This window comes from Actinosynnema sp. NPDC004786 (genome assembly GCF_053601135.1).
Genome location: NZ_JBSGBG010000011.1, coordinates 1 through 113,337 on the forward strand (window position 1 = coordinate 1; position 113,337 = coordinate 113,337).

Annotated in this window: 104 protein-coding genes and 2 tRNA genes (1 of these 106 only partly in view); 45 read left to right on the plus strand and 61 right to left on the minus strand. The window is 73.4% G+C overall.

All coding sequences use genetic code 11. The annotated features are described in order from the left end of the window. Positions 1-295: 295 nt before the first annotated feature. Complete coding sequence (locus tag ACWEFJ_RS11670) at positions 296-3,088, minus strand: BTAD domain-containing putative transcriptional regulator (RefSeq protein WP_449713740.1); 2,793 nt, start codon at positions 3,086-3,088, stop codon at positions 296-298. A 188-nt stretch (positions 3,089-3,276) separates the two neighbouring features. Between ACWEFJ_RS11670 and ACWEFJ_RS11675 the strand changes: the two genes are divergently transcribed. Beyond that, on the plus strand, positions 3,277-4,317 hold the full coding sequence (locus ACWEFJ_RS11675) for an ADP-ribosylglycohydrolase family protein (RefSeq protein ID WP_378088986.1): 1,041 nt from the start codon (positions 3,277-3,279) through the stop codon (positions 4,315-4,317). Between the two features lie 180 nt (positions 4,318-4,497). On the opposite strand, the gene ACWEFJ_RS11680 is transcribed toward ACWEFJ_RS11675, so the two are convergent. Then, positions 4,498-5,382, minus strand: coding sequence for a hypothetical protein (locus ACWEFJ_RS11680; protein ID WP_449713741.1), 885 nt, complete (start codon positions 5,380-5,382; stop codon positions 4,498-4,500). Positions 5,383-5,592: 210 nt separating this feature from the next. Continuing rightward, the gene (locus ACWEFJ_RS11685; RefSeq protein WP_378088991.1) at positions 5,593-6,255 is read right to left on the minus strand and encodes a Crp/Fnr family transcriptional regulator; all 663 of its coding nucleotides are present in this window, start codon (positions 6,253-6,255) and stop codon (positions 5,593-5,595) included. Positions 6,256-6,394: 139 nt separating this feature from the next. Here ACWEFJ_RS11685 and ACWEFJ_RS11690 point away from each other — a divergent pair, with 139 nt between their 5' ends. Genes ACWEFJ_RS11690 through ACWEFJ_RS11700 form a run of 3 tightly spaced genes read left to right on the plus strand, consistent with a single transcriptional unit; the run spans position 6,395 to position 9,712 of the window. Then, positions 6,395-7,093, plus strand: a complete 699-nt coding sequence (locus ACWEFJ_RS11690) for a response regulator transcription factor (RefSeq protein WP_449713742.1) — start codon at positions 6,395-6,397, stop codon at positions 7,091-7,093. Continuing rightward, positions 7,090-8,484, plus strand: coding sequence for a sensor histidine kinase (locus ACWEFJ_RS11695; RefSeq protein WP_449713743.1), 1,395 nt, complete (start codon positions 7,090-7,092; stop codon positions 8,482-8,484). The genes ACWEFJ_RS11690 and ACWEFJ_RS11695 overlap by 4 nt, the downstream gene beginning before the upstream one ends. 37 nt (positions 8,485-8,521) lie before the next feature. Beyond that, positions 8,522-9,712, plus strand: a complete 1,191-nt coding sequence (locus ACWEFJ_RS11700) for a hypothetical protein (protein ID WP_378088998.1) — start codon at positions 8,522-8,524, stop codon at positions 9,710-9,712. On the opposite strand, the gene mgrA is transcribed toward ACWEFJ_RS11700, so the two are convergent. Then, positions 9,695-10,723, minus strand: coding sequence for an L-glyceraldehyde 3-phosphate reductase (mgrA, locus tag ACWEFJ_RS11705; RefSeq protein WP_378089000.1), 1,029 nt, complete (start codon positions 10,721-10,723; stop codon positions 9,695-9,697). The two genes, ACWEFJ_RS11700 and mgrA, sit on opposite strands and share 18 nt — an antisense overlap. Positions 10,724-10,987: 264 nt before the next feature. Then, positions 10,988-11,060 (minus strand) — tRNA-Thr (locus tag ACWEFJ_RS11710). 280 nt (positions 11,061-11,340) lie between these two features. On the opposite strand from ACWEFJ_RS11710, the gene ACWEFJ_RS11715 reads away from it, so the two are divergent. The 3 genes from ACWEFJ_RS11715 to otsB all read left to right on the plus strand — a co-directional run bounded on the left by ACWEFJ_RS11715 (position 11,341) and on the right by otsB (position 16,858). Further along, positions 11,341-12,678: a threonine/serine exporter family protein gene (locus ACWEFJ_RS11715; RefSeq protein ID WP_378089002.1), complete on the plus strand. Its 1,338-nt coding sequence runs from the start codon at positions 11,341-11,343 to the stop codon at positions 12,676-12,678. Positions 12,679-12,833: 155 nt separating this feature from the next. Then, positions 12,834-14,270, plus strand: a complete 1,437-nt coding sequence (locus ACWEFJ_RS11720) for an alpha,alpha-trehalose-phosphate synthase (UDP-forming) (protein ID WP_378089004.1) — start codon at positions 12,834-12,836, stop codon at positions 14,268-14,270. Positions 14,271-14,323: 53 nt separating this feature from the next. After that, positions 14,324-16,858 (plus strand): trehalose-phosphatase, encoded by a 2,535-nt coding sequence (otsB, locus tag ACWEFJ_RS11725; RefSeq protein WP_378089006.1) that lies wholly within the window; start codon positions 14,324-14,326, stop codon positions 16,856-16,858. Positions 16,859-16,901: 43 nt separating this feature from the next. On the opposite strand, the gene radA is transcribed toward otsB, so the two are convergent. Continuing rightward, complete coding sequence (radA, locus tag ACWEFJ_RS11730) at positions 16,902-18,266, minus strand: DNA repair protein RadA (RefSeq protein WP_378089008.1); 1,365 nt, start codon at positions 18,264-18,266, stop codon at positions 16,902-16,904. 323 nt (positions 18,267-18,589) lie between these two features. Further along, a complete protein-coding gene (locus ACWEFJ_RS11735; protein WP_449713744.1) occupies positions 18,590-19,369 on the minus strand; it encodes a hypothetical protein in 780 nt (259 codons plus the stop codon). Between the two features lie 303 nt (positions 19,370-19,672). Here ACWEFJ_RS11735 and ACWEFJ_RS11740 point away from each other — a divergent pair, with 303 nt between their 5' ends. From ACWEFJ_RS11740 to ACWEFJ_RS11785, 10 genes are all read left to right on the plus strand, one after another. Next, on the plus strand, positions 19,673-20,161 hold the full coding sequence (locus ACWEFJ_RS11740) for a CarD family transcriptional regulator (protein WP_012782996.1): 489 nt from the start codon (positions 19,673-19,675) through the stop codon (positions 20,159-20,161). A gap of 33 nt (positions 20,162-20,194) precedes the next feature. After that, positions 20,195-20,905, plus strand: coding sequence for a 2-C-methyl-D-erythritol 4-phosphate cytidylyltransferase (ispD, locus tag ACWEFJ_RS11745; protein WP_378089012.1), 711 nt, complete (start codon positions 20,195-20,197; stop codon positions 20,903-20,905). After that, positions 20,902-21,381, plus strand: a complete 480-nt coding sequence (gene ispF / locus ACWEFJ_RS11750; protein ID WP_378089014.1) for a 2-C-methyl-D-erythritol 2,4-cyclodiphosphate synthase — start codon at positions 20,902-20,904, stop codon at positions 21,379-21,381. Before ispD ends, ispF begins: the two co-directional genes overlap by 4 nt. A gap of 4 nt (positions 21,382-21,385) precedes the next feature. After that, positions 21,386-21,781 carry a PPOX class F420-dependent oxidoreductase gene (locus ACWEFJ_RS11755; RefSeq protein WP_378089016.1) on the plus strand — a complete coding sequence of 132 codons (396 nt, stop codon included), beginning with the start codon at positions 21,386-21,388 and terminating at the stop codon, positions 21,779-21,781. Positions 21,782-21,904: 123 nt separating this feature from the next. Continuing rightward, positions 21,905-22,516 (plus strand): HAD family hydrolase, encoded by a 612-nt coding sequence (locus ACWEFJ_RS11760; RefSeq protein WP_378089018.1) that lies wholly within the window; start codon positions 21,905-21,907, stop codon positions 22,514-22,516. Positions 22,517-22,561: 45 nt separating this feature from the next. After that, positions 22,562-23,953: a cysteine--tRNA ligase gene (cysS, locus tag ACWEFJ_RS11765; protein ID WP_378089020.1), complete on the plus strand. Its 1,392-nt coding sequence runs from the start codon at positions 22,562-22,564 to the stop codon at positions 23,951-23,953. Between the two features lie 4 nt (positions 23,954-23,957). Continuing rightward, positions 23,958-24,926: a 23S rRNA (guanosine(2251)-2'-O)-methyltransferase RlmB gene (gene rlmB, locus ACWEFJ_RS11770; protein ID WP_378089022.1), complete on the plus strand. Its 969-nt coding sequence runs from the start codon at positions 23,958-23,960 to the stop codon at positions 24,924-24,926. A 550-nt stretch (positions 24,927-25,476) separates the two neighbouring features. Beyond that, positions 25,477-26,898, plus strand: a complete 1,422-nt coding sequence (locus ACWEFJ_RS11775) for an MBOAT family O-acyltransferase (RefSeq protein ID WP_378089024.1) — start codon at positions 25,477-25,479, stop codon at positions 26,896-26,898. Between the two features lie 361 nt (positions 26,899-27,259). Continuing rightward, positions 27,260-28,483 (plus strand): MFS transporter, encoded by a 1,224-nt coding sequence (locus tag ACWEFJ_RS11780; RefSeq protein ID WP_378089026.1) that lies wholly within the window; start codon positions 27,260-27,262, stop codon positions 28,481-28,483. Positions 28,484-28,785: 302 nt separating this feature from the next. Then, a complete protein-coding gene (locus ACWEFJ_RS11785; protein ID WP_378089028.1) occupies positions 28,786-30,189 on the plus strand; it encodes a GGDEF domain-containing protein in 1,404 nt (467 codons plus the stop codon). A 201-nt stretch (positions 30,190-30,390) separates the two neighbouring features. On the opposite strand, the gene ACWEFJ_RS11790 is transcribed toward ACWEFJ_RS11785, so the two are convergent. The 7 genes from ACWEFJ_RS11790 to ACWEFJ_RS11820 form a co-directional block, all read right to left on the minus strand. Beyond that, a complete protein-coding gene (locus ACWEFJ_RS11790; RefSeq protein ID WP_378089030.1) occupies positions 30,391-31,224 on the minus strand; it encodes a metal ABC transporter permease in 834 nt (277 codons plus the stop codon). Further along, entirely contained in the window at positions 31,224-32,057 is an 834-nt protein-coding gene (locus ACWEFJ_RS11795; RefSeq protein WP_378089032.1) for a metal ABC transporter ATP-binding protein, read from the minus strand. Before ACWEFJ_RS11795 ends, ACWEFJ_RS11790 begins: the two co-directional genes overlap by 1 nt. Further along, positions 32,054-32,995, minus strand: a complete 942-nt coding sequence (locus ACWEFJ_RS11800) for a metal ABC transporter solute-binding protein, Zn/Mn family (RefSeq protein ID WP_449713745.1) — start codon at positions 32,993-32,995, stop codon at positions 32,054-32,056. The genes ACWEFJ_RS11795 and ACWEFJ_RS11800 overlap by 4 nt, the downstream gene beginning before the upstream one ends. Positions 32,996-33,161: 166 nt before the next feature. Beyond that, positions 33,162-34,262, minus strand: coding sequence for an ABC transporter ATP-binding protein (locus tag ACWEFJ_RS11805; protein WP_378089036.1), 1,101 nt, complete (start codon positions 34,260-34,262; stop codon positions 33,162-33,164). Positions 34,263-34,616: 354 nt separating this feature from the next. Then, positions 34,617-35,510 carry a sugar ABC transporter permease gene (locus ACWEFJ_RS11810; RefSeq protein ID WP_378089038.1) on the minus strand — a complete coding sequence of 298 codons (894 nt, stop codon included), beginning with the start codon at positions 35,508-35,510 and terminating at the stop codon, positions 34,617-34,619. Next, the gene (locus ACWEFJ_RS11815) at positions 35,510-36,490 is read right to left on the minus strand and encodes a carbohydrate ABC transporter permease (RefSeq protein WP_449713746.1); all 981 of its coding nucleotides are present in this window, start codon (positions 36,488-36,490) and stop codon (positions 35,510-35,512) included. The genes ACWEFJ_RS11810 and ACWEFJ_RS11815 overlap by 1 nt, the downstream gene beginning before the upstream one ends. Continuing rightward, on the minus strand, positions 36,490-37,719 hold the full coding sequence (locus ACWEFJ_RS11820) for an extracellular solute-binding protein (protein ID WP_449713747.1): 1,230 nt from the start codon (positions 37,717-37,719) through the stop codon (positions 36,490-36,492). Before ACWEFJ_RS11820 ends, ACWEFJ_RS11815 begins: the two co-directional genes overlap by 1 nt. Before the next feature lie 253 nt (positions 37,720-37,972). Between ACWEFJ_RS11820 and ACWEFJ_RS11825 the strand changes: the two genes are divergently transcribed. From ACWEFJ_RS11825 to ACWEFJ_RS11840, 4 genes are all read left to right on the plus strand, one after another. Further along, a complete protein-coding gene (locus ACWEFJ_RS11825) occupies positions 37,973-39,022 on the plus strand; it encodes a LacI family DNA-binding transcriptional regulator (protein ID WP_378089044.1) in 1,050 nt (349 codons plus the stop codon). 107 nt (positions 39,023-39,129) lie between these two features. Further along, positions 39,130-40,233, plus strand: coding sequence for a LacI family DNA-binding transcriptional regulator (locus ACWEFJ_RS11830; protein ID WP_378089046.1), 1,104 nt, complete (start codon positions 39,130-39,132; stop codon positions 40,231-40,233). Between the two features lie 402 nt (positions 40,234-40,635). After that, on the plus strand, positions 40,636-40,764 hold the full coding sequence (locus tag ACWEFJ_RS11835) for a hypothetical protein (RefSeq protein ID WP_449713748.1): 129 nt from the start codon (positions 40,636-40,638) through the stop codon (positions 40,762-40,764). Positions 40,765-40,809: 45 nt separating this feature from the next. Next, on the plus strand, positions 40,810-41,811 hold the full coding sequence (locus ACWEFJ_RS11840; protein WP_378089047.1) for an LLM class flavin-dependent oxidoreductase: 1,002 nt from the start codon (positions 40,810-40,812) through the stop codon (positions 41,809-41,811). Between the two features lie 4 nt (positions 41,812-41,815). Here the strand turns inward: ACWEFJ_RS11840 and ACWEFJ_RS11845 are convergent, their stop codons facing one another. Continuing rightward, the gene (locus ACWEFJ_RS11845; RefSeq protein ID WP_449713749.1) at positions 41,816-42,469 is read right to left on the minus strand and encodes a hypothetical protein; all 654 of its coding nucleotides are present in this window, start codon (positions 42,467-42,469) and stop codon (positions 41,816-41,818) included. A 138-nt stretch (positions 42,470-42,607) separates the two neighbouring features. On the opposite strand from ACWEFJ_RS11845, the gene ACWEFJ_RS11850 reads away from it, so the two are divergent. From ACWEFJ_RS11850 to ACWEFJ_RS11860, 3 genes are read left to right on the plus strand one after another with little or no spacing between them, the layout of a single operon-like run. Then, the gene (locus ACWEFJ_RS11850; RefSeq protein ID WP_449713750.1) at positions 42,608-43,099 is read left to right on the plus strand and encodes a beta-class carbonic anhydrase; all 492 of its coding nucleotides are present in this window, start codon (positions 42,608-42,610) and stop codon (positions 43,097-43,099) included. A gap of 44 nt (positions 43,100-43,143) precedes the next feature. Further along, positions 43,144-44,013, plus strand: a complete 870-nt coding sequence (locus ACWEFJ_RS11855) for an A/G-specific adenine glycosylase (protein ID WP_449713751.1) — start codon at positions 43,144-43,146, stop codon at positions 44,011-44,013. A gap of 1 nt (position 44,014) precedes the next feature. After that, positions 44,015-44,512, plus strand: a complete 498-nt coding sequence (locus ACWEFJ_RS11860; RefSeq protein ID WP_378089056.1) for a 2'-5' RNA ligase family protein — start codon at positions 44,015-44,017, stop codon at positions 44,510-44,512. Here ACWEFJ_RS11860 and ACWEFJ_RS11865 read toward each other — a convergent pair. After that, positions 44,461-45,207 (minus strand): alpha/beta fold hydrolase, encoded by a 747-nt coding sequence (locus ACWEFJ_RS11865; RefSeq protein ID WP_449713752.1) that lies wholly within the window; start codon positions 45,205-45,207, stop codon positions 44,461-44,463. The genes ACWEFJ_RS11860 and ACWEFJ_RS11865 overlap by 52 nt on opposite strands. Positions 45,208-45,224: 17 nt before the next feature. Here ACWEFJ_RS11865 and ACWEFJ_RS11870 point away from each other — a divergent pair, with 17 nt between their 5' ends. Genes ACWEFJ_RS11870 through ACWEFJ_RS11885 form a run of 4 tightly spaced genes read left to right on the plus strand, consistent with a single transcriptional unit; the run spans position 45,225 to position 48,475 of the window. Then, positions 45,225-46,697 (plus strand): M1 family metallopeptidase, encoded by a 1,473-nt coding sequence (locus tag ACWEFJ_RS11870; RefSeq protein WP_449713753.1) that lies wholly within the window; start codon positions 45,225-45,227, stop codon positions 46,695-46,697. A gap of 40 nt (positions 46,698-46,737) precedes the next feature. Further along, on the plus strand, positions 46,738-47,349 hold the full coding sequence (locus tag ACWEFJ_RS11875; RefSeq protein ID WP_378089062.1) for a CGNR zinc finger domain-containing protein: 612 nt from the start codon (positions 46,738-46,740) through the stop codon (positions 47,347-47,349). A gap of 9 nt (positions 47,350-47,358) precedes the next feature. Beyond that, positions 47,359-47,667: an antibiotic biosynthesis monooxygenase family protein gene (locus ACWEFJ_RS11880; protein WP_378089064.1), complete on the plus strand. Its 309-nt coding sequence runs from the start codon at positions 47,359-47,361 to the stop codon at positions 47,665-47,667. Between the two features lie 10 nt (positions 47,668-47,677). Next, positions 47,678-48,475 carry an SIR2 family NAD-dependent protein deacylase gene (locus ACWEFJ_RS11885; RefSeq protein WP_449713754.1) on the plus strand — a complete coding sequence of 266 codons (798 nt, stop codon included), beginning with the start codon at positions 47,678-47,680 and terminating at the stop codon, positions 48,473-48,475. On the opposite strand, the gene ACWEFJ_RS11890 is transcribed toward ACWEFJ_RS11885, so the two are convergent. Further along, entirely contained in the window at positions 48,447-49,421 is a 975-nt protein-coding gene (locus ACWEFJ_RS11890) for an endonuclease/exonuclease/phosphatase family protein (RefSeq protein ID WP_378089068.1), read from the minus strand. The two genes, ACWEFJ_RS11885 and ACWEFJ_RS11890, sit on opposite strands and share 29 nt — an antisense overlap. Before the next feature lie 18 nt (positions 49,422-49,439). Here ACWEFJ_RS11890 and pcp point away from each other — a divergent pair, with 18 nt between their 5' ends. Continuing rightward, positions 49,440-50,072: a pyroglutamyl-peptidase I gene (pcp, locus tag ACWEFJ_RS11895; protein ID WP_378089070.1), complete on the plus strand. Its 633-nt coding sequence runs from the start codon at positions 49,440-49,442 to the stop codon at positions 50,070-50,072. Between the two features lie 79 nt (positions 50,073-50,151). Here pcp and ACWEFJ_RS11900 read toward each other — a convergent pair whose 3' ends face one another. Next, positions 50,152-52,710 (minus strand): ATP-dependent Clp protease ATP-binding subunit, encoded by a 2,559-nt coding sequence (locus tag ACWEFJ_RS11900; RefSeq protein ID WP_378089072.1) that lies wholly within the window; start codon positions 52,708-52,710, stop codon positions 50,152-50,154. Positions 52,711-53,060: 350 nt separating this feature from the next. On the opposite strand from ACWEFJ_RS11900, the gene ACWEFJ_RS11905 reads away from it, so the two are divergent. Beyond that, positions 53,061-53,861, plus strand: a complete 801-nt coding sequence (locus ACWEFJ_RS11905) for a (2Fe-2S)-binding protein (RefSeq protein WP_378089074.1) — start codon at positions 53,061-53,063, stop codon at positions 53,859-53,861. 49 nt (positions 53,862-53,910) lie between these two features. Here ACWEFJ_RS11905 and ACWEFJ_RS11910 read toward each other — a convergent pair whose 3' ends face one another. The 5 genes from ACWEFJ_RS11910 to lysS all read right to left on the minus strand — a co-directional run bounded on the left by ACWEFJ_RS11910 (position 53,911) and on the right by lysS (position 58,979). Further along, the gene (locus ACWEFJ_RS11910; RefSeq protein ID WP_449713755.1) at positions 53,911-54,705 is read right to left on the minus strand and encodes an ABC transporter ATP-binding protein; all 795 of its coding nucleotides are present in this window, start codon (positions 54,703-54,705) and stop codon (positions 53,911-53,913) included. Then, entirely contained in the window at positions 54,702-55,751 is a 1,050-nt protein-coding gene (locus ACWEFJ_RS11915; protein ID WP_378095896.1) for a FecCD family ABC transporter permease, read from the minus strand. The genes ACWEFJ_RS11910 and ACWEFJ_RS11915 overlap by 4 nt, the downstream gene beginning before the upstream one ends. Continuing rightward, a complete protein-coding gene (locus ACWEFJ_RS11920; RefSeq protein ID WP_449713756.1) occupies positions 55,748-56,737 on the minus strand; it encodes a FecCD family ABC transporter permease in 990 nt (329 codons plus the stop codon). Before ACWEFJ_RS11920 ends, ACWEFJ_RS11915 begins: the two co-directional genes overlap by 4 nt. A 268-nt stretch (positions 56,738-57,005) precedes the next feature. Further along, a complete protein-coding gene (locus ACWEFJ_RS11925) occupies positions 57,006-57,353 on the minus strand; it encodes a histone-like nucleoid-structuring protein Lsr2 (RefSeq protein ID WP_053715841.1) in 348 nt (115 codons plus the stop codon). A gap of 114 nt (positions 57,354-57,467) precedes the next feature. Beyond that, positions 57,468-58,979 carry a lysine--tRNA ligase gene (gene lysS / locus ACWEFJ_RS11930; protein WP_449713757.1) on the minus strand — a complete coding sequence of 504 codons (1,512 nt, stop codon included), beginning with the start codon at positions 58,977-58,979 and terminating at the stop codon, positions 57,468-57,470. Between the two features lie 62 nt (positions 58,980-59,041). Here lysS and ACWEFJ_RS11935 point away from each other — a divergent pair, with 62 nt between their 5' ends. Continuing rightward, on the plus strand, positions 59,042-59,797 hold the full coding sequence (locus ACWEFJ_RS11935) for a class I SAM-dependent methyltransferase (RefSeq protein ID WP_449713758.1): 756 nt from the start codon (positions 59,042-59,044) through the stop codon (positions 59,795-59,797). Positions 59,798-59,800: 3 nt separating this feature from the next. Here the strand turns inward: ACWEFJ_RS11935 and ACWEFJ_RS11940 are convergent, their stop codons facing one another. From ACWEFJ_RS11940 to ACWEFJ_RS11960, 5 genes are all read right to left on the minus strand, one after another. Continuing rightward, entirely contained in the window at positions 59,801-60,586 is a 786-nt protein-coding gene (locus tag ACWEFJ_RS11940; RefSeq protein ID WP_378095908.1) for a type III pantothenate kinase, read from the minus strand. 12 nt (positions 60,587-60,598) lie between these two features. After that, positions 60,599-61,081, minus strand: coding sequence for an aspartate 1-decarboxylase (panD, locus tag ACWEFJ_RS11945; RefSeq protein ID WP_449713759.1), 483 nt, complete (start codon positions 61,079-61,081; stop codon positions 60,599-60,601). Between the two features lie 10 nt (positions 61,082-61,091). Then, positions 61,092-61,982, minus strand: a complete 891-nt coding sequence (panC, locus tag ACWEFJ_RS11950) for a pantoate--beta-alanine ligase (protein WP_378095914.1) — start codon at positions 61,980-61,982, stop codon at positions 61,092-61,094. Next, on the minus strand, positions 61,979-62,887 hold the full coding sequence (locus ACWEFJ_RS11955; RefSeq protein WP_378095917.1) for a Rossmann-like and DUF2520 domain-containing protein: 909 nt from the start codon (positions 62,885-62,887) through the stop codon (positions 61,979-61,981). Before ACWEFJ_RS11955 ends, panC begins: the two co-directional genes overlap by 4 nt. 90 nt (positions 62,888-62,977) lie before the next feature. Next, positions 62,978-64,105 carry a PrsW family intramembrane metalloprotease gene (locus ACWEFJ_RS11960; RefSeq protein ID WP_378095934.1) on the minus strand — a complete coding sequence of 376 codons (1,128 nt, stop codon included), beginning with the start codon at positions 64,103-64,105 and terminating at the stop codon, positions 62,978-62,980. Between the two features lie 75 nt (positions 64,106-64,180). Between ACWEFJ_RS11960 and ACWEFJ_RS11965 the strand changes: the two genes are divergently transcribed. Further along, entirely contained in the window at positions 64,181-65,095 is a 915-nt protein-coding gene (locus ACWEFJ_RS11965) for an SAM-dependent methyltransferase (protein WP_449713760.1), read from the plus strand. 3 nt (positions 65,096-65,098) lie between these two features. Here ACWEFJ_RS11965 and ACWEFJ_RS11970 read toward each other — a convergent pair whose 3' ends face one another. Then, positions 65,099-65,422: a cupin domain-containing protein gene (locus ACWEFJ_RS11970; protein WP_449713761.1), complete on the minus strand. Its 324-nt coding sequence runs from the start codon at positions 65,420-65,422 to the stop codon at positions 65,099-65,101. 49 nt (positions 65,423-65,471) lie between these two features. On the opposite strand from ACWEFJ_RS11970, the gene ACWEFJ_RS11975 reads away from it, so the two are divergent. The 3 genes from ACWEFJ_RS11975 to ACWEFJ_RS11985 are packed head-to-tail and all read left to right on the plus strand — an operon-like array spanning position 65,472 to position 67,514. Continuing rightward, positions 65,472-65,912, plus strand: a complete 441-nt coding sequence (locus tag ACWEFJ_RS11975; RefSeq protein ID WP_449713762.1) for a MarR family winged helix-turn-helix transcriptional regulator — start codon at positions 65,472-65,474, stop codon at positions 65,910-65,912. A 56-nt stretch (positions 65,913-65,968) separates the two neighbouring features. Beyond that, entirely contained in the window at positions 65,969-66,415 is a 447-nt protein-coding gene (locus tag ACWEFJ_RS11980) for a DUF1203 domain-containing protein (RefSeq protein ID WP_449713763.1), read from the plus strand. A gap of 34 nt (positions 66,416-66,449) precedes the next feature. Continuing rightward, entirely contained in the window at positions 66,450-67,514 is a 1,065-nt protein-coding gene (locus tag ACWEFJ_RS11985) for an NADH-quinone oxidoreductase subunit D (RefSeq protein WP_449713764.1), read from the plus strand. Between the two features lie 2 nt (positions 67,515-67,516). On the opposite strand, the gene ACWEFJ_RS11990 is transcribed toward ACWEFJ_RS11985, so the two are convergent. The 8 genes from ACWEFJ_RS11990 to ftsH form a co-directional block, all read right to left on the minus strand. Next, positions 67,517-69,328 (minus strand): DUF6779 domain-containing protein, encoded by a 1,812-nt coding sequence (locus tag ACWEFJ_RS11990; protein WP_449713765.1) that lies wholly within the window; start codon positions 69,326-69,328, stop codon positions 67,517-67,519. A 50-nt stretch (positions 69,329-69,378) separates the two neighbouring features. Beyond that, positions 69,379-69,831 (minus strand): DUF3180 domain-containing protein, encoded by a 453-nt coding sequence (locus ACWEFJ_RS11995; RefSeq protein WP_449713766.1) that lies wholly within the window; start codon positions 69,829-69,831, stop codon positions 69,379-69,381. Positions 69,832-69,848: 17 nt separating this feature from the next. Then, complete coding sequence (locus ACWEFJ_RS12000) at positions 69,849-70,505, minus strand: maleylpyruvate isomerase family mycothiol-dependent enzyme (RefSeq protein WP_378082740.1); 657 nt, start codon at positions 70,503-70,505, stop codon at positions 69,849-69,851. A gap of 53 nt (positions 70,506-70,558) precedes the next feature. Next, positions 70,559-71,041 carry a 2-amino-4-hydroxy-6-hydroxymethyldihydropteridine diphosphokinase gene (folK, locus tag ACWEFJ_RS12005; protein ID WP_378082742.1) on the minus strand — a complete coding sequence of 161 codons (483 nt, stop codon included), beginning with the start codon at positions 71,039-71,041 and terminating at the stop codon, positions 70,559-70,561. Continuing rightward, positions 71,034-71,396 carry a dihydroneopterin aldolase gene (folB, locus tag ACWEFJ_RS12010; protein ID WP_378082744.1) on the minus strand — a complete coding sequence of 121 codons (363 nt, stop codon included), beginning with the start codon at positions 71,394-71,396 and terminating at the stop codon, positions 71,034-71,036. The genes folK and folB overlap by 8 nt, the downstream gene beginning before the upstream one ends. After that, positions 71,389-72,174 carry a dihydropteroate synthase gene (folP, locus tag ACWEFJ_RS12015; RefSeq protein ID WP_378082961.1) on the minus strand — a complete coding sequence of 262 codons (786 nt, stop codon included), beginning with the start codon at positions 72,172-72,174 and terminating at the stop codon, positions 71,389-71,391. Before folP ends, folB begins: the two co-directional genes overlap by 8 nt. A gap of 29 nt (positions 72,175-72,203) precedes the next feature. Next, positions 72,204-72,746: a GTP cyclohydrolase I FolE gene (gene folE, locus ACWEFJ_RS12020; protein WP_449713834.1), complete on the minus strand. Its 543-nt coding sequence runs from the start codon at positions 72,744-72,746 to the stop codon at positions 72,204-72,206. A 98-nt stretch (positions 72,747-72,844) separates the two neighbouring features. Further along, positions 72,845-75,106, minus strand: coding sequence for an ATP-dependent zinc metalloprotease FtsH (gene ftsH, locus ACWEFJ_RS12025; protein ID WP_378082747.1), 2,262 nt, complete (start codon positions 75,104-75,106; stop codon positions 72,845-72,847). A 420-nt stretch (positions 75,107-75,526) separates the two neighbouring features. Between ftsH and ACWEFJ_RS12030 the strand changes: the two genes are divergently transcribed. Then, positions 75,527-77,224: a substrate-binding and VWA domain-containing protein gene (locus tag ACWEFJ_RS12030; protein WP_449713767.1), complete on the plus strand. Its 1,698-nt coding sequence runs from the start codon at positions 75,527-75,529 to the stop codon at positions 77,222-77,224. A gap of 142 nt (positions 77,225-77,366) precedes the next feature. Here the strand turns inward: ACWEFJ_RS12030 and hpt are convergent, their stop codons facing one another. The 4 genes from hpt to dacB form a co-directional block, all read right to left on the minus strand. Then, a complete protein-coding gene (gene hpt, locus ACWEFJ_RS12035) occupies positions 77,367-77,918 on the minus strand; it encodes a hypoxanthine phosphoribosyltransferase (RefSeq protein ID WP_449713835.1) in 552 nt (183 codons plus the stop codon). A 17-nt stretch (positions 77,919-77,935) separates the two neighbouring features. Further along, the gene (tilS, locus tag ACWEFJ_RS12040) at positions 77,936-78,847 is read right to left on the minus strand and encodes a tRNA lysidine(34) synthetase TilS (protein ID WP_378082750.1); all 912 of its coding nucleotides are present in this window, start codon (positions 78,845-78,847) and stop codon (positions 77,936-77,938) included. Continuing rightward, positions 78,844-79,857: a zinc-dependent metalloprotease gene (locus ACWEFJ_RS12045; RefSeq protein ID WP_449713768.1), complete on the minus strand. Its 1,014-nt coding sequence runs from the start codon at positions 79,855-79,857 to the stop codon at positions 78,844-78,846. Before ACWEFJ_RS12045 ends, tilS begins: the two co-directional genes overlap by 4 nt. Before the next feature lie 151 nt (positions 79,858-80,008). Continuing rightward, positions 80,009-81,367 carry a D-alanyl-D-alanine carboxypeptidase/D-alanyl-D-alanine endopeptidase gene (gene dacB, locus ACWEFJ_RS12050; protein ID WP_449713769.1) on the minus strand — a complete coding sequence of 453 codons (1,359 nt, stop codon included), beginning with the start codon at positions 81,365-81,367 and terminating at the stop codon, positions 80,009-80,011. A 381-nt stretch (positions 81,368-81,748) separates the two neighbouring features. Between dacB and ACWEFJ_RS12055 the strand changes: the two genes are divergently transcribed. After that, a complete protein-coding gene (locus ACWEFJ_RS12055) occupies positions 81,749-82,252 on the plus strand; it encodes an inorganic diphosphatase (RefSeq protein WP_378082753.1) in 504 nt (167 codons plus the stop codon). Between the two features lie 70 nt (positions 82,253-82,322). Here ACWEFJ_RS12055 and ACWEFJ_RS12060 read toward each other — a convergent pair whose 3' ends face one another. Both ACWEFJ_RS12060 and ACWEFJ_RS12065 read right to left on the minus strand, forming a co-directional pair. Next, positions 82,323-83,996, minus strand: a complete 1,674-nt coding sequence (locus ACWEFJ_RS12060; protein WP_378082754.1) for an MDR family MFS transporter — start codon at positions 83,994-83,996, stop codon at positions 82,323-82,325. Continuing rightward, positions 83,996-84,499 (minus strand): MarR family winged helix-turn-helix transcriptional regulator, encoded by a 504-nt coding sequence (locus ACWEFJ_RS12065; protein ID WP_378082755.1) that lies wholly within the window; start codon positions 84,497-84,499, stop codon positions 83,996-83,998. The genes ACWEFJ_RS12060 and ACWEFJ_RS12065 overlap by 1 nt, the downstream gene beginning before the upstream one ends. Before the next feature lie 140 nt (positions 84,500-84,639). Between ACWEFJ_RS12065 and ACWEFJ_RS12070 the strand changes: the two genes are divergently transcribed. The 3 genes from ACWEFJ_RS12070 to ACWEFJ_RS12080 all read left to right on the plus strand — a co-directional run bounded on the left by ACWEFJ_RS12070 (position 84,640) and on the right by ACWEFJ_RS12080 (position 86,369). Then, on the plus strand, positions 84,640-85,092 hold the full coding sequence (locus tag ACWEFJ_RS12070) for a DUF4442 domain-containing protein (protein WP_449713770.1): 453 nt from the start codon (positions 84,640-84,642) through the stop codon (positions 85,090-85,092). Between the two features lie 145 nt (positions 85,093-85,237). Continuing rightward, positions 85,238-85,408: an excalibur calcium-binding domain-containing protein gene (locus ACWEFJ_RS12075; RefSeq protein ID WP_449713771.1), complete on the plus strand. Its 171-nt coding sequence runs from the start codon at positions 85,238-85,240 to the stop codon at positions 85,406-85,408. 10 nt (positions 85,409-85,418) lie between these two features. Continuing rightward, on the plus strand, positions 85,419-86,369 hold the full coding sequence (locus tag ACWEFJ_RS12080) for a TIGR03617 family F420-dependent LLM class oxidoreductase (RefSeq protein WP_378082760.1): 951 nt from the start codon (positions 85,419-85,421) through the stop codon (positions 86,367-86,369). On the opposite strand, the gene ACWEFJ_RS12085 is transcribed toward ACWEFJ_RS12080, so the two are convergent. Beyond that, positions 86,356-86,526: a hypothetical protein gene (locus ACWEFJ_RS12085; protein WP_378082761.1), complete on the minus strand. Its 171-nt coding sequence runs from the start codon at positions 86,524-86,526 to the stop codon at positions 86,356-86,358. The genes ACWEFJ_RS12080 and ACWEFJ_RS12085 overlap by 14 nt on opposite strands. A gap of 166 nt (positions 86,527-86,692) precedes the next feature. After that, a tRNA-Thr gene (locus ACWEFJ_RS12090) sits at positions 86,693-86,766 on the minus strand. Positions 86,767-86,891: 125 nt separating this feature from the next. Here ACWEFJ_RS12090 and ACWEFJ_RS12095 point away from each other — a divergent pair. Beyond that, positions 86,892-88,472, plus strand: a complete 1,581-nt coding sequence (locus tag ACWEFJ_RS12095; RefSeq protein ID WP_449713772.1) for a hypothetical protein — start codon at positions 86,892-86,894, stop codon at positions 88,470-88,472. Positions 88,473-88,478: 6 nt separating this feature from the next. Here the strand turns inward: ACWEFJ_RS12095 and ACWEFJ_RS12100 are convergent, their stop codons facing one another. The 8 genes from ACWEFJ_RS12100 to ACWEFJ_RS12135 all read right to left on the minus strand — a co-directional run bounded on the left by ACWEFJ_RS12100 (position 88,479) and on the right by ACWEFJ_RS12135 (position 99,924). Then, positions 88,479-89,678, minus strand: a complete 1,200-nt coding sequence (locus ACWEFJ_RS12100) for a DNA polymerase III subunit delta' (RefSeq protein ID WP_449713773.1) — start codon at positions 89,676-89,678, stop codon at positions 88,479-88,481. Positions 89,679-89,698: 20 nt separating this feature from the next. Next, entirely contained in the window at positions 89,699-91,726 is a 2,028-nt protein-coding gene (locus ACWEFJ_RS12105; RefSeq protein WP_378082766.1) for a bifunctional MFS transporter/dTMP kinase, read from the minus strand. A gap of 84 nt (positions 91,727-91,810) precedes the next feature. Beyond that, positions 91,811-92,338: a hypothetical protein gene (locus tag ACWEFJ_RS12110; RefSeq protein WP_449713774.1), complete on the minus strand. Its 528-nt coding sequence runs from the start codon at positions 92,336-92,338 to the stop codon at positions 91,811-91,813. 13 nt (positions 92,339-92,351) lie between these two features. After that, complete coding sequence (gene topA / locus ACWEFJ_RS12115) at positions 92,352-95,111, minus strand: type I DNA topoisomerase (protein ID WP_449713775.1); 2,760 nt, start codon at positions 95,109-95,111, stop codon at positions 92,352-92,354. Between the two features lie 126 nt (positions 95,112-95,237). Continuing rightward, positions 95,238-96,155: a hypothetical protein gene (locus ACWEFJ_RS12120; protein WP_449713776.1), complete on the minus strand. Its 918-nt coding sequence runs from the start codon at positions 96,153-96,155 to the stop codon at positions 95,238-95,240. 90 nt (positions 96,156-96,245) lie between these two features. Next, a complete protein-coding gene (locus ACWEFJ_RS12125; RefSeq protein ID WP_449713777.1) occupies positions 96,246-96,860 on the minus strand; it encodes a hypothetical protein in 615 nt (204 codons plus the stop codon). Between the two features lie 41 nt (positions 96,861-96,901). Then, on the minus strand, positions 96,902-97,486 hold the full coding sequence (locus tag ACWEFJ_RS12130) for a hypothetical protein (RefSeq protein WP_378082776.1): 585 nt from the start codon (positions 97,484-97,486) through the stop codon (positions 96,902-96,904). A 134-nt stretch (positions 97,487-97,620) separates the two neighbouring features. Next, positions 97,621-99,924 carry a sodium-translocating pyrophosphatase gene (locus tag ACWEFJ_RS12135; protein WP_378082777.1) on the minus strand — a complete coding sequence of 768 codons (2,304 nt, stop codon included), beginning with the start codon at positions 99,922-99,924 and terminating at the stop codon, positions 97,621-97,623. Positions 99,925-100,151: 227 nt separating this feature from the next. Between ACWEFJ_RS12135 and ACWEFJ_RS12140 the strand changes: the two genes are divergently transcribed. Beyond that, entirely contained in the window at positions 100,152-102,560 is a 2,409-nt protein-coding gene (locus ACWEFJ_RS12140) for a DEAD/DEAH box helicase (RefSeq protein ID WP_449713778.1), read from the plus strand. On the opposite strand, the gene ACWEFJ_RS12145 is transcribed toward ACWEFJ_RS12140, so the two are convergent. The 8 genes from ACWEFJ_RS12145 to ssd all read right to left on the minus strand — a co-directional run bounded on the left by ACWEFJ_RS12145 (position 102,530) and on the right by ssd (position 108,999). Further along, complete coding sequence (locus ACWEFJ_RS12145) at positions 102,530-103,144, minus strand: bifunctional DNA primase/polymerase (protein WP_378082781.1); 615 nt, start codon at positions 103,142-103,144, stop codon at positions 102,530-102,532. The genes ACWEFJ_RS12140 and ACWEFJ_RS12145 overlap by 31 nt on opposite strands. Positions 103,145-103,223: 79 nt before the next feature. Continuing rightward, complete coding sequence (locus ACWEFJ_RS12150; RefSeq protein WP_449713779.1) at positions 103,224-103,934, minus strand: Rv3654c family TadE-like protein; 711 nt, start codon at positions 103,932-103,934, stop codon at positions 103,224-103,226. Between the two features lie 357 nt (positions 103,935-104,291). Beyond that, positions 104,292-104,621 carry a TadE family type IV pilus minor pilin gene (locus ACWEFJ_RS12155; protein ID WP_378082784.1) on the minus strand — a complete coding sequence of 110 codons (330 nt, stop codon included), beginning with the start codon at positions 104,619-104,621 and terminating at the stop codon, positions 104,292-104,294. Then, a complete protein-coding gene (locus ACWEFJ_RS12160; RefSeq protein ID WP_449713780.1) occupies positions 104,621-104,758 on the minus strand; it encodes a DUF4244 domain-containing protein in 138 nt (45 codons plus the stop codon). Before ACWEFJ_RS12160 ends, ACWEFJ_RS12155 begins: the two co-directional genes overlap by 1 nt. Positions 104,759-104,821: 63 nt before the next feature. Continuing rightward, complete coding sequence (locus ACWEFJ_RS12165) at positions 104,822-105,376, minus strand: type II secretion system F family protein (protein WP_449713781.1); 555 nt, start codon at positions 105,374-105,376, stop codon at positions 104,822-104,824. Beyond that, on the minus strand, positions 105,373-106,131 hold the full coding sequence (locus tag ACWEFJ_RS12170) for a type II secretion system F family protein (RefSeq protein WP_449713782.1): 759 nt from the start codon (positions 106,129-106,131) through the stop codon (positions 105,373-105,375). Before ACWEFJ_RS12170 ends, ACWEFJ_RS12165 begins: the two co-directional genes overlap by 4 nt. Then, a complete protein-coding gene (locus ACWEFJ_RS12175) occupies positions 106,128-107,258 on the minus strand; it encodes a TadA family conjugal transfer-associated ATPase (protein ID WP_378082791.1) in 1,131 nt (376 codons plus the stop codon). The genes ACWEFJ_RS12170 and ACWEFJ_RS12175 overlap by 4 nt, the downstream gene beginning before the upstream one ends. 682 nt (positions 107,259-107,940) lie before the next feature. After that, positions 107,941-108,999: a septum site-determining protein Ssd gene (gene ssd, locus ACWEFJ_RS12180; protein ID WP_449713783.1), complete on the minus strand. Its 1,059-nt coding sequence runs from the start codon at positions 108,997-108,999 to the stop codon at positions 107,941-107,943. 472 nt (positions 109,000-109,471) lie between these two features. Here ssd and ACWEFJ_RS12185 point away from each other — a divergent pair, with 472 nt between their 5' ends. The 3 genes from ACWEFJ_RS12185 to ACWEFJ_RS12195 form a co-directional block, all read left to right on the plus strand. Continuing rightward, entirely contained in the window at positions 109,472-110,284 is an 813-nt protein-coding gene (locus ACWEFJ_RS12185) for an HAD-IB family hydrolase (protein ID WP_378082795.1), read from the plus strand. A 587-nt stretch (positions 110,285-110,871) separates the two neighbouring features. Then, positions 110,872-112,584 carry a glycoside hydrolase family 3 N-terminal domain-containing protein gene (locus ACWEFJ_RS12190; protein ID WP_449713784.1) on the plus strand — a complete coding sequence of 571 codons (1,713 nt, stop codon included), beginning with the start codon at positions 110,872-110,874 and terminating at the stop codon, positions 112,582-112,584. Between the two features lie 4 nt (positions 112,585-112,588). Next, positions 112,589-113,337, plus strand: partial view of an exo-beta-N-acetylmuramidase NamZ family protein gene (locus ACWEFJ_RS12195; RefSeq protein WP_449713785.1) — the 5' portion only. 499 nt of this gene lie beyond the right edge of the window; only the first 749 of its 1,248 coding nucleotides appear in the window; the start codon lies at positions 112,589-112,591; the stop codon falls past the right edge of the window.

A 113,337-nucleotide genomic window follows, 5' to 3' on the forward strand; every position in this document is an offset into this window, starting at 1 on the left:
GGGGAAGAGCGTCCCGCCAGGCCTGCCGGCTTCGTCCAGCCTAAGGCACCCGAACCCATGTCAAATCGAGCCTCGGTGGTGGTGTGGCGGGTCCGTTGTGGGCGGGTTGTGCGATGTGGCTGCTTGCCGGGAATGCCGCGCTGGGCCGGCGCTCTCCCCCGAACGCCGGCCCAGCGGGTTGGGTGGCTTTCCCCCCTGGTTCCCCCCACCAAGAGCCACCCGGCGCCGATCCCGACTCGTGTGATCAGCGCGCTTCCAAGTTCCCACGACTTCGTGCGGTTGAGCTAAACAGCGGCTAAACCCGGGAGGTCAAGGCTTCAAGAGCCGTTCGGACCAACATCGCCCGGGGTGAGCCGAGGCGTTCGAACAGCCGAAGCGATTCCGCCAGCTCGGCTTGCGCGGCAACGCGTTCGCCCCGTTTGACCAGGACCGATCCGAGCACTTGGCGGCCGAACGCCTCCTCGAACTGCATCGAGCCGCCGTGGGCCAGTTCGACGCCCTGGCGGGCGTGTTCCTCGGCTTCCGGTAACAGGCCCAGTTCGGCGTACAGCTCGGCCAGGTTGTTCAGCGCGACCGCGTAGGCGCGTTCGTCGCCGTTGCGGTGGTAGATCTCCATCGCGAGGAACTGGTGCCGGGCCGCGCGTTCCCGCTGCCCGAGACGTTGCTCGACCTGGGCGAGGTTGTTGAGGACCGTGGCCTCGCCGAGCGCGTCACCGTCCCGGCGGGCCAGTTCGACGGCTTCCCGGTGGTGGCCCAGGGCTTCCTCCACCCGTCCCTCGGCGACGAGCGCCAGGGCGAGTTGGTCGAGGGTCATGACCAGGTAGCGGGGTTCGCCCAGCTCGACCGCGATGCGGTGGGCCAGCTCGGCCTGGTCGAGGGTGCCGCGCAGGGCGCCGGCCCGGTTGTTGATGTCGTGCATGGCGTTCAGCACGAGCATCTCGCCGCGACGGTCGCCGATGACGCGGGCCGACGCCAGGCCGAACTCGGCCATCGGCCGCCACTCGCGGCTCACGAGCCTGGTCACGCAGTAGGTGTGCACGAGGCGGACCAGTTGCCAGACCTGCTCGTGCAGCCCGGCCTCGGAGCCCGCGTGCACGAGGGCGATGAGGTTGGACCACTCCTTGTCGAACCAGGACAGGGCCTGGGCGGACGTGGCGGGGCGCGCGCCGGCGACCTCCCCGGTGAAGTCGAGGCCGTCGGACGCCGGCCGGATCAGCCGCCGGGCGTGGTCGCAGGCGCACAGGTAGTGGTCCATCAGGCGGCGCAGGCCGCGCTCGCGGTCGGTCACGACCCCGCGCGCGTAGAGGCGGACGAGGTCGTGCAGGACGAACCCGCCCCGCCACTGCTCCACCAGCAGGTGGGCGTCGGCGAGGTCGGCGAGCCGGGCGGCGGCCGTGCCGAGGTCGATGTCGCAGACGGCGGCGATGCTGTGCGGGCTCACCCAGCGGCCCGGCACCAGGCCGGCGGCGCGGAAGGTCTCGGCCAGTTCGGGCGGGAGGTTGCGGTAGGACACGGCGAGCGCCCGCTCGACGCCGACGCCGGTGTCGGCCAGGTCCAGGGTGCGCAACCGGGAGTCGTCGTCGGACAGTTGCGCGACCAGGGCCTCGACCGTCCACTCGGGACTGAACACGAGCTTGGCGGCGGCGATGCGCAGGGCCAGCGGGAGGTTGCCGCACAGTTCCACGAGCATCCGGACGGCGGCCGGCTCCTGGTCCGACAGCGGTTTGCCGACGACCTCGTCGACCAGGCGGATCGCTTCCTCGTCGGACAGCGTGTCGAGGGTGAGCATCCGCGCGCCGTTGCTGACCACCAGGGACTCCAGGCGGCGGCGGCTGGTCACCAGGACCACGGAGCCCGCGCCGGGCGGGAGCAGCAGGCGGACGTGCTCGGGGTCCCAGGCGTCGTCCAGCACGACCAGGACGCGGCGCTTGGCGAGCACCGACCGGTAGAGGCCGACCCGGTCGTCCAGGTCGCGCGGGACGCCGTCGGCGGGCACGCCCAGCGCCAGCAGGAACCGGGACAGCACCTCGGCCGGCTCGACCGGGTCGCGGTCGGGCGCGAAGCCGTTCAGGGACGCGAACAGCAGGCCGTCGGGGAACTGCTCGGCCCGCCGGTGCCCCCACGTGACGGCGAGCTCGCTCTTGCCGATGCCCGCCGCGCCGTTGACCACCGCGATGGTGGTGGCGGACAGGTCGCGGCCGTCGCACAGGCGGTCCAACCAGCCCAGCTCCTCGTCGCGGCCGATGAACCCGCTGGCCGCGGCGGGCAGCTGGGCCGGCACGACCACGCCGGGGCGCGGCGGCACGAGCGCCGGCTCGGCCGGGTCCGGCGAGCTGAGCGCCGGGTCGTCGCGCAGCACCTGCTCGTGCAGGACGCGCAGGCCGGGGCCGGGGTCGATGCCCAGCTCGTCCACGACCCGGCGGTGGAAGCGCTGGTAGGCCTCCAGCGCGTCGGCGCGCCGGCCCGACCGGTACAGGGCGCGCATCATGTGGCCCACGAGCCGTTCCCGGAACGGGTACTCGTTCACCAGCTGGCGCAGCTCCCCCACCAGCTCCAGGTGGCGGCCCAGCTCCAGCTCGGCCTCGATGCGCTCCTCGAGCGCGGCGAGCCGCAGCTCCTCCAGGTCGGTGGTGACCGGGTCGCCCGGCACGTCCGCGAGCACCTGGCCGCGCCACAGGCCGAGGGACTCGCGCAGCAGCTGGGCCCGGATCGGCGCGGGCTTGCCGCGGGCGCTCGACACCAGCTGCCTGGCCCGGTGGAAGTCCAGCCGCCACGGGTCGACCGAGAGCTGGTAGCCGGGCGGGGTGGTCAGTATCCGGGCGGAGCCGGCCGGGTCGGCCTCCTCCAGCATCCGCCGCAGCCGCGACACGTAGCCGTGCACGATCGTCCTGGCCGTGGCCGGCGGGTCGTCGCCCCACAGGCTGTCCACGATCTCGTCGATCGGCACGACCCGGTTGGCCTCCAGCACGAGCATCGCGAGCAGGCCGCGCATCCCCTTGCGGCCGATGACGAGCTGTCGGCCGTCCGCGAGCACCTGCAACGGTCCGAGGACGCCGAACTCCAGCCCGCTCTTGCTCCGGTCAGCCATGCCCCTCCCCCGCCTGGTGTGCTTCTGGCTCGGTCACTGGATCAGGTGCGTCGGAGGCCCCGTTGGATACCTGTGAGTAAATGTTGCTTGCTCAACTAGTCGTGCTGCCATGACCGGACGGGCGTCCGGCGGCTAGGGTTTTGGCCCCGGACGTCCCGGCCGAGTTCTGGGCGAGTGCAGGAGGGCGAGTGCCGCGCGAGCCGATGAACGTGGTCGACCGTGGGGCCGCCTGCCTGTTGGGCGGCGCGCTGGGCGACGCCCTCGGCGCGCCCGTCCAGTACCTCGGGTGGGCCGACATCCAGCGGGACCACGGCCCGGAGGGCGTGCTGGAGCCGCCGCGCCCCGCGCTGGTCACCGACGACACCCAGCTCACCCTGTTCACCGCCGACGGCTACCTGCGCGCCTGGGTGCGCGGTCGGAACACCGGCGAGTGGGACCCGATCGAGGTCGTCTGGCAGAGCTACCGGCGCTGGCTGACCACCCAGCAGGTCGCCGCGCCGGAGCCGGGCGCGGTCGGGCTCGTGGGCGACGAGCGGCTGTACTCCAGCCGGTCGCCGGGCCTGACGTGCCTGCGCGCGCTGGCCGCCGACACGCCGCCGACGCCCGAGCAGCCGCACAACGAGTCGTCGGGCTGCAACGGCGTCACGCGCACCGCGCCGGCCGGGTTCGCGCCGAGCGCGGAGATCGCCTACGACCTGGGCTGCCGGTTCGCCGCGCTGACCCACGGCGGCACCGGCGGGTGGGTGTCCGGTGGCGCGTTCGCGCTGCTCATCCATTTGCTGGCGGTGCGCGGCCGACCCGTGCGCGAGGCGGTGGACCAGGTCATCGGGCGCGTGCTGCGCGACGACCCGTACACCGCGAACACGCTGAACCGGGCGGTCGTGTTCGCCGACGAGCACCGGGCGCTCGGCTTCGAGTCGGTGCGGGTCGACCGGCTGGGCAGCGGCTGGACGGGGCCGGAGGCGCTGGCGATCGCCGTGCACACGGTGCTCGTGTACCCGAAGCGGTCGCAGTTCGTGGACGCGGTGCGCGCGGCGGCCAACCACTCCGGCGGCAGCGACGCGACGGCCGCGCTGACCGGGAACATCCTGGGCGCGCTGCACGGCACGGAGGCGTTGCCGAGGGACTGGCTGGCGAACCTCGAACTGGTGGACCTGCTCACCCGCCTGGGCGCGGACCTGGGCCGCTCCGTGGTCGGCCACGAGTTCGACTACAGCCAGTACGCATGAAGCCGGCCTCGGCACGCACGTTCCCGAAAGCGTGCGACCGAGGCCGGCTCTCCACGCGGTCTGCGCAGGAACACGCCCCGAGCGCGGAACCCGGCTGACCTGGCCGTGGAGCGGGAAAACCCGTGGCGGAACCGTAGCAGAGCGCGTGTGAGTGGTCACAGCCGGCCCACCCCTTGTCCGTCAGGACGGCCGGTCGTCGTCGTCCGCCGGCTCCGGCGGGTCGTCGTCCCGGTCGTCCACGCCGTACCGCTCACGCGTGCGTTCGGCGCGGTCCGGGGCGTCGTACCGCTCCAGCAGGTCCGCGACGTCGCGGCCGGACAACGGGTGGTCCTCGGGTTCGAAGGGGGCGTCGGCGGCGGCCCCGCCGACGGTGAACGGCGACAGCGGCGCGCCGGAGGCCAGCCGACGCCGCAGTCCCTCGTCCACCTCCCGGTCGCCCGCCGCCGTGAGCCGGGCGGGCGTGCCGATCAGGTCGCGCGCCTGCCCGGCGTTGTGGGCGAACCACCACACCACCACGCCGCCCGGGGTCGGCACGTCCCGCCCGAGGTGGGCGCGGACCGCGCGTTCGGCGGCGGCCTCCTCGTCCCACGCGCGCCGCCGCTCGCGGAGGTCCGCCGGTGCGGGTTCCAGCCGCACGTCCGTCGCCCAGGCCACCACGTGCCGTCCCGGGTCGTCCTCCCGTCGGGCCAGGAGGTCGGCCAACGCCTGCGTCGCGTCGGCGTCCCCCGGGTGGCGACGGACGGTGAACCGCAGCGCGCGCTGCACCACGGCGTCCACGGCCACGGCGCCGGGCGCGGCGTGGCCGGCGGCGTCGGGGTGCGGCCGCCAGTGCACCGTGCAGGCGAACGTGAACCGGCGGTCGGGCAGCGCGCTCGGCAGGCTGACCGGCGGCAGCGCCCGCCACTCCGGCGCGGGCGGCACGGGCTCGCGCTCCTCCTGCCGCCGGGTCCCGGCCCGCGACCACGCCCGCCGGCGCCGGGCGACGGCCGCCGCGGCGACGAGCGCGAGCATCACGAGCGCGATCACCCACACCGCGATCGCGGCTCCGGTCGTGCCCTCGGTCATCGGCGGTCCTCCCCCGGTCGGTCGGCGGGCGCGGGCCGGCGACCGCGCAGGGGGACGCCGGCGACGGTCCCGGCTCCGGTGACCGTGGCGACGCCGTGCCCCGCGACCGGTCGTTCCCCCCTGGTCGTCGCTCGACCCCCGCGACCGGCAGGCTCCCGCTTCGGCGGCCGCCGGGGTGTCCGCCGCCGGACACTTCGGCTGTGGCGCGTGTCACACCCCGGCGTGCCGCTTCAGCGCGTCCGGGTCGGCGATCACCAGCCGCGGGCCGGGCCGCAGCGCGCCCCCCTCCTTCAGCCGCTGGAGGTGCAGCGCGACCGTGCTGCGGGCCAGGCCCAGCGCGTCGGCCACCTCCCGCTGCGAGAACGGCACGCGCGGGCTGCCGTCGTCGGCGAGCGACACGATCTCCAGCAGCAGGCGGGCGATCCGGCGTTCCGGCGGGAAGTGCACCAGCTGGACCTGGTAGGGCACGGCCTGGGACAGCTTCGACACGACGTAGTCGGTGAGCGCGCCGTGCGCGCGGTGCTCGTCCAGGAACGCGTCGAAGGCCGCCGCCGGGAGCACCCGCGTGGCGCAGCGGTCGACCGCGCGCACGGACGCGGTGCGCGGACCCGCCGACCGGACCGCGATCTCGCCGAGCAGGTCGCCCGGACCGCGCAGGGTGATCAGCAGCTGCCCGCCGTCCGGCTCCGCGCCGAGCACCTTCACGCGGCCGGACACGAGCGCCAGCACGGTCGTGCCCGGGTCGCCCTGGCGCAGCAGCCACGAGCCGGGCGGGTGCACGCGCGCCACGCCCCGGTCGAGCAGCGCCCGCCACCTCGTCTCCCCCAGCAACGCCCGGAAACCCCGCGGTGGTGTGGCAGGTGAGCCGGTCACCCACCACTGTCTACCGCAGCCGGGCGCGGCGCACCGCGCCGGTCCGCTCCCGGTCGCGAACCTGTCGGCGAGCTGTTGATCGTCACGCCGCCCGGCCGAGCGCTTCGCCCGCCGCGCGGGGGTGTCGCACCATGGGCGGGTGGACAAGGGCACCCCGGTTCGACTGCTCGTGGTGGACGACGAGCCGCACATCGCGGACCTCGTCGCGACGGTGGCACGGTACGAGGGCTGGCAGGCGGTGACCGCGGGCAGCGGCGAGGCCGCGTTGCGGACCGCCGCCGACCTCCGCCCCGACATCGTGGTGCTCGACCTGATGCTGCCCGACCTGGACGGCTTCACCGTGCTGGACCGGCTCCGGTCGTCCGGGGCGATGGTGCCGGTGGTGTTCCTGACCGCCCGCGACGGCACCGCCGACCGGGTCGCGGGCCTGACCCGCGGCGGCGACGACTACCTGGTCAAGCCGTTCTCGGTGGAGGAGCTGATGGCCCGGCTGCGGGCCGTGCTGCGGCGCTCCACCGGGCCCGCGTGGAAGCGGTCCGTGCTCGAGGTGGCCGACCTCGCCCTGGACGAGGACACCCGCGAGGTCCGGCGCGGCGGCCGGCTCGTGCCCCTCACGCCGACCGAGTACGAGCTGCTGCGCTACCTGATGCGCCGCTCGCCCGCCGTGCTGACCAAGGCCCAGATCCTCGACCACGTGTGGGAGTACGACTTCGGCGGCCGGTCCAACGTGGTCGAGCTGGTCGTCTCGCACCTGCGGCGCAAGCTGCACGACGGCGGCGCGCCGCTGATCCACACCGTGCGCGGCGTGGGCTACGCGCTGCGCCGGGCCGCGGAGTGACCCGCCGGCTGCGCCTCGGCACGCGCCTCGCGCTGGGCCTGGGCGCGCTGGCGCTCGCGGTGTTCGCGGTCGTCGGCACGGTGATGGCGCGCAGCATGCAGGACTACCTGGCGCACCGGCTGGACGACCAGATGGCGACCACGCAGTCCTCGCTGAAGAAGGACCTCGCCCGGAACGGCACGATCAAGGGCAAGGCGTACGGCTGGTTCTCGGTCGTCTACGACGTGCGCGGCGGCGAGGCGGTCCCGCGCAACGGCGAGGACCTGCCCGACGACGACCACGAGCTGACCGCGGTGGCGCTGGACGTCCGGGGCCAGGACCCGGTCTACCGCACCGAGCACCTGCGCGGCGACGGCACGTACCGGCTGCGCGGCTGCCCGGTGTCCGACGGGGTGGTGCTGGTCAGCGCCGCGCCGATGAACGACATCACCACCACGGTGCGGCGGCTCGTGCTGGTGGAGGTGGCCGCGTTCCTGCTGGCCCTGGTGGCGTTCGTGGTGATCGGGCGGGCCGTGCTGCGGCGCGGGCTGAAGCCGTTGAGCGACATGGCCCGCACCGCGCACGACATCGCGTCGCACGACCTGACCGACTCGGCCCGGCTGCCGGTGCGCGCGGAGGGCGGCGACGGCGGCGCGGAGGTCGAGGAGCTGCGCACGGCGTTCAACACGATGCTCGACCACATCGACACGTCGCTGGCCGCCCGCGCGGCCGCCGAGCAGCGGTTGCGGCGGTTCATCGCGGACGCGTCGCACGAGCTGCGCACGCCGTTGACGTCGATCCGGGGCTACGCGGACCTGTTCCGGTACGCGGCGGCGAACGCGCCCGGGGAACGCGAGGCGCACCTGGAGAAGCTGCGGTCGGAGGCGGCGCGGATGAGCGTGCTGCTGGACGACCTGCTGCTGCTCGCCCGGCTGGACTCGGCGGAGGTCGAGACGCCGTTGCGGTTGGCCGAGGGCGACCTGGCGGCGGTGGCGCGGGAGGCGGCGGACGCCTTCCGCGCCGCCCACCCGACCCACCCGCTGGCGCTGTCCGTGCCGGACGGGCCGGTGCGGCTGGTGTTCGACCCGCTGCGGCTGCGGCAGGTGGTGGACAACCTGCTCGCCAACGCGGCCCGGCACACGCCGGCGGGCACGGCGGTGTCGCTGTCGGTGTCCGCGGAGGACGGGTCGGCCGTGCTGCGGGTCGAGGACGCGGGGCCGGGCATCCCACCGGCCGACCGGCCCCGCGTCTTCGACCGCTTCTACCGGGTGGACGACTCCCGCACCCGCGACCGCGGCGGCAGCGGCCTGGGGCTCGCGGTGGTGGACTCGCTGGTCGCCGCGCACGGCGGCGCGGTGGAGCTGACCGGCGGGCCCGGGTCCACCGCCTTCACGGTCCGCCTGCCGCGCTGACCCGCCGGGGCGATCGACCTCTATAGCCTGTCCGACCGTGGGCGGGCTGCTGCGGCGGGTGCGGGCGAGGCTGGACTACGCGGCGTTCATCGGCGCGCGGGAGTGGCCGGTGCTGGTCGCGGGCGTGGGCGTGCTCCTGGGCGCGGTGACCGTGCTGCCCAGCTCGTTCGGGGTGGTGCTGTCGGTCGTCGCGCTGGTCCTCGGCGTCACGACCTTCGCCCGGGACGTGCGGCTGACGCGTGCCCGCTGGTCGGCCCACGAGTTCTCGGTGATCGCCGCCCCGTTCCCGCACGCCGAGGTGCCGCCGCCCGCCCGCTACCCGGATGCCCGGTACCTCGCGGTGCCCGGCCGCGGCACGGCGCTGGTCAGCGACGAGCTGGACGAGGCCGTGCGCGGCGCGGACCGCCCGGTCGAGGTGCTGGAGGAGCCGTACCGGCTGCCGCCGTTCCTGCGGGCCACCGCCCCGCACGTGCTGCCGCTCCGGGCTCGCGGGCGGACGCTGTTCAACGGCCGGGTCGTCGGGCTGCTCGACGAGCCCGCGGGCACGGGGCCGGTGCGGCTGCGCCACGCCCGGTTCTTCGACGGCGAGTGCTCGAACGAGCTGTGCTCGCTGCGGATCGTGGACCGCGCGTCCGGCGAGGAGTTCGACCCGCGCCGAAGGCTGCTCACCGACCCGGAGGGCCGGGTGCGGCCGCTCGCGGGCAGCGAACTGGCCGACCTGGTCGGCATCTCCACGATCGCGACGACCACCGACGACCACCTCGTGCTCGTCGTCCAGTCGCAGCGGAACACCGCCAGCCCGCTGCTGCTCGCGCCGTCCGGCAGCGGGACGCTGGAGCCCCGCGACCTCGCCGGCACGCTGCACGCGTCCGTGCGCGCCGGCATGGAGCGCGAGTTGCGCGAGGAGACCGGCCTGCGCGCCGAGGAGATCGGCTCGACCCGCGTGGTCGGTTTCGCCCGCTGGATGGAACGGGGCGCGAAGCCGGAGTTCTTCGGCGTCACCGCGCTCACGGTGAGCAGCGCGGACGTACGGGGACGCCGTGCGAAGGGCGCGGAACGCCTCTACAGCTCGCCCGTGCTGGTCGTGCCGTTCGACCTGGCGGCGGCGGGACGGCGGCTCGCCGCCGGCGCGGACCTCCTGGCGTGCGTGCCGGAGAGGGTCCGCGACGACGGTTCGCTGCCGCTGCTGCTCGCGATCAGGGCCGCCGCTTCAGCGGGCGCTCGATGACTCCGCCCACAGGTCGATGCCGGAGTCGACCGCGTGCACGTCGATCCGCTCCAGCTCGTCGTCGGTGAGCGGCGGGCCGTCCAGCGCGGCCACGTTGGCCTCCAGCTGCGCCACGCTGCTCGCGCCGATGAGCACCGAGGTGACCCGCTCGTCGCGCAACGCCCAGGTCAGCGCGAGCTGCGCCAACGACTGCCCGCGGCCGGCCGCGATCTCGTTCAGGGCGCGCACGTGCGCGAGGTTGGCCTCGCTGAGCAGGTCACCGGACAGCGACTTGCCCTGCGTGGCGCGGGAGCCCTCGGGCACGCCGTCCAGGTACTTGTCGGTCAGCATGCCCTGCGCCAGCGGCGAGAACGCGATGCAGCCGACGCCCAGCTCGCCCAGCGCGTCCAGCAGGTCCTCCTCGATCCACCGGTTGAGCATCGAGTAGGAGGGCTGGTGGATGAGCAGCGGCACGCCCGCCGAGCGCAGCAGCTCGGCCGCCTCGCGGGTCTTGCCGGCCGAGTAGGACGAGATGCCCACGTAGAGGGCCTTGCCCTGCTGCACGGCGCTGACCAGCGCGCCGACCGTCTCCTCCAGCGGCGTCTCGGGGTCGAACCGGTGCGAGTAGAAGATGTCGACGTAGTCCAGGCCGAGCCGGGACAGCGACTGGTCCAGTGAGGACAGCAGGTACTTGCGGGAGCCCCACTCGCCGTAGGGGCCGGGCCACATGTCGTAGCCCGCCTTGGTGGAGATCACCAGCTCGTCGCGGTGGGGGCGCAGGTCGTCGGCCACCATCCGGCCGAAGTTGACCTCCGCCGAGCCGTAGGGCGGGCCGTAGTTGTTGGCCAGGTCGAAGTGCGTGATGCCGAGGTCGAACGCCCGGCGCACGATCGCCCGGCCCGTCTCGTAGGGCCGGTCGTCGCCGAAGTTGTGCCACAGCCCGAGTGACACGGCGGGCAGCTTGAGTCCGCTGCGCCCGCACCGTCGGTAGGTCATCCGGTCGTACCGCGAGGCGTCGGGTAGGTAGGCCATGCGCTCACCCTGACACGCCGCACGGCGGCACGCGGCACGGCGCGACGGCCCGGTTCGGCGGTCGCGGTTCGGCCCGGCGGCCCCGGGCGGGGGTGGCCTGCGGGACGGCTCGCGGCCCGGCGGCGGGCGTGGGCGGGGTCCGTGACGCCGGAGTGGTCGCGGGGGTCGGGCCGCCGGTCGGCGCGGCATCGGGCGCGCCGGCGGTATATGATCTTGAACCTGCGGCCTGACCAGGGTCTTCCCGGTCGGGACCGTCCCACTCGGAGCCGGTGGCGGGACTTGAACCCGCAACCTTTCGCTTACAAGGCGAGTGCTCTGCCAATTGAGCTACACCGGCGTGGCCCGGAGGCCGGGAACATCGTAAGCGCCCGCACGGGGTGCTACCTGCGGCGAACGGTCTGCTCACGGTGGGCCGGCGTTGGTCCGTCCGGAGGTCGCGGGTACCGTCCGGGTGGCGTCGGGAACCCGTATAACCGCTGGCCAGCGCCATCAACAGTGATGAACGCACAGTGATCGAATCACCTGGTCAAGGTACCCCTTACGAGGGTGGCGCATACCACAGCTACGGGTGTGGCACGGTCGGGCGTGGCGGGCACGAGCGAAGGAGGTGACGCCGGGTGCGGCTGTGGCGCCGGCGGTCGCGGGACACCGGGCCGGCCCGACCGGTCGAGGGACCGTCCCTTCCGGACGACTCCACCGTCCACCTGGTACTCGACCTGGCGCTGCGCGTCGGCGAGGCGCAGATGGCGGGCGGCGCGGGCGCGGCCGACGTGACGGCCACCATCCTGTCGGTCGCGGCCGCGTACGGCCTGCCGCACACCGAGGTGGACGTCATCTACACGTCGGTCACCGTGACCTGCCACCGCGGCACGGAGGCCGCCCCGGTCACGTCCATGCGCGTGGTGCGCAACCGGGGCGTGGACTACACCCGGCTCGCGGCGGTGGAGGACCTGATCCGGCGGATCGTGGACAAGCGGATCACCGCCGCGGATGCGTCCGCCGAGATCGACCGGATCAGCCGCGCCGGCCACCCGTACCCCCGGTGGGTCGCCACGCTCGCGTGGGCGGGCATGGCGGGCGCGGTGGCGTTCCTGGTCGGCGGCGGCCCGCTGCTGGCCGGCACGGCCGCGGCGGTGACCGCGCTGATCGACCGCGTCGGCCGGCTGCTCAACCGGCGCGAGCTGCCGTTCTTCTTCCAGCAGGTGGTGGGCGGCGCGCTGGCGACCACGGTGGCGATGGTGATGTACGCGACCGGCGCGGCCCCGTCCCTGCGGCCGTCCCTGCTCGTGGCGACCGGCATCGTGGTGCTGCTGTCCGGGCTGTCCCTGGTCGGCACCGTCCAGGACGCCATCACCGGCTACAACGTCACCGCCGCCGGCCGCACGGTGGAGGTCGCGCTGCTCACCGCGGGGCTCATCGCGGGGGTCGCGCTCACCCTGCGGGCGGGCGTGCAGTTCGGCGTGCGGACGACCATCACCGAGCCGCTGCCGCCGCTGATCTCCGACGTGCCGGTGCAGCTCCTGGCCGGCGCGGCCACGTCCGCGTTCTTCGCCCTGGCCAACTACGCGCCGCCGCGCACGCTGCCCATGGCGGCCGCCGCGGGCGCGCTCGGCGCGAGCACGTTCGGCCTGCTCACGCTGGTCGGCGTCAACACCGTCACGGCCGCCGCCGCGGCCGCCACCCTGGTCGGCTTCGGCGGCACGGTCGTCTCCCGCCGGCTGAAGACGCCGCCGCTGCTCGTGGCGGTGGCGGGCATGGTGCCGCTGCTGCCGGGCTGGACCATCTACCGCGGCCTCTACCAGCTCACCGCCGAGGCGGACGCGACGGGCATCTCGACCCTCGCGCTGGCCGCCGGCACGGCCCTCGCGCTGGCGAGCGGCGTCGTCCTGGGTGAACATCTGGGGCGACCGGTCCGCACCGGTCTCCGCCGGTTGGCGGCCCGTTCCCGCCGCTGAGGTGCTGAACACCGCGTTTCCAGGTGAGATCGCCCACCTGACGGTCTTTCGTCAAGTCAACACAGTGTGACGGGCCTGACGACAGGGCATCCAACCTGCGGTTTCCCACTAACCTCGACGGTGGGCGAGACGAATCCCTTAGGAGGCGCTACCCGGTGAGCAGCATTGGCGAGAACGGCGCGGACTTCCTGGTCGTGGCCAACCGCCTACCGGTTGACCTGGAGCGCCTGCCGGACGGCACGCAGCGCTGGAAGCACAGCCCCGGCGGCCTGGTGAGCGCCCTGGAACCGTTCCTGCGCACGCACAGCGGCGCGTGGATCGGCTGGCCCGGCATCCCGGACGCCGAGGTGGACGCGTTCGAGGAGGACGGCCTGCAACTGCACCCGGTGACGTTGAGCGCCACCGAGGTCGCCGACTACTACGAGGGCTTCTCCAACGGCACGCTGTGGCCGCTCTACCACGACGTGGTCGCGCCGCCCGCGTTCCACCGGCGGTGGTGGAACGCCTACGTGCGGGTCAACCAGCGGTTCGCCGACGTGACGGCGAAGGTCGCCGCCCAGGGCGCGACCGTGTGGGTGCAGGACTACCAGCTCCAGCTCGTGCCGGCGATGCTGCGCGAGCTGCGCCCGGACCTGCGCATCGGCTTCTTCCTGCACATCCCGTTCCCGCCGGTGGAGCTGTTCATGCAGCTGCCGTGGCGCACGGAGATCATCCGCGGGCTGCTCGGCGCGGACCTGGTCGGCTTCCACCGGCCCGGCGGCGCGCAGAACTTCCTGTGGCTGGCCCGCCGCCTGGTGGGCCTGGAGCCGAGCCGCGGCGCGGTCGGCGTGCGGACCCGGCCCGGTGTCGTGCAGGTCGGTGACCGCACTGTGCGGGTAGGGGCATTCCCGATTTCCATCGATTCCGCGGGACTGGACGCGCTGGCGCGCGACAAAGAGGTCCAGAAACACGCCCGGCAAATTCGCGAAGACCTCGGGAACCCGAAGAAGATCCTGCTCGGCGTGGACCGCCTGGACTACACCAAGGGCATCGACGTGCGGCTGCGCGCGCTGCACGAACTGCTCGCCGACGGCCGGGTCGACCCCGCCGACGTGACCATGGTCCAGCTCGCCACGCCCAGCCGCGAGCGCGTCGAGCACTACAAGCAGATGCGCGGCGAGATCGAGCAGGCGGTCGGCCGGATCAACGGCGAGTTCTCCACCGTGGGCCACCCCGTGGTCCACTACCTGCACCAATCGGTCAACCGGCGGGAGTTGACCGCGTTCATGTCGGCGGCGGACGTCATGGTGGTGACTCCGGTGCGTGACGGCATGAACCTCGTCTGCAAGGAGTACGTCGCCACGCGCTACGACCTCGGCGGCGCGCTGGTGCTCTCCGAGTTCGCCGGCGCGGCGGCCGAGCTCACGAGCGCGTTCCTCGTCAACCCCCACGATCTGGACGGCGTGAAGAACGCGTTGGAAGCCGCCCTCACGGTGGATCCGGCGGAAGGCCGCCGTAGGATGCGCGCGCTGCGCCGCCAAGTCCTCACGCACGACGTCGACCGCTGGGCTCGATCGTTCCTTGATGCCTTGGGCGCGCAGTCCACGATCTGAATCAGTTCAGACGAGAATACCCACCCTGTCCCACCGAGCATTGAGGAGGGGCGTTGACCGCCGAGGCCCTCCCCGCCGAACTTCGTCGTGCGATCGTGCAGTTGGCACGCACACCGCGCCTGCTGGTCGCCTGCGACTACGACGGGACATTGGCTCCGATCGTGGCCAACCCAGAGGACGCCCGCCCGCTGCCCGAGTCGGTGGGCGCCCTGCGCTCCCTGGCCGGTCTGCACGAGACGACGACGGCGGTGATCTCCGGGCGCGCGCTGCGCGACCTGGCGACGCTGTCGCGCCTGCCGTCCGAGGTGCACCTGGTGGGTTCCCACGGATCGGAGTTCGACGTCGGCTTCGTCCACGCGCTGGACGCCGACGCCAAGCAGCTCCACCGCCGCCTGGAAACCGAGTTGGAGGGCATCGTCGCCGGTCACGACGGCGTTGGCCTCGAGGTGAAGCCCGCGAGCATCGCGGTGCACGTGCGCCGCGCGGACCCCGCCGTGGGGGAGCGGGTGCTGGACGCCGTGCGCACCGGACCGGCCACCTGGGACGGCGTGCAGGTCACCGAGGGCAAGGCCGTGATCGAGCTGGCCGTGGTGCAGACCGACAAGGGCCACGCCCTCGACGTCCTGCGGCACCGCGCGTCGGCGACCGCGGCCGTCTTCGTCGGTGACGACGTGACCGACGAGAAAGCGTTTGCCCGGCTGAGCGGGCCGGACGTCGGCATCAAGGTCGGCGACGGCGAGTCGCTGGCCCAGTACTCCGTCTCCGACACGCTCGACGTGGCCACCGTGCTCGCGTTCCTGCTGGAGGAGCGGCGCGCGTGGCTGCACGGCGACCAGGCCGTGCCGATCGAGCGGCTGACCATGCTCGCCAACGAGCGGTCCGTGGCGCTGCTGACCCCGGACGCCCGGGTCAACTGGCTGTGCCACCCGGAACCGGACTCGGCGGCGGTGTTCGCCGACCTGCTCGGCGGGCCGTCCGCGGGCCACTTCTCGATCAAGCCCGAGCACGGCTCGCTGCCCCTGGGCCAGCGGTACGTGCCCGGCACGATGATCGTGGAGACCCGCTGGTCGCGCCTGCTGGTCACGGACTACCTGGACCACGACCTGGCCTCGCACCGCACCGACCTGGTGCGGCGCATCTCCGGCTCCACCAACGCGGTGATCACGTTCGCGCCGCGGCCGGAGTTCGGCCAGGTGCCGGTGCGGCTGCTGCGCGAGCGCGACGGCCTGCGGGTCGTCGGCACCTCGGACCCGATGGTGCTGCGCTCGCCCGGCGTCGACTGGCAGATCACGTCCGACGGCATCCAGGAGACCGCGACGGCGGTCGTGCGCCCGCGCGAGGGCGCGCCGATCCTGCTGGAGCTGCGCTGCGGCACGGACGACCTGTCCGAGGCCACCCTGGGCGAGCCGGAGCGGCGCGCGCGGGCCGGCGCGTTCTGGTCGGACTGGGCGGCGACGCTGAAGCTGCCGCCGGTCGAGTCCGACCTGGTGCTGCGGTCGGCGTTGACGCTGAAGGGCCTGGTGCACCACGACACCGGCGCGATCATGGCCGCGGCCACCACCTCGCTGCCCGAGGAGCTGGGCGGCATCCGGAACTGGGACTACCGGTACTGCTGGCTGCGCGACGCGGCCCTGACCGCCCAGGCCCTGGTGTCGGTCGGCTCGCTGGGCGAGGCGGAGGCGTTCCTCGGCTGGGTGCACGGGGTGCTGTCGACCCTGCCCGGCCCGGAGCGGCTGCACCCGCTCTACACGCTCCAGGGCACCATGCTGGGCGCCGAGGCGGTCATCGACACGCTGCCCGGGTACGCCGGCTCGCGGCCGGTGCGCGTCGGCAACCTCGCCAACCAGCAGGTGCAGCTCGACGTGTTCGGCCCCGTGGTGGACCTCGTCGTGCAGCTCGCCGCCGCGCGCGGCTCGCTGACCGACAAGGACTGGCTGATGGTGCAGGCGATGGCCGAGGCGGTCGCCCGCCGCTGGCACGAGCCCGACCACGGCATCTGGGAGGAGCGGCACGCCCCTCGTCACCACGTGTACTCGAAGGTCATGTGCTGGGTGACGCTCGACCGGGCGGTGAAGCTGGCCGAGGCGTACGGGCGCGACATCGACCCGTCGTGGCCGGTGCTGCGCGACACCATCGCCAATGACGTGCTCAAGCACGGGTGGAGCGAGGAGGCGCAGTCGTTCACCACCGCGTACGACGGCGACGACCTCGACGCGGCGTCGCTGCACGTCGGCCTGTCGGGCCTGATCGACCCGACGGACGACCGGTTCCAGGCCACGGTGACCGCGATCGAGGCCGAGCTGCGGTCCGGGTCCACCGTGTACCGGTACCGGCGCGACGACGGCCTGCCCGGCGACGAGGGCGGCTTCCACCTGTGCGCGGCCTGGATGATCGAGGCGTACCTGCTCACCGGGCGGCGCACCGAGGCCGAGGAGCTGTTCGCGCAGATGGTGGACGCGGCCGGGCCGACCGGCCTGCTGCCCGAGGAGTACGACCCGATCGCGGAGCGCTCCCTGGGCAACCACCCGCAGGCGTACAGCCACCTGGGCCTGATCCGCTGCGCCCAGCTCCTGGCGGCCGGCCGGTAGGCGTGGCACGACGGCGCCCGGCCACGCGGTCGGGCGCCGTCGGCTACTTCTTCAGCTTCAGCAGGTTCAGGGCCTCGTACAGGTCGTGCGCGACGAGCGCCCGCGTGCCCTGCGGCAGCGGCCCGGCGTCCGGCGGCACCAGGGCCTTGGTGAAGCCGAGCCGGGCGGCCTCGGTGAGCCGGCGGCCGACGCCGTTGACCCGGCGCAGCTCGCCGGACAGGCCCACCTCGCCGACCACCACCAGGTCGTGCGGCAGGGGCAGGTCGCCCGCCGCCGAGGCGACCGCCAGCGCCACCGCCAGGTCCACCGCGGGCTCGACGAGCCGCATGCCGCCGACCGTGGCGGTGAAGACGTCCTTGTTGCCGAGCGCCACCCGGCCGCGCTTCTCCAGCACGGCGAGGACCATGGCCAGCCGGGCCGAGTCCAGACCGCTCACCGCGCGCCGCGGCGCGGGCAGCGCGGTCGGCGCGACCAGCGCCTGCACCTCGCCCAGCATGGGCCGCTTGCCCTCCACGACGACCGTGACGGCGGTGCCGGACACCGCCTGGTCGCGGCGGTGCAGGAACAGGCCGGACGGGTCCGGCACGCCCGCGATGCCGTCGTCGCGCAGCTCGAAGCAGCCGACCTCGTCGGCCGGGCCGAACCGGTTCTTCACCCCGCGCAGCAGCCGCAGCGTCGAGTGGCGGTCGCCCTCGAACTGCAGCACCACGTCCACCAGGTGCTCCAGCACCCGCGGCCCGGCGACCGAGCCCTCCTTGGTCACGTGGCCGACCAGCACGACGGGCAGCCCGCGCTCCTTGGCGACCGCGATGAGGCCGGCCGTGACCGCGCGCACCTGGCTGACCCCGCCGGGCGCGCCGTCGACCGCGGGCGACGACATGGTCTGCACGGAGTCCACGATCAGCATGCTCGGCTTGACCGCGTCCACCTGGCCGAGGACGGCGGAGATGTCGCTCTCCGCGGCCAGGTAGATCTCGTCGTGCAGGTTGCCGGTGCGGTCGGCCCGCAGCCGCACCTGGCCCGCCGACTCCTCGCCGGTCACGTAGAGGCAGCGGCCGACCGACAGCGCCCACTGGTGCGCGACCTCCAGCAGCAGGGTCGACTTGCCGACCCCCGGCTCGCCCGCGAGCAGCACCACGGCCCCCGGCACCAGCCCGCCGCCGAGCACCCGGTCCAGCTCCAACACCCCGGTCGAGACGGCGCGCGCGGACTCGATGTCCACCTGCGCGATGGGGCGCGCCTCGCTGCTCGGCGTGCCAGCGAGGAACCGCGGCGCGGCGGAGGCGCCCCGCTCCTCCACCGTGCCCCACGCCTGGCACTCCGGGCACCGCCCGACCCACTTGGCCACCTCGTGCCCGCACTCGGCGCAGCGGTACGTCGGCCTGGCCACCCGTGCTGTCTTCGCCACGCCCCGGAGGCTATCCGTCGGCACCGACACCGACCGCGACCCGGCGACGCACGGCCCGGCGGCGCTGTGGCGCACGGCCCGGCGGCCCGGCGGCGCGCACGGCCCCGGCGTCCTCGCGGTGCACCACCCGGAATCCCGGCCGGGGCACAGCCCGGAATCCCGGCGGCGCACGGCCCGGCGTCTCTCGCGGGAGCGACGACTCCCCGGCCGTGACCGGTTTCACGCCTCCGGGTCGCCGCGCGGGGACCGGCCGTGACTCCCCCGGCCGCGAACGACCGCAGGGGCCCCCGGAACGGGGACCCCTGCGGGAACGATCAGGTGGTTCAGTGCTCCGAGGAGCCGTCCGGGCGCGGCTCGGGGCTCGCGCCGATCGGCAGCTGGAGGGTGACCTCGCCCGCCTTCTCGAACAGGAACGTGACCCGGATCGTCTCACCGGGCCGCAGCGGCTTGGTCAGGCCCTTCAGCACGATCTTCACCACGCCGGGCTCGGTCGGGTCCACGGACGACGGCAGCTTCGTCCGCGTCGTGGGCGGGTTCGAGATGGACGTGTTGTCGCCGGAGGTCGGCGTCGTCGAACCGGACGCCGACGACCCCGTCGTGGTCGTGGTCGTGGTCGTCGCGGCCGAGCCGGACGGCGTGGTGGTCGTGGTCGCCGTCGCGTGCGAGTCCGAAGGCGACGAAGACGACGTCGGCCGGCTCGTCGTGGTCTGGTGGCTGCCCGCGTCGTCCTGGTCCGCGCCGCTCACCACGGACGAGCCGGGCTCCAGCCGGGTGTCGCCGGTGATCTCGGCGGGCGCGGACGCCTCGCTGGTCACGCCCACCAGCGTGTCCACGTCGGCGCCGTTGTTCGCGATCACCACCACGATCGGCGCGGAGTCGCCCTGCTCGTAGGACCCGTGCGCGACCGGGAACAGGAACTGCGCGTCACGGACGGCGATGTCGCCCACCTGCCCGCTGGCCCCGTTGACGGCGGCCACCTGGGTGTCCGTCTGCGTGACCTGACCGGCGCTGCAACCTGCGGCGGCCAGGCCGAGGCCCGTCGCCAGGGCGGCCACGACGGCCAGGCGGCGCGGCGCTGTGGACTTCTGGAGTGCGCGATCCACGGCTGCTCGGATCCTTCCCGGTGTGCTGACGAGGCGGGGTCGTACCCGGTGGTAACGGGTCCCACCACCGGTGGAGGAGCCTAACGGGGCGCGCCCGGACCTGCGGCACGTGGTGCCCCGGAGGGGTCCGCGACCGTCCCGCGCACGTCCACTGTGGAGCAAGATCGACCCCGGGCGTTGCATGCGACCGGGTGATTTGTCAACCCCCTGCGCGGCCCTGACCAGCGCGAACCGATCTCCGGACGCCGAAGAGGGGATTGCTCGACGTGTTAGGATGGGGTTAGCGAAAGGGGCAGAGGACACATGGTTTTCAAGGTCGGAGAGACCGTCGTCTACCCGCACCACGGTGCCGCTCTCATCGAAGCAATCGAGACCCGTGTGATCAAGGGCGAGGAGAAGAAGTACCTCGTCCTCAAGGTTGCCCAGGGCGACCTCACGGTTCGCGTCCCCGCCGACAACGCCGAGATCGTGGGCGTGCGCGACGTCGTCGGCCAGGAGGGTCTCGACAAGGTCTTCGAGGTCTTGCGTGCTCCCCACACCGAGGAGCCGACCAACTGGTCCCGGCGGTACAAGGCCAACCTCGAGAAGCTCGCGTCCGGCGACGTGAACAAGGTGGCCGAAGTGGTGCGCGACCTCTGGCGGCGCGAGAAGGATCGCGGTCTGTCCGCTGGTGAGAAGCGGATGCTGGCGAAGGCTCGACAGATACTGGTTAGCGAACTGGCGCTGGCCGAGGGCACGGACGAGGACAAGGCCGAGGTCCTCCTCGACGAGGTCCTCGCCACCGCGTCCTGATCGTTCCACCCGACAAATCCGGAAACCGCGAACATGGGTGTGGTCGCGCTCGTGCCCGCGGCGGGCCGGGGTGAGCGGTTGGGCTACGGCATGCCCAAGGCGCTCGTGCCGGTCGACGGCGTTCCGCTGCTCGTGCGTGCGGTGCGCGGCCTGTTCGACTCCGGTCGCGTGCGGCACGTGGTGATCGCCGCACCCGCGTCCGATGTGGACGTGGTGAGAACCGTCACCGCCCCGTTGGCCCCGGCCGACGGGGCGGTTCACGTCGTGCCGGGCGGCGCCGAGAGGTCGGACTCGGTGCGCCTGGCCCTAACGTACGCGCTGCGCGAGGTTCCGGACACTTCGATCGTGCTCGTTCACGACGCGGCCCGCGCGTTCACCCCGCCGGCCGTGGTGCGGGCCGTGGCGGACGCCGTCGCCGCAGGTCACGAGGCCGTCATCCCGGTGCTGCCGGTCGCGGACACGGTGAAGCAGGTCGACGCGGGCGGTGTGGTGGTCGCCACACCGGACCGCGCGGCCCTGCGGATCGTGCAGACGCCCCAGGGTTTCGACGCCGCCGTGCTGCTGCGCGCGCACGAGGCCGCGCACCGGGCCGGCCTGGGCGCGACGGACGACGCGGGGCTGGTGGAGCGGCTCGGCGTGCCGGTCGCCACCGTCCCCGGCCACCCGGACGCGATGAAGATCACCACGAGGTTCGACCTGGCGGTGGCCGAGGCCCTGCTGGTCGGCGGCGGAGGAGAGCAGTGATCCCCAGGGTGGGCATCGGCACGGACGTCCACCAGGTGGAACGCGGCCGGGAGTGCTGGCTGGCCGGCCTGCGGTGGGACGGCGTCGACGGCTGCGCCGGCCACTCGGACGGCGACGTGGCCGCGCACGCGCTGTGCGACGCGCTGCTGTCCGCCGCCGGCCTGGGCGACCTGGGCTCGGTGTTCGGCACGAGCGACCCGCGCTGGTCCGGGCGGCACGGCGTCGAGTTCCTGGCCGAGGCGCGACGCCTGGTCGAGGAGGCCGGCTACCGGGTCGGCAACGCGGCCGTGCAGGTCATCGGCAACGCGCCCCGGATCGGCAAGCGCCGGGACGAGGCGCAGCGGGTGCTGTCCGAGGCGGTCGGCGGCCCGGTGTCGGTCAGCGGCACGACGACCGACGGCCTGGGGCTGACCGGGCGCGGCGAGGGCATCGCCGCGGTCGCCACGGCGCTGCTCGTGCCGGCGGCACTAGCCTGACCACATGTCGATCACCCTCAGCGCGGCGACCCGCGCTCTCCTCGACGGTCGGAACTACGCGGCGCTCGCCACGCTGAACCCGGACGGCAGCCCGCAGACATCGGTGGTGTGGGTGACCCGCGACGGCGACGACCTGCTGATCTCGACGCTGCGCGACCGCGCCAAGGCGCGCAACCTCGCCCGCGACCCGCGGGCCAGCGTGAGCGTGTGGAGCAGCGACGACGAGGAGCGGTACGCGGAGATCCGCGGCACCGTGACGATCACCGAGGACGTCGGCCGCGCGGTGACCAACGCCCTGGCCCACAAGTACCACGGCCGGGACTTCCCGCCGGACGCCCCCGGCCACGTCCGCGTGGTGCTGCGGCTGACGCCGGAGAAGGTCACCGGCAACGCCGCCTAGCCGCAGCGGTCCCATCATCCCGACATCCCGCCCCGGCTCCCGGGCGCGGGGGTCGCGGTGAGCCTGGTCTCGGTTCGTCGGCTTCCCGAGACCTCGGAGGTCCGGACCACGTAGCGTGGTTCCGTGACGATCCGCGCCGTGCTGTTCGACTTCTCCGGCACCCTGTTCCGCTTGGAGCACGAGTCGCTCGCCGCGCACGCCGCGCTGATGCGCGCGCTCACCGCGCCGGTCGGCGTGGCGGACGGGCTCGACGTCGACCCCGAGCAGTGGGAGCGCCGCGACCTCGACCCCGTCGCCCACCGCGACCTGCACCTCGCGGTGCTCGCGAAGGCGGGGGCCAAGGACCCGGCCCGCTTCTACGCCGACCTGTGCAGCCCGCCGTTCTGGCAGCCGTACCCGGACACGGCGCAGGCGCTGGGCACCGAGCTGCCGACCGCGGTCGTGAGCAACATCGCCTGGGACATCAGCGCCGTCTTCGCACGTCACGGCGTGGACACGCGGGTGGACGAGTACGTCCTCTCCTACCGGGAGGGCTTCGTCAAGCCGGACCCGAAGATCTTCCGGATCGCCTGCGACCGGCTGGGCGTGCACCCCAGCGAGGCGCTGATGATCGGCGACAGCGCGGAGGCCGACGGCGGCGCGGCGGCGATCGGCTGCGCGGTCGAGATCGTCGAGCCCCTGCCGACGGGCAGCCGGCCGGACGCGCTCCTGCAGGTGCTCCGCAAGCACATTTGACCGGGCGATTCAACCCCGTGTGGTCAACGCCCGTACCATTCTCACGTGAGCCTCCACCTCTTCGACACCGCGACCCGGTCCATGCGGGAGTTCGTCCCGCAGGTCAGCGGAACGGCGTCGATCTACGTCTGTGGGGCCACGGTGCAGGGCGTTCCGCACATCGGCCACGTGCGCAGCGGCCTCAACTTCGACGTGCTGCGCCGCTGGCTGGGCCGTGACGGCTCGACCGTGACGCTGGTGCGCAACGTCACCGACATCGACGACAAGATCCTGGCCAAGGCCGCCGAGCACGGCGCCGAGTGGTGGGACTGGGCGTACCGGCACGAGCGCGCGTTCGACCAGGCCTACGACGCGCTGGGCTGCCTGCCCGCGTCGTACTCGCCGCGCGCGACGGGCCACGTCACGCAGATGGTCGAGCTGATGGAGCGGCTGGTCGAGAAGGGCCACGCGTACGCCGCCGACGGCGACGTGTACTTCTCGGTGACGTCGTTCCCGGAGTACGGCGCGTTGTCCGGGCAGAAGCCCGACGAGGTGCACCAGGGCGAGTCCGCCGCGACCGGCAAGCGCGACCCGCGCGACTTCACGCTGTGGAAGGCGGCGAAGCCGGGCGAGCCGTCGTGGCCGACGCCGTGGGGTCCGGGCCGGCCGGGCTGGCACCTGGAGTGCTCGGCGATGGCGACCGCGTACCTGGGCGGCACGTTCGACATCCACGGCGGCGGCATCGACCTGATCTTCCCGCACCACGAGAACGAGCAGGCGCAGTCGCGGGCCGCGGGCGACGGGTTCGCCCGGTACTGGATGCACAACGCGTGGGTGACCCTCAGCGGCGAGAAGATGTCGAAGTCGCTGGGCAACACGGTGTCGATCCCGGCGATGCTGGAGCGGGTGCGCGCGCCCGAGCTGCGGTACTACCTGGTGGGGCCGCACTACCGGTCGGCGATCGAGTACTCCCCCGAGGCGTTGGGCGAGTCCGTGTCCGCCTACCGGCGGATCGAGTCGTTCCTGCGGCGCGTGGTGGAGCGGACCGGGGCGATCGGCGCGGAGGGCGAGCTGTCGCCCGCGTTCGTGGCGTCGATGGACGACGACATGGGCACGCCCGGCGCGTTGGCCGCGATCCACAAGCGGGTCCGCGAGGGCAACACGGCGCTGGAGTCCGCGGACGACCTGGGCGCGCGGGCCGCCGCCGAGTCGGTGCGGGCGATGACCGGCCTGCTCGGGTTGGACCCGCTGTCGCCGCTGTGGCACGACGCTGCCGCGGGCGGCGCGGGTGGGCGCGCGTTGGGCGTGCTGGTGGAGCGGCTGCTGGAGGAGCGGTCGCGGGCCCGCAAGGAGCGGGATTTCGCGCGCGCGGACGCGCTGCGCGATCACCTCCTGCTGGCCGGTATCGCCGTCGAGGACACCCCCGACGGTCCGTTGTGGACGTTGAAGGACGACTGAGCTCGTGGCTGGTAACTCCAAGCGCCGGGGCGCGATGCGCAACCCGGGCTCCAAGAAGGGCGCGGTCGTCGGTTCCGGCGGGCAGAAGTCCAAGGGCCTGCAGGGCAAGGGCCCGACGCCGAAGGCGGTCGACCGCCCGAACCACCCCGCGCACCGGCGGGCGGCCGCGGCGGCGAAGGCCGAGCAGGTCCGCGCGCAGCGGCGCAAGGCGGCCGAGAACGGCCCGGAGACCGTGGCCGGGCGCAACCCGGTGGTCGAGTGCCTGCGGGCCGGGATCCCGGCGACGGCGCTGTACGTGGCGCTGGGCATCGACGCGGACGACCGGGTCGCCGAGGCGGTGCAGCTGGCGGCCACGCGGGGCATCTCCGTGCTGGAGGTGCAGCGCGGCGAGCTGGACCGCATCACCGGCGGCGCGGTGCACCAGGGCCTCGGCCTGCAGGTGCCGCCGTACGAGTACGCCGAGCCGCGCGAGCTGCTGCGGATCGCGAACCAGTCCGGCCGGCCGCCGTTGCTGGTGGCGTTGGACGGCGTGACCGACCCGCGCAACCTGGGCGCGGTGGTGCGGTCGGCGGCGGCGTTCGGCGCGCACGGGATCGTGCTGCCGCAGCGGCGTTCGGCGGGGATCACCGCCGTGGCGTGGCGGACCAGCGCGGGCACGGCGGCGCGGATGCCGATCGCGGTGGCGACGAACCTGACCCGGCAGCTCAAGGAGTGGGCCGAGGCGGGGCTGATGGTGGTCGGCCTGGACGCGGACGGCGACGTCGACGTGGACGGCCTGGACCTCGCCACCGGCCCGCTGGTGGTCGTGGTGGGCTCGGAGGGGCGCGGGCTGTCGCGGCTGGTCAAGGAGACCTGCGACCAGACCGTGTCCATCCCGATGGCGGCCGGCGTGGAGTCGCTGAACGCCTCCGTGGCCGCCGGCGTGGTGCTGGCCGAGATCGCCCGCAGGCGTCGCCTGGACGTCCGCGCCTGACCCCGGCTCCCCCGCCCACGCCCGACGCGTGCCGCCGCTCACGCTCGCCTGCTGCCGCCGTTCGCGCCTACCCGCCCACGCTCACCGGAGGCCGCCGCTCAGGCTCCGCAGGGGTACCCGCCCAGGGGACCCCTGCTTTGATCCTGCCGGCCACGACCGACAAAACCGAGCGGTGGGCGGCGGCCTGTGGACAACTCGGCGGGACGGTGTTCGGCGGGCGTCCGTGCCCTGGGGCGGCTCGTCGTGCGGGCGGACGAGGTGCGGGCGGACGGGGTGCGGGCGGACGGGGTGCGGGGAGGTTCGAGCGCGTCGAGCCGTGCGCGGACGGCCGGTGTACGGACGGCCGGTGTGCCGACGGCCGGTGCGCGGACAGGCCGGTGCGCGGTGTGGTCGCCGTCGTGTCCCATCCCTCCGCGGACGGCTCGGGCGGCGGTCCCCGGCACCGGTGCCCGGGCCGAAAGCGCCGGTCACCGGGCGTCCGCTGTGAAGTGCGCCGGTTTGTCCGCCGAACCGCTCCCAGCCCCGTGGGCGGCGGATAAGGTCTGCGGCGATGTCCTTCGCCAGCCCGTTGTTCCTGTGGTTCTTCCTGCCGGTCGTGCTCGCGGCCGTCCTCGTCGCGCCCCGGAACCGGCGCAACGCCGTGGTCGCGGTGGCGAGCCTGCTGTTCTACGTCTCCGGCGCGGGCGGGACGACGGTGTTGCTGCTCGTCTGCATGGTGGTCAACTACCTGGCCGGGCGGCGGCTCGAACCCGGGGCCCCGGGCGACCGCAGGCTGGTCCTGGTCGGCTCCATCGCGCTCAACCTCGGCGTCCTGCTGGTCTGGAAGTACGCGGGCTTCGCCACGCAGCAGCTGCACGACATCGCGACCGTCGTCGGCGCGGACCTGCCCGTGGTCCACCTCGCGCTGCCGATCGGCATCTCGTTCTACACGTTCCACCACATCTCGTACGTGGTCGACGTGTACCGCGGCGAGCGGCCGGCGCTGCGCGAGCCGGTCGCGTTCGTCACCTACATCGCGATGTTCCCCCAGCTCGTCGCGGGCCCGATCGTGCGGTTCCGGGAGATCGCCGACCAGCTCCCCCAGCCCCGCCTGCACCGCTGGGACGACATCGCGGCGGGCTTCCCCCGGTTCGCCCTCGGGCTGTGCAAGAAGGTGATCATCGCCGACTCGCTCGCGCCGATGGTCGACGCCTGCTTCGCCACCCCGGCCGACCAGATGACCACGGCCGTCGCGTGGCTCGGCGCGATCGGCTACACGCTCCAGCTCTACTTCGACTTCTCCGGCTACTCCGACATGGCGATCGGGCTGGGCCGGATGCTCGGCTTCCGGCTGCCGGAGAACTTCGCCCGCCCGTACTCGTCGGTCACGGTCACCGAGTTCTGGCGGCGCTGGCACATGTCCCTGTCGCGCTGGTTCCGCGACTACGTCTACATCCCGCTCGGCGGCAACCGGGGCGGGGTGCGGCAGACCTACCGCAACCTGTCGATCGTTTTCGTCCTCACCGGTTTCTGGCACGGGGCCAACTGGACGTTCCTCGTTTGGGGCGTCTTCCACGGCGCGCTGCTCGTGCTGGAACGGCGTTTCGGTTGGGATTCGTCCCCGATCGCTACGCGTACCCGAATTGCCCGTCGGGCCGGGACCACGCTCCTGGTCGTAATCGGGTGGGTGTTCTTCCGGTCCGCCGACCTCGGCACCGCGTTCACAATCATCGGCCACATGTTCTGGCCCGATTTCACCGGGTTGACCGAAGCCGTGGCCGCGGCGGCGACCAATCAGCGGATTGTTTTGCTCATAATCGCTCTGACGGTCGTCGCAATGCCCGCCCACCCGGTGAGCGGTCCTTACCTGGAGTCCTCGCGCGACAAGATCGCCACCGCGGCCCGGGTCTCGCTGATGACGGTCGGCGTCGCCTACGCCGCGATCCTTGTGGCGAGCGGTACCTTCAGTCCGTTCCTCTACTACCAGTTCTGAAGATCGACTCACCGCGGACGTTCCACAATTGACGCGGCACCCGGCCCCCGGCGGGCCGGCGACCGCACGAACCCACTGGCCCGGTCGGCCCAGCCGCGCCGAACCCAATGGAGGCCCAGGTCGACGTAGGGTAGGCGAGGATTGCTCACGCCGTGTCACCTACCGTCAACTGTCAAGAATAAGTGGCCGGTTTTTCGCCGTTGTAACTACTTTAGGTAACCGACCTGCTCCGTTCGGGTACACAGTGTGGTAGGACAGAGATTGCACATCCGGCAGCTTCTACCGTGCTAACCGAGGGAATTGTTACTTCGGGTGGGGGTAACGTGACTCACTCATCGGGGCCGACCAACCTGGGGGAGTTGTGACTTCCGGGGGGACCGTCCGCGCGCTCGTGGGCAACCGCGAGTTCCGCGGCATGTGGATCGGCTCGACGGTGTCGACCGTCGGCGACCAGCTCGCCGCGGTGGCGCTGTCCCTGCTGGTGTTCGAGCGCACGCAATCACCGGCCTGGACCGCCCTCACGTGGTCGTTGACGCTGTTCCCGCCGCTGGTCTCCGGGCCGCTGCTGGGCTGGCTCGCGGACCGCTTCCCGCGGCGCACGGTGATGGTGTGGTGCGCGTGGCTCCAGGCCGCCCTGGTGGGTCTCATGGCCATTCCGGGCACGCCGCTGTGGCTGATGATCGTGCTGCTGGTCGTCGTCCTGATGATTTCGTCGCCGTTCCTGGCGGCGCAGGAGGCGAGCCTGCCGCACGTGCTCTCGGACGACCGCTACGACGACGGCGTGGCCCTGTTCGGCACGTCGGTGGACGTGGCCCAGATGGCCGGCCTGGCCGCCGCGGGCTTCCTCGTCACCGGCGCGGGCCCCAACGTCGCGCTCGCGATCGACGCGGCCACGTTCGTGTGGGTGGCGATCCTGGTCCAGCTGTCGGTGAAGCACCGCCCGGCCGCGGACCCCCGCGGCGCCAAGCGGGACCCCGAAGGCCCCAAGGGCGCGTTCACCCTGCTGGTCACCGAACCCCGGCTGCGCAGCCTGATGGGCATGCGCCTGCTGGCCGGCCTCGCCATGGTCCCCGAGGGACTCGCCGTGCCCCTGGCGGCGAGTCTGGACGCGGTGTGGGCCGTCGGCCTGATCCTGGCCATCGAGCCCGCCGCCAACGTCCTCGGCGTGGCCGTGCTGTTCCGGGTGGTGCGCGATCCCGCGAAACGCGAGCGGCTGATCGGTCCGCTCGCCATACTGTCCCTGGCCCCGCTGGTCATGTTCGCGTTGAACCCGAACCTGACCTGGACCATCGCACTGCTGGTGATCGCCGGCATGGCCGGCGCGTACCACACGCCCGCTCGTTCGGCGTGGATGCGCATCCTGCCGGACGCCTACCGCGGCCGGGCGTACGGCATCGGCCGGGCCGCGCTGCGCTCGTCGCAGGGCGGCGGGATGGCGCTGGCCGGTGTCGTGGCGCACTCGGTCGGCTCGGTGACCGCGACGATCGCGGGTGCAGGCGGTATCGGGCTACTGCTCGCCACCCAGGCGACCGTAGCCTGGCGACGGGCCCGCACCCGGAACGATCCGAAGGCGGTGGCGATCTGAAACGGACCCATCACATATCGCGATTGTCAAACATGAAGGACCCCTCGGCTGCGGCCCGCTAGCCCGCGGGCACGTACGGTGAACATTCGGTCCGGGATGGAGGGAGTGGCTCACATGTCGCGGTTGCGCATGGCGAACACCTCCTCGGAGCGCGTCTCGGGCACGGGCGTGCCGCTGCGAACGGCGTTCGCCGCGCGACGCCGGGCAGAGGGTAGGGGGTCGTGGTGAAGAACAGTTTGACTGACCAGAAGGCGTCTGGGGCAGTCGGCCGGCCCTCGATTCGCAACTGGGATCTGTGGACGTTGCGACCGGCCGCGCTGGCGTACTTCTTCTTCATCGAATCGGCGGTAGCGGGTGCCGCCATTTGGCTGCTGTTCGGGCTGGGTTCGGTCTCGAACACCGACTGGTTGCGGTTCGGCGCGGTGATGTTCGCCATCACCGTCCACCTGATGATCGTTCGGCGGGCCGAAGAATCGCGCCGCAACGAGTCGGCCGGCCCGCACATCGACCTGACCTCGGTCTGGACGTTCGCCGCCGCCATCGCGCTGCCCGGCGCGTTGGCCGTGCTCGCCACGGTGTGGATGCGGATCCTGATCCAGCCGATCGCGCGCCGCCAGCCGTACCGGTTCGTGTTCAGCTCGGCGAGCATCCTCGGCGGCACGATGCTGGCCTGGGCCGTGGTGCACCTGTCGGGCATGTCGCTGCTGGCCACCGGCCGCATCCCGACCGACCTGGGCCTCGTGCTCGTGCTCATCGTGGCCGGCGTGGTCAACTGGGGCGCGCAGGGCATGAACATCGCGATCGCGTTGAAGATCGTCACCCCGCACACGCGGATCCAGGAGTTCCTGGGCTCGCGGGCGGACAACATGCTGGAGCTGAGCACGCTCGGCGCGGGCGCGATGCTCGGCATGCTGATGACCACGCACTGGGTGGGTCCGCTGCTGCTGGTGTTCCCGGTGATCCTGGTCAACGCGCTGCTGTACCACGCGGCGCAGCGGCGGGCGCACCTCGAGCGGCTGCTGACCGAGCAGGAGCAGCTCCAGGCGCGGCTGGCCGAGGACGCGCACACCGACTACCGGACGGGCCTGCTCAACACCAACGGCTTGGCCGAGTACGCGGGCCGGCTGACCGAGCGCTGCCGCCACGACGGGCAGCCGGTGACCGTGCTGGCCATCGACCTGGACCACTTCAAGCGGATCAACGACACCTGGGGCCACCCGGCGGGCAACGCCGTGCTGGCCGAGGTGGGGCGGATCCTGCGGGAGAAGCTGCGGCCGGGCGACGTGGCGGGCCGCGACGGCGGCGAGGAGTTCGTCGTGGTGCTCGCCGACACGGGCCTGGCGCAGGGCACGGCCATCGCCGAGCGGGTGCGCGAGGCGATCGGCGAGATGTCCGTGGTGACCACCGACAAGCACCGCAACACGGTGACCCTGCGCGGCCGGAACCTGCCGCTGACGGCGGACGGGCCGGAGGTGCGGGCCATCTCGGCGTCCATCGGCGTGGCCGTGCTGCCGGACAACGGCGAGTGCCTCCAGGACGCGCAGCACTGCGCGGACGCGGCGCTCTACGCGGCCAAGGAGAACGGGCGCAACCAGGTGCGGGTCGCCGGCGGCGAGATCCGGCTGCTGCCCGCGCCGCGCGGCGACGAGGTCGACGGGGCCGAGCCGCAGCAGCCGGCCGGGGCCGAGGTCACCCGCACCGCCTGAGCGGTCGCGCCGGGTCGTCGGCGGGGCGTCCGGGAGCCGGCAGAGGCACGCGGAACGGGCGCGACGGCCACGGCCGCCGCACGGGTTCCGGTTCGTCGTCGCGCGTGGCACGGCACCTGCCCTGGTGGACCCCGGTGCCCCCCTCGACGTCCGGCCTACCCGTTCCCGGCGGGGTTCAAACGTGCCGTGCGCGACTTCGCGCTAGTGCGCCACGCGTTCACGCTTGCGGCCCAGCAGCCGGCACGCCAGGTAGATGGCGAACGACACCGCGGTCACGAACGCGCTGACCGGGATCCCCGGCGCGAGGGACAGCAGCATCCCGCCCAGCACGGACACCTCGGCGAAGACCACGGCCAGCACGGTGGCCCGCACCGGGCTCGCGGTGACCCGGGTGGCCGCCGCCGCGGGCGTGATCATCACCGACAGCACGAGCAGCGCGCCCACGAGCTGCACGCTCAACGCCGTGGCCACGCCCACCAGCACCGCGAACACCACCGACAGCGTCCGCACCGGCACGCCCCGCGCCACCGCCACGGCCGCGTCCACGCTGGCGAAGTGCAGCGGCCGGTGGATGAACGCCAGCACCACGAGCACCACCAGCGACGAGCCGATGAGCAGCCACAGGTCGGTGGACCCGACGCTCACCACCTGCCCGGTGAGCAGGCCGAACTTGTTCGCCGTCCGTCCGTTGTAGAGGGCGAGGAAGAGCATGCCGAGGCCCAGCCCGAACGCGAGGATCGCGCCGATGACCGAGTCTCGGTCGGAGTCGCGGGTGCTCAGCAGCCCCAGCAGCAGGGCGGCGACCACGGACCCGGCCAGCGCGCCGTACCCGACGCCGACGCCGATCAGCAGGGCCGCCGCGCCGCCGGTGAACGCCAGCTCGCTGGTGCCGTGCACGGCGAACGCCATCCGGCGGGTCACCACGAGCGGGCCGAGCAGGCCGCCCAGCAGCCCGAGCACCGCGCCCGCCACCAGCATCGGCTGCACGTAGCGCAGCAACTCCAGGGTGAGCCCGAAGTCGAAGAAGTTCTCCATCAGCCCTCATCCGCCACGTGGTGCGGCTCGTCCTCGCACACGTGCTGCGCGCCGACCACGTGGATCTGGTCGCGCACGCGGACCACCTCGACGTTCGTGCGGTACAGCTCGGACAACGCCCGCGAGGTCATCACCTCGGCGGGCCTGCCGATCCGGAACCGGCCGTCGACCAGGTACAGCACCCGGTCGACCAGCGGCAGGATCGGGTTGATCTCGTGGGTCACGAACAGCACGGCGGTGTTCGCGGCACGCCGGCGGGCGTCGATGAGGTCGCTGACCACGCGCTGGTGGGCGAGGTCGAGCGAGAGCAGCGGCTCGTCGCACAGCAGCACCCCGGGGTCGCCGACCAGGGCCTGCGCCACCCGCAGCCGCTGCTGCTCGCCGCCGGAGAGCAGGCCGATCGGCTCGTCGGCGTACCGGGTCGCGCCGACGCTCTCCAGCGCCGCGTCCACCCTGGCCCGGCGTTCGCGCCGGTCGCGCCACCCGATGCCCCAGCGGTGGCCGTCCAGGCCGAAGCCGACCAGGTCACGGCCGCGCAGGGCGAGGGTCGAGTCGATCGCCCGCTGCTGCGGGATGTAGCCGACGCGCCGGTTGCCGCCCGCCACGCGGACCGTGCCGGCGGTCAGCGGTTGCAGGCCGAGCAGCACCCGGATGAGGCTCGTCTTGCCCGACCCGTTGGGCCCGAGCACGGCCACGAACTCGCCCGGCGCGACGTCCAGGTCCAGCCCGTCCCACAGCACCCGGTCGCCGTAGGACAGCCGCGCGCCGCGCAACGCGACCGCGGCGGCCGTCGCCGTGTCCGCCACCTGAGCCGTCGTGCCCCGAGCCGTCATGCGCCGAGCGCTCCCACCAGCGAGTCGACCTGCTTCGTCATCCAGTCAAGGTAACCCGTGACGCCTTCGGGCAGCGTCTCGGTCACCTCGGCGACCGGCAGGCCCGCCGCCTGGGCCCGTTCGACGACCTGGTTGGTGGCGGGGTTCTCGGTCTGCGCGTTGTTGACCAGCGCGACCACCTGCTTCTGCTCGATCAGCCGGGTGACCTCGGCCAGCGCGGCGACGGGGATGTCGGCCTCGGCCTCCACGGCGTCGGCGAACGACTCGGGGGTGACGTCCTCGACGCCCGCGGTGTCGAGCAGGTAGTGCGCGACGGGCTCGGTCGCCACGACCTTCCGGCCCGCGCCCCTGCCCTCGACCCGCCGCTCCAGCTCGGTCAGCTTCGCGGTGAAGTCCTTGGCGTTGGCGTCGAAGGCGGCCTTCCGGTCGGGCGCGATCTCGCCGAGGTCGGCGGCGGCCTGCTCGGCGACCTTGCGGACGGTCTCGAAGTCGTACCAGACGTGCTCGTTGACGGCGTGGTCGTGGCCGTGGTCGCCGCCCTCGGCCTCGGGCTCCGGCTCGTCGTGGTCGGAGGCCTTGCCCGACACGGGGAACGCCTCGATCTTCTTCGCGCCCTCGGTCCCGGGGCCGAGCAGGGTGGCGAAGAAGTCGTCGTAGCCGCCGCCGTTGAAGATGACGAGCTTCGCGTCGCGCACGGCCGCCAGGTCGGACGGCTTGCTCTCGTAGGAGTGCGGGTCGCCGGACGGGTCGTCGATGATCGAGCTGACCCGCACCGCGTCGCCGCCGACGGCCTGGACCACGCTGCCCCACACGTTCGTGGAGGCGACGACCTTGATCGCGCCGTCGTCGGCGGCGGGGGTGTCCTGGGCGCCGCAGGCGGTGAGGACGACGGCGGTCGCGGCGGCCACCGCGCCGAGCAACGCGTTGCGGACAGTCATCAGAGCACTCCTCGACAGGCGGACGGAAAGGCAATGGAAACCGTTGTCGAGTTCAGTTTAGAACGCTCCGCCACCGAGGTGTCCAACCGACCGGGTGTTCTTTCACACGACAGGGGCCACCTCCCGTGGGACGGGAGGTGGCCCCGAGGTCGACTCGACCGGTCGGTCAGTCGGTCAGGCGGTAGCCCGACTCCGGGTGGAACAGGTGGACCTCGCCGGCGTCGCGCACGCCGACCTTCACCGTCTGGCCCAGGGTGGGCGGCGTGCGGCCGTCGACGCGGACCACGAACCGCTCGGGCACGTTGCCGATGCGGACCGAGCCGTGCATGAGCGCGTCCGCGCCCAGCTCCTCGACCAGCTCGACGGTCATCTCCATGCCCGGCTCCGAGGAGCCGACCAGCGCGAGCGACTCGGGCCGGATGCCGAACGTCACCTCGGACAGGCCCTCGCCCGCCGCCTTGTCCAGCGCGCGGCGCTCCAGCGGCACCACGAGGCCGTCGAGCTTCGCGCCCTCCGACGTCAGCGGGACGGTCTTGAGGTTCATCGCGGGCGAGCCCATGAAGCCCGCCACGAACGCGTTGGCCGGCTTGTCGTACAGCGCGCGCGGGGTGTCGCACTGCTGGAGCAGGCCGTCCTTGAGCACGGCGACCCGGTGGCCCATGGTCATGGCCTCGACCTGGTCGTGCGTGACGTAGATCGTGGTGGTGCCGAGCCGCGCCTGAAGGGCGGCGATGTTCGCGCGGGTCTCCACGCGGAGCTTCGCGTCGAGGTTGGACAGCGGCTCGTCCATGAGGAAGACGGAGGGCTCGCGGACGATCGCGCGGCCCATCGCGACGCGCTGGCGCTGACCGCCGGACAGGGCCTTCGGCTTGCGGTCCAGGTACTTCGTCAGGTCGAGCATCTTGGCCGCCTCGGCGACCTTCTCCTTGATCTCGGCCTTGTTCACGCCGCGCAGCTTGAGCGCGAAGCCCATGTTCTCCGCGACCGTCATGTGCGGGTAGAGGGCGTAGGACTGGAACACCATCGCGATGTCGCGGCCCTTGGGCGGCACGTTGGTGACGTCCTTGCCGCCGATGTGGATGGCGCCCTCGTCCACGTCCTCCAGGCCCGCGAGCATGCGCAGCGCGGTCGACTTGCCGGAGCCGGACGGGCCGACCAGGACCAGGAACTCGCCGTCGCTGACGTCGAGCGACAGCTCGTCGACCGCGCGGACCGGCGGGTTGCCGGAGAAGACCCGCGAAGCCTTGACGTAGGACACCTCTGCCATGCCACGCACCTTTCACTGCCCGAGCTTTGCCGCAACGCTAGGGATTGCAAGCGCTTACGGGAACAGGCGAATTGGTCTAGTTCCGGATCGGTTCAGCGCCGGCCGCGCCGGCACCGGGGCCGGCGAGGCGCGATCACCCGGTCGGGATGCCGCGACCATGCCTTTGACCAGCGGTATCGCTCGTGGACAGCGCCGTGGCGGCTCCCCGGCCCCTGCGCCGTGAAGGTCATCAGCCACCAGGAATCCACGACACCCCTGGAGCGCAGCGGCGGGTGACGACCACGTCGGCGTACTGGAGCCGCTGGTCGCGGTGCGAGCGGGCCCCCGCTGCGACACGGAGGCCCCCCGCACCGTTCAGCCCTTGACCGCGCCCGACGACAGGCCCGTCACCAGGAACCGCTGCACCAGGTAGAACACGACGATCGCGGGGATCGCGACCAGGATCGACGCGGCGGCCAGGTGGCCCCACTCGGTCCGGTTCTGCTGCACGAACACCTGCAGGCCCACGGCCAGCGTCTTCGACTCGTCCGCCGCCGACAGGAACGCCGACGCGAACGCCACCTCGCCCCACGCCGTGAGGAACGCGTAGAACGCGGTCACGGCCAGGCCCGGCCGGGCCAGCGGCAGCACCAGCCGCCAGAACACGCCGAACGGCGACAGGCCGTCCACCCGGCCGGCCTCGTCGATGTCGGTCGGGATGGTGTCGAAGTAGCCCTTCAGCATGTACGTGCAGAACGGCACCGCGGTCGTGCAGTACACCAGCACCAGGCCCAGCGACGTGCCCTGCAACCCGAGCGCCAGCAGGATGTTGTACAGCGGCACGATCAGCACCGCGAACGGGAACATCTGCACGACCAGGAACGACAGCATCAGCGACCGCTTGCCCGGGAACCGGAACCGGGACGCCGCGTACCCCGTCGTCGCCGACAGGAACACCGCCAGCACCGTGGTCATCAGCGCGATCAGCACCGAGTTGCCGAACCACGCCAGGAAGTCGCCCTTCTCGCCCGCCAGGATCCGCCCGTAGTTGTCCAGGCTGGAGTCGTTGACCAGCTTCGGCGTGGTCTCGACCGCCTTGGCGTCCGGCTTGAACGACGTCACGAGCACCCAGAACACCGGGAACACCGCGATCAGCGACGCCACGACCAGCGCCGCGTGCAGGCCCACGCTGGCCAGCGGCGACCGTTGCGCCCGCTTGGGCGCCCGTCCCCGCGGGACCGCCTTCAACGACGCGGCTTCGACCGTCATCACCACACCTCGCCTTGCTTGCGCAGCGCGCGCCGGTACACACCCGCGAAGACGAGCAGCACCGACAGGATCAGCACGCCGTAGGTGGACGCCACCGCGAAGTCGCGGGACGCGCCGGAGAAGAACCGCTCGAACGCGTAGGTCACCAGGATCCGGGTGTTCGGGTTCGGCCCGGTGATCAGGTAGATGATCGCGAACATGTTGAACGTCCAGATGATGCCCAGCAGCACCACCGTGCTGGACACCGACCGCAGGCCGGGCAGCGTCACGTTGCGGAACCGCTGCCACGCGGTCGCGCCGTCCACCTCCGCGGCCTCGTAGAGGTCGCCGGGGATCGACTGGAGGCCGCCCAGCAGCGCCACCATCATGAACGGCACGCCCAGCCAGATGTTGACGATCATCACCGCGACCAGCGCCCAGTCCGACTGGCCGAGCCACACCGGGTCGGGCAGGCCGAAGAAGCGCAGGACCTGGTTGATGATCCCGTACTGGGCGTTGAACATGTACTTCCACGCGAACGCGCTGATGAACGCGGGCACGGCCCACGGCAGGATCAGCAGCACCCGGTACACCGCCCGGCCCCGCACCTCGCGGTTGAGCAGCAGCGCGAGGCCGAGGCCGATCGCGTAGTGGAAGAACACGCAGCCGAACGTCCAGATCAGCGTGCGCGCCAACGTGCCCCAGAACGCGCCGTAGCTCGCGTCGCCCGACAGGATGTTCAGGTAGTTGTCGAGGCCAACGGAGACGTAGGTCGCCGGCCGGTCGAGGATCGGGTTGGCGATGTTGCCCTCGTTGATGTCGGTGAAGGTGAAGAACACGCCCTGGGCGAGCGGGAACAGCACCAACACCGCGATGACCACCACGACCGGCAGCACCATCGCGTACGCGTACCAGTGCCGGTCCAGGAACCTGCGCACCGAAGTCTCCCTTCGCCGCCCCGCGGCGCCCGGCCGGGGTGGCCGGGCGCCACGGAGGATCATCAGCCGACGGTGTACTCGGGCACGACGGTGTCCTTGTACGCCTTGGCGACCTCGTCCAGCGCCGTCTTGGCGTCCTTCTTGCCCGCCAGCACGTCGGCGTAGGCGATCTTCAGCGGGTCGAAGAGCTGGCCGCCCTCGGGGATCCACGCGCGCGGGTGCGCGGAGGTGGCCACCGGCTCGAACGCGGACACGACCGCGTTGGCCTTCACGTCGGCGTTCTCGTAGGCCGACTTGCGGGTGGGCAGCAGGCCCAGCTCCTTGGCGATGCGCGCCTGCGACTCGGTGCTGCTCATGCAGGCGATGAACTTGACCGACGAGTCCTTGGCCTTGGTGCCCTGCCGGATCACGTAGTCGTGGCCGCCGACCGGCGCGGAGCCCTTGCCCGCGGTGTCGCCGGGGACGGGCGCGATGCCCAGGTTGGCCGGGTCGGTGAACGCGCTGCCCTTGAGGTAGTCGGCGACCGACCACGGGCCGTTGATCACCATGGCGACCTCGCCGGAGGTGAACGCGGCCTGCATGTTGTTGTAGGAGTTCGCCGGGTCGAGCGCGGTGGACGCGGCCTTGGCGTCCAGCAGGCCCTTGGCGGTCTCCAGCGCCTTCACGTTGTCCGCGGAGTTGACCACGATCTTCTTCGCGTCGGCGTCGACCAGGTCGCCGCCCGCGCCGTAGATGAACGGCAGCGCGTAGTACGCGTCGTTGTTGATGAAGATCGTCTTCTCGCCGCCGAGCTTCGCCGCGGCGGCCTTGACCTCGTCCCACGTCTTCGGCGGCTCGACACCGGCGTCGGCCAGCAGCTTCTTGTTGTAGAACAGCGCCAGCGAGTCGGTGACCTGGGGAACGCCGTAGGTCTTGCCGTCGTACTTGGTGGAGCCGAGCGGGGTCTCCAGGAAGTCGGACGTGTCGTTCGCCAGCTCGGTGCCGGTCAGGTCGACGACGTAGCCGAGCTTGGCGAGCTGCGACACCCACGCGACCTCGGCGCGGAAGACGTCCGGCCCCTGGCCGCCCTGCGCGGCGGTCCGGTAGTTGTTCAGCGCCTGGTCGAAGGCGACCGTCTCGGTCTTGACCTTGTACCCGCCCTTGGTCGCGCACTCCTGCGCGATGGCGGAGAACACCGGGCTCTCGTTCGGGCCGCTGGTGTCCCAGAAGGTGATCTCGCCGGAGTCGCCGGACGCCGAGCCGCCGTCGCCACCACCGCACGCGGTGAGGACGAGGGCGCCGACTGCCGCCACTGCGGTCACGAGGGTGGTACGTCGCATCGTTGCTGTCGTCCCTCCTGCGGCCTCCACCGTGATGAAGGCTCTTGCAAGAACTTGCGAAATTGTTGACGCGGATTTCATCCCGCCGACCAGGGCCGGGTCAAGGGGCTGGACGTAACCAAGCCGTAACGGCGGCGGCCTCACGGCGGAAACCACGGTGGGCGTTGCAAAAATTTGCCGCTGACGGCAGGCTGCACGTCACCACTGGGAGCAGCGAGGAGGCAGGGTGTCCGGTCTGTCCGAGATCGCCAGGGCAGCCGGGGTGAGCATCTCCACGGTCAGCCGGGTGCTCAACCGCCGGGCGGGCGTCAACGACGAGACGCGCCAGCGCGTGCTCGCGGTGCTTGCGGAAATGCCTTACACGCCGCGAGGGCTGGGCGCGCTGCAACGCACCGGCGTGATCGGGCTGCTCGTGCCGGAGCTGTCGAACCCGGTGTTCCCGGCGTTCGCCGAGGCGCTGGAGGTGCGCGCGGCGCGACTGGGGTACTCGTCGCTGCTGTGCAACACGCGGGCCACCGGGGCGGGCGCGATGGGCGAGGAGGAGTACGTGCGGATGCTCCTCGCGCGCGGCGTCGAGGGCATGGTGTTCGTGTCGCCGGAGATCACCAACGTCGAGGTGCCGCTCGGCCAGGCCCCGCGGCCGTCGTACTACGCGAAGCTGCTGGCCGACGGCGTGCACATGGTGTTCCTGAACGGCGCGACGCCGTCGCTGGACGTGCCGGACGTGACCGTGGACGAGCAGCACGCCGGGTACGCGGCGACCAGGCACCTGGTGGAGCTGGGCCACCGGCGGATCGGGTTCGTGTCGGGTCCGGCGCGGTCGCTGCCGTCGCGGCTCAAGCGGGCCGGGTGGGCGGCGGCGCTGGAGGAGGACGGGCTGCCCGCGACGTCGGACTACGTGGCGCACGCGCCGTTCGGGCCGGAGGGCGGGGCCGAGGCGGTGTCGACGCTGCTGGACACCGTGCGGCCGACGGCGGTGATCTGCTCGTCCGACCACATGGCGATCGGCGTGCTGCGGGAGGCGCACCGGCGCGGGTTGGCCGTGCCGCGCGACCTGTCCGTGGTGGGCTTCGACGACATCCCGCTGGCGTCGTACTGCTCCCCGTCGTTGACGACGCTGGCGCAGCCGATCGAGGAGATGGCCGCGGCGGCCGTGGACGAGTTGGTGCACCGGCTCGACCCGGACCGGCGGCGGCGTCCGGCCGGCAATTACACGCGCGTTTTCCGGCCCCGCCTAGTGGTGCGCGAGTCGTCCGCGCCACCCGCATTGGTTTAGACCACTGTACCCTGAGGTAACCACCTCTCACCTGGACTGATGAGAAGGTGGAGGGACGCCGGTCACCCCCACTTCTGTAATTGGTTCTGAACCGTTACGGTCACTTCATGGCGCGGTCGATGCATGTGCGACGCCCCGCGACGCTCGCCTCACTGGCGGCGGAGCTGGGTGTTTCCCGGACAACGGTGTCCAACGCGTACAACCGTCCCGACCAGCTCTCGCCGGAGCTGCGACGCCGGGTGTTGGAGACAGCTAGACGACTCGGGTACCCGGGGCCCGACCCGGTGGCCCGTTCCCTGCGGACCAGGAAGGCCGGGGCGGTGGGCCTGCTGCTCACCGAGAACCTGTCCTACGCGTTCCGGGACCCGGCGGCGATCGGGTTCCTGGAGGGGTTGGCGCTCGCGTGCGAGGACGCCGGCACCGGGCTGCTGCTCGTGCCGGCGAACCCGGAGCGCGAGGACGTGGCGGCCGTGCACCGCGCGGGGGTGGACGGTTTCGTCGTGTACTCGGTGCCCGACGACGACCCGCACCTGGCCGCGGTGCTGGAGCGGCCGGTGCCGACGGTCGTGTGCGACCAGCCCGACATCGGCAACGTCGACCGCGTCGGCATCGACGACCAGGCGGCCATGCACGCGCTGGGGCAGCACCTGATCTCGTTGGGACACCGGCGGATCGGCGTGGTGTGCATGCGGCTGGCCCGGGACCGCAACGACGACTTCGTGACGCCGGAACGGCAGCAGGCGGCGCACTTCCACGTGCAGCGGGCCCGGTTGGCGGGGCTCGCGCAGGCGTTCGAGTCGGTCGGCGTCGACTGGGCGACCGTGCCGGTGGCGGAGCGGTTCGACCACACCATGGCGTCCGGCGCGTCGGCGGCGGCGCAGGTGCTGGAGCGCGACCCGCAGATCACCGCCCTGGTGTGCACGTCGGACATACTGGCGCTCGGCGCGATGGGCGAGTTGCAGCGGCGGGGCCTGCGCGTGCCCGCGGACATCACGGTGACCGGGTTCGACGGCATCCGCGAGGCGGAGCAGGCGGGCCTGACCACCGTGCGGCAGCCGGTGCTGGAGAAGGGCCGCGCGGCGGGCAAGCTGCTGCTCGACTCGGCCGAACGCACCCGCCCGCGGGCCGTCACCCTGTCGACCGAACTGGTCCACGGCACCACCGCCGCCGCGCCGCGCGGCACGGCGGAGGAGCGCTGGTTCGGCCCGTGACCGGCCACCCGGCCTGACCGGCCCACCCGCCGCCCGGCCACCCATCCCGCTCGCTGCGCAGGGGTCCCCGCCCAGGGGACCCCTGCTTTTATTCTGCCGGGAGGCGCCGACAACCGGGCCGCCCGAACCGGAGCCTGTGGACAACTCGCCGGTGACGTCCGTGGTGACGCCCGTCGCGGCATCGCGGTCGGCAGAGGCGGGCGGTGCGAGCGGGCCGGTGCAAGCGGCCAGGTGCAAGGGGTCGGTGCAAGCGGCGACCAAGAGCGGGCGGCCAAGGGCAGGCGGGCGGCGGCTGAGGCGGTGGGCGGGGACGGCCCGACGTGAGCGGTCGGGCGAGGCCGGCAGGGGAAGCGGCCCGCCGGGCGCTCGGTCGGCGGAGACGGCCGTGTCCACTGGCACCTCGTGCCCCTCCCGCCCGGCGTCCCCTACGAGGAGCAGCAGACGGCCGTCCTCGACCCCGCCCGCGGCCACCTCGACATCCCCGACGCCGACCTGGCCGACCTCGCGCGCCGGCTCGGCGAACGCCTCTGAGTTCCACCAGGTGGATCACCCCCTCCGGCGAGCGACAATCGGGTCATGCCACCGCTGCGCAAGCTCGGCTTCCTCACCATCGGCCTGTTCGACGAGGCCGACCCGCGCCGCGGGCACGAGGCCACGTTGGACCTCGTCCGGCTCGGCGAACGGCTCGGGTTCGACAGCGCCTGGGTGCGGCACCGGCACCTGCAGCACGGCATCTCCTCCCCCGTCGCGGTGCTCGCCGCCGCGTCGCAGCGCACCACCCGCATCGAACTGGGCACCGCCGTCATCCCGCTCGGCTGGGAGAACCCGCTGCGCCTCGCCGAGGACCTGGCCACCGTCGACGTCCTCTCCGGCGGCCGGCTCAACCCGGGCGTGAGCGTCGGCCCGCCGATGCACTACGACCGGGTCAAGGAGGCGCTGTACCCCGACACCGCGGCCGCCGAGGACTTCGGCTACCGGCGCGCCGAACGGCTCCTCGCCCACCTGCGCGGCGAGCCCGTCACCGACTTCCGCGGCACGGAGGGCATCGAGGTCTTCTCCGACCGCGTCCAGCCGCACTCCCCCGGCCTCGCCGACCGCGTCTGGTACGGCGGCGGCAGCTTCGCGTCCGCCCGGTGGGCCGGCGGGCACGGGCTGAACCTGCTCGTCAGCAGCGTCGTCAAGGCCGAGGGCCGCACGGGCTTCGCGGACATCCAGCGCGACCACATCCGGGCCTTCCGCGCGGCCCACCCCGACGGCGCACGCGCCCGCGTCTCGCAGGGGCTCGTCGTCGTCCCGACCGACTCCGCCACGCCGGCGCAACGCGCCAAGTACCACGCCTACGCCGCGGGCCGGCTGCCGCGCACCGAGACCCCGCAAGGCCCGGCGGGGCTGCTGTTCTCCCCCGACTTCGTCGGCCCGTCCGCCGAGCTCGCCGAACGCCTGCACGAGCACGCCGCGTTCCGCGAGGTGGACGAGGTGGCGTTCGCCCTGCCCTTCACGTTCGAGCAGGAGGACTACGCCCAGATCCTCACCGACATCGCCACCGCGCTCGGCCCGGCGCTCGGGTGGCGGCCGTGACGGCTCACGTCACCCGGAAGACCACCGGGTCGCTCGCCTTGCCGGCCACGGACGCGACGAGCAGGTAGTCGCCCGCGCCGAGCCGGCGGTGCGCCCGGCAGCCCGGCTCGGACGTGCTGCCCGCCCACTCCAGGCTGTAGGCGAACCGCTCGCCCGGCCGCATGACCCGCACCTCGGACCCCTCGGTGGCGAAGCAGTCGTTGCTCGACCACAGCCGCGTCGCGCCGTCCGCGCTCGTCACCACCAGCTCGCGCACGTGCCTGCCGATCTCCTTCGCGCACGGCAGGGGGCCGGTGTTGGACACCACGATCGTGAACCGCACGGGCCGGCCGGCGGGCGTGGACGGCTCGCCCACCTCGGCCGCCACGGCCACCTGCGCGGGGTCGCACGGCGGTGGCGGGCCGGGCGGCGGCGTGGGCGTGACCGGCGCGGGCGGCGGGGTGGTCGGGGAGGTGGACGACGAGGCGACCGCGGACGTCCGCGAGGGCTCGGGCGGGCTGGACCGGGGCAGCGCCCCGACCGGCGCGGGGTCGCCGTGCCCGAGCAGCGCGCCGGCCGCCCACACCGCCGCGACCAGCGCGGCCACGGCCCCGGCGACGGCCACCGCGCGGCGCCGCCAGTACACGGACCTCGGGTGCGGGCCTGTGCGCTGGGTCACGGCCACGAAGGTAGCCCGGTCGGCTGGAATAGTCGGGGAGGCGTCAGTCACCCGATCCGGTGGACGTGAGGTTCACCCCGATCGCCTTGCCGGCCCGCGGGAGCCGCGTTCCAATCCCGGTGACCACGGAGGTGTGCGATGACCGCGATCGACGAGCTGCTGCGCCGCAATGCCGAGCTGGGCAACGTCGTGCCCGGCGACCGGTCGTCGCCCAGGCCCTCGATGCAGGTGGCGATCCTGACCTGCATGGACTCCCGCATCCGGGTGTTCGAGATCTTCGGCCTCAAGCAGGGCGAGGCGCACGTGCTGCGCAACGCGGGCGGCGTCGTCACCGACGACATGATCCGCTCGCTGGCGCTGAGCCAGCGCAAGCTCGGCACCCGCGAGGTGCTGCTGGTGCACCACACCGACTGCGGCCTGCAACTGGTGACCGAGGACGACTTCAAGGACGAGCTGGAACGCGACTCCGGGCTGCGCCCGACGTGGTCGGTGGAGGCGTTCCGCGAGGTGAAGGACAGCGTGCGCGGCTCGATGAACCGGGTCCGCCAGAGCGCCTTCCTGCCGCACCGCGACCACGTGCGGGGCTTCGTCTACGACGTGCACACGGGCGAGCTGACCGAGGTCGTCTGACCCGTCGTGGCCGGCGGACCGGTCGTGGGAGACTGTGCGGCGCCATGAGCCTGGACGCCGAACTCCTCCTCGACTGGTTCGCCGACACCGCCCGCGACCTGCCCTGGCGCCGGCCCGAGTGCACCGCCTGGGGCGTGCTGGTCAGCGAGATCATGCTGCAGCAGACCCCGGTGGCCCGGGTCGAGCCCGTCTGGCAGGAGTGGCTGGCCCGCTGGCCGACGCCGTCGGCGATGGCGCGGGCGAGCCAGGGCGAGGTGCTGCGCGCCTGGGGCAAGCTCGGCTACCCGCGCCGCGCCCTGCGGCTGCACGCCGCCGCCCAGGCCATCGCCGAGCACCACGGCGACGTCGTGCCGGACGACGTGGACACGCTGCTCGCGCTGCCCGGCATCGGCGCCTACACGGCTCGGGCGGTCGCGGCGTTCGCGTACGGCCGCAGGTGCCCGGTGGTCGACACGAACGTGCGACGGGTGGTGGCGCGGGCCGTGCACGGCGCGGGCGACGCGGGCCCGCCGTCCACCACCAAGGACCTCCGGGACGTCGAAGCGCTCCTGCCCGACGAGGACGCCGCCACCTACTCCGCCGCGCTGATGGAGCTGGGCGCGCTGGTCTGCACGGCCCGCGCCCCGAAGTGCGCCGACTGCCCGGTGTTCGCCGCGTGCGCGTGGCAGCTCAACGGGCGGCCCGCCTACGACGGCCCGGCGAAGGCCGTGCAGAAGTTCGCGGGCACCGACCGGCAGGTGCGCGGCCTGCTGCTGGACGTGCTGCGCGGCACGGACGAGCCGGTGGCGAAGTCCCGGCTGGACCTGGTCTGGTCGGACCCGGGCCAGCGGGACCGCTGCCTGCACTCGCTGCTGGTCGACGGCCTGGTCGAGCAGACCCGCGACGGCCTGTTCGCGCTGCCCGGGGAGCACTGACGTGCACGCGCTGGTGGTGTTCTTCGACGCCGAGGCCGAGGACGCCGTGCGCGCGCTGCGACGGCGGATCGGCGCGCGGTCCGAGCTGCCGCCGCACCTGACCTACGCGGCGGCGGGCACGATCGGGCCGAAGGTGCGCGCCGAGCTGCGCGAGGACCTGTCCCGGCTGTGGCTGCCCGACGTGTGGCTGCCCACCCTGGCCGCCACCGGCGGCACGCTCCGGCTCGACGCGGTCGTGGACGGCGAGCTGCTGGCCGTGCACTCGGCCGTGCACGACGTGCTGGCCGGTCGGGTGAAGCACCCGAACAGCAGGCACCTGCCGGGCAGCTGGGTGCCGCACTGCACGCTGCTCGACGGCGGGGACGACGAGATCAGGGCCGCGTTCGCGGCGCTGCACCCGATCACGCCGATCCGCGCCAAGGTCCGCGAGATGGCGATCGTGGACACTCAGACCGGCGGGATCGAGCCGCTCAGGAAAGCCTCCACCGCGCCCCGGTAGACCTCCGGGGCCTCGTCGTGCACGACGTGCCCGGACTCCGGCACGACCAGGTGGAACCCGCCGGTCCGCCGCGCCACCTCGGCCATCTGCCCGGCGCGCAGGCCGCCGCGCCCCGCCTCCACGAGCAGCATCGGGCACCGGATCGCGTCCACGTGGTCCCAGTACGCCCGCTCGCCCCACTCCGAGGCGATCTCGTACAGGTCGGCCAGGTCCGCGATGAGGTGCCAGCCGTCCTCGCGCTCCTCGAACATCTCCTCCACCCGCGGCACGTCCACGACCGTCCGCACGTGCGCCAGGGACTCGAACGCGGCCGGCCACGCGTCGAAGTACCACCGCCACTCGTCGACCGTGCGGCCCCGGTTGTCCGGCGCCACGTCCTCGGCCACGACCGCCCGCACCAGGTCCGGGCGGGTCGCGGCGAGCGCCCACGCGTGCAGCCCGCCCATCGAGTGCCCGATCACCACGGCGGGCGCGAGGTCGTGCCGCTCGATCACCTCGACCGCGTCGGCGACGAAGTCCTCGGTCCGGAACGGCCCGCGCACGGGGTTGCGGCCGTGCCCGCGCGCGTCCGGCGCGACGACCCGCCCGTACCGCTTGAGCCACTGCGCCACCGTCCACCACGTGCTCGCCCGGCTCATCAGGCCGTGGAGCAGCAGGATGCCCTGCCCCGATCCCCCGAACTCCGCAACGCTCATACGTGCATCATGTCGGCATGGCCATCAGCCCGAAGGCGCGCCCGTACCTGATCGTCGTCATCGCGGTGCTGGTGGTGGCGGGTGTCGTGGTGGCGAAGCTGCCGAGGGACGAGCCGGTCGCCGCGCCCACGACGACGGGCTCCACCACGCCGCCGGTGGTCGACGCCGTGGGCGGCGACGGCGCGGGCGACGCGTACTACCCCCAGGACGGCAACACCGGTTACGACGTCACCGCCTACGACGTGTCGGTGACCTACGACCCGGCGACCAGACGCCTGGACGGCGTCGCCCGGATCACCGCCCGGGCCACCGCGGACCTGTCCCGGTTCAACCTCGACCTGTACGCGCTGGAGGTCTCCGACGTGCGGGTGCGGGACCAGGCGGCCGGGCACCGGCAGGAGGGCGACCACGAGCTGGTCGTCACGCCCGCGTCCCCGCCGGCCGCGGGCGAGGAGTTCACCACCACCGTCGTGTACGGCGGCGAGCCGACCCTGTTCGAGGACCGCGCGCTGGGCCGCAGCGGCTGGCAGGTGTCGGCCACCGGCGGCGCGTTCGCGGCCGGCGAGCCGCACTCGGCGACCACCTGGTTCCCGGCCAACGACACCCCGCGCGACAAGGCGTCGTTCGCGCTGACCGCGCGCGTGCCGGAGGGCTGGTCGGTGGTGTCCAACGGTGTCGAGGAGGGCTCCACCACCGAGGCCGGCTGGACGACGTTCCGCTGGGTCGCCGCCCAGCCGATGGCCACCTACCTGACCACGATCGCGATCGACCGGTGGACGGTCGAGCGGTCCGCGCTGCCCGACGGCACCCCGGTGGTGGACGCCTACGCGCCGGGCGCGCTGAACGCCCGCGCGCACCAGCGGCGGCTGCCCGAGGTGCTCGCGTTCCTGGCCGACAGGTTCGGGCCGTACCCGTTCTCCTCGGCGGGCGGGATCTTCCTGGCCGACGACATCGGCTTCTCGCTGGAGACGCAGACCCGGCCGATCTACGCCGCGTGGGCCGACCTCGACACCGTGGTGCACGAGAACGCGCACCAGTGGTTCGGCGACTCGGTGAGCCTGGAGAACTGGGCCGACATCTGCCTGAACGAGTGCTTCGCCTCCTACGCCCAGTGGTTGTGGGCGGAGGCGAAGGACGGCGCGGACCTCGACGCCCGCTACCGGGCCGAGGTCGAGCGGGTCGGCGACCGCGACTCGTACTGGGGCCGCAGGCTCTACGACATGGGCCGCGGGAACGAGTTCCGCGGCGTCTACGACAAGGGGCAGCTCGCGCTGCACGCGCTGCGCCGCCAGGTCGGCGACCCCGCGTTCGACCGGGTGCTCAAGGAGTGGACGGCGGCGCACCGGGACGGCAACGCGTCCTGGCCGGAGTTCGAGGCGCACGTGGAGCGGGTGTCGGGGCAGGACCTCGACGGCTTCTTCGCCGCGTGGTTCCGCGGCGACGGGGTGCCCGCCGACGAGTACCTCTACCCGGGCCCGCTGCGCCGCTAACCCCCTTGGCCGGTTAGCCGGCCTGGCTACAGTGGATCGCATGGCGACGTGGACCAGGACGCTGATCGGCCGCGACGGGCAGCGGTTCCGCTTCGACCCCGGCAGCTTCGCGATGGAACTGCTGGTCAGCGGCGGTCCGGGCGAGCTGCGCGTGTTCGAGGAGCTGCACGCGCCGGCCGACCTGGCGCGGTGGCTGGCCGACTCGCGCCTGGCCGCGACCGCGCCGTTCACGGCCGCGGACGTGCGCGTCACCGAAGCCGAACTGGCCGCCGTCAAAGAGCTGCGGGACGCGTTCTGGCGGGTCGCCCACGCGCTGGCGCACGGCGACGAGCCGCCGCCCGCCGACGTGGAGGTGCTCAACGCCGCCACCGCCGAGACGCCGCGCCCGGTCGTGGACCCCGGCACGCGCGCCCTGACCTGGGCGAAGCCCATCACCGGCACGCAGGCGCTCGGCGCGGCGGCCCGCGACGCGGTCGGGCTGGTGGCCCGCGGCGGCGTGCGCGAGTGCTCGGCCCCCGACTGCCGGCTGCTGTTCCTGGACACCTCGCGGTCCGGCAACCGCCGGTGGTGCTCGATGGAGCGCTGTGGCAACCGGCACAAGGTGCGCCTGCACCGCGCCCGCCACGAGACGGAACCCACCGCGGCGCAGTAACGTCGGGGCATGGCGGTTGTGAAGATCAACGCGATCCACGTGCCCGACGGCTCGGGCCCGGAGCTGGAGAAGCGGTTCGCCGCGCGGCTCGGCGCGGTCGACTCGGAGCCCGGTTTCCTCGGCTTCCAGCTCCTGCGCCCGGTCAAGGGCGACGACCGGTACTTCGTCGTCACCCAGTGGGAGTCCGAGGAGGACTTCCGGAACTGGCTGGGCGGCAGCGCCAAGGAGGCCCACTCGGGCGAGCGCGCCAAGCCCGTCGGCACCGGCTCGGACCTGCTGGAGTTCGAGGTCGTGCTCAGCTCCGCGCCGAAGAAGTGACCCGGCCGGGGTGAGCGGGGAGCTGGACCGCGCAGCGGAGCTGATCGCGTCCGCCGGCGCGCTCCTGGTGTGCGCGGGCGCCGGGATGGGCGTGGACTCCGGCCTGCCCGACTTCCGCGGCACGACCGGCTTCTGGCGGGCCTACCCGCCCTACGCGCGGCTCGGGCTGCGGTTCGAGGAGCTGGCCGACCCGGCGCACTTCGTCGAGGACCCGGCGCTCGCCTGGGGCTTCTACGGGCACCGGCTCGACCTGTACCGGCGCACGACCCCGCACGACGGTTTCCGCGTGCTGCGGGAGTGGGGCGCGCGGGTGTTCACCTCGAACGTGGACGGCCAGTTCCAGCGGGCCGGGTTCACCGACGTGGCGGAGGTGCACGGGTCGATCCACCACCTGCAGTGCGTGGAGCCGTGCACCGACGACGTGTGGCCGGCGGACGACGTCGTGGTGGACGTCGACCCGGAGACCCTGCGCGCCGTCGGGCCGCTGCCGTCGTGCCGCCACTGCGGCGGGCTCGCGCGGCCGAACATCCTCATGTTCGGCGACCGGTCGTGGCTCGGCGGGCCGTCCCAGCGGGCGTTGGACGAGCTGGCGACGTGGCGGCGCGCCCACCGCGACCTGGTCGTGCTGGAGCTGGGCGCCGGTCAGGCGGTGCCCACCGTGCGGCGGCAGGCCGAGCTGGCCGGCGCCGCCTCGGGCGCGCTCATCCGGATCAACCCGCGCGAGCCGGAGGTCCGGCACGGGCGAGGGGTGTCGCTGCCGATGGGCGCGCTGGAGGCGCTCACCGAGCTGGCACGACGAATCGGCTGACGACCGCCCGGTGGTCCGAGCCGGGCACGTCGACCACGGCGAAGTCCTCCACCGGGCACCGCCGGTCCACGAGCACGTGGTCGATGGCCACCGGCGGCGGCCACAGCGCGCCGGCCGCCGGCCACGTCGCCCGCAGACCCGCGCCCACCTCGTCGGCCGCGTCCGCGTAACCGCCGTTCAGCAGCCGGCGCAGGCCCACGTGGTCCAGGGTGGCGTTGAAGTCGCCCGCGAGCACCCGCACCGGCCCGTCCAGGGTCCGCTTCGGCAGGCCCGCCAGGTCGCGCTGCCAGCGCTCCGGCCCGTCGTCCACCACGGGCGGCAGCGGGTGCACCGACACGACCTCCAGGTCCTCGCCGGGCAGGTCGACCAGCGCGCCCGCCTGGCGCAGCGTGCTGGGCGGCGTGAGCGTGCGGGGGAACACCGGGTAGCGGGACGCGATGCCCGAGCCCGAGCCGCCCGGCTCGTCCAGGAAGTGCCGGAACGGCAGCACCTCGGCCAGGCCGGCGCGGTCGAAGTCGCGCACCATCTCCGGCGTCAGCTCCTGCACCGCGAGCACGTCCACGTCGTGCGCCCGCACCGCCGCCACGACCGCCTCCGCCTCGGCCTTGCCGACCAGCAGGTTCGCCGCCATCACGGTGACCTCCCGCCCGACGGCCACCGGCCGCGGGTCCGGGAACGCCCGCGGCACGACCGCCGCCACCAGCACCACCGCGACCAGCGACGTCACCGTGCCGACCGCCCACCGGCGCAGCAGCAGCGCCAGCACGCCCAGCACGACGCCGCCGGCGGTGACGTAGGGGGTGAGGGCGGTCGTGGCGACCATGTGGCGGGTGCCGTCGATCCCGAGGAGCCGGATGAACGCCGCCGGCAGGAACGTGACGGCCGCCACCACCAGCAGGAACGTCACGCTCCTGCGCCTGGTGCGGCGTTCCCGGGTGTCGACCACGCGATCTAGTCTGCCCGAGTGGACGTGTTGCTGACGGGCTTCGAGCCGTTCGACGGCGAGGTCGCCAACCCCTCGTGGGACGCGGTCGCCGCGGTGCGACCGGACGGCTACCGGCTGACCAGGCTGCGCCTGCCGTGCGTGTTCGGGGACTCGGTCACCGCCCTGCGGGAGGCCGTGACCGGCCGCCACTACGACGTCGTCGTGTGCGTGGGCCAGGCGGGCGGCCGGGCCGGCGTCACGCCGGAACGCGTCGCGGTGAACCTGGACGACGCGCGGATCCCGGACAACGCGGGCGCGCAACCGGTCGACCGGCCGGTGGTGCCCGGCGGGCCCGCGGCCTACTTCACCGGGCTGCCGGTGAAGGCGTGCGTGGCCGCGCTGGAGGCCGAGGGCATCCCGGCGTCGGTGTCGCACACGGCCGGGACGTTCGTGTGCAACCACGTGTTCTACGCCCTGATGCACCTGGTCGCGACCGAGCGGCCCGGCGTGCGCGCCGGGTTCGTGCACGTGCCGTACGCCCCGGAGCAGGTCGGGGCGCGCGAGCACCCGAGCCTGCCCGTCGCCACCACGGCCAGGGCGCTGGAGCTGATCGTCCACACGGCGCTGCACACGTCCACCGACCTGCGCACCCCGGCCGGCGCCCTGCACTGACCGGTCCCCCCGGCGCACGACAGCGCCCCCCGGGCGAACCCGGGGGGCGCTGTCACGTCGCCGGCGCGTCGGTCAGGGGTCACGCGGACTCGGAGTCCGCCTCACCGCCCGAGTCGCCACCGGAGGCCGCGAGGTCGACCGGCGGGGCGTCCGGCACCCGCATCGGCTTGGCCTCGCCGCGGAACACGAAGTGCGCCTTGTCGTCGGCCTCGGACTCGCCGTCCCAGCCCTCGACGTCGGTGATGATGATCTGGCCGGGCTGGATCTCCCCGAACAGGATCTTCTCCGACAGCTGGTCCTCGATCTCCCGCTGGATCGTGCGGCGCAGCGGCCGGGCGCCCAGCACGGGGTCGAACCCGCGCTTGGCCAGCAGCTTCTTCGCGCGATCCGTCAGCTCGATCGCCATGTCCTTGTTCTTCAACTGCTGCTCGACGCGGGCGATCATCAGGTCCACCATCTTGATGATCTCGTCCTGGGTGAGCTGGTGGAAGACGATGATGTCGTCGATGCGGTTGAGGAACTCGGGCCGGAAGTGCTTCTTCAGCTCGTCGTTGACCTTATTCTTCATGCGCTCGTAGTTGGACGCGGTGTCCTGACCCGAGGTGAAGCCGAGGCCGACGGCCTTGCTGATGTCCGACGTGCCCAGGTTGGACGTGAAGATGATGACGGTGTTCTTGAAGTCCACCGTCCGGCCCTGACCGTCGGTCAGGCGGCCGTCCTCCAGCACCTGGAGCAGCGTGTTGTAGACCTCCTGGTGGGCCTTCTCGATCTCGTCGAACAGCACCACGGAGAACGGCTTGCGGCGCACCTTCTCGGTGAGCTGCCCGCCCTCCTCGTAACCGACGTAACCGGGAGGCGCGCCGAACAGGCGCGACGCGGTGTAGCGGTCGTGGAACTCGCCCATGTCGATCTGGATGAGGGCGTCGTCCTCGCCGAACAGGAAGTTCGCCAGCGCCTTGGACAGCTCGGTCTTGCCGACGCCGGACGGGCCGGCGAAGATGAACGAGCCGGAAGGCCGCTTCGGGTCCTTCAGGCCGGCCCGCGTGCGGCGGATCGCCTGCGACACGGCCTTGACCGCGTCGACCTGGCCGATGATCCGCTTGTGCAGCTCGTCCTCCATGCGGAGCAGACGCGTGGTCTCCTCCTCGGTGAGCTTGAACACGGGGATGCCGGTCCAGTTCGCCAGCACCTCGGCGATCTGCTCGTCGTCCACCTCGGCGACGACGTCGAGGTCGCCGTCCTTCCACTGCTTCTCCCGCTCGGCCTTCTGGCCGAGCAGCGTCTTCTCCTGGTCGCGGAGCTTCGCGGCGCGCTCGAAGTCCTGCGCGTCGATCGCCGACTCCTTGTCCCGGCGCACGTCGGCGATCTTCTCGTCGAACTCGCGCAGGTCCGGCGGCGCGGTCATCCGGCGGATGCGCATCCGCGCGCCGGCCTCGTCGATCAGGTCGATCGCCTTGTCCGGCAGGAACCGGTCGTTGATGTAGCGGTCGGCCAGCGTGGCGGCCGCGACCAGCGCCGAGTCGGTGATCGAGACGCGGTGGTGCGCCTCGTACCGGTCGCGCAGGCCCTTGAGGATCTCGATCGTGTGCTCCAGCGACGGCTCGCCGACCTGGATCGGCTGGAACCGGCGCTCCAGGGCGGGGTCCTTCTCGACGTACTTGCGGTACTCGTCGAGCGTGGTCGCGCCGATGGTCTGGAGCTCGCCGCGGGCCAGCATGGGCTTGAGGATCGACGCGGCGTCGATCGCGCCCTCGGCCGCGCCGGCGCCGACCAGGGTGTGGATCTCGTCGATGAACAGGATGATGTCGCCGCGCGTGCGGATCTCCTTGAGCACCTTCTTCAGGCGCTCCTCGAAGTCACCGCGGTAGCGGGAGCCCGCGACCAGCGACCCCAGGTCCAGCGTGTAGAGCTGCTTGTCCTTCAGCGTCTCGGGCACCTCGCCCTTGACCACCATCTGGGCCAAGCCCTCCACCACGGCGGTCTTGCCCACGCCGGGCTCGCCGATCAGGACCGGGTTGTTCTTGGTGCGGCGGGACAGCACCTGCATGACCCGCTCGATCTCCTTGGTGCGCCCGATCACCGGGTCGAGCTTGCCCTCCCGCGCGCTGGCGGTCAGGTTGCGCCCGAACTGGTCGAGGACCAGGGACGAGGACGGGGTGCCCTCACCGCGGCCGCCGGACTCGGCCGGCTCCTTGCCGGTGGAGTAGCCGGACAGGAGCTGGAGGACCTGCTGGCGCACCCGGTTGAGGTCCGCGCCCAGCTTGACCAGCACCTGCGCGGCGACGCCCTCGCCCTCGCGGATCAGGCCGAGCAGGATGTGCTCCGTGCCGATGTAGTTGTGCCCCAGCTGCAGCGCCTCGCGCAGCGACAGCTCGAGCACCTTCTTGGCGCGCGGGGTGAAGGGGATGTGGCCGGACGGGGCCTGCTGACCCTGGCCGATGATCTCTTCGACCTGCTGGCGGACGCCCTCCAGCGCGATCCCCAACGACTCCAGCGCCTTGGCGGCGACACCTTCACCCTCGTGGATCAACCCCAGGAGGATGTGCTCGGTGCCGATGTAGTTGTGGTTGAGCATCCGGGCCTCTTCCTGGGCCAGGACAACCACCCGCCTCGCGCGGTCGGTGAACCTTTCGAACATTCGCACTCCCTGACTGCTGCGCCGGCGGTCCTCGGGCTCACCACTGGCTGACCGTCTGGCCGACCGTGGAGAGCGCGGCACCGTGGGACCACTGTAGTCGTCAGCCCCGACACTCTCAGTTCCCGATCGCAGGCAGCCGTCTTCGGGGATCTCTGACATCGGTACCAACGCGTGATCTGCCTGGCAGATTCCACGGATCGGGTGTTGTCCGCTGAGCGCGAACATTCAGCCGTTCGGCGACACCGGTGGTGACCGGGGTCACCACCGGGGTGCAAGTTAGGTGAACCTCGGTAAGGTTAGGCAAGCCTCAACCCGCTCGACTCATTCGACCCGACGAGGACCTTCTGGACATGACCGTACCGGTGACGACCACCCGATGCGACGTGACGACGCCCGTCGCGCGGTCCCTGGCCGAGGTCACCGTGTACGAGGGGTTCGACCTGCGGTTCGGCCTGCCCGCCGAGCGGGGCGACTGGGTGCGGTGCTCGGAGTTCACCGACGAGCCGGAGCGGTTCGACGCGTGGCGCAAGGCGCTGGCGGAGTGGCTGCGCGAGCAGCACGGCGAGGCGCCCGACCGCACCACCGCCGGGTACGTCATGAGCTGGTACCTCAACGTGGTCGGGCTGCTGGGCGGGCTGCTGTTCCACACCGCGCGGCGGGTGCCGTCGCTGCGGCCCGCCGACGTGGCGATCAAGGTGGCCGCGGAGGGCAGGCCGCACACGGTCGGGGTGGCGTTGCTGAGCGAGGAGTTCGCGTGCCTGCCCGACGACCCGGCGGGCGACCACCCGGCGGCGACCGTGGTGGCCGACGAGACCGCGTTGGCGGCGTTGCTGCGGGCCCGGTTCGCGGCGCACAGCGCGCGCTTCGTGGGCGCGTTCGGGCCGACCGTGCGGCTGGGGCGGCGGATGCTGTGGGCGGCGGCCACGGACGCGCTGGACAGCGCGGCGTGGACGGCGGGCCGGGTGTGCGGCGACGAGACGGCGGGCGTGGTGGACGCGGCGCTGCTGCTGCCGGCCAAGCTGGACCCGTTCACCTCGGCGTCCACCCTGCGCGCGACCGGGACGGGGTGGACCCGGCGGCGGGAGAGCTGCTGCTTCCACTTCGTGCTGCCGAACGCCGAACCCTGCTCCACCTGCCCGCGCGTCTGCTGACCACCCTGCGTGTCGAACCCCGGGTCCCGGGATTCGACACGCGCGGCGGTCAGCGGTGGCGGTGGCCGATCGGGATCACCAGAGGGGTGCCGGAGACCGGGTCGGGGACGACGCGGGCGTCCAGGCCGAACACCTCCAGCAGGTTCGGCTCGGTCAGCACCTCCGCCGGCGGGCCGGCGACCACGATCCGGCCGTCCTTCATCGCGACCAGGCGGTCGGCGTAGCGGGCGGCCAGGTTCAGGTCGTGCAGCACCATCACCACGGTCCGGCCGTGGTCGCGGTGCAGCCGGTGCACCAGGTCCAGCACGTCGATCTGGTGCGCGAGGTCCAGGTACGTGGTCGGCTCGTCCAGCAGCAGCAGGTCGGTGCCCTGCGCCAGCGCCATCGAGATCCACGCCCGCTGCCGCTGCCCGCCCGACAGCTCGTCCACGGTCCGGTCGGCCAGCCCGGCCATGCCGGTCAGCTCCAGCGCCGACGCCACCGCCGCCTCGTCCTCCGGCGACCACTGCCGGTACCACGCCTGGTGCGGGTGCCGGCCGCGCGCCACCAGCTCCGCCACGGTCAGCCCCTCGGGGGCCTGCGGCGACTGCGGCAGCATCGCCAGCGCCTTCGCCACCTCGCGGGTGGGCGTCCGGTCGATCCGCTTGCCGTCCAGCAGCACCGCGCCGGACCGGGCGGGCAGCAGCCGGCCCAGGGCGCGCAGCAGCGTGGACTTGCCGCACCCGTTGGGCCCGATCACCGCCGTCACCGAACCGGACAGCACGTCCAGGTCCAGCGACGACACCACCAGCCGCTCCCCGTACCCGACGGACAGCGACTGCGCCCGCAGTCGAACAGCGGTCATACCCGTGCCTCCCGGCGACTCCGGACGAGCAGGTACATCAGGTAGGGCGCGCCGAGCACCGCGGTCACCACGCCGACCGGCAGCTCGAACCCGCCGAACGCCAGCCGCGCGACCAGGTCCGACACCACCACCAACAGGCCGCCGACCACGGCCGACCCGAGCAGCGGCGGCGTCGCCGTGCCGGCCAGCCGCAGCGCGATCTGCGGCGACGCCAGCGCCACGAACGCCACCGGCCCGGCGGCGGCCGTCGCCACGGCGGCCAGCGCGACCGCGATGAGCAGCATCACGCTGCGCGCGCCGTTGAGCCGGACCCCGAGCCCGCGCACGGTGTCGTCGTCGAACTGCAGCGCGCCGAGCAGCCGCGCCCCGACCAGCGCCGCCGGGACGAGCACGGCCAGCGCCAACCCGACCGGCACGACGTGCTCCCAGCCGCGCCCGTTCAGGCTGCCGGTGATCCACACCATCACCCGCGCCGCGTCGGTCACGTCGCCCACGGTCAGCAGGTAGTGGGTGAAGTTGCCGGTCACGGCCGACACGCCGATGCCGACGAGCACCAGCCGGAACCCCTCGATGCCCCGCCGCCACGCCAGCCCGTACACCAGCAGGCCCGCGAGCAGCCCGCCGGCCAGGCTCGCCAGCGGCACGCCGACCGTCGCGAGCGTCCCGCCGACCGCGCCCATCGACCCGGCGAACGTGATCACGGTGACCGCGCCGGCGCCCGCTCCCCACGTCACGCCGAGGATGTCCGGGCTCGCCAGCGGGTTGCGGGCGATCGACTGGAACACCGCGCCCGCCACGCCCAGCGCCGCGCCGACGAACACGCCGGTCAACGCCCGGGGCAGGCGCAGGTCGAGCACGATGAACCGCTGGCCGCGCTGCCCGCCGCCGAGCAGCACGTCGAACACCTGCCCGAGCGGGATCGGGAAGTCGCCGCGGGCCACGCTCACCGCGCCCGCCAGCACCACCAGCCCCAGGCCGACGACCACCACGGCGAACGCCCGCCACCGCAGCGGCCCGGACACGGGGCCGAGCCGGAAACCCCTCACAGCTTCACCAGCCTCCGCCGCCGCACCAGGGCGATGAAGAACGGCGCGCCGACCAGGGCCAGCACCACCCCGACCTCCAGTTCCCCCGGTCGGGCGACGACCCGGCCGACCACGTCGGCGACGAGCAGCACGATGGCCCCGATCACCGCGGCGAACGGCAGCAGCCACCGGTAGTCCGGCCCCGTGAGCGCCCGCGCCGCGTGCGGCACCACCAGCCCGAGGAACCCGATCGGCCCGCACACCGCCACCGCGCCGCCCACCAGCAGGGTGGTCGCGGCCACCCCGACGACCCGGGTCAGCACCACCCGCTGCCCCAGCGAGCGCGCCACGTCGTCGCCGAGCGCCAGCGCGTTCAGCCCGGACGCGTTGAACGCCGCCAGCACCAGCCCGAGCAGCAGGAACGGCAGCACCTGCCACAGCAGCCCGAGGTCGCGCCCGGACACCGCGCCGACCTGCCAGAACCGGAACGCGTCCAGGCTCTGCCGGTCGAGCAGCACCAGCGCCGACACCAGGCCGTGCATGAGCGCGGTGACCGCCGCGCCGGCCAGCGCCAACGTGACCGGCGTCGGCCCGGAGCGCCCCGAGCCGAGCAGGAAGACCACGACGCTGGCCACGAGCGCGCCCGCGAACGCGAACCACACGTACCCGTAGAGGCTGGTCACGCCGAGCGTGAAGATCGACAGGACGACGGCGAACGCGGCGCCCTGCGTCACGCCCAGGATGCCCGGGTCGGCCAGCGGGTTGCGGGTGTGCCCCTGCATCAGCGCGCCGCCGACGCCCAGCGCCACGCCGACCGCGATGCCGAGGAGCGTGCGCGGCACCCGCAGCTCGCGCACCACGAGGTCGTTCTCCAGCCCCGTGGGCGAGGTCAGCGCGTGCCAGACGTCGGCGAGCGGCACGTCCTTCGCGCCGATGGCCACGCTGGCGAGCGCGACCAGGACCAGGAGCCCGACCAGCAGGGCGAGGCGGGTGCTGCGGAGGGCCAACGCTCCAGCTCCTCCCACGGCGACCCGGACCTTCGGTGAGGTAAGCCTAACCGAACACGGTCCGAGCACCGCCGGGCACGCTCCGTGCCGCCGAACGGCCGAGCGGGGGCCGGCCCGTCGGCACGGGCGCGCCGCGCCGGGACGGCCGATCGAATTCGATCTTCCCGTGCCGCGGCCGGGCGGAAAACACCGAGGGGCGCCGGATCAAATCTGGCGCCCCTTCGTCGATTGACGTAATTGCGGTGCCCCGCGTCACGTCACACCGGCGTCAGCCCTGCTGGTGGTACGCCTCCAGCACCTCGGCCGGGATGCGCCCGCGGTCGGACACCTTCATCCCCTGCTTGCGCGCCCACTCCCGAATGGCCTGGTTCTGCTCGCGATCCGCCGAAGCCGGACGAGCCGCCTTCACACCGGCCGGACGACCCGGGCCGCGCTTGCGGCCGCCCGCCTTGCGGGCACTGGCGACGAAGTCGGCGAGAGCGTCGCGGAGCCGACCCGCATTGCTCGCGGAAAGGTCGATCTCGTAGGACACGCCGTCCAAACCGAAGCCGACCGTCTCCTCCGCCTTCCCACCGTCCAGGTCATCGACCAGGGTCACGGTGACCTTCTGCGCCATGCGTATCCTCCTGGACTCGAATGCGCGGTGTTCCCCGACCGCGACCTAAAGCATTGGCGAGTGCAGGTTAGCGCACAACTCCTGGAATGCGCTCCCCGGAGTCCGAGAAGTTACTCATTCCGGGCGCACGAGGGGGAACAGGATCGTCTCCCGGATACCGAGACCCGTGAGCGCCATCAGCAGCCGGTCGATGCCCATTCCGACGCCACCGGTCGGTGGCATTCCGTACTCCAGTGATCGCAGAAAGTCTTCGTCGACCGGCATGGCCTCGACGTCGCCGCCGGCCGCCAGTCGGGCCTGGGCTTCCAGCCGCTCGCGCTCGACCACGGGGTCCACCAGTTCCGAGTATCCCGTGGCCAACTCGAATCCGCGCACGTAGAGGTCCCACTTTTCGGCCACGCCCGGCCGGGTGCGGTGCTGGCGGGTGAGCGGCGAGGTCTCCACCGGGAAATCACGCACAAAGGTGGGCGCGTACAGGGTGTCGCCGACCAGGTGCTCCCACAGCTCCTCGACCAGCTTGCCGTGGCCGAGCTTCGGGTCGGTCTCCACCCCGTGCTTGTCCGCCAGCTCCCGCAGCCGCTCGGAAGAAGTTTCGGGCGTGACTTCTTCGCCCGCCGCATCGGACAACGAGTCGTACATGCTCAAGGTCGTCCACTCGCCGCCGAGGTCGTACTCGGAACCGTCGGCCAGCGTCACCACGTGCGAACCGGCGACGGCGAGCGCGGCTTCCTGGATCAGCTCCCGGGTCAGCACCGCGTTCGTGTCGTAGGTGGCGTACGCCTCGTAGTACTCCAACATCGAGAACTCGGGCGAATGGGACGAGTCCATGCCCTCGTTGCGGAAGTTGCGGTTGATCTCGAAGACCTTCTCGATACCGCCGACCACGCACCGCTTGAGGTACAGCTCCGGCGCGATGCGCAGGAAGAGGTCGATGTCGAGCGCGTTCGACCGGGTCACGAACGGCCGGGCGCTCGCGCCGCCCTGCAACGTCTGCAACATCGGGGTCTCGACTTCGATGAAACCGCGCCGGTGGAACGACTCCCGCAACGAGCGCACCACCGCGGCCCGGTTGCGCACCGTGTTCCGCGCCTGCTCGCGCAGGATCAGATCCACGTAGCGCTGCCGAATGCGGGTTTCCTCGGCGAGTTCCTTGTGCGCGACCGGCAACGGGCGCAACGCCTTCGCCGTGATCGCCCAGCGGTCCGCCATCACGGACAGTTCGCCGCGGCGGGACGTGATGACCTCGCCGTGCACGAATACGTGGTCGCCCAAGTCGACGTCGGACTTCCATTCGGCCAGCGCCTGCTCGCCCACGCCGTTGAGGCTCAGCATGGCCTGCAGTTCGGTGCCGTCGCCCTCGCGCAGCGTCGCGAAGCACAACTTGCCGGTGTTGCGGATGAACATGACGCGGCCGGTCACACCGACCACCTCGCCGGTCGACGTGTCCGGCTCCAGCCCCTGGTGGGCTTCCCGCACCTCGCGCAACGTGTGCGTGCGGGGCACTTCGACCGGATAGGGATCGACACCGCGTTCCAGCAGTCGCGCCCGCTTCTCCCGGCGGACCCTGAGCTGCTCGGGGAGATCGTCGTCGCTGGTCGCGGAACCGGTCGCTGGCTGCTCACTCACAGCACGAAGGGTACGGAAAGACCGCTCGGGAAATCGAACCGGATCTCACTAGGCTGTGGGTGGTGACCGGAGACGACTTGCGGGCCAGGCGGGCGAACTCCTTCGGAGCGCACGCGGCGGCATACGCGGAACACCGACCGGACTACCCCTCCGACGCCGTCCGCTGGGCGTTGGAGCCACTGGGCGAAGGCCCGCGCGACGTGCTCGACCTCGCCGCGGGCACGGGCAAGCTGACCGGCGGCCTGCTCGCCCTGGGCCACCACGTGACGGCGGTCGAACCGGACGAGGCGATGCTGTCGCAGCTGGTGCGCCACCACGGCGCGGCGCGCGCGTTGCCCGGCAGCGCCGAGCGCATCCCCGTGCCGGACCACACGGTCGACGCGGTCGTGGTGGGCCAGGCGTTCCACTGGTTCGACGCGCCGCGCGCGATGGCGGAGATCGCCCGCGTGCTGCGGCCCGGCGGCGTGCTCGCCTCGCTGTGGAACGACTTCGACGACTCGGTGCCGTGGGTGGCCGAGTTCGTACGGGTCGCCCGCGCCGAAGTCGCCGTGCCGGACGTGGACACCGACCCGGTGCCGCGGCACGCGCTGTTCACCGACACCGGGGAGCGCGTCTTCAAGCACGCGCACCGGCGCACGGCCGAGACCGTGGTCTCGACCATCAACACGCACTCCCACGCGCTGGTGATCCCGGAGCAGGAGCGGGTCGACCTGAACCGGCGGATCCTCGCGTTCCTCAAGTCGCGCCCGGAAACCGCGCACGGCGAGTTCGACTTCCCCCTGACCACCTACGTCAAGCGGCTGCGGCGGACCGCCTGACCGTCAGACCCGGTTGCGCTCGAACACCAGCCGCAGGCCCAGCAACGTCAGGTCCGGCACGTGCGACTGGATGGTGGCCGACTCCGACACCACCAGGGGCGCGAGGCCGCCGGTCGCGATCACCGCGACCGGGCCGGGTTCGCTGAGCTGCAACTCGTCCACGATCCGCCGCACCAGGCCGTCGACCTGGCCGACGAACCCGTAGACGATGCCGGACTGGAGGCACTCCACGGTGTTCTTGCCGATCACCGACCGGGGCCGCACCAGCTCGACCTTGCGCAGCTGGGCCGCGCGCGCGGCGAGCGCGTCCACGGAGATCTCGATGCCCGGCGCCAGCGCGCCGCCGAGGAACTCGCCCTTGGCCGAGATCACGTCCAGGTTCGTGGACGTGCCGAAGTCGACCACCACGCACGCCGTGCTGTGCAGGTGGTGCGCGGCCAGCGTGTTGATCACCCGGTCGGAGCCGACCTCCTTGGGGTTGTCCACCAGCAGCGGCACGCCGGTGCGCACGCCCGGCTCCACCAGCACCTTGGGCACGCCCGAGTAGTACCGGCCGAGCATCACCCGCAGCTCGCGCAGCACCGCGGGCACGGTGGACAGCGCGGAGATGCCGGTGATCTTGTCGGCGTACTCGCCGAGCAGGCCGCGCATGGTCAGCGCCAGCTCGTCGGCGGTCATCCGGGCGTCGGTGCGCATCCGCCAGTCGCGGACCAGCTCGGCGGAGTCGCCCGTCCCGTCGTACAGGCCGAGCACGATGTTGGTGTTGCCGACGTCGATGGCGAGCAGCACAGCGCGTTCCCCCTAGTCCTCGGCCTGGATCAAGGCGTCCAGCGCCGCCGCGTCCTCGGTCTCCGCCGCCACCGGTTCCGGCGTGGCGGTGGCGGACCCGTTCACCAGCCCGGAGCCCTCCGGCGCGTGCGCCGGGTCCGCGCCGAGGTCGACCACCTTGTTGTCGGCGTCGACGAAGACGACCTTCGGCCGGTACGCCCGCGCCTCGGCGTCGTCCATCTGCCCGTAGGCGATGAGGATCACCAGGTCGCCGGGCTTCACCAGGTGCGCCGCCGCGCCGTTGATGCCGATCACGCCGGTGCCGCGGGCGCCGGGGATGACGTAGGTCTCCAGGCGCGCCCCGTTGGTGACGTCCACGATCGCGACCTGCTCGCCGGCCAGCAGGTCGGCGGCGTCCATCAGGTCCTCGTCCACCGTGACGGAGCCGACGTAGTGCAGGTCGGCCTGGGTGACGGTGGCCCGGTGGATCTTCGACTTGAGCATGGTGCGGAACATGGCGGTCCCCTTACTCGTCACCGGTGCCGAGCAGCACGGCGGCGTTGTCGATCAGGCGGGTGGAGCCGACGCGGGCGGCCACCAGCAGGCGGGCGTCGCCGTTCTCGGGGGCCGGGCCGAGGTCGGGCGCCCGCAGCTCCAGGTAGTCGAGGTCGACGCCGGGCGCCGCGGCGAGGGTGTCCCGCGCGGCCCGGAGCACGGCGTCCGCGCCCTGCCCGCTGACGTACGCGCCCGCCACCAGGGCGGCGGACAGCGCGGTCGCGGCGGAGCGCTCCTCTTCGGACAGGTAGCGGTTGCGCGAGGACAGCGCCAGGCCGTCCGGCTCGCGCACGGTCGGCACGCCGACCACGTCCAGCGGGAAGTTCAGGTCCCGCGCCATCCGGTGGATCAGCGTGAGCTGCTGGTAGTCCTTCTCGCCGAACACCGCGTACGTCGGCTGCACGATGTTGAACAGCTTGGCGACCACGGACAGCACCCCGGCGAAGTGGCCGGGCCTGGCGCGGCCCTCCAGCTCGTCCCCGAGCGGGCCGGGGTCCACGGTGATCGTGCTGCCGGGCGGGTACATGTCCTCCACCGACGGCGCGAACACCAGCCCGACGCGCTCCTCGCGGCAGACGTCCACGTCGGCCTCGAAGCTGCGCGGGTAGCGGTCGAAGTCCTCGTTCGGCCCGAACTGGGTCGGGTTCACGAAGAGGGAGACGACGACCACGGTGTTCTGCATGACGTGCGCTTCGCGGATCAGCTTGCGGTGGCCCTCGTGCAGCGCGCCCATGGTCGGCACCAGGGCGATGTTGCGGCCGGCCGCCTTCAACGCCCTGGTGACGCGGCGCAGCCGCGCCGGGTCGCGGTGCACCGTCACGTCGTTCGGCGTGTAGTCGTCCTTGGTGAGCGGCTTGGTCATGCCTGTCCTTCGAGGGTGGTGCGGACGTCGGCCGCGAGGTCGGGCTTGAGCAGCCCGGCGGCCTGGGCGCGCGCCGCGGTGCGGAGCGCGAGGACCCGGTACGCGGGCAGGGTGTCCGGTCCGCCGCCGGCGGCGACGTCGCCGAGGACGGCCAGGTGCTTGGCCACGGTGCCCGCGTCGCCGCGCGCGACGGGTCCGGTGAGGGCGCGGTCGCCGTGCCGCAGCGCGTTGTCCAGCGCGGCGGACAGCAGCGGGCCGAGCATCCGCTCGGCGTCCGCGATGCCCGCGCCGCGCAGCAGGTCCGCGCAGTCGGCGACCAGCGTGATCAGGTGGTTCGCGCCGTGCGCGAGGGCGGCGTGGTAGAGCGGGCGGGCGGCCTCGGGCACGCGCACCGGCTCGGCGGACATCTCCACCACCAGCGCCTCGCCGACGCGCCAGGCGATCTCGTCGTCGTCGGCCGCGGTGACGCCGACCGAGCAGGCGGTCACCCGCTGCACGTCCTCGGCGCGGCCGGTGAACGTCATCACGGGGTGCAGCGCCACGCACAACGCGCCCAGCCCGGCGGCGGGCCGCAGCACGTCCACGCCCTGCGCGCCGCTGGTGTGCACGACGATCTGCCCGGCGCGCAGCGACCCGGTGGCGACGAGACCGCGGACCAGGCCCGGCAGCTCGTCGTCGGGCACGGCGAGCAGCACCAGGTCGGCGGAGGCGGCGACGTCCGGGGGCGGCAGCACGGGCACGTCCGGCAGGAGCTCCTCGGCCCGGCGCAGCGAGTCTCGGGAAACGGCGGCGACGGCGCTCACGACGTGCCCGGCTCGGGACAGCGCGGCGCCGAGCACCGAGCCCACCCGGCCGGCCGAGATCACTCCCACGGCCAACCGCGCGGGGCGGGGGGTCGCGTCCATGCGACGTACTCCTTCACGCGGCGTTCCAGTCCCGGAGGCCGGGTACCGGACGACGGCCGCGAGCGTAATCCGGTGGGTGGCGATCAACCGTCAACTGCGACGAACACCACCCGCGGCCCGCAACGCGCCCGGCGCGTCGACGGCCGCCTGACGTGCGGCGACGAGGGCGGCGAGCAGCTTGGCGTGACGTTCGTCCGCGTCGTGGCCCGCCGTGCCGTTGGCCATGCGGTGGCGCAGGAACGCCAGTTCCGTCACGGCCACCTGGTAGCCCGCGACCGCCTTGGCCGCCTCGTCGCCGGTCTTGCGCTTGACCGTGCGCCGCCACCGGCCGCGGCCCTGGAGCGAGGCCAGCAGGGTCACCTCGCTGGTGGCGATCCACTTGTTGGCCGCCATGGCGGGCAACTGCGCGGCGACGATCCGCTGCTCGCGGCGGCGCTGCCAGACGACCATGAGCACCATGCCCGCGAAGATCGGCACCATGATCAGGAAGTACAGGTTGATGAAGGTCGAGCCGGTGCCGACGGTGGTGGAGAAGTTCCACAGCGAGTGCAGGCCGGCCGCGCCGAGGTAGCCCAGCACCGGCGCGACGACCCGCAGCGCCCGGTTCGCGGTCACCGCCGCGATGCCGATGCCGATGCCCGTCATGGACGTGAACAGCGGGTGCGCGAACGGCGACAGCACGCCGCGCAGGATGAACAGCGCGATCACGCCGCTGCCCAGGTCACCGAAGCCGCTGTCGGAGAAGACGCGGGCGAAGTACCAGATGTTCTCGGTGAACGCGAAGCCCGCCGCCGTGACGCCCGCGTACACCACGCCGTCCACCACGCCGTCGAACTCGTGCCGGCGGCGCAGGAACAGCACGACGATGAACGCGGCCTTCGCGGCCTCCTCGGTGATCGGCGCGCCGATCACGGCGGCGAACGTGCTGCCGTCGTCGCCGTTGATCAACTGGCCGAGGACGTGCGCGGTCTGGTTGAACACCAGCGACGTGATCGTCGCGCCGCACGCGCCCCAGAAGAACGCCAGCAGCAGGATCTTCGCGGGCTCCGGCTCCCAGCGGTCCACCCAGAGGGAGGCGCCCAGCACCACGAGCACGGGCAGCAGCGCGGCGACCGCCCCGACCAGGATCGGCAGCAGGCCGATCCTGCTCGTGCCCAGGCCGAGCAGCACCAGCCCGCACACGCCCAGCGCGATCAGACCCAGGACCGGGAGCAGCACGGTCCAGCGTTGCCGGTCGACGCGCTTGCGGGTGGGAGTCGTCACGGTGGGAAACCTTAAAGGGACACTTGACCGGTGGTGGACTGGGAAGCCCTGTGGCGGGAGGCGCTCTACGGGCCGTCGGGGTTCTTCACCCGCGGCGAGGTGCCGGCCGACCACTTCCGCACCGCGCCGCTCGTGGGCGCCGAGCTGGCCGAAGCGCTGCTCGTGCTGCTCGATCGGGTGGACTTCGCGCTCGGCCGGCCCGCCCGGCTCGACTTCGTCGACGTGGGCGCGGGCGGCGGCGAGCTGGCGGCGGCCGTGCGGGCGGGCGCGACCGGTTCCGTGGCGGCGCGGCTGGTGGTGACGGCGGTGGACGTCGGGCCGGCGCGGTCCCTGCCGGGGGTGCGGTGGACGTCCGCGCTGCCGTCGTCCGTGCACGGGCTGCTGGTCGGGCACGAGTGGCTGGACGCGGTGCCGTGCCCGCTGGTCGTCGGACCGGTGTCGCACCCCTGGCTCGACCGGTGGTGGCCGGTGGGCGAGGGCGAGCGGGCCGAGGTCGGGGAGCCCCGGGACGCGGCGTGGGCGGACGCGGTGTCGCGGGTGGCGCGCGGCGCGGCGTTGGCGGTGGACTACGGGCACGTGCGGGCCGACCGGGCGGCGGGGCGGTACGCGGCGGGCACGTTCGCGGCGTACCGGGGCGGGCGGCGGGTGGAGCCGGTGTTCGACGGGAGCTGCGACCTGACCGCGCACGTGGCGCTGGACGCGTGCGCGGAGGCGGCGGGCGGGGACCGGGTGCTGGTCTCGCAGCGGGACGCGTTGGCGGCGCTCGGCCTCTCGGGCGCGGTGACCGCGGCGGCCGGTCCGGGGTGGCTGGCGGCGGCGGAACGGGCGTCCCGGATCGCCGAGCTGCGCGCCCCCGGCGGGCTGGGGTCGTTCGGGTGGCTGCTGCACGGGGTGGGCGTGCCGGTGTCGTCCCTGCTGCCGCCCCTGCCCCCGTGGCGGCCCTGAGCCCTACAGCGACCAGGGCGGGGTGATCCGCTCGTCGCCGACCAGGCCGGTGATGCCGACCGACGTCGCGACCAGCACCTTCGCCGGACCGCCGACGAGCTGGAAGTCCACGTGCGGCGGCACGACGACCGTCTCGCCGGCGCCCGCGTCCACCCCGTTGACCGTCACCCGCCCCTCCAGGACGTGGAAGACCTCCTCGCGGTCGACCCGGTGCCGCTCGCTCGCCGCGGCCGGGGGCACCTCGACGGTCCACAGGAGGATCTGCGTGCTGCCGCCCCGCGACGGGCTGGCGTGCGGCCGGAACACGAAACCGTGGCGCTCGAACATCGCTCTCCCAACTAGTCAATTTGGTTGTCTAGTTGCAGACTAGGCGACCGTGGAGCCCGTGTCGATGCTGTTCGCCAGGACGTTCCGCGTGATGACCGACCGGTTCCACGACCGGCTGGCCGACCGCGACCTCGAACCCCTGCGCCCGGCGCACGGCTTCGTCTTCCGCTACCTCGCCGCGCAGCCCTCGGCGACCGCCGTCGACCTCGCCGCGCACCTGGGCGTGTCCAAGCAGGCCGCCACCAAGACCGTGGCCGAGCTGGTCGAGTGGGGCTACGTCCACCGCGCGCCGCACCCGACCGACCGCCGCGCCCACGCCCTGGCCCTCACCGGCAAGGGCCGGGCCTACCTGCGGATGGCCGACGAGCTGTGGGCCGAGCTGGAGGAGGAGTTCGGCGCGGTCGTGGGCGCGGAGCGGCTGGCCGTGCTGCGCGAGGCGTTGCGGACCTACCTCGCGGACGCGGACGGCGGCATCCGCCCGGTGTGGTGACCGCGACGGCCGATGACCGCCGGCGGCCCCCACCGCCGCGCACGAGGGTGGGGCGCATGAGAATCCACGCCCTGCCGGACGACGTGCTGACCCGCGCCCGCGCGCTCGCCGGCGCCGACGCGCACCACGAGCTGCACGCCGAGTCACCCGGCGCCCCGCTGCGCTGCTGCCTGCGCAAGGCCGGACCGGGCGAGCCGGTGGTCCTCTTCCGGCACACCCCCGCGACCGGCCGGGGCCCGTACGAGGAACTGGGCCCCGTCTTCGCGCACGCCGAACCGTGCGCCGGGCCCGCGACCACCCGCGAGTTCCCCGAGGCGTTCCGCCACTCGCCGCGCACCCTGCGCGCCTACACCGCCGAGGGCCGCATCCACGGCGGCGAGGTCGTCGCGCCGGAGCACCTCGACGACCGCGTCGCCGCGTGGCTCGACGACCCGGAGGTCGCCGCGGTGCAGGTGCGCAGCGTCTCCCACGGCTGCTTCCTGTTCGCCGTCACCCGCGACTGAGGCCGGCCGCCGGCGGCCGTGCGACGATGCACCGGTGGAGATCACCGTGGGCGTCGGCGCGGGCGCCCGGCACCTCGGGGTCGACCGGGTGGTCGACCTCGGCCCGCTGCACCCGTCGGCGCACGGCGCGTACCGGCTGCGGCTGGAGGTCCGCGACGACGAGGTCGTCACCGCCGCCACACCCCTGGTCGGCCACCTGCACCGGGGCGCGGAGAAGCTGTTCGAGGTCCGCGACTACCGGCAGGTGCTCACCCTGGCCAACCGGCACGACTGGCTCGCCGCGTTCTGCAACGAGCTGGCCGTCGCGCTCGCCGTCGAGCGGATGACCGGCATGGACGTGCCGCCCCGCGCCCAGGCGCTGCGGGTGCTGCTGTGCGAGCTGAACCGGATCATGGCGCACCTGGTGTTCCTCGCGCCGCTCACCGGCGCGCGCGACCGCGACGCCGTGCAGGCGGTCATGGAGGAGGCGTCGGGCGGCCGGATCCACTTCATGGCCAACCGGATCGGCGGCCTGCGCGAGGACGTGCCGGCCGGGTGGCCGGACCGCGTGCGCGAGGTGCTGTCCACTGTGGACCCCGGTGAGGCCCCGGAGGGGTTGGCGGGCCTCGGGGTGCTGACGCGGGACGCCGCGCTCGCGTTCGGCGTGACCGGACCCGTCGGCCGGGCGTCCGGAGTGGACTTCGACCTGCGCCGCGACGACCCGCTGCCCGGCTACCGGGAACTGGACGTGCGGCCCGTGGTCCGGACCGCGGGCGACGCGCTGGCCCGCGTCCGGTGCATGGTGGACGAAGTGCGCCAGTCCGTCGCGCTGGCCCACCGGTGCCTCGACCGGCTGCCGGCCGGGCCGGTCAACCTGCGGCTGCCCAAGGCGATCAAGGCGCCCGAGGGGTCGGTCTACACCTGGGTCGAAGCGCCGCTGGGCACGTCCGGCGTGCACCTCTCGTCCCGGGGCGAGAAGACGCCGTGGCGGCTGAAGCTGCGGACGCCGTCGTTCAACAACGTCCAGGCCCTGTCCGCGCTGCTGCCCGGCACGCGGGTGGCCGACCTGCCCGCGGTGCTCGGGTCGTTCGCCGTGGTCGTCGGCGACATCGACAAGTAGGGCTAGTCGTCGCGGCGGCGACGGCGGCGGGGCGAGTCCGCGCCGCCGAACGCGGCCAGCAGCTCGCTGACCGACTTGCCGTCCGCGTGCGCCCCGGCGGGCTCGACCGGTTCGGGCGCGCTGCGCCGGCCGGCCGGCCCGGCCGCGTCCTCCCACGCGTCCCAGCGCTCCTCGGCCCGACGCCGGCCACCCGGTTCCGCCGCGGGCTCGGCCGCCCGCCGACGCCCCTCGGCCGGCGTCACGGACGCCGACGCGGAGTCCGCCGACCGCCCGCCGACCGCCTCCCGCGCGCCCCCGACCGGCTCGGCCGCGCGCCGCGACCGCCGCCCGTCGTCCTCGACCGGCGTCCGCCGCGCGGGTTCCGCCGGCCGGGCCGCCACCGGGACGTGCTCACCGGTCGGCTCGGCGCGCGACCCGGAGCGGTGCGGCTCCGCGACCGGGCGGTGCTCCGCCGGCTCCACCCGCGCGCCGGAACGACGACCCTCGGCGACCGGGTCCGGACGGCCCACCGGCCGGTGGTCACCGGTCGACTCGGCCCGCGTCACCGGCCGCCGCACGTCGGCAGGCCGGTGCTCACCGGTCAACTCCGACCGCGTCACCGGCCGCCGCACGTCGGCGGGCCGGTGCTCACCGGTCGACTCCGACCGGGTCACGGGCCGGTGCGCCTCGGCGGGGCCCGCCGGCCGCCGCACCTCGGTGGGCCGGTCCTCCCCCGGCAACTCCGACCGGGTCACGGGCCGCCGCGCGTCCGCCGGCCGGTGCTCGGCGGCCGGCTCCACCCGCGCGGTCACCGGTCGCCGCACGTCCGCCGCGGCCTGCTCCCGCGGCTCGCCGGTCCCGGGCGTGCGCCGCGCCGCGCCACCGGCGGCCTCGGGACGCCGCGCCGGCCCCTCGACCACCGCGTCCCGGCTGATCATCTCGGTCCGCTCGGCCACCCGGCTGCGCCGCGGCGCGGCGTGCTCCGTCTTGGCCGGCTCCGCGGGTTCCGCGGGCCGCCCCGCCGGCGCGGCCAGGCGCGCCGCCACGTCCCGACCCACCCGCTCCGTCGCGTCGGGCTTCGGCGGCTCGCGCCGCACCACGGGCGGCGCCGGGCGCGGCTGCGCCGTCGCCCGCGCGGGTTCCCGGCGCGCCGGCTGGGCCTGCTCCCGCCGCGCGGGCTCGGGGCGCGTCGGTTCGGGACGCCGAACCGGGTCCTTGCGCGCGCCGTCGCCGACCCGCTCGATCAGCTCGGTCCGGTCGGCCTGCGGCTTCTCCGCGGCCTTCTTCGTCACCGGCACGCCCGCGCCCGCCGTGATGATCCGCTTGTCGCCCACGGCCATCAGCCGGGACTGGTCGGACAGCGCGCGCATCCGGGTCGACTCCGCGCGCAGCGCCACCCGTTCGACCAGCACCTCGCCGCCGAGCAGGGCCTCCAGGTTCTCCCGCAGGGCGCGCAGCTCGGCGCGCAGCGCCTCCAGGTCGTCCTTGGCCTCCTCCTGCACCCGCTTGCGGGTCTCGGCCTCGACCTCCAGCTCGTACTCGCGCCGGGCGGCGATCTCGCGCTCCAACTCCAGCTCGTAGACCGACTGCAGGTCGGCCACCTCGTCCTCGCGCTCGGTGACCTGCCTGCGGTAGCGCGCCGCGAGGAACGCGCCGACCAGCGCCGCCCACAGCGCCGCGACCACCGCCAGGCGCAGCCAGCGGGCGTTGTCGCTCAGCACCAGCACGGCCGCGGCGCCCAGTGCGAGCGCCAGTGCCGCTACCAGCAGCAGGCGCCCGGGGCCACGACCGTGATCTCGCTGCTCGTCCTCAGCCGACGCGCCTCGCCCGGTCATGGCGTCTACCGTACCGGTCAGTTATCCGATTGAGACCTCCGCGTCCGCATTCACCGGTCGAGGTGCGGGTCGTCGGGCGTCCGGCAGCAGCGCTCCAGCCACAGCGCGGCGGCGATCAGCAGCGCCGCGCAGACCACGCCGACGATCCCGCTGACCACGTCGTGCCCGGCCGCCTCGAACTCGTCGCGCACCGGCGCCACGTACACCAGCACGCCCGCCCACGCGCCGAGCATGATCGCGCCGAGCACCGACGACGCCTTGGCGAACGCGACCGCCCGCGCCGCCGTCAACGGCTCGACGGGGCGCGCGCCGGGCTTGCGCAGGATGCGGGCCCGCAGCGAGAACGCGAGCCACAGGTTCACCAGGGCGATCACCAGCAGGGTGAACCCGGCGAACGTCGGCAACGGCGGCAACGTGTCGTAGGCGAGCCTGATCAGCAGGTGCGCGAGCAGGCCCGCGACGAGTCCGGCGGCGAGCAGGTCACGGGGCTTGGTGAACCTCACCCCACCATCGTCCCCGACTACTCGACCAGCGCGGCGTCGCGCCGGCCGAACAGCGACAGCACCGGGAGCCACGGCGCGGGATCGACGTCCCAGTCCAGCGCCCGCACCTGCGCCTCGCTGCGCCGCCCGCCCAGCACGCGCAGCAGCTCGAACGCCGACGTCCGCAGCCCGCCGACCGGCTCGCCCTCGCCCACGACCCGGTCGCCGTGCTCCAACGTGATCCGCAGCGCGGGCAGGCGCCCCTCCCGCAGGCGCCGGTCCAGCTCCTGCAACGGCCGCGTCAGCGCCGCCCGCACGGCCACGCCGTCGCGCTCCCCCGGCCGGCCCAGGGCGGTGCGGATGTCGTGCTCGTGCGAGACCACCTCGGTGACGAGCACCGCGCCCGTGGGCGAGTCGAACAACCCCTCGGACAGCTCGAAGTTCCGCTCCCACTCGACCAGCAGCTCGCCCATGGTCCGGTCACGCCGGTCGCGCACGTGCCGCTCGCCCCACGACCCGTCCGCGACGCCGTCGAGCCGCCGCTCGGTGACGTCGCCCAGCCCGCCGGCCAGGTGCGCGACCACGTCCTTGACCGTCCACCCGGGACACGCCGCGACCTCCGCGTCGGGGTCGCCGCCGGTGGCGAGGCCGATGATCCGCCGCCGGGCGGCGTCGTAAGTGACCGCGTTGCTCATCGCGCCACCTCCGCGGCCACGCTAACCCCGCCGCCCGGACCCCGCAGCGCCGATCAGGTCAGGCGGAGGTCGTCCCGCCGGGCGACCCCGTCGAGGCCGAGCGCGGCCAGCAGGTCGCGCACCGCGCCGTGCCCCGGCACCACCGCGTCCGGCTCCACGTCCAGCCACGGCGCGAGCACCGACGCGCGCTCGTGCGCGCCGGGGTGGGGCAGCAGCAGCTCCGGGTCCGCGGACCGCACGCCGTCCACGGTGACCACGTCCACGTCCAGGGTGCGCGGTCCCCAGCGCCGCTCCCGCACGCGGCCGGCCGCCCGCTCCAGCGCCTGGCCGCGGCGCAGCCAGCCCCACTCGTCCTCGTCGCCGGACACGACCAGCACCGCGTTGAGGAAGTCGCCCTGGTCGGTCACGCCCCACGGCGCGGTCTCGTACACCGGCGACGCGGCCACCAGCACGTCGGCGAACCCGGCCACCGCCAGCCGCAGGTAGCCGAGCCGGTCGCCCAGGTTCGAGCCGAGCGAGAGCACCGCCCTAGTCACGGGTCCGCCGGATCGTCACCGAGACGTCGCCGAACGCCAGCGGGATCGGCGCGGACGGCTTGTGCACGGTCACCTCGGTGGCCCGCACCCGCAGGTCGGTCATCACCTCGTCGGCGACCTTGCCCGCCACCGTCTCGATCAGGTCGTACGGCCCGCCCGCCACGATCGCCGCCGCCCGCTCGGCCAGCTCGCCGTAGTGCAGCGTCTCGCGCAGGTCGTCGGTGGCCGCCGCGCGCGACAGGTCGAGCCACGCGGTGATGTCGACCAGGAAGTCCTGGCCGTCCCGCTTCTCGTGCTCGAACACGCCGTGGAACCCGCGCACCCGCAGGCCGCGCAACGAGATCCGGTCAGTCATGCCCCTGCCTCCACGCCCGTGCCACCGCCACCGCGTCCAACGACCGCCCGACGTCGTGCACCCGCACGCCCCACGCGCCGTTGAACGCCGCCAGCGCCGACACCGCCGCGGTCGCGTCCTCGCGGCCGTCCGGCGCGCGGTCGCCCAGCAACGCGCCGAGGAAGCGCTTGCGCGACGCGCCGACCAGCACCGGGAACCCCAGCTCCAGCAGGGAGCCCAGGCCGTGCAGCAGCCGCCAGTTGTGCTCGGCGTTCTTCGCGAACCCCAGCCCGGGGTCGAGGACGATGGCGTCCGACGCCACCCCGGCGGCCAGCGCGTCGTCCACCCGGCGGCACAGCTCGTCGCGCACGTCCCGCACCACGTCGTCGTACACCGCGAGCCGGTCCATCCGCCTGCTGTGCCCGCGCCAGTGCATCAGCACGTACGGCACGCCCGCCGACGCCACCAGCGGCGCCATCCCCGGGTCGGCCAGCCCGCCGGACACGTCGTTGACGATCGACGCGCCCGCGTCCAGCGCGGCCCGCGCCACCTCGGCCCGGGTGGTGTCCACGCTGACCGGCACGCCCTCGGCGACCAGCGCCCGGATCACCGGGGCGACCCGCCGCGCCTCGACCTCGGGCGGCACCCGGTCCGCGCCGGGCCGGGTCGACTCGCCGCCCACGTCCACCAGGTCCGCGCCGCGCCGGAACATCGCCACGCCGTGCGCCACCGCGTCGTCCAGGTCGAGGTACCGGCCGCCGTCCGAGAACGAGTCCGGGGTGACGTTGAGCACGCCCATCACCACGCAGTGCCCCGGCCTGGGCACGCTCACCGCGAACGTCCCTTGATCAGCTCGATGGCCTCCGCGCGCGACGACGCCGAGCTGCGCAGCAGCCCCCGCACCGCCGACGTCGTGGTCCGCGAGCCGGGCTTGCGCACGCCGCGCATGGCCATGCACAGGTGCTCGGCCTCGACCACCACGATCACGCCGCGCGGCTCCAGCCGCCGCACCAGCGCGTCGGCGACCTGCGAGGTGAGCCGCTCCTGCACCTGGGGCCGCTTGGCGTACAGGTCGACCAGCCGGGCCAGCTTCGACAGCCCGGTCACCCGGCCCTGCTCGTTCGGGATGTACCCGACGTGCGCGACGCCGTGGAACGGCAGCAGGTGGTGCTCGCAGAACGAGAACATCGGGATGTCGGTGACCAGCACCAACTCCTCGTGGCTCTCGTCGAACGTCCTCGCCAGCACGCTGTCCGGGTCGGTGTGCAGCCCGGCGAACAGCTCCCGGTACGCCCGCGCCACCCGCGCCGGCGTGTCGCGCAGCCCTTCCCGCTCCGGGTCCTCACCGCACGCGAGCAGCAGCTCGCGCACCGCCGCCTCGGCCCGCCGCTGGTCGAAGGGCCGGCGCGCGAGACCGGCCCCCCCGTTCGCGGAGGGGCCGGTCTGGTCGAGCGCGGTGCCGTTCTCGGTCACGTGCGGTTGTCCGGGTCCGTGTCGAAGGACCGCTTCCCCGAGTCCGCGTCCGTCGGCTCCGGCTGCCACGGGGGTGGCTGCCGGTCGCCGCCGGGCACCGTGGCCGGCGTCCACCCGGGCGGCGCGCCGTAGTTCGGCGGGCCGGACGACGGGTGCTGCGGCGGGTAGGGCTGCGCCTGCTGCGGGTAGGGCTGAGCCTGCGGCGGGTACGGCTGCGCCGGCGGGTACGGCGAACCCTGCACGCCGTTGCTGCCGTTCGGCGGCGTGGGCGTCGGGTCCGGCGTCGGCGGTTCGGCGTCGAGGGTGTCCTCGATCGCGGGCGGCCACGGCTCGCCGCGCTCCTTGGCCAGCTCCGCCGGGGTCTTGACCGGCGGCTTGTCCGACGGGGTGCGGTGGCCGAAGTCGTTGAACTTCGTGATCCGCGGGCGCTTCTCGACCTTGGCGAAGATCCGCTCCAGGTCCTTCTGGTGCAGGGTCTCCTTCTCGATCAGCTCCAGCGTGAGCGCGTCGAGCACGTCGCGGTAGGTGTTGAGCACCTCGTACGCCTCGGTGTGCGCGGCCTCGATCAGCTCGCGGACTTCCTCGTCGATCTCGTGCGCGACCTCGAGCGAGTAGTCGGCCTGCCGGCCCGCCGTGCGGCCGAGGAACGGCTCGCCCTGCTCCTGGCCGTACTTGACCGCGCCGAGCCGGGCGGACATGCCGTACTCGGTGACCATCGCGCGGGCGATCTTGGTCGCCTGCTCGATGTCGTTGGACGCGCCCGTGGTCGGCTCGTGGAAGACCAGCTCCTCGGCGGAGCGGCCGCCCAGCGCGAACACCAGCCGGGCGATCATCTCGGACCTGGTCATCAGGTCCTTGTCCTCCTCGGGCACGGACAGGGTGTGGCCACCCGTCCGGCCGCGGGCGAGGATCGTGACCTTGTAGACCGGGTCGATGTCCGGCATGGCCCACGCGGCCAGGGCGTGCCCGGCCTCGTGGTAGGCGGTGATCTTCTTCTCCTTCTCGGAGATGATCCGGCTCTTGCGGGCCGGGCCGCCGATCACGCGGTCCACCGACTCCTCCAGCGCGGCGCCGGTGATGACCGTGCCGTTCTGGCGGGCGGTGAGCAGCGCGGCCTCGTTGATCACGTTGGCGAGGTCCGCGCCGGAGAAGCCGACGGTGCGCTTGGCCAGGCCGTCCAGGTCCGTGTCCGGGGCCAACGGCTTGCCCTTGGCGTGCACCCGGAGGATCTGCTTGCGGCCCTTGAGGTCGGGCGCGGACACCGGGATCTGCCGGTCGAAGCGGCCGGGGCGCAGCAGCGCCGGGTCCAGGATGTCGGGCCGGTTGGTGGCCGCGATCAGGATGATCCCGCCGCGCGAGTCGAAGCCGTCCATCTCGACGAGGAGCTGGTTGAGCGTCTGCTCGCGCTCGTCGTGCCCGCCGCCGAGGCCCGCGCCGCGGTGGCGGCCGACCGCGTCGATCTCGTCCACGAAGATGATGCACGGCGCGTTCTGCTTGGCCTGCTCGAACAGGTCGCGCACGCGCGAGGCGCCGACGCCGACGAACATCTCCACGAAGTCGGAGCCGGAGATCGAGTAGAACGGCACCCCGGCCTCGCCGGCCACGGCGCGCGCGAGCAGCGTCTTGCCGGTGCCGGGCGGGCCGTAGAGCAGCACGCCCTTGGGGATCTTCGCGCCCAGGGCCTGGTAGCGGCCCGGGTTCTGCAGGAAGTCCTTGATCTCGTACAGCTCTTCGACGGCCTCCTCGGCGCCCGCGACGTCGGCGAACGTCGTCTTGGGCATGTCCTTGGACAGCTGCTTGGCCTTGGACTTGCCGAAGTTCAGGACGCGGTTGCCCCCGCCCTGGGCGTTGTTCATCATCCACATCAGCAGGAGCAGCAGCAGGCCGAGCGGGACCAGGTACAGCAGCATCTGCATCAGGAACGAGTCCTGGGTGACCTTGGTCTCGACGACCGGCTTGTTGCTCGCCTGGTCGAGGATGGTGAAGACCTCGTCCGTCGAGCTCGCCGGGAACTGGGCGCGCACGCGGTTGCTGCCCTCGACGGTCACCCCGTCGTTGAGGGTGAGCTTGAGGAGCTGCTCCTTGTCCTCGATCGTGGCTTCCTTGACCTGGCCGTCCCGGATCTGTTGCAGTGCCTGGGACGTCTTGATCGGGGTGTAGCCCCGGTTGTCGTCGAAGAGCACGTTGAAGGCGTAAAAGAGCAGCAACACCGCCACGATCCACAGCAGCGGGTTGCGAAGCAGGCGCTTGCGGTCCATGCACTTACGGCCGGCGGGCGGCCTCGACCCTCCCTGACTTGTCGACGGGCGCAGACGGGCACACCCGTCCGACCAGACTACCGCCCATGGCTCGGGCGGAGCGCTCCGCGTGCGGGCCCTGTCGCGTCTTGCCGGACCAACGGGCGAGGGCCGCCCGGTGTTCCCGTGGTGACCGCGGACACGGAGCGCAGGTCAACGGCGGTTCGGCGGGCCGGTCGACGCGATCGTGAACCGTGCGGGCGTCGGGGCCGTAACCCTGACCGGGGGTAGTGCGTTACTAGCAGGTAGCAACAACGTGAGGACCGTTCGAGTGACGTAGAACACGAGAGTTTGTCACGTGAGTGAGCCGTGTCATCCTCGGCTTCACCCAGTGCTCGTCACCCTCCACCCGAAAGGGTGAACACCACCGAGGTACGTCACATGTCAGCTCGCAACCCGGAGCGCGGCCGCCTCCGCCGCGCCGTCCTGCCCGTGGGCGCGCTGCTGGGCGTCGTCGCCGCGGCGGGCATCACCGTCGTGGCGCTGCGGGCCACCAGCGGACCCGAGTGCCGGGGCACGCTGCCCCTCAAGGTCGCGGTCACCCCCGCGGTCGAGGAGGTCGTGCGCGGCGCGGCGGACGACTACCAGGCGGACCGGCCCATGGTCGACGGCAGGTGCGTGCAGGTGCAGGTCGAGGCGCGCGGCGCGGCCGACGTGGCCAACGAGCTGCCGACGGCCCAGATCAACCCGCCCGCGCTGTGGGTGCCGGACTCGTCCATGTGGGCCGCCCAGACCCAGCGGCAGGCAGGCGACGAGGGCGCGGACGCCCCGCGGCTGGACGTGCGGGCGTCGCTGGCCAGCTCGCCGGTCGTCATCGCCGGCTCCGAGCGGTCCATGAGCGCGCTCGGCTGGCCGATCACGCCCGTGTCGTGGGCGAAGGTGGTCGACCCGACCGTGCCGGTGACGCTGAGCGACCCGACCACGTCCACCGAGGGCCTGGCCACGCTCGCGGTCATCCGCTCGCAGCTCGGCAACCCGGACGGCACGCCGAAGCCCGAGCTGATCGGCGCGCTGCTGCGGGTCGGCCGCAACGCGCTGCCGTCCGTGCGGGACGCGTTCGGCAAGGTCGTGCAGGGCGAGGAGAACGCGCCGGTGTTCACCGCGTCGGAGCAGTCCGTGCTGTCCGCCAACCGGGCCGCTGGCTCCCGGCGGGTGGTCGCCTCGTACCCCAAGGAGGGCACGGTCGCGTTCGACTACCCGGTGGTGCGGGTCGGCCGGGCGGGCGAGCAGGACGGCGTCGCGGAGGCCGCGGAGGGCTTCGAGCAGGCGTTGCGCACCGACCGGACCGCGCAGCGGTTCGCCGAGGCGGGTTTCCGCACGCCCAACGGGCGGGCGCCGGGCGGCTGGACGAACGACGCGGACGGCGTGCGCGGCGACGACGTGACCGTGGTGGCCACGCCGGACCCCGACCAGGTCGCCGAGCTGCTGCGCACGTGGGGCGCGGTGAGCCTGGACACCCGGCTGCTCGCGGTGCTGGACGTGTCCGGCTCGATGGCCGAGAAGATGAGCAACGGCCAGACCCGGGTCGAGGCGGCCCGCGAGGCGGCGCTGACCGCGTTGGGCATGCTGCCCGACACCTCGGAGATCGGCCTCTGGGCGTTCTCGACGGACAAGAACCCGCCGGACGACTGGGTCGAGCTGGTGCCGGTCGGGCCGCTGGGCGAGCCGATCAACGGCGCGCCGCGCCGGGTGCAGCTGCAGAAGGGCGCGGGCAGCCTGCCCGGCCTGGTCGGCGGCGGGACGGCGCTGAACGAGACCGCGCTGGCCGCGTTCCGGCACGTGCAGCGGACCTACGACCCGTCGAAGATCAATTCGGTCACGCTGATCACCGACGGCAGCAACGACGACATCTCCAGCATCGACCTGCCCGGCCTGCTGGCCACCCTGAAGCGGGAAGCCGACCCGGCCCGCCCGGTGCCGATGATCATGGTGGGGCTGGGCGCGGACGCCGACATGAACGCGCTGCGGCAGATCGCCGAGGCCACCGGCGGCAAGGCGTACCAGGCCATGGAGCCGGAGGACATCCGCGGCGTCCTGCTGGACGGCATCTCCCAGCGCCGCTGCCGGCCGAACTGTTAGAGGACCCGACCACCCCGCGAGGCCGCGTCGGCCTGTCGCGTCGCCTTTCCCGCCGATCACGCTCTTCGATCGGCGGGAAACGCGGCGCGATGGGCCGACTCCCCAGGCGGCCGAGCCCGCCGCCTGCGGAGCAGCGGCGACCTCACACCGAGTAGACCTTGGGGTCCAGGGTGCCGATGTAGGGCAGGTCGCGGTAGCGCTCGGAGTAGTCGAGGCCGTAGCCGACGACGAACTCGTTCGGGATCTCGAAACCGACGTACTTGACCGGCACCTCGACCTTCACGGCGTCGGGCTTGCGCAGCAGCGTGCAGACCTCCAGCGACCGCGGCTTGCGCGACGCGAGGTTCTTGAGCAGCCACGACAGCGTGAGGCCGGAGTCGATGATGTCCTCGACGATGAGCACGTCGCGGTCCGCGATGTCGCGGTCGAGGTCCTTGAGGATGCGGACCACCCCCGAGGACGAGGTGGACGAGCCGTAGGAGCTGACCGCCATGAACTCGAGCTGCACCGGGACCGGGAGCGCCCTGGCCAGGTCGGTCATGAACATCACCGCGCCCTTCAGCACGGTGATCAGCACCAGGTCGTTGCCGCCGTCGGCCGGGTAGTCAGCCGCGACCTTGTTGGCCAGCTCGGTGACCTTGTCGCTGATCTCCTGCTCGGTGATGAGCACGGAGCTGATGTCGCCGTCGTACACGGACGGTTCCCCTTTTGTCATGACTGCACTGGTTCCACTCGCAGCCTGCCATGCGCGCGCCGAGCCACAAAGCCGCCCGGGAGCCACACGCCGCCCTGCCCGCGCCACTCGCTCACCAGCGCGTCCACCCGGCGCAGGTGCGAGTCGGACAACTCGGGCACGCGCTCCGCGAGCAGCCAACGCCGCAGGACGCGGCGGCGCAAGGCGGCCGGCAGGCGGCCCACGTCGGTCACCGAGCGGCAGTCGCCGTCGAAGCGCTCGGCCAGCTCGTCCAGCGCGTCGTTGTCCTCGCGGAGCTGGGCGGCGGTGCGGGCGAGGGCGTCGGCCACGCCGCCCTGGAGCACGTCCTCCAGCAGCGGCAGGACTTCCCGGCGCAGGCGGACCCTGGTGAAGCGGGGGTCGGCGTTGTGCGGGTCGTCCCACGGGGTCAGGCCGAGTTCGTCACACGCGGCCTTCGTCACGGCGCGGGGCACCCGCAGCAGCGGCCGGCCCCACGGCGGGTCGTGCGGGCGCATGCCGGCGATGCTGCGCGGCCCGGAGCCGCGGCCGAGGCCGAGCAGGACCGTCTCGGCCTGGTCGTCACGGGTGTGGCCGAGCAGCACGAGGCCGCGTTCCGGCCGCAGGGCGGCGTACCGGGCCCGGCGCGCGGCCGCCTCAGGTCCACCCGATCCGGTGACGACCACCCGGCGTACCTCGGCGGTCAGGCCCAGTTCCCGGCACGTGCCGGCGGCGCGCTCGGCGACCTCGGCCGAGCCGGGTTGCAGGCCGTGGTCCACGACGACCGCGGACGCCTCGGTCAGCCCGGCCGTCACGGCGGCCAGCGCGAGCGAGTCCGCCCCGCCGCTCACCGCGACGGTGACCCGCTCGGGCCGGTGCTCGCGCAGGAACCGCTTCACCGCCGTGCGCACCTCGGCGAGCGGTCCGTTCACGGTTGGACGCGACGCAGCCACGCGGCCGGGTCGGCGATCTCCGCACGGGTCGGGAGGGTGTCGGCGCTGGTCCAGACGGTGTTGAAGCGCTCCATGCCGACCGCGTCGACCACGTGCCCGGTGAACGCCGCGCCCTCCGCGTACTGGCGGACCTTGGCCTCGACGCCGAGGAGCGTGCGCAGCACCCGGTCCAGCAGGCCGCCGCCCTGGCGGCGGGCGGTGAAGCGCTCGCGGATGGTGCGCACCGACGGCACGACGTCCGGGCCGACGGCGTCCATGACGTGGTCGGCGTGGCCCTCCAGCAGGGTCGACAACGCGATGAGGCGGTCGAGCACCTCCCGCTGGGCCGGGCTCTGGAGCAGCTCGACGAGGCCGCCCGCCTCGCGCAGCCGCTTGGGCAGGTCGCGCAGGCGGGGCGCGGAGCTCTCGTCCATGCTGCCCAGCAGCGCCGCCACCAGGCCCGCGAAGTGGTCGGCCAGCCACGGCACGGCGGTGAACTGGAGCCGGTGGGTGCCCTCGTGCAGGCAGACCCACATGCTGAAGTCCTCGCCGGAGACGTCGAGCGCGCGCTGGGCCCCGACGATGTTCGGCGCCACGAGCAGCAGCCGGCCGCCCTCGGAGAACGGGTCGTACTGGCCGAGCACCCGGCCGCTGAGGAACGCGATGACGACGCCCGCCTGCACGCCCGCCGTGCCCGCCAGGACGCCGCTGAGCGCGCCGGACTGCCTCGGCAGCGCCCCGTCGGTCAGGGCGGAGAGGCCGCGCACGGCCGCGCGCACCCACCCCGGGCGGTCGACGACCTCGCCCTGCTGGAGCGGCAGCCCGTGGCCGAGGCCGGTGAGCGCGCGCACGTGCACCTCGGCGTCCACGGCGAGTTCCCGCAGGCGGTGCACGGCCACGTCGGCCTCGGCTCTGGGCACGATCGGGCCGGGGCGGAGGAGCCTGGTCGCCGTGGTGACGGCCAGGGCCCAATCGACCGGGGCACTGCGGTCCTGCGTCGCCGGGTTCACCCTCCTGACGCTACCTGCGCGGACCACCGGGACAACACTCCCGTCCACGCCTCCCGAACGTAGGGCTCACGCGCGAGTCCTACGTTGGGAACGCGAGTGTCCTACGTTGGGAACGCGTGTGTCCTACGTTGGGAACACCCGGGTTCACCGCTCAGGACGTGCAGCCGCAGGTGCGCAGCGCCGCCGCCATCTCGTCCAGCCCGCCGCGCACCAGCGTGTTGTTCGGTTCGGGGCTCAACGACATGAACGCGAACACCAGCAGTCGGCCGTCGGTGTCCACCACCACGCCCGCGAGCGTGTTCACGCTCGTCAACGTGCCCGTCTTGGCCCGGACCCAGCCGCGCCCGCCGGCGCCCCACTGCTCGTAGCGCCCGGCCAGCGTGCCGCTGCCGCCCGCCACCGGCAGGGCCGTCAGCAACGGCCGCAGCTTCGCCGTCTTCGGGTCGGACGCGTCGGGCTTGGCCGCCACCGCCAGGACGTCCGCGAGCAGCTTGGCGGGCACCTTGTCGTTCGGCGACAACCCGCTGCCGTCCACGATCGTCGACGTCGACAGGTCGAACCCGTTCTCGGTCAGCACGTCCCGCACCGCCTTGGCCGCGCCCGTGAACGACGGCTCCAGCCCCCGCGCCTTGGCCACCTCGCGCGCCATCGTCTCGGCCAGCACGTTGTCCGAGATCTGCATGAGGTTCTCGACCAACCGGTCCACCGGCGCGGACTGCACCTCGCCGAGCACCTCCGCGCCCGACGACGCCACGCCGGCCGCCACCGCGGGCACGCCGAGCCGCTGCGCCAACGCCCGCGCGGCCGCCTCGGCGGGCGTGGACGTGCGCGGCGTGTCGTACTTGGTGGGGTCGCCGCGACCGCCGTCCAGCATCACGGGCTCGATCGGCGAGACGTACCCGTTCGGCACGTCGCCGGGATCCCAGCCCGGGGCCATGCCGGGCCCCGCGTACCGCGACACGTCGTACTGCACCTGCGTGACCTGGCCACCCGAGGCGCGCACCTGCGCCGCGAGGTCGTCCATCGTCGCCGCGCCGGGGTACACCGTGGTCTGCCCGGCGGGCAGGGACGACAGCGTCGGGTCGCCGCCGCCCACCAGCACCACCGACCCCGGCTGCGAGCCCCGCACGACCTTGGTCGAGAACCGCGACGTGTGGTCGAGCGCCAGCAGCGCCGCCGCCGCGGTCAGGACCTTGATCGTGGACGCGGGCGTCTGCGGGGCCGTCTCGCCCTGGTTCCACAGCGCGGCGCCGGTGGCCGGGTCCACCACCAGGCCGGACAGCGGCGCGAGGACGCCGTTCGCCGCGGGGCCGGCCAGCACCGCCCGCACGCCCGCGGCCGTCGGCGCGGCCCCGCCCGTGCCCACGGCCTGCATCGCCAACGTCACGGGCGCGGGCGGCGACGGCGCGGCGGTCGTCGCGGCGGGCGTGCCGTCGAACCACCCCTGGCGCGTGCCGACCACCGCCGTGCCGGCGAGCGCGACCACCAGGAGCGCCACGGCGGCGAACACGAACGGGCGCTTGCGCCGCCGCGCCGGCGGCGAAGGCTCTTCACGTTCCGTGATCGGTTCAGGGACCGGTTCAGGTTCCGACTTGATCTCTTTCCGCGGCGGCGCAGGGGACGGCGCAACGGGCTTCGGCGGCACCCGCGGGGGCTCGGCCGGCGTCGGGGCGCTGATCCGCACCGTCGGCGGGTCAGGCCGTCTGACCTGCATCGTCGGCGGCTCGCGGTCGACCTCGTCACCGTCAACGGTCGGCCACGATGGCTCGTCGGGCACGCAGTCCTCCGCGGTCGGGTACGGGCAACGTCACACCCTCGGCAAAGGGTTGACGAGACGTCGTAGTCCACACTAGTGGCGTAACGAACGGCGAAGACGAGCGAGGACCGCGCAGTGGAGTTCGACGTCACCATCGAGATCCCCAAGGGGGTCCGCAACAAGTACGAGATGGACCACAAGACGGGGCGCATCCGGCTCGACCGGACCCTGTTCACGGCCACTCAGTACCCGGCGGACTACGGGTTCGTCGACGACACGCTCGGCGAGGACGGCGACCCGCTCGACGCGCTCGTGCTCGTCCAGGAGCCGACGTTCCCCGGCTGCCTGATCCGGGCCCGTGCGATCGGCATGTTCCGCATGACCGACGAGAAGGGCGGCGACGACAAGCTGCTCTGCGTCCCGGCGGAGGACCCGCGGTCGGAGCACCTGCGCGACATCCACCACCTGAACGAGTTCTACCGGCTGGAGATCCAGCACTTCTTCGAGGTCTACAAGGACCTGGAGCCGGGCAAGAGCGTCGAGGGCGCGACGTGGGTCGGCCGCACCGAGGCCGAGGCCGAGATCGTCCGCTCCTACCAGCGGTTGAAGGACGCCGTCGCGCGCGGCGAGGAGCACTGACCCGGACACCGCGCCGACACGCCGAAGAGGCCCGCCCCACGCCGGGGACGGGCCTCTTCGCGTTCGACGGTCAGTGCATCGCGATCGGGGCCGGCTGCTCGCCCTCGTCGCTCGCGTCCTTCACCCGCTCCAGGCCGGAGCGGTTGGACAGCGGCACCTCGCGCAGGAACCAGACCACCGCGAAGCCCACCAGCGTCACCACGCTGCCGACCAGGAACACCAGGTCGATCGAGCCGGAGAAGCCGTCCAGGAACGGCCGGGCCAGCACGCGGTCGAGCGTGGTCAGGAACTCCGTGTTGTCCAGGTCGAACCCGGACCCGCTCTGCAGGCCGGCGGCGAACTCGCGGTTCTCCGGCCGGGCCAGCGCCGCCTGGAACTCGGGCGTGCCGGCCGCCGCGCGCAGCGCGTTGCCGATCTTGTCGCCGACCGTGCTGAACAGGATCGACAGGAACACCGCGGTGCCGACCGTGCCGCCGATCTGGCGGAAGAACGTGGCCGACGAGGTCGCCACGCCCATGTCGCGCGGCTCGGCGTCGTTCTGGATCGCCACCAGCAGGGTCTGCATGCACAGGCCCAGGCCCGCGCCGGTGAAGAACATCAGCACCAGCGGCTGGTAGATCGGCGTGTCCGTGCCGACCCAGCTGAACAGGAACAGCGTGATCGTCATCAGGCCGAACCCGAGCACCGGGAACACCTTGTAGCGGCCGGTCTTCGCGGTGATGTTGCCGCTCGTGCCCGCCGCGGTCATGATGCCGAGCGTCAGCGGCAGCATCATCAGGCCGGACTGGGTGGCCGAGTACCCCTTGACGATCTGCAGGTACAGCGGCAGCGACACCATCGCGCCGAACATGCCGACGCCCAGGATGAAGTTGATCGTGTTGCCGAGCGAGAACGTCTGCCGGCGGAACAGGCGCAGCGGGAGCAGCGCCTCGTCGCCCATGCGCTTCTCGGCCAGCACGAACCCGACCAGGCCGACCACGCCGATGACGTACATCGCGATCGCGGTGCCCGACGCCCAGCCCCACTCGCGGCCCTGCTCGGCCACGATCAGCAGCGGCACCAGGCCGAGGGTCAGCAGGCCCGCGCCGACGAAGTCGATCCGGTGGTTCACCCGCTGGTGCGGGATGTTGAGCACCTTGGCGACCACGACCAGCGCGACCAGCGCGACCGGCACGTTGATCAGGAACACCCAGCGCCAGCCGGCCGTGCCCAGGAACGACTCCATGCCCGCGAACAGGCCGCCGACCACGGGGCCCGCGACGCTGGAGATGCCGAACACCGCCATGAAGTAGCCGGTGTAGCGGCTGCGCTCGCGCGGCGAGGTGATGTCCGCCAGGATCGCCATGGCCAGCGACATCAGGCCGCCCGCGCCGAGGCCCTGCACCGCCCGGAACGCGGCCAGCTCGTACATCGAGTTCGCGATGCCGGACAGCAGCGAACCCGCGAGGAACAGGGAGATCGCGGTCAGGTACATCGGCTTGCGGCCGTAGATGTCGGACAGCTTGCCGTACAGCGGCGTCGAGACCGTCGCGGTGATGAGGTACGCGGTGGTCGCCCACGCCTGCAGCGTCTGGCCGTGCAGCTCGTCCGCGATGGTCTTCATGGCCGTGGCCACGATCATCTGGTCGAGCGCGGCCAGGAACAGCCCGAGCAGCAGGCCCGACAGGATCGTCAGGATCTGCCGGTGGGTGAGCAGGGCGGCGCCGGGTGGCGGCGCGTCCGCTCGGGTTGTCGTTTCCGACATCACTTCTCCCCTTCTGAGCGCGGCCCCAGTCCGCCCTCAGCGATGAAATCCGGGAGCGCCTTCTCGTAGTCCCCCACGAAGCGCTCGAAGTACTCGATGAACCGGGTCCACTCCTGCGGGGACCAGTCCGAGAACAGGCGGGCCAGCGCCTGGTTGCGCTGCTCGCGGCGTTCGGCGAGCAGGCGTTGCCCCGCCTCCGTCACCGCCAGCACGCTCGCGCGGCCGTCCTCCGGGTCGGCCCGGCGTTCCACCAGGCCGTCCTTCACCAGCGTCGCCACCTGCCGGCTGACCGTGGACGGGTCGGAGTACACGGCCTCGGCCAACGCGCTCGACCGCGACGGCCCCAGGTGGTTCAGGTTCGCCAGGAGCACGAAGGACGCCTTGTCCAGGCCCGACTTGCTCAGGTGCGCGGCGACGCAGGCGTGCATCTTGTTCAGGCGGACCAGCGCCATGCCGACCCGGTCGGCCAGGGCGAGCTGGTCGGCCCTCACGTCGTCACCCACCGGGGTCACCATCGCACGCTCCGTTTGCTTGCATCAAACAACTAGTTGCCGAATACAAGCATGCGCCCGGCCGCGGGCTCCTGGCAAACGAAATACCGGTGACGCGCGTCTCGTGGTTACCGGCCGGTAGCATCCTGGCCATGAGCGCTGACCACTCGTTCGTCGCGGACGCGATGAAGCAGGCCGTGCCGTGGGTGAAGACCGCCGGCGTGGAGTTCCTCGACGTCACGGGCGACCGCGTGGTCGCCGAGCTGCCCGACCGGGAGGAGGTGCGCAACCACGTCGGCGGCCCGCACGCGGCGATGATGTTCGGCGTCGCGGAGACCGCCTCGGGCGCGGTGGTGATGGCCGCGTTCGCCCCGCACCTGGCCACCGCCACGCCGCTGGTCGTCCGGTCGGAGATCGCCTACCGGAAGCTGGCGCTGGGCGTGCTGCGCGCCGAGGCCGTGCTGGGCCGGCCCGCGGCGGAGGTGGTGGCCGAGCTGGAGTCGGGCACGCGGCCGGAGTTCCCGGTCACCGTGACCATCACCGACGCGGAGGGCGTGACCACCGGCGAGATGACCGTCGTCTGGACCCTGCGCCCGAACCGCTGACGGCGAGTGATCAACCGGACGTGCCAAGTGGTGGAAGTGGTGGACGCCCGCACGATCACCCTTTCCGGCGGAGGACGGGTGCAGCCGGCCGGGCCGGCGCAGCCGGGCGAGTGCTGGGCGGCGTCCGCCACCGCCTCCCGCGCCCGTGCCGACCTACGCCCCGCCCCCGCCGGCTCCCCGGCCCGAACCGCCGGCCGCCGCGTACTACGCGAACTGCGACGCCGTCCGCGCCGCGGGCAAGACGCCCCTCTACGCCGGCGACCCCGGCTACCGCGCGGCGCTGGACCGGGACAAGGACGGGGTCGCCTGCGAGTAGGTTGCCCGTCGTGAAGGTGGACCGGGTGGAGGTCGGCTACGACCCGCTCACCGTGCCGGCCGCGGCGCGGGCGGCGGAGGCCGAGGGGTGCGACGGGTTCTGGCTGGCCGAGACCCGGCACGACCCGTTCGTCGCGCTGGCCCGCGTGGCCGGCGCGGTGGAGCGGATCGAGCTGGGCACGGCCATCGCGGTGGCGTTCGCGCGCAACCCGATGAGCACCGCGGTGCTCGCCAACGACCTCCAGCTGCTGTCCGGCGGCCGGTTCCACCTCGGCCTCGGGTCGCAGGTGGAGCCGCACATCACCAAGCGGTTCGGCATGCCCTGGTCGCGGCCCGCCGCCCGGATGCGCGAGTTCGTGCTGGCGCTGCGCGCCATCTGGCACGCCTGGGCCACCGGCGAACGGCCGCGGTTCCGGGGCGAGTTCTTCACCCACACCCTCATGACGCCGTTCTTCGACCCCGGCCCGAACCCGCACGGCCCGCCGAAGGTGTGGCTGGCGGGCGTCGGCGAGCTGATGACCGAGGTCGCGGGCGAGGTGGCGGACGGCTTCCTGTGCCACGCCTTCACCACCGAGCGCTACCTGCGCGAGGTGACGCTGCCCGCGCTGGCGCGCGGCCGCGCCAGGGCGGGCAAACCCCTGGCGGGGCTGGAGATCAGCGGGCCGTCGCTGGTGGCGTGCGACGAGGAGGGGGTGGCCGAGGCCCGGCGGCAGATCGCCTTCTACGGCTCGACGCCCGCCTACCGCAAGGTCCTGGACCTGCACGGCTGGGGCGACCTGCACGAGGAGCTGCACCGCCTGTCGCGGCGGCAGCGGTGGGACGACATGACCGCGGCCGTCACCGACGAGGTCCTGGCCGCCTTCGCCGTCGTGGGCACGCCCGCCGAGGTGAAGGCCGAGCTGACCCGCCGCTACGGCGACGTGATCACCCGGATCGCGGCCCCGGTGCTCAGGACCGGATGAGGTGACGCCCGCTCGGCTCGTCCCGCATCCAGTGCCGGAACAGCTCGGCCCGGGCGCGCGCCACGGCGCACCGCCGCACCCAGCGCCGGCGACCGACCCGCGCCGCGAGCACGGCCAGCGGCAACGCCAACACGGTCAGCAGGACCATCGTGACCATCGCCATCACCTCCACGGTGGCAACGACACCCTCGCTCACCGCTGACGCCGATGGGGAAAAGGTCACCCGGACGGAGCAACGCCGCCGTCCCGCCCGTGACGGACCGGGTTCGACCGGAAAAGAAAGAGGACCAAGCCGGTCGCCCGACTTGGTCCCCGTCCCGCTGAGCCGCCTGTCGGAATCGAACCGACGACCTGCTCATTACGAGTGAGCCGCTCTGGCCGACTGAGCTAAGGCGGCGAGACGCGACAACTATAGCCCAACGCCCCGGCGTCACCGCACCGGGGTTGGGTCGTTAGAGCGGGCAGTGACGGCGCTCACCCCGACGTCGCGACGAGAGGCCGCTCCCCGGGAGGTTCGACCGCATGCGCCTGATGGCCCTGCCCGCCGCCGCCGTGCTGGTCGCGCTCTGCGCCGCGCCCGCCCTCGCCCAGCCGACCACGACGCCGGTGCCCGGACCGCGGGACCCGGACCAGCCGCCGATGTCCGCCACGCCCGCGCCCACCGCCCACGCGATCGGCGACGCGGGCACCGGGCTGGCCGTGGTCCGGCTCGCGCCGGACTCGACGCCGACCGCCTCGATCCTGCCCGGCTTCGGCGAGCAACTGCCCGAGCGGTCCGCGGCGGAGATCGGGGTCGGGCTCGCGTCCGCCCAGGCCAACACCGAGGCGTTCCTGACCTACGAGCGGGCCGTGGCGCAGGCTTCGCCCCTGGGCTTCGCCGTGGGGGGCCGCGCGCCGCAGACGCCCGGCACGCTCGTGCAGACCGCCTCGCCGGACAACGCCGCGCCCGTCACCGGCGGCCTCACGCCGCCCGCCACCCCGCTGGACGCCCTGCTCGAGGTCGGCCTGCTCGACGGCAGCGCCCACGCCCGCTGGGACGACCGGCTCGGCCCGTGCGTGACGCCGCTCGCCGACGCCAAGACCTCCGTCGCGTCCCTCAGCGTCCTCAACGCGATCCCCACCCTGCCGAGCACCCCCGACCTCACCGGCCTGCTCGCCCAGGACCAGCCCCGGCTCGACGCCGCCGCGCGGCAGTCCCTGGTCGACACCGTCAAGCAGCTCACCGCGCCGCTCAGCCGACTCGGCGGCCTGCTCTCCGGCACACCCGACACCGGCGCCAACGGCTCGCTGCTCAGCCTCCCCGAGACGCTCCGCGCCCACTCCGCGGTCGAGCTGGTCGACCTGCCCGGCAGCCCCAACAAGGCCGTCAAGTCGACGTCCACGCTCCAGGCGGCGAGCATCCGCCTCCTGGCCGGCACGCCGGCCGAGATCCGCGTCGACGTGGTGAGCCAACCGACGCTCGTCGCGCTGTCCACCGGCGACCGGGCCACCTCGTCGATCTCCTACACCGCGCCCGTGCTGCGGGTGAGCCAGGGCGGCCGGGAGCTGGGCACGCTCGACGCCGCCAACCCGAAGCTCGACGTGCCGATCGGCCTCGTCCCGGGCCGGGACCTGCCGCTCGTCGGGGCCCTGGCGGACGGCCTGCCCAAGCTCGACATCGGCGTGCTGCGCCTCCAGGTCGCGCAGCTCAACCGGAAGGACACCGACCTCGACGGCCCCCTCCAGCAGGGCGGACCCACCATCAAGGGGTTCATGCTCGGGGCCACCGCGCGCCTGCTCGACCTCCAGCTGCTGCCGACCGACGCGCTCGGTCTGCCGAACCTGCCATCGGCGCTGGCACAGGTGTCCCTGGGCGAGCAGGTCGTGCGCGCGGCGGCCCCGACCGGCGGCGTCGTCTGCGCGCCCCCCGCGACCCCGCCGGGTGGCGGCGGGCAGGCGGCGCCGCCGACGCCGGGCCGGCAGCTGGCCTACACGAACGCGGCGTACCGGACGGTCCCGATCTTCTGGACCGGCACGGCGCTGCTGCTGATCGGCGTCATCGTCGTCGCCGCCCTGCCGGCCCGACGCCCGACCGCCGCCACGCCCCGGCCGCCCTCGGCCTGAGCCCCGTCAGCCGCGCTGCAACGTGGTCAGCATCGCCTCGATGGCGATGCGCGGCTTCACGTTCAGCTCCAGCGCGGTCCGGCAGTTCAGCACCGCCTCCAGCCGCCGCAGCGTCGACTCCGGCGTCCACGCCGCCGCCGCGGCCCGCGCGTCACCGGCCCGGTCGGGGTGGTTGAGCGCGGCGTGCGCGCCCGCGGCGGTCACCAGCACGTCCCGGTAGAACGCGGCCAGGTCGACCAGCGCCTGGTCGAGCGAGTCGCGCTGGGTCCGGGTGGCCCGCGACTTCTGCCGCTTCTCCAGGTCCTTCAGCGCGCCCTTCGCGCCCCGGGTCGCGGCGGCCGTGCCCTTGCCCGTCCCGCCCGCGCCCATCGCGGTCTCCAACGCCTCCCGCTCGGCCTGGTCACGGCCCTCGTTCGCGGTCAGCGCGTCGCCCTCGGCGGCCGACACGAGCTGGTCGGCGCAGGTGAAGATGTCCGCCGGCCGCCGCAGCGCGACCGGGATCCGCAGCACGGCCTCGCGCCGGGCCCGCGACTGCTCGTCGGTGGCCAGCCGCCGCGCCCGGCCCACGTGCCCGCCGCACACCGACGCCGCCCACGCCGCCATCTCCGGCGCGACGCCCTCGTCCTCCAGCGCCGAGGCGATGGCGGCGGCCCGGGGCGTCGCCAGGGACACGATCCGGCACCGCGACCGGATGGTCACCGACACGTCCTCGGGGTGGTCCGACGGCGCGCACAGCAGGAACACGGTCCGCGCCGGTGGCTCCTCCACGGCCTTGAGCAGCGCGTTCGCCGCGCCCTCGGTGAGCCGGTCGGCCTCGGCGACGATCACCACCTGCCACCGCCCGGACGTCGGCCGGCGGGCCGAGACCTGCACCAGCGACCGCATCTCGGCCACCGAGATCGACAACCCCTCGGGCGCGACCACCCGCACGTCGGCGTGCGTGCCCGCCAACGCCGTGTGGCAGCCGGCGCACGTGCCGCAGCCCGGCCGGTCGTCCACGGCGGTGCACTGCAACGCGGCCGCGAACGCCCGCGCCGCGACCGAGCGCCCCGAGCCCGGAGGCCCGGTGAACAGCCACGCGTGGGTCATCGCGCCCGGCGCGGGCGACCCGCCCGCCACGATCGACGCGGCGGCCTCGGCCGCCGCGGACAGCACCGCGACCGCCTCGGGCTGGCCGACGACCTCGCCCCACACCCCACGGTTCACCAGGCGACCGTACCGAGCCGTCAGGACGTCTCGGCCACCGGCTCGGCGGGCGTGCGGGGCTGCCGCGCCAGCAACGGCAGCACGGCGGTCCGCACCCGTTCGGCGACCTCGTCCTCGGTGCCGTCGGCGTCGACCACGACGTACCGCTCCGGGTCGGCCGAGGCCATGTCGGTCAGCAGCTTCTGCACCCGCCAGTGGTGCTCGACCGTGTCCAGCGTGCCGCCGGTGGCCCGGACCTGCGACGGCATCCGGTCCAGCAGCACGGTCACGTCCGGCCGCAGCCGCCCGGTGGCCCAGTCGACCAGGCCCTCCACCTCGCGCGGCTCCATCGCGCCCGCCGCGCTGAAGTGCGCCAGCGGGCTGTCGACGTACCGCTCCATGACGACCAGCGCGCCGCCGTCCAGCGCGGGCCGCACCTCGCGCTCCACCACGTCCGCGCGCACCGCCGCGGCCACCAGCGCGTGCGCGCGCACCCCGGCCAGGTCGGCGGTGGACAGCAGGTTGCGCAGCCGCTGCTCGTCCAGGTCCGGGTCGGAGGCCAGCACGACCTCGCGGCCGGTCTCGCGCAACGCCTCGGCGAGCCTCCTGGCCTGCACGGACGTGTCCAGCCGGGTGTCGCCCTCGACCGCGATCAGCACGCCCCCGGTCCGCCGGGCCCGGCCGCGCAGCGCGGCGAGCAGGTCGGACAGGATCGGCTCGGACCGCCGGTTGTCCATCTGGCGGTAGGCGATGAGCCCGAGCAGCGCGGCGATCACGCCCGCGCCGAACAGCACCGGCCGGGTGCCGTCCACCTGCATCGGGTGGTCGAAGATCGTGACCGTGCGCTTCTGCACCACCGTGACCAGCAGCGGCGCGGCGGCCGAGGAGGCGAACAGCACCACCTTGAGCAGCGACTGGAGCAGGGCCACGGTGCGGCCGCGCATCGCGTCCTCGACCTGCGCGCCGACGATCGTCAGGCCGGTGAGGAACGCCATGCCCGCCGACGCGCCCACGCACGCCACCGCGACCAGCGCCACCCACAGGTGCGGCGCGAACGCCACGAACAGCAGGCTCAGGCCCGCGACCAGGATCGTCAGCCCGAACAGGCGGTCGTAGGGCAGCCGCCGGGCCAGCCGCGGCGCGGTCGCCATGCCGACCGCCAGCCCCGCGAACACCGCCACGAAGAGCAGGCCGAACGTCGAGTCGCCGCCCAGCAGCGACTGCGAGTAGGGGGTGGCCGTGCCGATCACCGCGCCGGCCGCCGCGAACGCGCCGATCATGCCGATGACCAGGCCGCGGACCAGCGGCGTGCGGGCCGCGTACTTCATGCCGTCGCGCAGCATGGCGAAGAAGCCGGGGGCCTCGCCGTCCTCGCGGGTGCGCTTCACCGCGGCGATCCGGCCGGACAGCTCCGGGATGCGGGTCGCGACCACGATCGCCGAGGTCACGTACAGCGCGCCGTTCACCATGACCGCGATGGTCGCGATCCGGAACTCCAGGTCGCTGCTCTGCACGCCGAGGTAGCCGGGGATGCCGGAGATGATCGAGTACAGGCCCGCGCCCGAGATGACCGAGATGCCGTAGGTCATCACCAGGCCGAGCTGGTTGGCCGTCTCCACCTGGTCCGGGCGGCGCAGCAGGTTCGGCACCGCCGAGTCCTTGGCCGGGATCCACAGCATCGCGCAGCAGCCGACCAGGAAGTTCGCCACGAACAGCCACCACGCGGTGCCGACCAGCGCGATGGAGATGAACAGGCCGCCGCGCAGCAGGTCGCAGACCACCATGATGCGGCGGCGGTCGAACCGGTCCGCGAGCACGCCGCCGAGCGGGGCGAACAGGATGCCCGGCAGGAGCTGGGTGAGGACGACCAGGCTGAGCGAGAAGCTCTGCCACTGGTAGCTGTCCATCAGCTTCGTCACCAGGCCGGTGAGCGCGAGCAGTGACAGCCAGTCACCGACGCTGCACAGGTACGTGACGCCCCAGAGCCTGCGGAAGGGCCGGATCGCCAACACGCTGCGAATCCGGTTGCTGGTCGAGGCCGCTGTGCCGCCGTCTTGGATGGTGCTCACCCCCGCCGATGATGCAGGCAGTAAGGGTAGCCGGAGCGATTCACCCGTCTGACCACATCCGCCGATCGGGTGACCCAGACGAGATCATCGCAGCAGGTCGACCACTGCCTCGATGATCTCACGGAGCACGTTGAACAGCAGCCCCGCGAGCACGGCCAGGCCGACGAGACACCCGATCAGCCCACTTCGCCCCTTCGTCGGCTGCTGCCCGGGCACGCGGGGAGCGGGTGGCCGGGCGGGCGACGCGGGGGCCTGCCGGAGCACCCGGGCCGGCCCTGCCTCCCGGGCCGCCGATCCGCGCGGCGACCGCGCCGCCCCGGCGGACGCCTGCGGGGGCCGTGCCGCCCGGCCGGACCCCGCGACCCGGGCCGACCACGCCGAGCGGGCGGCCTGCGGCCCGGGGGCGGATCGCCGGGCGGGCACGGACCGTGGCGCCGGCTGTCGGGCCGCGGCGGCGGGCGGGGGCTCGACGGGAGCCGCCGGACCGGGCGGCCGGTAGAGCCGCTCGCCCGTCACCAGCCCCGCGAGGGGGTCGGGGAACACCGGCGGTGGCGGTGGGGCCTGCGTGCCGTCCTGGCCCGACCGGTCCGGGTCCGCCCCTGAGCCGTCCACCGCCCCGCCTCCCCTAGCCCTTCGACTTCGCCGGAGCCTTCTTGCGCGCGGCCGGCTTCTTCGCCGGGGCCTTCTTCTTCGTGCTCGGCCCCTTGGCCCGCTTCTCGGCCAGCAGCTCGGCCGCCCGCTCGTCGGTCAGGCCCTCGACGCTGTCGGACTTGCGCAGCGAGGCGTTGGTCTCACCGTCGGTCACGTACGGGCCGAACCGGCCCTCCTTGACCACCATCGGCTTGCCCGACACCGGGTCCGCGCCCAGCTCCTTCAACGGCGGCGCGGCGGCCGCCCGGCCCCGCTTCTTCGGCTCGGCGTAGATCCGCAGCGCCTCGTCCAGGGTGACCGTGAACAGCTGGTCCTCGCTGGTCAGCGACCGCGAGTCGGTGCCCTTCTTCAGGTAGGGCCCGTAGCGGCCGTTCTGCGCGGTGATCTCCGCGCCGGTCTCCGGGTCCTTGCCGACCACGCGCGGCAGCGAGAGCAGCTTCAGCGCGTCGTCCAGCGTCACCGACTCCAGCGACATGGACTTGAACAGCGAGCCCGTGCGCGGCTTCGGCCCCTTCTTCGCGCCGTCCGGCGGCTCGGGCAGGACCTCGGTCACGTACGGCCCGAACCGGCCCTCCTTGGCCACGATCTCGTGCCCGGTGACCGGGTCCGTGCCCAGCGAGCGGCCCTCCTGCGGGGTCGCGAACAGCTTCTCCGCGATCTCCCGGTTCAGCTCGTCCGGCGGCAGGTCGTCGGGCAGGTTCGCCCGCTGCGCGGTGACCGCGCCGTCCGGCCCCTCGACCTCGCGCTCCAGGTACGGGCCGTAGCGGCCGACCCGGACGTAGACCGTGCGGCCCTCGACGTCGGTGAACAGGGGGATCGAGTTGACCTCGCGGGCGTCGATCGCCTCGACGCTGGAGCCGACCAGCTTCTTCAGCCCGCCGGACCGGCCGACCGACGACTCCGGGCCGACGTTGCCGCCGAAGTAGAACCCGGACAGCCACGTCGTGCGCTCCTGGCGGCCCGCGGCGATGCCGTCCAGCTCGTCCTCCAGCGCGGCGGTGAAGTCGTAGTCCACCAGCCGGCCGAAGTGCTGCTCCAGCAGCCCGACCACGGCGAACGCCACCCACGACGGGACCAGGGCGGAGCCCTTCTTCCACACGTAGCCGCGGTCCTGGACGGTGCTGATGATCGAGGCGTAGGTGGAGGGCCGGCCGATGCCCAGCTCCTCCATCGTCTTGATCAGGCTCGCCTCGGTGAACCGGGGCGGCGGCGAGGTCGAGTGGCCGTCCGCGGACAGCTCGGCGGCCAGCAGCGACTGGTCCTTGACCAGCTGCGGGAGCCGGGACTCGGCGTCGTCGGACTCGCCGCCCGCCTCCGAGTCGACCGTCTCGACGTACGCCTTCAGGAAGCCCGCGAAGGTGATCGTGCGGCCGGACGCGGCGAACGTGACGTCCTCGCCGCCCGCGGTGGTGCCCGAGATGCGGACGCTGGTCGTGTTGCCCCGCGCGTCGGCCATCTGCGAGGCGATCGTGCGCTGCCAGATCAGCTCGTACAGCTTGAACTCGTCGGACTCCAACTCCCGGGCCACCTGGCCGGGGGTGCGGAACACCTCGCCGGCGGGGCGGATGGCCTCGTGCGCCTCCTGCGCGTTCTTGACCTTGCGCGTGTACTGGCGGGGCTGGTTGGACACGTACTGCGAGCCGTACAGCTCGGTGGCCTGCGCGCGGGCCGCGGCGATCGCGGTCTCCGACAGCGTCGTGCTGTCGGTGCGCATGTAGGTGATGTAGCCGTTCTCGTACAGCTTCTGCGCGGTGCGCATGGTGCGGTCGGCGGAGAAGCGCAGCTTGCGGCCCGCCTCCTGCTGGAGCGTGGAGGTCATGAACGGCGCGTACGGCTTGCGCGTGTACGGCTTCTCCTCGACCGAGGAGACCGTCATGGTGGCGTTGACCAGGCCGTCCGCGATGGCCGTGGCCTGCGCCTCGTCCAGCACGCGGACGTCGGCGCCCTCCTTGAGCCGGCCGTCGGAGCCGAAGTCGCGGCCCGCGGCCAGGCGCGTGCCGTCGACCGCGATGAGCCGCGCGCCGAACGTGCGGGGCGAGGCGTCCGCGCCCGCGTCCATGGTCGCCGAGACGTCCCAGTACGACGCGGTGACGAACTTCATCCGTTCGCGTTCGCGCTCGACCACGATCCGGGTCGCCACGGACTGCACGCGGCCCGCCGAGAGCTTCGGCATGACCTTCTTCCACAGCACCGGGCTGACCTCGTAGCCGTAGAGGCGGTCGAGGATGCGGCGGGTCTCCTGGGCGTCGACCAGGTCCTGGTCCAGGTCGCGCGGGTTCGCGGCGGCGGCGAGGATGGCGGGCTCGGTGATCTCGTGGAACACCATCCGCCGGACCGGGACCTTCGGCTTCAGCGTGTCCAGCAGGTGCCAGGCGATGGCCTCGCCCTCGCGGTCGCCGTCCGTCGCGAGGTACAGCTCGTCGACGTCCTTGAGCAGCTCCTTCAGCTCCGCGACGGTCGACTTCTTGTCCGGCGTGACGACGTAGAGCGGCTCGAAGCCGTGGTCGACGTCGACCCCGAGGCGGGCCCACGCCATGCCCTTGTACTTCGCGGGCACGTCGGCGGCGCCGCGGGGGAGGTCGCGGATGTGCCCCTTGGATGACTCCACGACGAAGTCGTTGCCGAGGTACGACGCGATCTTGCGCGCCTTCGCGGGCGACTCGACGATCACCAACCGCCGGTTGCCGCTCGCTGCTCCCCCGTTTGTCTTCCTCGCCCGTGTCGATCCAGCCACGCCGTCCCGCTCTCTTCGAACACTGTGTCCCGACCCGCCAGTGTGCACTGTCCTTTGTCGCCGCTGGGCAGCCCTGGTCGGGACAGGGTGACACAACTGCGCCGGATCCTCCGCCTACCGGACGCGCTACGCGGCCGGCCAGGTGCGCTCCGCGACGCCCCTGGGCGCGCGTCCGACCAGCTCGGCGAGCCGTTCGAGCCGCCTGCGGCCGACGACGCGCAGCGCCGGTCCGCCGGCCCCGTCCGCCAAGAGTGTCGCCGGGAGGCCCGAACCGGCCAACGCTTTTCGGAGGGTTTCGTGCGTGTCGGGAGCGGCCGGGTCGAGGCCGAGCAGGTACCCGGAGCCCGACTCGACCCACCGGCCGGACGCGAGCGCCCACAGCCGCAGCGCGCCGCCGTCCAGGGTGAAGTCGGGCGGCACGACCTTGCGGTCGCCGTCGAACCACTGCGCCGCCAACCCGGCCAGGTCCGCCCGGAAGGGGGTCGTGACCTGCCACGACTCGGTGAACTCCGGCTCGGCGTCCGCCGGTGGGGGCACGTCGGCGGCCGGCGGCGCGGGCTCGGCGGCCGGTTCGGGGGCGGGGTCCGGTTCGACCCCGGTCGGGGCGCTGCGGCCGGACCCGATCACCACCGGCGCGAAGCCGTCCGGCTCGTCGTCCACGACCTCGTCCACCGGTTCGCCCGCGAGGTCGTCCGCGGGCTCGCCCACCAGGTCGTGCGCGGGCTCGTCGGCGACCGGCTCGTCCACGGGTTCGGCCACCAGCTCGTGCCCGTCGGCGGGCGGTTCGGCCCCGCCTCCGCCCTCGGGGGCGGCCTCGTCCCGGACCGGGGCGCGCCGGACCTGCTCGACCCGGGCCTGCACCCCGCGCTCGGCCAGCGCCGCCGCCACGGCGACGGCGCGATCCCGGGTGTCGACGTCCACCGACACCCGGGCCGCTCGGCCGCGGGCGAAGCCCAGCGCCCGGCCGGGCCCGCACAGCAGGCCCGCCAGGTCACCGACGCAAGGCTGCCTCGCCTCGGCCGAGAAGAAGGACAGTTGCCCCACGGAGACGCAGCGTAGAACACACGTTCGACCTCGGCCAGTCTCCGAAGGGCTGAACCACCCGCCCCAACCGTCACACGAGTCCCAGCGGGGTCAGCCGCCCAGGCCCTTCAGCGTCTCCGCCATCGCCACGCACTGCGGCGCCTGCTTGAACGCCTCGCCCAGCTCCGGGTCGTCCTGGAGCTTCTTGATCTGCTCCTGGAGCTTGGACGGGTCCGCCTGGTCGCCGCCGAGCCGCTCCAGCTTGGTCGAGAACTCCGGGTCGGCCGGGTCCAGCGCCTCCAGCTCGGAGTTGACCTCGGTCAGCGTCCTGCCCGAGTCGGAGAAGAACTTGACCAGCTCGTCGTGGAGCTCCTGGGCCTCGGCCGACGGCGCGCCCAGGTCGTCCAGCTTCTCGCCCGCCTCGGTGAGCGACTTGCCCGCCTTCGAGCTGTAGTCCAGCAGCGCGGCCTTCTGCACGGCCGGGTCCTCCGCGCCGCCCTCGAACATGGCCTTGAGCAGGGTCATCACGCCCTCGATCGTGGGCCCGACCCCCTCGCAGAACGTGCCCGTCCACTCCACCGGGTCGGCGTTGGCCGCCGCGGTGGTGGTCGTCGTGGTGGTCGTCGCCGACCCGGAGTCGGCGGACGACGAGCCGCCGCCGCCACCGCACGCGGCGGTGACCAGGACTGCGGCGAACGCGCCCGCGAGCGCGACACGGTGCTTCACGAAACCCCCCAAACAGTGGAAAAAAGACGAGGGGCAACGTACTACGACGTGGGGGTCGCCGACTCCGACGGCCTCAGCGTGCGCAGGTCCTGGCAGGACGCCGCCTTCTCGGCCGCCGCCGACAGCTCGGGCGACGCCTCCAGCTGCTTCAGCGGCGCGACGAAATCATCCAGCCGGGCGATGGCCTCGCCGGCGGCCTGGAGCCCGCCGACCGGGTCGTTGGCGTCCGCGGCCTCGATCGCGGTCTTGGCGTCGGTGAAGTTCTTCGCGATGTCGGTGAACGTCGCCGCCATCTGCTCCACCTGCTGGTCGCCGCCCGCCACCGGCGACGGCCCGACGGCGCGCAGCTTGGTCGCGGTCTGGCCGAACGCGTCGGCCATCTGGCCCATGTACGCGCCCATGTCGGCCTTGAGCTTGGCCGGGTCGTTCGCGTCGAGCTGCGGCGGTGTCTTCGGCGCCGAGGCGAACGATGCGGCGGCCGTGCACACCTTGTCCATGTACGCGACCACGGCGGTGTCGTCGGGCGAGGCCGACGACGAGGTGGGCGCGGTGGGCTCACCCCCGGACCCGCACCCGGCGACCGCCACGACCAGGGCGGCCGAGGCGAGCAGCGGCAGAAGTCTCATCAGGGTGTTCCCCCTCGGGGCGCGCGACGTCGGGTGGCACCGAACAGTGTGCCCCCATCCGGACGCCGCCACCCCTCCGCCCGGACGTGCGAGGGCGGGGCGCCGACCACCGGCGCCCCGCCCTCACCCGGACCTCACGCGGAGGTGGTGGCCTCCGCCGGGGTGTCCGCGATGGCCGTGCCGCGCCGCTTGGACACGACCACGGCCGCCACGATGCCGACCGCGGCCACGACGGCGATCGCGTACCGGATGCCGGCCGACTCGCCCGAGCCCACGGTGAACCCGACGATCGCGGGCGCGATCAGCACCGAGACCAGGTTCATCACCTTGATCAGCGGGTTGATGGCCGGACCGGCGGTGTCCTTGAACGGGTCGCCGACGGTGTCGCCGATGACCGTCGCGGCGTGGGCGTCGGAGCCCTTGCCGCCGTGGTTGCCGTCCTCGACCAGCTTCTTCGCGTTGTCCCAGGCGCCACCGGAGTTGGCCAGGAACACCGCCATCAGCGTGCCGGTCGCGATCGCGCCGGCCAGGTACCCGGCCAGCGGGCCGACGCCGAGGCCGAAGCCGACCGCGATCGGCGCCAGCACCGCGAGCAGGCCGGGGGTGGCCAGCTCGCGCAGCGAGTCCTTGGTGCAGATGTCCACGACCTTGCCGTACTCCGGCTTGACCGAGCCGTCCATGATCCCGGGGTTCTCGCGGAACTGGCGGCGCACCTCGAACACGATCGCGCCCGCCGCGCGGGTCACCGCGTTGACCGCGAGACCGGAGAACATGAACACGACGGCCGCGCCGATCACCACGCCGACCAGCACGTTCGGGCTGAACACCACGTTGGTGAACGACACCGGCACGTCGGCGAGGCCCACCTGCACGTCCCGCAGCGCCTGCTCGATGGCGTCCTTGTACGAGCCGAACAGCGCGGTCGCCGCCAGCACGGCGGTGGCGATCGCGATGCCCTTGGTGATGGCCTTGGTCGTGTTGCCGACCGCGTCCAGCTCGGTGAGGATCTGCGCGCCCTCGCCGTCCACGTCGCCGGACATCTCGGCGATGCCCTGCGCGTTGTCGGAGACCGGGCCGAAGGTGTCCATGGCCACGATGACGCCGACCGTGGTCAGCAGGCCGCAGCCGGCCAGCGCGACCGCGAACAGCGACACGACCACCGAGCCGGACAGCAGGAACGCGCCGTAGACCGCGCCGCCGATGACCAGCGCGGTGTAGACCGCCGACTCGAAGCCGACCGAGATGCCGGACAGGATGACGGTCGCCGCGCCGGTGAGCGAGGTGCGGCCGACCTCCTTGACGGGCTTGTGCTCGGTGCCGGTGAAGTAGCCGGTCAGCCAGAGGATGACGCCCGCCAGCACGATGCCGATGATCACCGCGACGGCCGCGATCAGGGCCGGGTTGCCCGGCGTGCCGGCGATGTCCTCGGACACGCCCGAGAGGCCCGCGAAGGAGCTGGGCAGGAAGACGAACGCCGCCACCGTGCACAGCACCGCCGAGACGACCGCCGAGATGTAGAACGAGCGGTTGATCGCGGTGAGGCCGTTCTCGCCGGTCCGGGCGCTGGTGATGTAGACGCCGATGACCGCGGTGAGCACGCCGATCGCGGGCACGATCAGCGGGAACAGCAGGCCCTTCGCGCCGAACGCGGCGGTGCCGAGGATCAGCGACGCCACCAGGGTGACCGCGTAGGACTCGAACAGGTCGGCCGCCATGCCGGCGCAGTCGCCGACGTTGTCGCCCACGTTGTCGGCGATGGTGGCGGCGTTGCGCGGGTCGTCCTCGGGGATGCCCTGCTCGACCTTGCCGACCAGGTCCGCGCCGACGTCGGCGGCCTTGGTGAAGATGCCGCCGCCGACCCGCATGAACATGGCGAGCAGGGCCGCGCCGAAGCCGAAGCCCTCCAGCACCCGCGGCGCCTGGCCCACGTAGACGAACACGACCAGCGCCGCGCCGAACAGGCCGAGGCCGACGGTGAACATGCCGACCACGCCACCGGTGCGGAAGGCGATCCGCATGGCCTTCTCGCGGCCGCCGTTCTCCTTGGCCGCGGCGGCGACGCGCACGTTCGCGCGGGTGGACAGCCACATGCCGAGGTAGCCGATGATGGCGGAGAAGCCGGCGCCGACGAGGAAGAACAGCGACCTGCCGATCCGTTCCCCGATGTCCTCGGCGGGCAACGCGAACAGCAGCACGAACACGATGACGACGAAGATGCCGAGCGTTCGGAACTGCCGGTTGAGGTAGGCCGCCGCGCCCTCTTGGACCGCCTTGGCGATGTCCTGCATCTTGGAGGTGCCCTGGCCCGCGGCCAGCACCTCCCGGAGCAGCACGTAGCCCACGGCCAGGGCAGCCAGGGCGACCACGGCGACCACGGCGACGAGGCCGCGATCACCTCCGGAGAGCTCGAGGCCCTCCGCGAGGAATTGCCGGGACATCCGTCCTCCTGGTGAGTTTTCCAAGCCCAATGTCAGGGCCACCCCGCTGATGTGAGGCGGGTCACTCACGCGACTGTCTGCCCCGACACAACGTGATGCACCCCTCATTGGATGCGATAGCGGCGGAGTCTATTCATAGCGCGCAAGTAGGCAACGACGCGTCCCGATCCGTGCACACACCGTTATCCGCCCAGGCTGCGTCGTATCCCTGTTCGGCGGCCTCCGCGATGCCGGTCGGGTGTGCGAAGCTGCGCCCCGTGGCGAACCACGGGCGTCGTTTGCTGGATCGCGTCCTGGCCGGGGTGCCGGCGGGCGAATCGCCGTTGACGCACACCGAAGAGCAGCCGCCGCGGCCCGCGCAGCCCGTCCCGTGGCCGTCCTGGGCGCCGGACGCGGTCGTGTCCGCGCTGGTGGAGCGGGGTGTCGAGCGGCCGTGGCGGCACCAGGCCGAGGCGGCGTCGGCGGCGTGGTCGGGATCACACGTGGTCGTGGCGACGGGCACCGCTTCGGGCAAATCGCTCGCGTACCAATTGCCGGTGCTGAGCGCGTTGACGGTTGATCCGAAGGCAACAGCTCTGTACCTGTCGCCTACGAAGGCGTTGGGCGCGGACCAGTTGAGATCGGTGAGCGCTTTGGGCGTGTCGGGGGTGCGCGCCGCGTCGTTCGACGGCGACACCCCGATGGCGGAACGCGATTGGGTGCGCGCGCACGCCAACTGGGTGTTCAGCAACCCCGACATGCTGCACCGCGGTGTGCTGCCCAACCACGCCCGGTGGATCCGGTTCCTGCGCCGGCTGTCGTACGTGGTGGTCGACGAATGCCACACGTACCGGGGTGTTTTCGGCTCGCACGTGGCGTTGTTGTTGCGCCGGCTGCGGCGGGTCGCGCAGCGGTACGGCGCGGACCCGGTGTTCGTGCTGGCGTCGGCGACGGTGGCGGACCCGGCGGCGTCGGCGTCGGCGCTGGTGGGCGCGCCGTGCGTGGCGGTGACCGAGGACGGGTCGCCGCGCGCCGGCCGGACGGTGGCCCTGTGGGAGCCGCCGCTGCTGGACGACCTGGAGGGCGAGAACGGCGCGCCGGTGCGCCGGTCGGCGGGCGCGGAGACGGCGCGGATCCTGGCCGACCTGGTGGTGGAGGGCGCGCGGTCGTTGGCGTTCGTGCGGTCGCGGGTGGGCGCGGAGCTGACCGCGCTGGCCGCGCGGCGGGTGCTGGCGGAGGTCGACCCGGCGCTGGCGGAGCGGGTGGCCGCCTACCGCGGCGGGTACCTGCCGGAGGAGCGGCGGGCGTTGGAGCGGGCGGTCTCGTCGGGCGAGCTGCTGGGCGTGGCGACGACGAACGCGTTGGAGCTGGGCGTCGACATCGTCGGGCTGGACGCCGTGGTGGTGGCCGGTTTCCCGGGCACGCTCGCGTCGTTCTGGCAGCAGGCCGGGCGGGCGGGGCGGACCGGGGACTCCGACGCCCTGGTGGTGTTCGTGGCGCGCGACGACCCGTTGGACACCTACCTCGTGCACCACCCGGCGGCGGTGCTGGACAAGCCGGTCGAGGCGACCGTGCTCGACCCGACGAACCCGTACGTGCTGGAGCCGCAGCTCGCGTGCGCCGCGGCCGAGCTGCCGCTGACGCCCGAGTCGCTGGACGCGTTCGGCGGCGAGGCGGCGTTGGCCGTGGTGGAGGACATGGCGGCGCGGCGGGTGCTGCGGCGGCGGCCCAACGGCTGGTACTGGACCGCGCACGACCGGCCGCACGCGGAGGTGGACATCCGCGGGGGCGGCGGCGAGCAGGTCGTGGTGGTGGAGGCGGACTCGGGGCGGATGCTCGGCACGGTCGACCACGGCTCGGCGGGCCGGCAGGTGCACTCCGGCGCGGTGTACCTGCACCAGGGCGAGTCGTACGTGGTGGACGAGCTGGACCTGGACAGCGGCCTCGCGCTGGTGCACGCCGAGCGGCCGGAGTGGTCCACCACCGCCCGGGACACCAAGGACATCTCGGTGGTGCGGGTGCTGGAGAAGCGCGAGTACGACGGGGTCGGGGTGTACCTGGGCGAGGTCGAGGTGACCTCGCAGGTCGTCGGCTACCTGCGCAAGCTGCCGTCCGGCCGGGTGATCGACTCGGTGCCGCTGTCGCTGCCCGCGCAGACGCTGGTGACGCGGGCGGTCTGGTACACGGTGTCGGCGGAGCTGCTGGGCAGTGCGCCGGGGGGCGCCGGGCTGGTCCCGGCGCGCGTCCCCGGCGCACTGCACGCCGCCGAACACGCGGCGATCGGCCTGCTACCGCTCTTCGCGACCTGTGACCGGTGGGACATCGGCGGAGTCTCGACCGCGCTGCACCAGGACACCGGGGAGGCGACGGTGTTCGTGCACGACGGTCATCCCGGTGGAGCCGGGTTCGCCGACCGCGGGTTCGACGCGGTAGTCCCGTGGTTGGTCGCTACTAGGGAGGCCATCGCGGCTTGCGCGTGTCCGGCCGGGTGCCCGTCCTGCGTGCAGTCGCCCAAGTGCGGGAACGGCAACGATCCGCTGGACAAGGCGGGCGGGGTGGCCGTGCTGGACGTCGTGCTCGGGGTGGTCGGGGAGAGACACCACGACGTCCGGCACGGCCGGGTCGGTCACGACCGGTCGGCGGCGACCAGGCCGTAGTCGGGGGCGGGTTCGGCGGTGACGTCGGCGGCCTGGAGCAGCGCGTCGCGCACCACGTCCACGTGCGGCAGCTGCCACGCGCAGATCTGCGGCTTGACCCGCCAGTGCACGACGCCGACCTGCTCGGGGCTCGGCGGGAGCGGGACGTACTCGCCCCGGCCGTAGTGCCGGACGCCCGGGTCGGTCACCGGCGCGCCGCCGGAGGCGACCAGGAACAGCCAGCGGCCCTGCGGCGTCGCCACGATCGGGACGGGCACGTTGGTGGCGCGCAGCGCCACCGCGGCGCGGCGGCCGAGGTCGGCGTCCACCTCGACGGCGTCCACACCGTGCCCGGTGGCCAGCAGGATGCTGTAGGAGTGGCCCGCCCACCAGGTGGCGACCCGCTCCGCCTTCGTGCCGATGCGCTCCTGCCAGTCGTCGTGCACCGGGACCGGCCCGGTGTCCTCGACGCCGTCGCGGCCGGCCCACCGCTCGCCCGCCGGATAGGTGCCCGGCAGCACAGGCCACCCGTGCCACGCGAGGTTGACCGCCTCTGCGCGCAGCTCGATGCGGAAGGCCCCGCGCCAGCTATCCGACCACTCCATCTTCCGTTCGCCTCCTGCGTCGCGCTCCACGACACCGTGTCGCGTGTTGTTCGACACCGTGTCGGTGCCACCACTTGAACTAACGCCATGACCGGCGGTTTTGGTAACCGCCTTTCGACAACTGGTCGTTGTGGCACGGCGAGCGAAGCGGGCGGGGGCGTGCGGCAGAACCACGCGGCAGCCACCGCTGCGCCTCGAAGCCGCGGATGTGCGGTTCTGTGAGTCCGCTCACCGCCGGCGGACGACCGTTCGTCGCGGCGGGCGGCGGTCGCGGTTCGGCCGGACCTGCCCGGGCGCGTGCGCTGGGCGCGCCGAACACCGCGGGCTCACCCGACACGGTCACGTCCACCTCCCCGCCCTCCACCCGGCAGCCGGTCAGGCGACCGCCCATCCGTTCGACGACCCACTCGGCCCGCCCGCACGCCGGGGCGACCCCGGCGGACAGCCACCCGGCCGCCGCGAGCGCGCCCAGGTCGGCCGCCGCACCCAGCCGGTGCCTGGTCACGACCACCTCACCGACCCGCACACCGACCACGACGACCCCGAACCAGATCGCCGCCACCACCACCGCCACAACCGACGCCGACCCCTGATCACCGACCACCCACCACCGCTTCCCCCGCCACCGCCCTGGCCACCACCACAGCCGCCGGAGCCACGCCCGGAGCCGCCACCACCGCCTCTCCGACCACGCCGGCCCACGACCCGCCGCGAACCACCGCCGCCCGGACGCCCACCACCGTTCGCCCACCGGACCACCCTCGCCCCGAGCATCACCGATCCCGGTCATCGACCGCCCACCCCGCTCCCGCCACCGGTCATCCGCCGGCCACCTCCTTCCACCACCTGTCACGCGCGGGCCGCCCCTACCGCGGCCAGCCGCCTTCCGCCTGCCACCAATCCCCCGCCAGCCGGCCTTTCCGCGTCCGCCCGCCACCTCCCTCCCGCCACCGGTCGCCCGCCCGCAGCCAGCCGTCCGCCGCCTCCTTTCCGATCGACACCACCCCGGATCACCCGGACGTGATCCGGCCGGTGCTCGCCCGCCTCCGCCATCGGCCTCGCCGCCGGTGCGCAGCGGCGCGGGTGAAGCGGCTTGGGAAAGCGGCGCGGGTGAAGCGGCGGAAGAGCGGGGGCGGGGCGTGCCCGGTCAGCCGCCGGCCACCCCCGGTTCCAGCACGGCGTAGGCGTGGGCCCGCAGCTCGACGCCCAGCCGCGAGACGCTCACCTCCACCGAAGCCGTGTCGCCCTCCCTCCGGATCGACCACCGAGCCCCGCCCGGCGCGATCGCCTCGACCACCCCCTCGACCCGCGCGTCGTCGCCCCGCGCCACCAGGCGCGCCGCCTCGCGGGCCGCGTCCGTGCACCGGAGCTGCCCCACGACGGCCATCACCGCGGCGAGCCCGAGCGCCAGGACCGCCACCAGCCCGCACACCGCCACCGCCGCCTCGACCGTCACCCCGCCCCGGTCGTCACGCATCACGTGTCCACCACGAACGCCCGCCGGAGCAGGTCCTGCAGCAGTTCCAGGACCCAGTCGCCCCTCAGCAGCGAGTACAGGAGCAGCGCGAAAGCGGCCGCCGCGAGGGTGCCGATCGCGTACTCCACAGTGGACATGCCACGGTCGCCCAACACTTCCCGCTTGACAGCGAACATTCCCTATTCCTCCATTGTGGACATTCACAGGTTGTGGGTCACGCTGCCGACGATCCCGATCACCACCGGCACGACGCCCAGGCACAGGAACGCGGGCAGGAAGCACAGCGCCAGCGGTCCCGCCACGAGCACCGCGGCCCGTTGCGCGCGGGCCTCGGCCTGGTCGGACACCGCCGCCCGCGCCTCCGCCGCCAGGTCCGCCGCCGCCGCGGCCAGGGCCGCGCCCGACCGGGCCGTCCGGCGGGCCGCCCTGGCCAGCGGCGCGGTGTCCGGGTGGGCGAGGGCCCCCGCCCAGGCGTGCACCGGATCCGCCCCGAGGGTGAGCAGCTCGACCACCTCGCGGAGGCGTTCGGCCGGTCCTGGCGGGACGCCGGGCAGGACCGCGCGCACCGCCGCGGCCACCGGCAGACCCGCCCGCAGCGCGGCGGCCAGCAGGTCCCACGCGGCGGCCGCGGCGAACGGGTCCGGTGGTCTGGCCTTCGGCTGTGGTTTGCGCACCCGCACGGGTCTCAGGCGCGACGCGGCCCTCGACGGCGTCGGGAACGTGACGATCGCCAGGGCGAGCAGCACCAGGCTCATGCGATCACCTGCCTGGTCAGCCGACCGCTCCAGCGCAGCCCGGCGCAGATCAGGACCACCCCGACGACCAGCAGCACCTGGCCCGGGGCGGTCCCGACCAGGACCGCCAGCGGGCCCGCGCCGCCCAGTTCCCCGAGCACCACGCCGAACAGCGGCAGCCCGGCCAGCACCGCGGCGCCCGCCCGCGGACCGGCCATGCGGGCGTGGACCTGCCGCGCGAACGCGCCGCGCCGGTCGAGGTCGCGGCGGACCGCGTCCAGCACGTCGGCCAACGGCACGCCGTGCACCGCCGAGAGCCGCCACGCCCGCGCGAGGTGGTGGGCGTCCGGCACGTCGGCGAGCGCCGCTTCCACGTCGCCGCCGCGGGCCGACGTCGCCGCGATCACGTGCAGCACGTCGCTCGCCGGCGGCCGCGCGTCGTGCGCCGCGCCGAGCGCGGCCTTGGCCGGGTGCGCGCCCGCGCGCAACTCCGCGACGAACGCCTTCACCCCGTCGGCGAGCGCGACGGACGCCGCGAGGTGGTCCCGTTGACGCGCCGTCTCCCGCCACGTCCGCCACACCGTCGCCGCCAGCAGGGCACCCGCCACCACCCCACCGACTCCCACCGGCAGCCCGAGGACCGCGCCCGCCAGGACGACGAGCGCCCGGTTCGGCGCCAACCGTCGCCACCGGTGCCCACGGGGCCCGGCGATGCGTCGCCGCGCCCGCCCGGAGGGCAGCACCAGCAGTGCGGCGGCCAGCAACAGGAGGCTCATGACCACCCCACCAGCGACTTGAGCGCCGGGCCGGCCTCCTGCCAACCGCCGTCACGTCGCCAGGCGGGGCGCACGGCCAGGTCGCCGGACCGCCGGTGCAGCACGCCGATCTCGGCGAGGTGCCGGCTCCCGTCTGCGGCGCGGCGCACGTGCACCACGACCTTCACCGCCGCCGCGAGTTGGCTGTGCAGGGCGTGCCGGTCGAGGCCGCCGAGCGCGGCCAGCGCCTCCAACCGGGCCGGGACCTCGGCGGGCGAGTTGGCGTGCAGCGTCCCCGCCCCGCCGTCGTGCCCGGTGTTGAGCGACGACAGCAACTCGCACACCTCCGCGCCCCGGACCTCCCCGACCACGATGCGGTCCGGCCGCATCCGCAACGCCTGCCGGACGAGGTCGCGCAGGGTCACCTCGCCCGCGCCCTCGACGTTCGGGCCGCGGGCCAGCAGCCGCACGACCTGCGGGTGGTCGGGCTGCAACTCGCCCGCGTCCTCCACGCACACCACCCGCTCGTGGTGCGGCACGCAGCCCAACAGGGCCGCGAGGAGCGTCGTCTTGCCCGAGCCCGTGCCGCCGACGACCAGGAACGCCTGGCGGGCCGCCACGATCGCGCGGAGGAGGTCGGCCGCCAGGTCGTCGAACGTGCCGCAGGCCCGCAACGTCGCCAGGTCGTGCACCGCCGGGCGCAGGACGCGCAACGACAGGCAGGTGAACGGCGAGATCGGCGGCAACACCGCGTGCAGCCGCACCGAATGGGGCAGCCACCCGTCGACGTAGGGCGCGGCGTCGTCCAACCGCCGCCCCGCCGCGACCGCGAGCCGTTGCGCGAGCCGGCGCACCGCCGCTTCGTCGGGGAAGGCGACCTCCGTGCGCCGCAACCCGCCCACCCCGTCGACCCACACCTCGTCCGGTCGGGTGACCAGCACGTCGGTCGTGCCGGGATCCCGCAGCAGCGGTTCGAGCGGCCCGGCTCCGACGAACTCCTGCCGCAGCACCGCGAGCGCCCGCCGGACGTCCTCGTCGCCCAGCACCCCGCCGGCCTCGCCGCGCACGGCCGCCGCGACGGCCGCGGGCGTCAACTCGCCGTGCCCACCGGCCAACCGCTGCCGCACCCGCTCAACGAGATCGTTCACGACCGGCCCCCTCCCACAACCCCCGACCGCGCGCGGCCGGCCCCGACTCGACGGCACGGCTGCCGTGCGACAGCGCCGCCGCCAGCTCGCCGAGCACGACCTCGGAGAGCGCCACGGGACGACAGGTCCGGAACACCGGCCGCGGCCGGTACCCGGGATGACGCGCCAGGCCGGGCCCGCGCTCGCAATTCATCACGCCGCCCTCCGATCGGCCGGGAGGAGGTGGAACAGGCAGGAAGGAAGAACCGGCGGTGGTGCCGACGAACCGACAGCCGCCACCGCGCACAGGCGGAGAACCACCGGACAACGGGAAGCGCCGGATTGCCGCCCCAACACGCCGGACTCCGCGCCGGACCGCAAGCCGCCCCACCCGCCGGTTGGCACGGGCGACCGCGGCAGGCGTCGGGAACGGCAGCACCACCGGCACCGCAGCGCGGCTCCGAACACCGCCGCGACCCGGTGACGTGCCGGCCGCGCAAGGCCCCGCCGAGCAAGCACCTTCCTGAGGCACGAGCGCGTGAGGCGGCAGCGCCGGGCGAACACGCCGACGCCACTCGGCGACCGGAGTGTCCGACGAGGAACGACCGACACCCACGAGCCGCCACAGGGCACGGCTTCACCGGCCACCGTGCGCACGGACATCGCAAACGGCGAGGACGGGTCACGGTGTGCCGCAAGGAGTTCAGTGCGCATGGAGTGCCGCCAGGACTTCCCGCGCCGCCTTCGCCAGCGGACCCCGCGTGGCGCGCGGGAACCGGCCGTTGTCCAGCGCCCGCGCCAGCCTCGGTTCGGGGCGCATGGCGGTCAGCAGCGGCACGCCGATCGCCTCCACCACCTGGGCCGTGGTCAGCCCGCCGGGAGCCGGGCCGCGCACCACCGCCTTCAGCCGCACCCCGCGCTCGGCCGTCCGCTCGACCAACGGCTTCGCCGCCATGCACGCCTTCACGTCCGCCGGCACCACGAGCACCGCCAGGTCGCTCCGGTCGAGGGCGGCACAGCCCGCGGCGGTCAGCTGCCGCGGCACGTCGCACACGACCGTGTCCCCGGCCCGCCTGCCCGCCTCGACCACCGCCACCACGGCCTCCGGCTCGGGACCCGGTCCCGTCCGGCCGCAGGACAGCACGGTCAGCGCGCCCCGCCGACCGGAACGACCCGGCAGCGCCGAACGCAGGGCCGAGGCCGGCACCCGGCCCCCGGTCAGCCGCAGCGTGGGCCACCGCAGCCCTTCCTGCCGCTCCGCGCCCAACGTCAGGTCGAGGCCGCCGCCCAACGGGTCGCAGTCCACCAGCAACCCGTGCCCGCCGGCGGCCAGCACGGCCTGCCCCACCGCCACCGCCAGCACCGACGCGCCCGCGCCGCCCCGCGCGCCCAGGACCGCCAGCACCTTCCCCGCGCCCCCGGGCACGCCCTCGGCGGCGTCGGCGAGCACCGCCCGCAACCGGTCGTGGTCGGCGGGCAGCTCCAGCACCTGCTCCGCGCCCAGCGCCAGCGCGCGCCGCCACACCTCCGCGCCCGGCGGCCCGGCGCCGACGACGTGGACACCCGGTCTGCGCGGGAACCCGGCCGCCTCGCAGGCGAGCACCGCGCCCTCGTCCAGCAGCACCGCCGACGCGCTGTGCCACCGACCGCGCAACGCCGTCACGTCGACCACGCGCTCCAGCTCGCAGCCCGCGACCGCCGCCGCGTGCAGCACCTCGTCCACCAGTCCCCCGTCGGCCACCAAGGCCACCGGCCGCCTCATCCCGACCTCCCCTTTTCGCTGTGGGTGTGCGGGTTCCACGGTGGCCGGCGGTGAGGAAGGACACAACGACGCATGATCAACATGTGGACAACCGGACGGCCTGTGGACAACCCGAGGCGTCACGGCGGCGCGCCCGACCGCCGCCACGGGTGGCGCGACGGAAGATCGGGCGGTGATGCAAGGGGAGCCGCGAGCCGGCGGAGGTCCAGCGCGGGACACCCGCGGAACCGACCCCGGACATGGGACGACCCCCGCCAGGGGGGAGGGACGGGGGTCGTCATTGGTTCAGTCCCGGGGGGTCGGACTGAACCCGTCCGGTCGAGCCGGACCCGTCTACTGTATCCCCACGGGACAGGGTCATGCGTGTCTTCCGTTAGAGGGACGCGAAAATTCGACGGACCGCACACCTGATTCGTAAACCGCCGAACCTCTGCCGGCGGCCCGTCGCACCCGCCCCGCCTAAGCTTGACCGGTGACCGAGCACGCCACCGCCGGCAGTCGAGTCGCCGCGTTCTTCGACCTGGACAAGACCGTCATCGCCAAGTCGAGCACGCTGGCGTTCAGCCGGCCGTTCTTCCAAGAGGGCCTGATCAACCGGCGTGCGGTGCTCAAGAGCGCCTACGCGCAGTTCGTCTTCATGCTGGCCGGCGCGGACGCCGACCAGATGGACCGGATGCGCTCGCACATCACCGCGCTCTGCGAGGGGTGGGACGTCGAGCAGGTGCGCTCGATCGTGGAGGAGACGCTCCACGACATCGTCGACCCCCTCGTCTACAAGGAGGCCACGCAGCTCATCAGCGACCACAAGGGCGAGGGCCACGACGTGGTCGTGGTGTCCGCTTCGGGCGAGGAGCTGGTCGCGCCCATCTCCACCATGGTCGGCGCGACGCACAGCGTGGGCACCCGGATGGTCGTCGCCGAGGGGCGCTACTCCGGCGAGGTCGACTTCTACTGCGCGGGCGAGAACAAGGCCATCGCCGTCAAGCAGCTCGCCGAGCAGCACGACTACGACCTGAGCCGGTGCTTCGCCTACTCCGACTCCATCACCGACCTGCCGCTGCTGGAGGCCGTCGGCCACCCCACCGCGGTCAACCCGGACCGCGCGCTGCGCCGGGTCGCCGCCCAACGCGGCTGGCCGGTGCTCACGTTCTCCGACCCGGTGTCGCTGCGCGCCCGCATCCCCCGCCCGTCGGGCGCGGCGGTCGCCGTCACCGCGATCGGGCTGGGCGCGGCGACGGCGGCCGGCGTGGCCTGGTACGGCCTGCGCAGGCGCCGCCGGAGCTGATTCACCCGGAGCCTGCGCCCGGTCGGCGGTACCGGGGTCGCGAACGGCCGGAAACCGCTGCCACGAAAGCCTTTCCGCTACTGAACGTCGCTTGACCGGTGCACCCCATCGAGCCCTTGCTGTGACGGCGGACACCTACTACAAAGGAAGTGCGGACTTCGGGTCGGCCAGGGGCGAAGCGGAGGAGAAGCCTCGTCCACCCCGACAGAGCTCCGCGCGCGGACTTCGAGACACCCACGCGCAGCACGCCGCGGGAGGCTTGTCGTCTAGGGCCTGCGTACCGGGACGCCGGACGCCGAGGCCAGGTCGGTACGACACGAGTTGCACGCTTGGTAACTCGAAAGCCCGCGCTGACGACGGTGGGACCCCTCCACGAGGGGTCCCACCGTCTTTGTGTGCCTGCCTCCTGCCCGAAAGCGCGACTCGCCGAACATGTGCCCGAACGGGTGACTCGCCAAACCTCGGGTTTTGTCGGTGCCCCTCCCCACAATGGCCACGCAGCGCAACCCGTTGACCCACCTCTGTGACGTGGGTAACTTGCCAAACGCACCACGCAGTGGTGGGAGATTCCCAGTGGGGAGGCCGCAGTGCTCCGTCCGCTCGTCGCCGTCGCCGTGGCCGCGGCTTCCGCAGTGACACCACCGGCGCCCGCCGCCCCCGACCAGGCGCGGCACCTCACCGCGCTGGTGCGGGGCATGCCGCTGGAGCAGAAGGTCGGGCAGCTCTTCGTCACCTACGTCCACGGCCAGTCGCCGGACGAGGCGCACCCCGGCAACCTGCGCGACTTCGGCGTGGCCACCCCGGCCGAGGTGGTCGCGAAGTTCCAGCCCGGCGGCGTCATCTACTTCAACAACTCGAGCTACGACAACATCGACACGCCGCGCCAGATCGCCACCCTCTCCAACGGCCTGCAACGGGCGAGCCGCATCCCGCTGGCCATCGCCACCGACCAGGAGATGGGCATCGTCACCCGCATCGGCCCGCCCGCCACCCAGTTCCCCGGCAACATGGCCCTGGGCGCGGGCCGCAGCGCCGCCGACGCCGAGCAGGCCGCCCGCATCACCGCCCGCGAGCTGCGCGCCATGGGCATCACCCAGAACTTCGCGCCGGACGCGGACGTGAACTCCAACCCGGCCAACCCGGTCATCGGGGTGCGCTCCTACTCCGGCGACCCGGCCCTGGCGGCCGAGCTGACCGCCGCGCAGGTGCGCGGCTACCAGGGGCGGGCACTGGCCAAGCACACCGTGAGCGCGACCGCCAAGCACTTCCCCGGCCACGGCGACACCGACCAGGACAGCCACACCACGCTGCCCAAGGTCGACCGCACCGAGGCGGAGTGGAGCGCGGTGGACGCGCCACCGTTCCGCGCGGCCATCGCCGCGGGCGTCGACTCGATCATGACCGCGCACATCCAGATGCCGAGGATCGACCCGTCGGGTGAACCGGCCACGCTGTCCAAGCCCGCCCTCGACCTGCTCCGCCGCACCCTCGGCTACGACGGCGTGGTGATCACCGACTCGCTGGCCATGGCCGGTGTGCGGCAGCTGCACAGCGACGCCGAGATCCCCGTGCTGGCCCTCAAGGCGGGCGTCGACCAGCTGCTGATGCCGGTGGACCTGGGCCTGGCCGTGGACAGCGTCCTGGCGGCCGTGCGCAGCGGCGAGCTGAGCGAGGAGCGCATCGACCGCAGCGTGCTGCGGGTGCTGCGGATGAAGTTCCTGCGCGGCATGCTCACCGGCCCGCTCGTGGACGTGGACAAGGTCGACTCGGCGGTCGGGCCGGCCGAGCACCTCGACGCCGCCCGGCGGATCACCGAGCGGACCGTCACCGCCGTCCGCAACGACGCGGGCGTCCTGCCGCTGCCCGCCAAGCCGACCGCCGCGCTGGTCACGGGCTGGGGCGAGACGACGACCCGCACCCTCGCGGGCCACCTCGGCGGCACCGCGCTGCCCACCGGCGCCACCCCGACCCAGGCCCAGGTCACGGCCGCCGTCCAGGCCGCGGGCGCCGCGGACGTGGTCGTCGTGCTGACCAACGCGCTGTCCCGGCAACCCGCGCAGCAGACCCTGCTGACGAGCCTGCTGGCCACCGGCAAACCGGTCGTCGCGGTCGCCGTGCAGAACCCGTACGACGTGGCCCACACGGCCGCGCCGACCTGGCTGGCCACCTACTCCTACAGCGCGGTGTCGATGGCGGCGCTGGCCCGGGTGATCACCGGCGAGGTCGCGCCGACCGGCCGGCTGCCGGTCGAGGTGCCCGGCCCGACCCCCTACCCCTTCGGCCACGGCATCGGCTGGTGACGACATGGACCGCAGGCACTTCCTCGCCGCCGGCGCGCTCGCCGTGCCCGCGCTCACCGCGCTCGACCCGCCCGGCGCGGCCGAGGTCCCGGACCGCCCCCGGCCCGTGCGGACCGGCGCGGAGCAGCTCGCCCGGGACGGCTGGCGGCGCTTCGCGGGCGACCGGGTCGGCGTGGTCACCAACCCGACCGGCGCGCTGCGCGACCAGACCCACATCGTCGACTCGATGGTGGCCGCCGGGCTGCGACCGCTGGCCGCGTTCGGCCCCGAGCACGGCTTCCGCGGCACGGCGCAGGCGGGCGGCTCGGAGGGCGACTACCTCGACCCGCGCACCGGCATCCCGGTCTACGACACCTACGGCGCGAGCGTCGAGAAGATCGCCGGGATGATCGCCAAGTCGGGCGTCGACACGCTCGTGTTCGACATCGCCGACATCGGCGCGCGCTTCTACACCTACATCTGGACCATGTACGCGGTCATGCAGGCCGCCGCGAAGACCGGCACGCGGTTCGTCGTGCTCGACCGGCCCAACCCGGTCGGCGGCACGGCCCGCGGCCCGCAGCTCGACCCCGCGTACGCGACGTTCGTCGGCCGCAAGCCGATCGCGCAGCAGCACGGCATGACGATCGGCGAGCTGGCGCGCCTGTTCGACGGCGAGTTCCTGCCGACCGACGGCGGCCGGCTCGCGAGCCTCGACGTGGTCGACGTGCAGGGCTGGAAGCGGGACGACCTGCACTCCGGCCTGCCGTGGAT

What these genes read in the sequence shown, in the direction of transcription:
- ACWEFJ_RS11850 (WP_449713750.1), top strand. Translation starts at nt 42,608, where the DNA reads ATGACCGCGATCGACGAGCTGCTGCGCCGCAATGCCGAGCTGGGCAAC.
- ACWEFJ_RS11875 (WP_378089062.1), top strand. Translation starts at nt 46,738, where the DNA reads ATGGCGACGTGGACCAGGACGCTGATCGGCCGCGACGGGCAGCGGTTC.
- ACWEFJ_RS11870 (WP_449713753.1), top strand. Translation starts at nt 45,225, where the DNA reads ATGGCCATCAGCCCGAAGGCGCGCCCGTACCTGATCGTCGTCATCGCG.
- ACWEFJ_RS11755 (WP_378089016.1), top strand. Translation starts at nt 21,386, where the DNA reads ATGTCGATCACCCTCAGCGCGGCGACCCGCGCTCTCCTCGACGGTCGG.
- ACWEFJ_RS11840 (WP_378089047.1), top strand. Translation starts at nt 40,810, where the DNA reads ATGCCACCGCTGCGCAAGCTCGGCTTCCTCACCATCGGCCTGTTCGAC.
- ACWEFJ_RS11790 (WP_378089030.1), bottom strand. Translation starts at nt 31,224, where the DNA reads ATGGAGAACTTCTTCGACTTCGGGCTCACCCTGGAGTTGCTGCGCTAC.
- ACWEFJ_RS12160 (WP_449713780.1), bottom strand. Translation starts at nt 104,758, where the DNA reads ATGTCCACTGTGGAGTACGCGATCGGCACCCTCGCGGCGGCCGCTTTC.
- ACWEFJ_RS11905 (WP_378089074.1), top strand. Translation starts at nt 53,061, where the DNA reads ATGACCGTACCGGTGACGACCACCCGATGCGACGTGACGACGCCCGTC.
- ACWEFJ_RS12095 (WP_449713772.1), top strand. Translation starts at nt 86,892, where the DNA reads ATGCGCCTGATGGCCCTGCCCGCCGCCGCCGTGCTGGTCGCGCTCTGC.
- ssd (WP_449713783.1), bottom strand. Translation starts at nt 108,999, where the DNA reads ATGAGGCGGCCGGTGGCCTTGGTGGCCGACGGGGGACTGGTGGACGAG.
- ACWEFJ_RS12030 (WP_449713767.1), top strand. Translation starts at nt 75,527, where the DNA reads ATGTCAGCTCGCAACCCGGAGCGCGGCCGCCTCCGCCGCGCCGTCCTG.
- panC (WP_378095914.1), bottom strand. Translation starts at nt 61,982, where the DNA reads ATGACCAAGCCGCTCACCAAGGACGACTACACGCCGAACGACGTGACG.
- mgrA (WP_378089000.1), bottom strand. Translation starts at nt 10,723, where the DNA reads ATGGCCTACCTACCCGACGCCTCGCGGTACGACCGGATGACCTACCGA.
- ACWEFJ_RS11980 (WP_449713763.1), top strand. Translation starts at nt 65,969, where the DNA reads ATGAGAATCCACGCCCTGCCGGACGACGTGCTGACCCGCGCCCGCGCG.
- ACWEFJ_RS12130 (WP_378082776.1), bottom strand. Translation starts at nt 97,486, where the DNA reads ATGAGACTTCTGCCGCTGCTCGCCTCGGCCGCCCTGGTCGTGGCGGTC.
- ACWEFJ_RS11795 (WP_378089032.1), bottom strand. Translation starts at nt 32,057, where the DNA reads ATGACGGCTCGGGGCACGACGGCTCAGGTGGCGGACACGGCGACGGCC.
- ACWEFJ_RS12060 (WP_378082754.1), bottom strand. Translation starts at nt 83,996, where the DNA reads ATGTCGGAAACGACAACCCGAGCGGACGCGCCGCCACCCGGCGCCGCC.
- ACWEFJ_RS12170 (WP_449713782.1), bottom strand. Translation starts at nt 106,131, where the DNA reads ATGAGCCTCCTGTTGCTGGCCGCCGCACTGCTGGTGCTGCCCTCCGGG.
- ACWEFJ_RS11800 (WP_449713745.1), bottom strand. Translation starts at nt 32,995, where the DNA reads ATGACTGTCCGCAACGCGTTGCTCGGCGCGGTGGCCGCCGCGACCGCC.
- ACWEFJ_RS12165 (WP_449713781.1), bottom strand. Translation starts at nt 105,376, where the DNA reads ATGAGCCTGGTGCTGCTCGCCCTGGCGATCGTCACGTTCCCGACGCCG.
- ACWEFJ_RS11775 (WP_378089024.1), top strand. Translation starts at nt 25,477, where the DNA reads ATGTCCTTCGCCAGCCCGTTGTTCCTGTGGTTCTTCCTGCCGGTCGTG.
- panD (WP_449713759.1), bottom strand. Translation starts at nt 61,081, where the DNA reads ATGTTCCGCACCATGCTCAAGTCGAAGATCCACCGGGCCACCGTCACC.
- folB (WP_378082744.1), bottom strand. Translation starts at nt 71,396, where the DNA reads ATGACTGACCGGATCTCGTTGCGCGGCCTGCGGGTGCGCGGGTTCCAC.
- ACWEFJ_RS11810 (WP_378089038.1), bottom strand. Translation starts at nt 35,510, where the DNA reads ATGACGGTCGAAGCCGCGTCGTTGAAGGCGGTCCCGCGGGGACGGGCG.
- ACWEFJ_RS12000 (WP_378082740.1), bottom strand. Translation starts at nt 70,505, where the DNA reads ATGAGCAACGCGGTCACTTACGACGCCGCCCGGCGGCGGATCATCGGC.
- ACWEFJ_RS11900 (WP_378089072.1), bottom strand. Translation starts at nt 52,710, where the DNA reads ATGTTCGAAAGGTTCACCGACCGCGCGAGGCGGGTGGTTGTCCTGGCC.
- folP (WP_378082961.1), bottom strand. Translation starts at nt 72,174, where the DNA reads ATGGGCGTGCTCAACGTCACCCCGGACTCGTTCTCGGACGGCGGCCGG.
- ACWEFJ_RS11805 (WP_378089036.1), bottom strand. Translation starts at nt 34,262, where the DNA reads ATGGCAGAGGTGTCCTACGTCAAGGCTTCGCGGGTCTTCTCCGGCAAC.
- ACWEFJ_RS11680 (WP_449713741.1), bottom strand. Translation starts at nt 5,382, where the DNA reads ATGACCGAGGGCACGACCGGAGCCGCGATCGCGGTGTGGGTGATCGCG.
- ACWEFJ_RS11815 (WP_449713746.1), bottom strand. Translation starts at nt 36,490, where the DNA reads ATGATCCTCCGTGGCGCCCGGCCACCCCGGCCGGGCGCCGCGGGGCGG.
- ispD (WP_378089012.1), top strand. Translation starts at nt 20,195, where the DNA reads ATGGGTGTGGTCGCGCTCGTGCCCGCGGCGGGCCGGGGTGAGCGGTTG.
- ACWEFJ_RS12070 (WP_449713770.1), top strand. Translation starts at nt 84,640, where the DNA reads ATGAGCGCTGACCACTCGTTCGTCGCGGACGCGATGAAGCAGGCCGTG.
- ACWEFJ_RS12155 (WP_378082784.1), bottom strand. Translation starts at nt 104,621, where the DNA reads ATGCGTGACGACCGGGGCGGGGTGACGGTCGAGGCGGCGGTGGCGGTG.
- ACWEFJ_RS11830 (WP_378089046.1), top strand. Translation starts at nt 39,130, where the DNA reads ATGGCGCGGTCGATGCATGTGCGACGCCCCGCGACGCTCGCCTCACTG.
- ACWEFJ_RS11990 (WP_449713765.1), bottom strand. Translation starts at nt 69,328, where the DNA reads ATGACCGGGCGAGGCGCGTCGGCTGAGGACGAGCAGCGAGATCACGGT.
- ftsH (WP_378082747.1), bottom strand. Translation starts at nt 75,106, where the DNA reads ATGGACCGCAAGCGCCTGCTTCGCAACCCGCTGCTGTGGATCGTGGCG.
- ACWEFJ_RS11740 (WP_012782996.1), top strand. Translation starts at nt 19,673, where the DNA reads ATGGTTTTCAAGGTCGGAGAGACCGTCGTCTACCCGCACCACGGTGCC.
- ACWEFJ_RS12150 (WP_449713779.1), bottom strand. Translation starts at nt 103,934, where the DNA reads ATGACCGGGATCGGTGATGCTCGGGGCGAGGGTGGTCCGGTGGGCGAA.
- ACWEFJ_RS11855 (WP_449713751.1), top strand. Translation starts at nt 43,144, where the DNA reads ATGAGCCTGGACGCCGAACTCCTCCTCGACTGGTTCGCCGACACCGCC.
- ACWEFJ_RS11910 (WP_449713755.1), bottom strand. Translation starts at nt 54,705, where the DNA reads ATGACCGCTGTTCGACTGCGGGCGCAGTCGCTGTCCGTCGGGTACGGG.
- ACWEFJ_RS11970 (WP_449713761.1), bottom strand. Translation starts at nt 65,422, where the DNA reads ATGTTCGAGCGCCACGGTTTCGTGTTCCGGCCGCACGCCAGCCCGTCG.
- ACWEFJ_RS11880 (WP_378089064.1), top strand. Translation starts at nt 47,359, where the DNA reads ATGGCGGTTGTGAAGATCAACGCGATCCACGTGCCCGACGGCTCGGGC.
- ACWEFJ_RS12085 (WP_378082761.1), bottom strand. Translation starts at nt 86,526, where the DNA reads ATGGTCACGATGGTCCTGCTGACCGTGTTGGCGTTGCCGCTGGCCGTG.
- ACWEFJ_RS11925 (WP_053715841.1), bottom strand. Translation starts at nt 57,353, where the DNA reads ATGGCGCAGAAGGTCACCGTGACCCTGGTCGATGACCTGGACGGTGGG.
- ACWEFJ_RS12135 (WP_378082777.1), bottom strand. Translation starts at nt 99,924, where the DNA reads ATGTCCCGGCAATTCCTCGCGGAGGGCCTCGAGCTCTCCGGAGGTGAT.
- ACWEFJ_RS11865 (WP_449713752.1), bottom strand. Translation starts at nt 45,207, where the DNA reads ATGAGCGTTGCGGAGTTCGGGGGATCGGGGCAGGGCATCCTGCTGCTC.
- ACWEFJ_RS11670 (WP_449713740.1), bottom strand. Translation starts at nt 3,088, where the DNA reads ATGGCTGACCGGAGCAAGAGCGGGCTGGAGTTCGGCGTCCTCGGACCG.
- ACWEFJ_RS12140 (WP_449713778.1), top strand. Translation starts at nt 100,152, where the DNA reads ATGCCGGTCGGGTGTGCGAAGCTGCGCCCCGTGGCGAACCACGGGCGT.
- ACWEFJ_RS11955 (WP_378095917.1), bottom strand. Translation starts at nt 62,887, where the DNA reads ATGGACGCGACCCCCCGCCCCGCGCGGTTGGCCGTGGGAGTGATCTCG.
- ACWEFJ_RS12145 (WP_378082781.1), bottom strand. Translation starts at nt 103,144, where the DNA reads ATGGAGTGGTCGGATAGCTGGCGCGGGGCCTTCCGCATCGAGCTGCGC.